Source organism: Luteimonas sp. TWI596 (assembly GCF_039674105.1).
GTDB lineage: Bacteria > Pseudomonadota > Gammaproteobacteria > Xanthomonadales > Xanthomonadaceae > Luteimonas.
On sequence record NZ_JBDJMU010000015.1, the window covers coordinates 1 to 106,287 of the forward strand.

The 106,287-nt window shown below is 70.9% G+C and carries 86 protein-coding genes, 3 pseudogenes and 1 riboswitch; of the genes and pseudogenes, 41 read left to right on the forward strand and 48 right to left on the reverse strand.

The window, feature by feature from the left end; all coding sequences use genetic code 11:
- Window positions 1-458 precede the first annotated feature (458 nt).
- Window positions 459-1,745: a putative DNA modification/repair radical SAM protein gene (locus tag ABE487_RS12240; RefSeq protein WP_346451320.1), complete on the reverse strand. Its 1,287-nt coding sequence runs from the start codon at window positions 1,743-1,745 to the stop codon at window positions 459-461.
- Window positions 1,746-2,123: 378 nt separating this feature from the next.
- Between ABE487_RS12240 and ABE487_RS12245 the strand changes: the two genes are divergently transcribed.
- From ABE487_RS12245 to ABE487_RS12270, 6 genes are all read left to right on the forward strand, one after another.
- Window positions 2,124-2,768 (forward strand): cytochrome C oxidase subunit II, encoded by a 645-nt coding sequence (locus ABE487_RS12245; RefSeq protein ID WP_346451318.1) that lies wholly within the window; start codon window positions 2,124-2,126, stop codon window positions 2,766-2,768.
- Window positions 2,765-5,308 (forward strand): cytochrome c oxidase subunit I, encoded by a 2,544-nt coding sequence (gene ctaD / locus ABE487_RS12250; protein WP_346451316.1) that lies wholly within the window; start codon window positions 2,765-2,767, stop codon window positions 5,306-5,308. The genes ABE487_RS12245 and ctaD overlap by 4 nt, the downstream gene beginning before the upstream one ends.
- On the forward strand, window positions 5,305-5,670 hold the full coding sequence (locus ABE487_RS12255) for a hypothetical protein (protein ID WP_346444755.1): 366 nt from the start codon (window positions 5,305-5,307) through the stop codon (window positions 5,668-5,670). Before ctaD ends, ABE487_RS12255 begins: the two co-directional genes overlap by 4 nt.
- 19 nt (window positions 5,671-5,689) lie before the next feature.
- The gene (locus ABE487_RS12260; protein ID WP_346444757.1) at window positions 5,690-6,229 is read left to right on the forward strand and encodes a DUF2231 domain-containing protein; all 540 of its coding nucleotides are present in this window, start codon (window positions 5,690-5,692) and stop codon (window positions 6,227-6,229) included.
- A 160-nt stretch (window positions 6,230-6,389) separates the two neighbouring features.
- A complete protein-coding gene (locus ABE487_RS12265; protein WP_346444758.1) occupies window positions 6,390-8,060 on the forward strand; it encodes a diguanylate cyclase in 1,671 nt (556 codons plus the stop codon).
- Window positions 8,057-9,010 (forward strand): hypothetical protein, encoded by a 954-nt coding sequence (locus tag ABE487_RS12270; RefSeq protein ID WP_346451314.1) that lies wholly within the window; start codon window positions 8,057-8,059, stop codon window positions 9,008-9,010. Before ABE487_RS12265 ends, ABE487_RS12270 begins: the two co-directional genes overlap by 4 nt.
- Window positions 9,011-9,086: 76 nt before the next feature.
- Here the strand turns inward: ABE487_RS12270 and ABE487_RS12275 are convergent, their stop codons facing one another.
- Window positions 9,087-9,548, reverse strand: a complete 462-nt coding sequence (locus tag ABE487_RS12275) for a CopD family protein (protein WP_346444761.1) — start codon at window positions 9,546-9,548, stop codon at window positions 9,087-9,089.
- A gap of 135 nt (window positions 9,549-9,683) precedes the next feature.
- Here ABE487_RS12275 and ABE487_RS12280 point away from each other — a divergent pair, with 135 nt between their 5' ends.
- The 5 genes from ABE487_RS12280 (at window position 9,684) to ABE487_RS12300 (ending at window position 15,395) form a co-directional block, all read left to right on the forward strand.
- Window positions 9,684-10,571, forward strand: coding sequence for a cytochrome c oxidase assembly protein (locus ABE487_RS12280; RefSeq protein WP_346451312.1), 888 nt, complete (start codon window positions 9,684-9,686; stop codon window positions 10,569-10,571).
- Window positions 10,572-10,659: 88 nt separating this feature from the next.
- Window positions 10,660-11,865 carry a mechanosensitive ion channel domain-containing protein gene (locus ABE487_RS12285; RefSeq protein ID WP_346451351.1) on the forward strand — a complete coding sequence of 402 codons (1,206 nt, stop codon included), beginning with the start codon at window positions 10,660-10,662 and terminating at the stop codon, window positions 11,863-11,865.
- Window positions 11,862-12,857, forward strand: coding sequence for an aldo/keto reductase (locus ABE487_RS12290; RefSeq protein ID WP_346451310.1), 996 nt, complete (start codon window positions 11,862-11,864; stop codon window positions 12,855-12,857). The genes ABE487_RS12285 and ABE487_RS12290 overlap by 4 nt, the downstream gene beginning before the upstream one ends.
- A gap of 265 nt (window positions 12,858-13,122) precedes the next feature.
- Window positions 13,123-14,211 carry a BON domain-containing protein gene (locus tag ABE487_RS12295; RefSeq protein WP_346451308.1) on the forward strand — a complete coding sequence of 363 codons (1,089 nt, stop codon included), beginning with the start codon at window positions 13,123-13,125 and terminating at the stop codon, window positions 14,209-14,211.
- Between the two features lie 110 nt (window positions 14,212-14,321).
- Window positions 14,322-15,395, forward strand: coding sequence for an endonuclease/exonuclease/phosphatase family protein (locus tag ABE487_RS12300; protein WP_346451306.1), 1,074 nt, complete (start codon window positions 14,322-14,324; stop codon window positions 15,393-15,395).
- Window positions 15,396-15,415: 20 nt separating this feature from the next.
- On the opposite strand, the gene ABE487_RS12305 is transcribed toward ABE487_RS12300, so the two are convergent.
- The 4 genes and pseudogenes from ABE487_RS12305 to ABE487_RS12320 form a co-directional block, all read right to left on the reverse strand.
- A complete protein-coding gene (locus tag ABE487_RS12305; RefSeq protein WP_346448173.1) occupies window positions 15,416-15,787 on the reverse strand; it encodes a hypothetical protein in 372 nt (123 codons plus the stop codon).
- Between the two features lie 82 nt (window positions 15,788-15,869).
- A complete protein-coding gene (locus ABE487_RS12310) occupies window positions 15,870-16,424 on the reverse strand; it encodes a hypothetical protein (RefSeq protein ID WP_346451304.1) in 555 nt (184 codons plus the stop codon).
- 386 nt (window positions 16,425-16,810) lie between these two features.
- Window positions 16,811-17,314: pseudogene (locus tag ABE487_RS12315) on the reverse strand (pyridoxamine 5'-phosphate oxidase family protein); the annotation flags it as partial.
- A gap of 86 nt (window positions 17,315-17,400) precedes the next feature.
- The gene (locus tag ABE487_RS12320; RefSeq protein ID WP_346448175.1) at window positions 17,401-18,600 is read right to left on the reverse strand and encodes an MFS transporter; all 1,200 of its coding nucleotides are present in this window, start codon (window positions 18,598-18,600) and stop codon (window positions 17,401-17,403) included.
- 167 nt (window positions 18,601-18,767) lie between these two features.
- Here ABE487_RS12320 and ABE487_RS12325 point away from each other — a divergent pair, with 167 nt between their 5' ends.
- The 4 genes and pseudogenes from ABE487_RS12325 to ABE487_RS12340 form a co-directional block, all read left to right on the forward strand.
- Entirely contained in the window at window positions 18,768-19,379 is a 612-nt protein-coding gene (locus ABE487_RS12325) for an NAD(P)H-dependent oxidoreductase (protein WP_346448176.1), read from the forward strand.
- 49 nt (window positions 19,380-19,428) lie between these two features.
- On the forward strand, window positions 19,429-20,220 hold the full coding sequence (locus tag ABE487_RS12330) for a DUF72 domain-containing protein (RefSeq protein WP_346451302.1): 792 nt from the start codon (window positions 19,429-19,431) through the stop codon (window positions 20,218-20,220).
- 99 nt (window positions 20,221-20,319) lie between these two features.
- Window positions 20,320-23,148: a PAS domain-containing protein gene (locus ABE487_RS12335; RefSeq protein ID WP_346451300.1), complete on the forward strand. Its 2,829-nt coding sequence runs from the start codon at window positions 20,320-20,322 to the stop codon at window positions 23,146-23,148.
- A gap of 64 nt (window positions 23,149-23,212) precedes the next feature.
- Window positions 23,213-23,425 (forward strand): annotated as a pseudogene (locus ABE487_RS12340) (hypothetical protein); the annotation flags it as partial.
- Between the two features lie 50 nt (window positions 23,426-23,475).
- Here the strand turns inward: ABE487_RS12340 and ABE487_RS12345 are convergent.
- Window positions 23,476-24,270: a class III extradiol ring-cleavage dioxygenase gene (locus ABE487_RS12345; protein WP_346451299.1), complete on the reverse strand. Its 795-nt coding sequence runs from the start codon at window positions 24,268-24,270 to the stop codon at window positions 23,476-23,478.
- A gap of 208 nt (window positions 24,271-24,478) precedes the next feature.
- Between ABE487_RS12345 and dinG the strand changes: the two genes are divergently transcribed.
- From dinG to ABE487_RS12380, 7 genes are all read left to right on the forward strand, one after another.
- Window positions 24,479-26,641: an ATP-dependent DNA helicase DinG gene (dinG, locus tag ABE487_RS12350; RefSeq protein ID WP_346451297.1), complete on the forward strand. Its 2,163-nt coding sequence runs from the start codon at window positions 24,479-24,481 to the stop codon at window positions 26,639-26,641.
- Window positions 26,642-26,765: 124 nt separating this feature from the next.
- On the forward strand, window positions 26,766-27,752 hold the full coding sequence (locus ABE487_RS12355) for a YihY/virulence factor BrkB family protein (protein WP_346444788.1): 987 nt from the start codon (window positions 26,766-26,768) through the stop codon (window positions 27,750-27,752).
- A gap of 70 nt (window positions 27,753-27,822) precedes the next feature.
- A complete protein-coding gene (locus ABE487_RS12360) occupies window positions 27,823-28,098 on the forward strand; it encodes a type II toxin-antitoxin system Phd/YefM family antitoxin (RefSeq protein ID WP_346444790.1) in 276 nt (91 codons plus the stop codon).
- Window positions 28,091-28,417 (forward strand): type II toxin-antitoxin system RelE/ParE family toxin, encoded by a 327-nt coding sequence (locus ABE487_RS12365; RefSeq protein ID WP_346444792.1) that lies wholly within the window; start codon window positions 28,091-28,093, stop codon window positions 28,415-28,417. Before ABE487_RS12360 ends, ABE487_RS12365 begins: the two co-directional genes overlap by 8 nt.
- Before the next feature lies 1 nt (window position 28,418).
- Window positions 28,419-30,146, forward strand: coding sequence for a DNA primase (gene dnaG, locus ABE487_RS12370; RefSeq protein ID WP_346451295.1), 1,728 nt, complete (start codon window positions 28,419-28,421; stop codon window positions 30,144-30,146).
- 10 nt (window positions 30,147-30,156) lie between these two features.
- Window positions 30,157-30,678, forward strand: coding sequence for a hypothetical protein (locus ABE487_RS12375; protein ID WP_346451293.1), 522 nt, complete (start codon window positions 30,157-30,159; stop codon window positions 30,676-30,678).
- Window positions 30,679-30,893: 215 nt separating this feature from the next.
- Window positions 30,894-31,535 (forward strand): hypothetical protein, encoded by a 642-nt coding sequence (locus ABE487_RS12380; protein ID WP_346444798.1) that lies wholly within the window; start codon window positions 30,894-30,896, stop codon window positions 31,533-31,535.
- 24 nt (window positions 31,536-31,559) lie between these two features.
- Here the strand turns inward: ABE487_RS12380 and ABE487_RS12385 are convergent, their stop codons facing one another.
- From ABE487_RS12385 to ABE487_RS12395, 3 genes are all read right to left on the reverse strand, one after another.
- Window positions 31,560-32,807: an MFS transporter gene (locus ABE487_RS12385; RefSeq protein ID WP_346444839.1), complete on the reverse strand. Its 1,248-nt coding sequence runs from the start codon at window positions 32,805-32,807 to the stop codon at window positions 31,560-31,562.
- Between the two features lie 71 nt (window positions 32,808-32,878).
- A complete protein-coding gene (locus tag ABE487_RS12390) occupies window positions 32,879-33,682 on the reverse strand; it encodes an exodeoxyribonuclease III (RefSeq protein ID WP_346451291.1) in 804 nt (267 codons plus the stop codon).
- A gap of 84 nt (window positions 33,683-33,766) precedes the next feature.
- The gene (locus ABE487_RS12395; RefSeq protein ID WP_346444802.1) at window positions 33,767-34,825 is read right to left on the reverse strand and encodes a cytochrome-c peroxidase; all 1,059 of its coding nucleotides are present in this window, start codon (window positions 34,823-34,825) and stop codon (window positions 33,767-33,769) included.
- 145 nt (window positions 34,826-34,970) lie between these two features.
- Here ABE487_RS12395 and pyrE point away from each other — a divergent pair, with 145 nt between their 5' ends.
- The 4 genes from pyrE to ABE487_RS12415 all read left to right on the forward strand — a co-directional run bounded on the left by pyrE (window position 34,971) and on the right by ABE487_RS12415 (window position 38,231).
- Window positions 34,971-35,630, forward strand: coding sequence for an orotate phosphoribosyltransferase (gene pyrE / locus ABE487_RS12400; RefSeq protein WP_346451289.1), 660 nt, complete (start codon window positions 34,971-34,973; stop codon window positions 35,628-35,630).
- Window positions 35,631-35,662: 32 nt separating this feature from the next.
- Window positions 35,663-36,307, forward strand: coding sequence for a hypothetical protein (locus tag ABE487_RS12405; RefSeq protein ID WP_346444806.1), 645 nt, complete (start codon window positions 35,663-35,665; stop codon window positions 36,305-36,307).
- A gap of 103 nt (window positions 36,308-36,410) precedes the next feature.
- Window positions 36,411-37,205 (forward strand): undecaprenyl-diphosphate phosphatase, encoded by a 795-nt coding sequence (locus tag ABE487_RS12410; protein ID WP_346444808.1) that lies wholly within the window; start codon window positions 36,411-36,413, stop codon window positions 37,203-37,205.
- 198 nt (window positions 37,206-37,403) lie between these two features.
- Window positions 37,404-38,231, forward strand: a complete 828-nt coding sequence (locus ABE487_RS12415; protein WP_346451287.1) for an META and DUF4377 domain-containing protein — start codon at window positions 37,404-37,406, stop codon at window positions 38,229-38,231.
- Between the two features lie 81 nt (window positions 38,232-38,312).
- Here the strand turns inward: ABE487_RS12415 and ABE487_RS12420 are convergent, their stop codons facing one another.
- The 11 genes and pseudogenes from ABE487_RS12420 to ABE487_RS12470 form a co-directional block, all read right to left on the reverse strand.
- Window positions 38,313-38,891: a YbhB/YbcL family Raf kinase inhibitor-like protein gene (locus ABE487_RS12420; RefSeq protein WP_346451350.1), complete on the reverse strand. Its 579-nt coding sequence runs from the start codon at window positions 38,889-38,891 to the stop codon at window positions 38,313-38,315.
- A gap of 75 nt (window positions 38,892-38,966) precedes the next feature.
- The gene (locus tag ABE487_RS12425; protein WP_346451285.1) at window positions 38,967-41,036 is read right to left on the reverse strand and encodes a tetratricopeptide repeat protein; all 2,070 of its coding nucleotides are present in this window, start codon (window positions 41,034-41,036) and stop codon (window positions 38,967-38,969) included.
- Window positions 41,037-41,263: 227 nt separating this feature from the next.
- Window positions 41,264-42,238, reverse strand: a pseudogene (locus ABE487_RS12430) (alpha/beta fold hydrolase); the annotation flags it as partial.
- A 59-nt stretch (window positions 42,239-42,297) separates the two neighbouring features.
- Window positions 42,298-43,101, reverse strand: coding sequence for a lysophospholipid acyltransferase family protein (locus tag ABE487_RS12435; RefSeq protein ID WP_346444816.1), 804 nt, complete (start codon window positions 43,099-43,101; stop codon window positions 42,298-42,300).
- 55 nt (window positions 43,102-43,156) lie between these two features.
- Window positions 43,157-43,573, reverse strand: a complete 417-nt coding sequence (locus tag ABE487_RS12440; protein WP_346451283.1) for a hotdog fold thioesterase — start codon at window positions 43,571-43,573, stop codon at window positions 43,157-43,159.
- A 140-nt stretch (window positions 43,574-43,713) separates the two neighbouring features.
- Entirely contained in the window at window positions 43,714-43,875 is a 162-nt protein-coding gene (locus ABE487_RS12445; RefSeq protein ID WP_346444820.1) for a hypothetical protein, read from the reverse strand.
- A gap of 35 nt (window positions 43,876-43,910) precedes the next feature.
- Window positions 43,911-44,057, reverse strand: a complete 147-nt coding sequence (locus ABE487_RS12450; RefSeq protein ID WP_346444822.1) for a hypothetical protein — start codon at window positions 44,055-44,057, stop codon at window positions 43,911-43,913.
- 289 nt (window positions 44,058-44,346) lie between these two features.
- A complete protein-coding gene (locus tag ABE487_RS12455; RefSeq protein WP_346448195.1) occupies window positions 44,347-46,293 on the reverse strand; it encodes a phospholipase D family protein in 1,947 nt (648 codons plus the stop codon).
- Entirely contained in the window at window positions 46,293-46,943 is a 651-nt protein-coding gene (locus tag ABE487_RS12460; RefSeq protein ID WP_346451281.1) for a YceI family protein, read from the reverse strand. Before ABE487_RS12460 ends, ABE487_RS12455 begins: the two co-directional genes overlap by 1 nt.
- Window positions 46,934-47,410 (reverse strand): histidine phosphatase family protein, encoded by a 477-nt coding sequence (locus ABE487_RS12465; RefSeq protein ID WP_346451279.1) that lies wholly within the window; start codon window positions 47,408-47,410, stop codon window positions 46,934-46,936. Before ABE487_RS12465 ends, ABE487_RS12460 begins: the two co-directional genes overlap by 10 nt.
- A gap of 42 nt (window positions 47,411-47,452) precedes the next feature.
- Window positions 47,453-48,085: a ParA family protein gene (locus ABE487_RS12470; protein ID WP_346444830.1), complete on the reverse strand. Its 633-nt coding sequence runs from the start codon at window positions 48,083-48,085 to the stop codon at window positions 47,453-47,455.
- Between the two features lie 175 nt (window positions 48,086-48,260).
- On the opposite strand from ABE487_RS12470, the gene ABE487_RS12475 reads away from it, so the two are divergent.
- The 3 genes from ABE487_RS12475 to ABE487_RS12485 all read left to right on the forward strand — a co-directional run bounded on the left by ABE487_RS12475 (window position 48,261) and on the right by ABE487_RS12485 (window position 51,260).
- A complete protein-coding gene (locus ABE487_RS12475) occupies window positions 48,261-48,647 on the forward strand; it encodes a BlaI/MecI/CopY family transcriptional regulator (RefSeq protein WP_241944957.1) in 387 nt (128 codons plus the stop codon).
- A 2-nt stretch (window positions 48,648-48,649) separates the two neighbouring features.
- Window positions 48,650-50,497 carry a M56 family metallopeptidase gene (locus ABE487_RS12480; protein WP_346451277.1) on the forward strand — a complete coding sequence of 616 codons (1,848 nt, stop codon included), beginning with the start codon at window positions 48,650-48,652 and terminating at the stop codon, window positions 50,495-50,497.
- A gap of 232 nt (window positions 50,498-50,729) precedes the next feature.
- Window positions 50,730-51,260: a hypothetical protein gene (locus ABE487_RS12485; RefSeq protein WP_346451275.1), complete on the forward strand. Its 531-nt coding sequence runs from the start codon at window positions 50,730-50,732 to the stop codon at window positions 51,258-51,260.
- A 23-nt stretch (window positions 51,261-51,283) separates the two neighbouring features.
- Here ABE487_RS12485 and ABE487_RS12490 read toward each other — a convergent pair whose 3' ends face one another.
- The 9 genes from ABE487_RS12490 to ABE487_RS12530 all read right to left on the reverse strand — a co-directional run bounded on the left by ABE487_RS12490 (window position 51,284) and on the right by ABE487_RS12530 (window position 64,534).
- Window positions 51,284-52,351 carry a hypothetical protein gene (locus tag ABE487_RS12490; protein WP_346451274.1) on the reverse strand — a complete coding sequence of 356 codons (1,068 nt, stop codon included), beginning with the start codon at window positions 52,349-52,351 and terminating at the stop codon, window positions 51,284-51,286.
- Window positions 52,352-52,772: 421 nt separating this feature from the next.
- The gene (ggt, locus tag ABE487_RS12495; RefSeq protein ID WP_346451272.1) at window positions 52,773-54,473 is read right to left on the reverse strand and encodes a gamma-glutamyltransferase; all 1,701 of its coding nucleotides are present in this window, start codon (window positions 54,471-54,473) and stop codon (window positions 52,773-52,775) included.
- Between the two features lie 67 nt (window positions 54,474-54,540).
- Window positions 54,541-55,209, reverse strand: coding sequence for an epoxyqueuosine reductase QueH (locus ABE487_RS12500; RefSeq protein ID WP_346451270.1), 669 nt, complete (start codon window positions 55,207-55,209; stop codon window positions 54,541-54,543).
- Window positions 55,210-55,294: 85 nt separating this feature from the next.
- Window positions 55,295-58,603 carry a S41 family peptidase gene (locus ABE487_RS12505; protein ID WP_346451268.1) on the reverse strand — a complete coding sequence of 1,103 codons (3,309 nt, stop codon included), beginning with the start codon at window positions 58,601-58,603 and terminating at the stop codon, window positions 55,295-55,297.
- A 335-nt stretch (window positions 58,604-58,938) separates the two neighbouring features.
- Complete coding sequence (mmsB, locus tag ABE487_RS12510) at window positions 58,939-59,838, reverse strand: 3-hydroxyisobutyrate dehydrogenase (RefSeq protein ID WP_346451349.1); 900 nt, start codon at window positions 59,836-59,838, stop codon at window positions 58,939-58,941.
- A gap of 43 nt (window positions 59,839-59,881) precedes the next feature.
- Window positions 59,882-61,042 (reverse strand): enoyl-CoA hydratase/isomerase family protein, encoded by a 1,161-nt coding sequence (locus ABE487_RS12515; RefSeq protein ID WP_346451266.1) that lies wholly within the window; start codon window positions 61,040-61,042, stop codon window positions 59,882-59,884.
- Window positions 61,039-61,848: an enoyl-CoA hydratase gene (locus ABE487_RS12520; RefSeq protein WP_346444428.1), complete on the reverse strand. Its 810-nt coding sequence runs from the start codon at window positions 61,846-61,848 to the stop codon at window positions 61,039-61,041. Before ABE487_RS12520 ends, ABE487_RS12515 begins: the two co-directional genes overlap by 4 nt.
- Entirely contained in the window at window positions 61,845-63,023 is a 1,179-nt protein-coding gene (locus tag ABE487_RS12525) for an acyl-CoA dehydrogenase family protein (RefSeq protein ID WP_346451264.1), read from the reverse strand. Before ABE487_RS12525 ends, ABE487_RS12520 begins: the two co-directional genes overlap by 4 nt.
- Window positions 63,024-63,025: 2 nt before the next feature.
- Entirely contained in the window at window positions 63,026-64,534 is a 1,509-nt protein-coding gene (locus ABE487_RS12530) for a CoA-acylating methylmalonate-semialdehyde dehydrogenase (RefSeq protein WP_346451263.1), read from the reverse strand.
- Window positions 64,535-64,655: 121 nt separating this feature from the next.
- On the opposite strand from ABE487_RS12530, the gene ABE487_RS12535 reads away from it, so the two are divergent.
- Window positions 64,656-66,011, forward strand: a complete 1,356-nt coding sequence (locus ABE487_RS12535; protein ID WP_346448208.1) for a short-chain fatty acyl-CoA regulator family protein — start codon at window positions 64,656-64,658, stop codon at window positions 66,009-66,011.
- 9 nt (window positions 66,012-66,020) lie between these two features.
- On the opposite strand, the gene ABE487_RS12540 is transcribed toward ABE487_RS12535, so the two are convergent.
- The 3 genes from ABE487_RS12540 to ABE487_RS12550 form a co-directional block, all read right to left on the reverse strand.
- The gene (locus ABE487_RS12540) at window positions 66,021-66,734 is read right to left on the reverse strand and encodes a transposase (RefSeq protein ID WP_346451262.1); all 714 of its coding nucleotides are present in this window, start codon (window positions 66,732-66,734) and stop codon (window positions 66,021-66,023) included.
- 142 nt (window positions 66,735-66,876) lie between these two features.
- Window positions 66,877-68,820 carry a prolyl oligopeptidase family serine peptidase gene (locus tag ABE487_RS12545; protein ID WP_346451261.1) on the reverse strand — a complete coding sequence of 648 codons (1,944 nt, stop codon included), beginning with the start codon at window positions 68,818-68,820 and terminating at the stop codon, window positions 66,877-66,879.
- A 34-nt stretch (window positions 68,821-68,854) separates the two neighbouring features.
- Window positions 68,855-71,884 (reverse strand): TonB-dependent receptor, encoded by a 3,030-nt coding sequence (locus tag ABE487_RS12550; protein ID WP_346451260.1) that lies wholly within the window; start codon window positions 71,882-71,884, stop codon window positions 68,855-68,857.
- Window positions 71,885-72,053: 169 nt separating this feature from the next.
- Between ABE487_RS12550 and ABE487_RS12555 the strand changes: the two genes are divergently transcribed.
- Together ABE487_RS12555 and ABE487_RS12560 are read left to right on the forward strand one after the other, a co-directional pair.
- The gene (locus ABE487_RS12555) at window positions 72,054-72,614 is read left to right on the forward strand and encodes an RNA polymerase sigma factor (RefSeq protein WP_346444440.1); all 561 of its coding nucleotides are present in this window, start codon (window positions 72,054-72,056) and stop codon (window positions 72,612-72,614) included.
- Entirely contained in the window at window positions 72,611-73,672 is a 1,062-nt protein-coding gene (locus ABE487_RS12560) for a FecR domain-containing protein (RefSeq protein ID WP_346451259.1), read from the forward strand. Before ABE487_RS12555 ends, ABE487_RS12560 begins: the two co-directional genes overlap by 4 nt.
- Before the next feature lie 36 nt (window positions 73,673-73,708).
- On the opposite strand, the gene metE is transcribed toward ABE487_RS12560, so the two are convergent.
- Entirely contained in the window at window positions 73,709-76,027 is a 2,319-nt protein-coding gene (gene metE, locus ABE487_RS12565; RefSeq protein WP_346451258.1) for a 5-methyltetrahydropteroyltriglutamate--homocysteine S-methyltransferase, read from the reverse strand.
- A gap of 209 nt (window positions 76,028-76,236) precedes the next feature.
- Window positions 76,237-76,469: riboswitch (cobalamin riboswitch) on the reverse strand.
- 18 nt (window positions 76,470-76,487) lie between these two features.
- Window positions 76,488-77,198: an NAD(P)H-dependent oxidoreductase gene (locus tag ABE487_RS12570; RefSeq protein ID WP_346451257.1), complete on the reverse strand. Its 711-nt coding sequence runs from the start codon at window positions 77,196-77,198 to the stop codon at window positions 76,488-76,490.
- 112 nt (window positions 77,199-77,310) lie between these two features.
- Between ABE487_RS12570 and ABE487_RS12575 the strand changes: the two genes are divergently transcribed.
- Window positions 77,311-78,240 (forward strand): LysR substrate-binding domain-containing protein, encoded by a 930-nt coding sequence (locus ABE487_RS12575; protein WP_346451256.1) that lies wholly within the window; start codon window positions 77,311-77,313, stop codon window positions 78,238-78,240.
- 15 nt (window positions 78,241-78,255) lie between these two features.
- Here the strand turns inward: ABE487_RS12575 and ABE487_RS12580 are convergent, their stop codons facing one another.
- From ABE487_RS12580 to ABE487_RS12635, 12 genes are all read right to left on the reverse strand, one after another.
- A complete protein-coding gene (locus ABE487_RS12580; RefSeq protein ID WP_346451254.1) occupies window positions 78,256-78,435 on the reverse strand; it encodes an oxidoreductase-like domain-containing protein in 180 nt (59 codons plus the stop codon).
- Between the two features lie 31 nt (window positions 78,436-78,466).
- Window positions 78,467-79,306 (reverse strand): phosphatase PAP2 family protein, encoded by an 840-nt coding sequence (locus ABE487_RS12585; protein ID WP_346451253.1) that lies wholly within the window; start codon window positions 79,304-79,306, stop codon window positions 78,467-78,469.
- Between the two features lies 1 nt (window position 79,307).
- On the reverse strand, window positions 79,308-80,276 hold the full coding sequence (locus tag ABE487_RS12590) for a transaldolase (RefSeq protein ID WP_346451251.1): 969 nt from the start codon (window positions 80,274-80,276) through the stop codon (window positions 79,308-79,310).
- Window positions 80,277-80,306: 30 nt separating this feature from the next.
- A complete protein-coding gene (locus ABE487_RS12595; protein WP_346451249.1) occupies window positions 80,307-81,497 on the reverse strand; it encodes a CoA transferase in 1,191 nt (396 codons plus the stop codon).
- A 128-nt stretch (window positions 81,498-81,625) separates the two neighbouring features.
- Window positions 81,626-83,536 carry a beta-L-arabinofuranosidase domain-containing protein gene (locus ABE487_RS12600; protein ID WP_346451248.1) on the reverse strand — a complete coding sequence of 637 codons (1,911 nt, stop codon included), beginning with the start codon at window positions 83,534-83,536 and terminating at the stop codon, window positions 81,626-81,628.
- Window positions 83,529-85,730 (reverse strand): SUMF1/EgtB/PvdO family nonheme iron enzyme, encoded by a 2,202-nt coding sequence (locus tag ABE487_RS12605; RefSeq protein WP_346451246.1) that lies wholly within the window; start codon window positions 85,728-85,730, stop codon window positions 83,529-83,531. Before ABE487_RS12605 ends, ABE487_RS12600 begins: the two co-directional genes overlap by 8 nt.
- Before the next feature lie 28 nt (window positions 85,731-85,758).
- Entirely contained in the window at window positions 85,759-86,712 is a 954-nt protein-coding gene (locus ABE487_RS12610) for a PfkB family carbohydrate kinase (protein WP_346451244.1), read from the reverse strand.
- Between the two features lies 1 nt (window position 86,713).
- Window positions 86,714-87,979, reverse strand: a complete 1,266-nt coding sequence (locus tag ABE487_RS12615) for a serine hydrolase domain-containing protein (protein ID WP_346452903.1) — start codon at window positions 87,977-87,979, stop codon at window positions 86,714-86,716.
- A gap of 38 nt (window positions 87,980-88,017) precedes the next feature.
- Window positions 88,018-90,240 carry a TonB-dependent receptor gene (locus tag ABE487_RS12620; RefSeq protein ID WP_346451242.1) on the reverse strand — a complete coding sequence of 741 codons (2,223 nt, stop codon included), beginning with the start codon at window positions 90,238-90,240 and terminating at the stop codon, window positions 88,018-88,020.
- 204 nt (window positions 90,241-90,444) lie between these two features.
- On the reverse strand, window positions 90,445-91,347 hold the full coding sequence (locus tag ABE487_RS12625; RefSeq protein ID WP_346451241.1) for a LysR family transcriptional regulator: 903 nt from the start codon (window positions 91,345-91,347) through the stop codon (window positions 90,445-90,447).
- 104 nt (window positions 91,348-91,451) lie between these two features.
- Window positions 91,452-93,854, reverse strand: a complete 2,403-nt coding sequence (locus ABE487_RS12630; RefSeq protein WP_346451239.1) for a sodium:solute symporter — start codon at window positions 93,852-93,854, stop codon at window positions 91,452-91,454.
- On the reverse strand, window positions 93,841-94,728 hold the full coding sequence (locus ABE487_RS12635; RefSeq protein WP_346451237.1) for a CoA ester lyase: 888 nt from the start codon (window positions 94,726-94,728) through the stop codon (window positions 93,841-93,843). The genes ABE487_RS12630 and ABE487_RS12635 overlap by 14 nt, the downstream gene beginning before the upstream one ends.
- 258 nt (window positions 94,729-94,986) lie before the next feature.
- On the opposite strand from ABE487_RS12635, the gene ABE487_RS12640 reads away from it, so the two are divergent.
- Entirely contained in the window at window positions 94,987-95,706 is a 720-nt protein-coding gene (locus ABE487_RS12640) for a response regulator transcription factor (protein ID WP_346451236.1), read from the forward strand.
- A 4-nt stretch (window positions 95,707-95,710) separates the two neighbouring features.
- On the opposite strand, the gene ABE487_RS12645 is transcribed toward ABE487_RS12640, so the two are convergent.
- Window positions 95,711-97,075, reverse strand: coding sequence for an ATP-binding protein (locus ABE487_RS12645; RefSeq protein WP_346451234.1), 1,365 nt, complete (start codon window positions 97,073-97,075; stop codon window positions 95,711-95,713).
- A gap of 166 nt (window positions 97,076-97,241) precedes the next feature.
- On the opposite strand from ABE487_RS12645, the gene ABE487_RS12650 reads away from it, so the two are divergent.
- The 7 genes from ABE487_RS12650 (at window position 97,242) to ABE487_RS12680 (ending at window position 105,730) form a co-directional block, all read left to right on the forward strand.
- Window positions 97,242-99,695, forward strand: coding sequence for a YadA-like family protein (locus ABE487_RS12650; RefSeq protein WP_346451233.1), 2,454 nt, complete (start codon window positions 97,242-97,244; stop codon window positions 99,693-99,695).
- A 47-nt stretch (window positions 99,696-99,742) separates the two neighbouring features.
- Window positions 99,743-101,698, forward strand: a complete 1,956-nt coding sequence (locus ABE487_RS12655; protein WP_346451232.1) for a S8 family peptidase — start codon at window positions 99,743-99,745, stop codon at window positions 101,696-101,698.
- A gap of 182 nt (window positions 101,699-101,880) precedes the next feature.
- On the forward strand, window positions 101,881-103,203 hold the full coding sequence (locus tag ABE487_RS12660; RefSeq protein ID WP_346451231.1) for a M20 family metallopeptidase: 1,323 nt from the start codon (window positions 101,881-101,883) through the stop codon (window positions 103,201-103,203).
- Entirely contained in the window at window positions 103,200-104,003 is an 804-nt protein-coding gene (locus ABE487_RS12665; protein ID WP_346451230.1) for a DUF4261 domain-containing protein, read from the forward strand. The genes ABE487_RS12660 and ABE487_RS12665 overlap by 4 nt, the downstream gene beginning before the upstream one ends.
- Before the next feature lie 43 nt (window positions 104,004-104,046).
- A complete protein-coding gene (gene queF, locus ABE487_RS12670; protein ID WP_346451228.1) occupies window positions 104,047-104,877 on the forward strand; it encodes an NADPH-dependent 7-cyano-7-deazaguanine reductase QueF in 831 nt (276 codons plus the stop codon).
- A 73-nt stretch (window positions 104,878-104,950) separates the two neighbouring features.
- A complete protein-coding gene (locus tag ABE487_RS12675; RefSeq protein WP_346451226.1) occupies window positions 104,951-105,223 on the forward strand; it encodes a LysM peptidoglycan-binding domain-containing protein in 273 nt (90 codons plus the stop codon).
- A gap of 36 nt (window positions 105,224-105,259) precedes the next feature.
- Window positions 105,260-105,730 carry a DUF3244 domain-containing protein gene (locus ABE487_RS12680; protein WP_241944921.1) on the forward strand — a complete coding sequence of 157 codons (471 nt, stop codon included), beginning with the start codon at window positions 105,260-105,262 and terminating at the stop codon, window positions 105,728-105,730.
- Window positions 105,731-106,287 lie beyond the last annotated feature (557 nt).

Here is a 106,287-nt window from a genome sequence, read left to right on the forward strand (position 1 = left end):
TCGCCTTCCCCCGCTGACGGGGGAAGGCCGGGATGGGGGCACGCCCACGACACACTGCGATCGGACCGAGCGCCCCCCCCCAACCCTCCCCCGTGCACGGGGGAGGGCGGCACAGGCGCGTTCGCCGCCGCGATGCGCTCGTCGCCTTCCCCCGCTGACGGGGGAAGGCCGGGATGGGGGCACGCCCACGACACGCTGCGATCGGTCCGAGCGCCCCCACCCAACCCTCCCCCGTACACGGGGGAGGGCGGCACAGGCGCGCTCGCCGCCGCGATGCGCTTGTCGCCTTCCCCCGCTGGCGGGGGAAGGCCGGGATGGGGGCACGCCCACGACACGCTGCGATCGGTCCGAGCGCCCCCATCCAACCCTCCCCTGTACGTGGCGTCTTGCACGCTCTGAAGCGCCCATTGGAACGCGAGGGCCTGCGTGGCGCAGAAGGTCCATTGGATCGCAGGCCCTCAGAACAGGCTCGCCTGGCGCGGTTGCGGGGCAAGTTCGCTGCGCAGACGGACGGGATCGTCGAGGCGCTGGCGGGGATGGTGGCCAGGCACGATCACGAACGGCATGACTTTCTTCAACGGCACGCGCAGCCGCGCCAGGTCGTCCAGGCGCAAGACGCCGTGCGGGCGCGCGGCGATGATCCGCTCGACGTTGCGCGCGCCCAGCCCCGGCACGCGCAGCAGCATCTCGCGCGGCGCGCGGTTGACGTCGACCGGGAAGCGCGTCGGGTTACGCAGGGCCCAGGCGAGCTTGGGATCGACGTCGAGATCGAGCATGCCCGCTTCGGTGCCGTCTTCGGCCGGCGCGCCCTCGGCGGCAGGTTCGGGCGCGATCTCGTCGACATCGAAGCCATAGAAGCGCAACAGCCAGTCGGCCTGGTAGAGCCGGTGTTCGCGCAGCAGCGGCGGCGCCTGCAGCGGCAGCGTCTTGGAGGCGTCGGGAATCGGGCTGAAGGCCGAGTAGTAGACGCGGCGCATGCGATAGGTGCCGTACATGCGGCTGCTCGATTCGAGGATGCGCCGATCGTTGGCACCGTCGGCGCCGACGATCATCTGCGTGCTCTGTCCGGCAGGCGCGAACCGCGGCGCCTTGGCGCGGCGCACGCCTGCGGCCTGGCGCTTGGCGCGGCGCGCCTCCTTGTCCTCATCGATGCGCCACTTGAGTTCGCCCATCGCGCCGTGGATGCCGGCATGGGTTTTCTCCGGCGCCAGTGCCGACATGCCGGCCTCGGTCGGCAGCTCGATGTTGATGCTGAGCCGGTCGGCGTAGCGGCCGGCTGCGGCGAGCAGTTCGGGCGCGGCGTCGGGAATGGTCTTGAGGTGGATGTAGCCGGCAAAGCGATGATCCTGCCGCAGACTGCGCGCGACCTCGACCAGTTGCTCCATCGTGTAGTCGCCATTGCGGATGATGCCGCTCGACAGGAACAGCCCTTCGATGTAGTTGCGCTTGTAGAAATCCAGGGTCAGGTCCACGACCTCCTGGGTCGTGAAGCGTGCGCGGCGCACGTTGCTCGACACCCGGTTGACGCAGTAGGCGCAGTCGAACACGCAGAAGTTCGTCAGCAGGATCTTGAGCAGCGACACGCAGCGGCCGTCGGGCGTGTACGAATGGCAGATGCCCATGCCCTCGGTGCTGCCGATGCCGCCGGTCTTCGACGAGTCGCGCCGGTTCGCGCCACTCGACGCACAGGAGGCGTCGTACTTGGCGGCGTCGGCGAGCACAGCGAGCTTGTCGGTCAGGTTCACCGGCGGACCGTGACAGGTCCATGTCTCAATCCGTGAGACGGCATCGTCACCGCGCTGAACGCAGATCGATGCGGCGTCTTCGACGCCGCGCGGCCCGGCGCCTTTCGACATCCCGGCCACCGCAGAAGCGCATTCACATCGCGTGGCCGCCGCGATCGATAGCGTGCAGCGCGGGTCTGTCGATCAACACGACCGCGGCGCGTATCTCCTAGGGGCGGCATCATCGAGCATCGGAACCGACAACCACGGCGCCTTCGCGCCCGCATCGCCGCCGGCGTCGCACTGAGCGGCCTTGCGCTGGCCGGCTGCGCCGGTCCGCAATCGGCGCTCGACCCCGCCGGCCCGGCCGCGGCGCAGATCGCCTTCGGCTGGTGGCTGATGGCCGGCGCGTTCACGATGGTCTGGGCGCTCGTGCTCGTGCTGTTGTGGCGTGCGCTGCGCCGCCGCGAGGCCGGCCAGGCGCTGAAGCAGCCCGAACGCCTGGTCGTGTGGGGCGGCCTGGTGCTGCCGACGCTGGTGCTGACCGCGCTGCTGGTCTACGGCAGCCTGACCAGCGCGCGGGTGACCGAGGTCGGCGTGGAACCGGACATGGTCGTCGAGGTCACCGCGCGGCAATGGCAATGGCATTTCCGCTATCGCGATGCCGACGACGCGGTGCTGGGCGAGAGTGTCGACGCGCTGGCGATGCCGCTGGGCCGGATGGTCGAGTTCCGCATCACCAGCGATGACGTGATCCACAGCTTCTGGGTGCCTCGGCTCGGCGGCAAGATCGATGCGATTCCTGGCCGCGTCAACGTCTTGCGCTTGCGCGCCGACGCCGCGGTGCCGATGCGCGGCCAGTGCGCGGAGTTCTGCGGCCTGGAGCACGCACGCATGCTGTTTCCGGTGCGGGTGATGGAGGCCGCGGCGATGCCCGCGTGGCTGGCGGCCCAGCCGCCGGCGCGGGCCGACGAGCCCCCGTCGGCGCAGGCCCCGGCCGGGCGCGCGCCGCCACGTCACCGCGCCTCGGAGAACGTGCTGTGAGCGGCGGCCTGGGGCCCGATCCGGTGCTGCCCTCGCCCGGCGACCACCTGCGCCACGCCGAGCGCCTGGCACTGCTCGAGCGTGTGTGGTCGAACGGACGCGGTCTGGTCGGCCAGCTGACCGCGGTCAACCATTCGACGATCGCGATGCGCTTCATCGTCACCGGCTTTGCGTTCCTGCTGATCGGCGGGATGCTGTCGATGTTCATCCGGCTGCAGTTGGCCTGGCCGGGCCTGCAGGTGCTCGACCCGGCGCGCTATGCGCAGTTCGTGACCATGCACGGCACGACGATGATGTTCCTGTTCGCGGTGCCGATCATGGAAGGCTTCGCGATGTACCTGATCCCGAAGATGCTCGGCTCGCGCGACCTCCCGTTCCCGCGGCTCTCGGCGTTCGGCTGGTGGTGCTATCTGTTCGGCGGCTTGTTCCTGTACTCGAGCTTCCTGTTCGGCAGCGTGCCCGACGGCGGCTGGTTCATGTACACGCCGCTGACCGATGCGACCTACTCGCCGGGCAAGGGTGCGGATTTCTGGTTGATCGGCGTGACGTTCGCCGAGATCGCGGCGGTCACCGCGGCGGTGGAGCTGATCGTGGCGATCCTGATCACGCGCGCGCCGGGCATGGATCTCACGCGCATGCCGGTGTTCGCCTGGGCGGTGCTGGTGACCGCCTTCATGATCGCGTTCGGCTTTCCGCCACTGATCCTGGCCAGCCTGCTGCTGGAGATCCAGCGCGCGTTCGACTTCGCGTTCTTCGAGGTCGCGCGTGGCGGCGATCCGCTGCTGTGGCAGCACCTGTTCTGGCTGTTCGGCCATCCGGAGGTCTACATCATCTTCCTACCGGCCGCCGGCGTGGTGTCGATGGTGGTGCCGACGTTCGCCCGCCGCCCGATCGTGGGCTACACCTGGATCGTGTTGGCGCTGGTGGCGACGGGCTTTCTGAGCTTCGGACTGTGGGTGCACCACATGTTCGCGGTCGGCATCCCATTGCTGGCGCTGGCGTTCTTCAGTGCGGCGAGCATGATGGTGGCCATCCCGACCGGCATCCAGATGTTTGCGTGGATCGCCACGCTGTGGTCGGGCAAGCCATGGCTGCGCGTGCCGATGCTGCACATCGTCGGCTTCTTCGTGGTGTTCGTCTGCGGCGGGCTGACCGGGGTGATGCTGGCCTTCGTGCCGTTCGACTGGCAGGCGCACGACACCCATTTCGTCGTCGCGCATCTGCACTATGTGCTGATCGGCGGGCTGATGTTCCCGATGTTCGCCGGGCTCTACTACTGGCTGCCGCTGGCGAGCGGACGCATGCCCTCCGAATCGCTGAGCCGCAGCGGCTTCTGGCTGGTGTTCATCGGCATGAACCTGACGTTCCTGCCGATGCACCTGACCGGTCTGGTCGGGCTGCCGCGGCGCGTCGACAGCTATGCGATGGAGCTGGGCGTGCACTGGCTCAACCTGGTCTCCACCGCGGCCGGTTTCGTCCTCGCGGTCGGCGTGATCGCGATCCTGATCGACGTCGCGCTGTGCTTCGTGCTGGGGCGCCGCGCCGAGGCCAACCCCTGGCAGGCCGGCACGCTGGAATGGGCGCTGCCGCGGCCGGTGCCGGCGTACAACGTTGCCTCGGTACCCGAGGTCGGCGATCGCTACCCGCTATGGCACCGTCCGGCGATCGCCGATGAGATCGCGCGCACCGACGGCCTGCTCGGCGAGGCGCACGACGGGCGACGCGAGCTCCTGGGCACAGGCATCCAGTCGGCACGCCCCGAGCAGGTGATCCGGGTCTCGACCTCGACCTGGCTGCCGCTGCTCGCAGCGCTGTCCATCGGGGCGGTGCTGACCGGCTTCATCACCTCGCAATACTGGCTGTCGGTGCTGATGCTGATGCCGCTGATCGGGCTGTTTCTGGTCTGGGCCTGGACCACCGGCGACCGCCATGCGCCGACGTCGATCGAGGTCGCGCCGGGGCTGACGCTGCCGACCCAGGCCGCGGCGCGCAACGCGCCGGGCTGGTGGGCGCTGGTGGCGACGCTGCTGATCGATGGCTCGCTGTTCGCCTCGCTGGTCTTTGCGTACTTCTATCTGTGGCTCAACGCTCCGGCGTGGCCGGCTGGCGGGGCGCAGCTCGCGGCCTGGACGCCGACGCTCGCCGCGCTGGCGGCATTGGCGGTGCCGTTGCTGTCGGCATGGGCCGCGCCGCGCGCGCTGCGCGCCGGACACCGCGGCAGCGCGATCGCCTGGCACGCGGCCGCGCTCGTCGCCGGCGCCGGGTTTCTTGCGCTGCATCTGCCGGCGATCTGGCAGTCGACCGGCGCGCCGCAGGTCCACGCCTATGCGTCGGTGGTCTGGACGCTGACCGGCTTCCACGCGGTGCACGTGGTCGTGGCGATGCTGATCGGCGGCTTCGTCGCGCTGCGCATCCATCGCGGCCATGTCGACGCCGTGCGCAGCCTGGAGTCGCGCGTGGCCGCCGGCTTCTGGCGGTATGCGGTCGGCCAGGGCGTGGTCGTCTGGGGCGTGCTGCATCTGTTCCCGAGGTGGCTATGAACCGGCCCGACGGTCGCCTGGGCCTGACCCGCATGGCCGCGCCGCTGGCGGTCTGGGCACTGCATTTCGTCGTCGTCTACAGCCTGCAGGGCTTGGCCTGCGCACGCGGACTGGGCCGCACGCCCGTCGCCGGACTCGAGGCCATGACCTGGGCGCTGTGGGGGCTGACGCTGCTCGCGCTGCTGGGCATCGCGTGGTCCGGCCGTGCGGCCTGGCGCGCGCGACGCATGGCCGCGCCGACCCGCCCCGCCGGCGACCGACGGCACTTCCTGCCTCTGCTGACCGCGCTCGTCGCGCTGGTCGCCGCGATCGGGGTGGGGTTCACCGCGCTGCCGGTCGCGCTGCTGCCCACCTGCGCCTGACGCGCCCAACGAGGACCCGATGCGCAAGGACCTGAAACAGCCCGTCCCACGGACCCAGAGCCACACGGTCGAAAGCGTGCTGGCGATCGCCAAGCACCCGATCCACCCGATGCTGGTGACGTTCCCGATCGCATTCCTGTCGATGGTCGTCGTCGCCGACGGCCTGTATCTGTGGCTGCGCACGCCGTTCTGGGCGGAGCTGGCGTTCTGGCTCAACGTCGGCGGGCTGGGATTTGGCGTGCTCGCCGGGATCGTCGGCACGATGGACATGATGTCGATCCGTGTGGTGCGCCGACACGTCTCGGCCTGGAACCATTTCATCGTCGCGGTGATGGTGCTGGCGATGGCGGCGCTTGGCGTGTGGCTGCGCCTGCCCGACCCGGTGGCCGCGGTCTGGCCCTGGGGCCTGCTGTCGTCGGCAGTGATGGCGCTGCTGGTGGCCGTCGCCGGCTGGCTCGGCGGCACGCTGAGCTTCCGCCATGGCGTCGGCGTGTATGGCGATGAGGAGCCGGAGACGCCGAAAGGCCGCGATATGGAGAAGAAACCACCGACGGCGTGACGACGACCGATCGTCGTGGCGCCGGCACGCCGATCGTGCAGCCCTGCCGCAACAGACTGAATGCGGATCGACGCGCACGCCCCCCTGAAGGCCCTGCGCGAGCGCGGAGCCTGCGATATTCTCCCGACTCACGGGGAGCACGCGGCACAGGCGCATGGGGATGGTGGCTCGTTGGGCAGCGGCGGTCCTGCTGTGGGCGTGCGCGACCGCCGCATGCGCGCAGGCATGGACGCTGCAGCGTCTGGAGACGACGGCCGACATTGATGCGCCGCCTGTGGACACGGCCGATGCGCTGCGGCCCAACCGGCCGGACGTGCTGTTCGAGCGCGAGCGCGGCGGCGTCTGGTGGAAGCTGACCAGCCGGATCGACTTCCCTGCCGACGAGGCGCCCAAGCTGCTGCTGTCCACGCCATTCCTCAACGAGATCGAGGCCTGGCCGCCAGGCGCGACCGCGCCCTCGCGGTACGGGGTCTACGGTGCGTATGCCGACGACCGCTATTCGCCGCGCGCGCTGGTGATCGACCTGCCCGACGGCCTGCGCGCGGGCGATGCGGTCTGGCTGCGGGTGATCGCCAAAGGCTCGATCCCGATGCCGGTCGACATCGCGCCGCTGGCCCAAGTGCAGCGCGATGATCTGCGTTATGCCTACCGGCGGGCCTTCAGCCTGGGCGCGACGACGGTGCTGCTGTTGCTGGCGGCGGCCTTCTGGTTGCGCCTGCGCGAACGTGCGCACCTGTACTTCGCCGCCAACCTGACCTGCGTGCTGATCTACCTGCTGGTCCTGGGCGGCGAAGCCCGCGACATCCCACTGCTGGACGCGGCGTTCGGCCGCTCGCTGCAGCCGCAGCGGGTCCTGGCCTCGCTCGGCGGCCTGTTCGCGATCCTGTTCCAGGCGCGCTATCTCGACGTGGACCGCCATCTGCCCAGGATCGCGATCGTGCTGCGCGTGTGCGCCGGCGCGATGGCGGCGATCGCGTGCGGGCACGCGCTGTTCGACAGCCGGCTGCTGTCCCTCCTGGGCAATCTCGGGCTGATGGTGTCGTCGGTGATCCTGCTGCTGATCGCCTGGGTCCAGGCCTGGCGCGGCCAGCGCGAGGCGCGGATCCTGTCGATCGCCTGGTTGCCACTGCTGGGGTTCTGCATCCTGCGCACGCTCGAACTGATGGGCGCCTGGAATGCGCCGGCGTGGGTGGGCAGCGGCATGGACCTGGGCCTGGCGACGTCCGGCCTGCTGCTGACACTGGGCTTGGCCGATGCGATGGTCGAGCTGCGCCGAGATCGCGACCGCGCCAGCCAGCTGGCGATGGTCGACGGGCTGACCGGCATGGCAAGTCGCAGCGCGATCGAGCAGCGCCTGGCCCAGGAGATCGCACTGGCGGACGCGCGCGCGACGCCGCTGTCGGTCGCGTTCATCGACCTCGACCGCTTCAAGGCCATCAACGATCGCCATGGCCATGCGTTGGGCGACGAATGCCTGCGCATCGTCGCCGCCCGGGCCCGCAACCGCCTGCGCGAGCGCGACGCGCTCGGTCGCTACGGCGGCGACGAACTGCTGGCCGTCCTGCCCGGCGCCGACCTGGTGCAGGCCGAGGCGACGGCGCAGGCGATCTGCACGGCCGTCCGCACCCATCCGCTCTCGGCCGGGGAGCAGACCCTGCCGCTGTCGCTGAGTATCGGCGTGGCGCAGTTCGCGGCCGGCGAGTCGATGGCGGCGCTGCTCGCGCGTGCCGACGCCGCGCTGTATGCCAGCAAGAGCGGCGGCCGCGATCGCGTCACGTCCGCCCCAGCCCCCGTTGCCCTTCCTGCCGCCTACACGGACGCCCGCGCATGACCCAGACGAACGCCGCCCCGACACCGCCCCCCGCCACTGAACAGGACCTGCTGCCAGGCGACATGCTGCTGATGCTCAGCAGTGGCCAGTTGTCCACGCTGATCGCCTGGTGCGGCGACAGCATCTACAGCCATGCGGCGATCGTCGCCGACCAGGGCGACCTGATCGAGGCCGCCGCCTCGGGCGTGCGCCGGTATCCGCTGGCGCAGCGGCTGGTCGACACCGCCGAGATCGTGCTGCTCGACGCCTACCGTCCGCTCGCGCACGACGGCAGTCCGCTCGACGACGCCGACCGGGCCAGCGTGCTGGCCAAGGCCGAGTCGATGCTCGGCATTCCCTATCCGGTCGATGCGCTGGCGTTTCTCGGCGTGGTCGTCGCGGTCCGCGGCAAGTGGCCGCAGAACTGGCTGGCACGCATCGTCGTGCGCGAAGCGCTCGACCACCTGATCCACGACAACCCGAGCCACATGATCTGCAGCGAGGTCGTCTATCGTGCCCTGGCCGAATGCGATGTACAGCCGGTCGGCCGGCTCGCACCGCGCATCGTGATGACCGGGCCGACGCACCTGCCGTTCCCCAAGATCGATGCCAAGGCGCTGCTCGAGGAGGTCTGGGGGTTGCTGCATCCGCAACGCCAGCAGGCACTGGCGGCGATCCGCGCACACCTGCAGACCGATCCGCAGGCCGCGACCCCGCCGCTGCAGGGCGCGCCGGCCGACGCGGCGCTGCGCGAGCGAGCCAACACTGTGCGCGACCGGCTCGGTCTTTCGGACCTGCCGATCACCACCAGCGTCGACGATGCCGGCGCCTTGCTCGAAGAAGCGACGCCCCAGACGCCTGCCCGGGCGATCCCGCATCCCAATCCGAAGCTGGTGATGCCGCTCGATCTGGCCAGTTCGCCGTCGCATACCCAGATCGGTCGCCTGCTGCAGGCCGACACCAGCCCGTGACGGGCCCCGGTGCGCCCTGCATCGGGGCGCACCGGCGGACAGATTGCCCGCCCGCCGTGACGCCTGTGTTCGGCGATCAGTTGGAAGAGGCCGGCGCCTGCGGCGGTGGCGGCAGATCGCCGACCGTGCGCGGCTTGGCGCCGGTCAGCGCGGCGATCGACAGCAGCAGCACCAGCGGTACCCAGCCGATCGCGCGGTAGAACATCGGCCCATGGTGGTCGCGGTCCTGGCCCAGTTCGTAGAGTAGCAGGCCGAAGTACAGATGCAGCAACACCGCCGCGGCAACGACGACCAGCTTGAGCACCAGCCAGGCGCCGCTGGGGCCGAACGCGATCAACACACCGCCGACGACGATGGTCACCAGCGCGGCCGGCGTCATGACGCGGAAGAACAGCGTATTGGTGACCGGATTCCAGAACGCGGGATCGGCATCGATCTCGCGGCGATGCCGCGCCACGAACAATCGCGGCAGGAAGAACAGCCCGGAAAACCAGACCGTCATCGCGAGAATGTGCAGCACCTTGAGCCAGAAGTACACCGGCGACTCCGGAGCGGGGATCCAGGCAGCCTAGGGCGTCGTCGGTCAAGCCGACGTGGGCGACGGTCCGCGCCGCATCGATAGGCACCGACGGCCCCCATCGTCGCGACCTGGCCGCTGCTAGGCTTGCCGGCGATGTCGCGCTTCATCCGCCGCTGTTGGGTCCTCATTCCCGCCTGCGCCGCCACGGCGGCGATCGCCACCGTGCCCGAGGGGCCGCCGCCCACACTCGCCAGCGCATGGACGCTGTCGCCTTGGACGCTGCTCCCGCTGCTTGCACTCGCCGTGTTGTATGCACGCGGGCTGACGCGGCTGTGGCACCGCGCCGGCATCGGACGCGGCGTGTCGCGTGGCGAAGTCGGCGCGTTCGCAGCCGGCATGCTCGCGCTGGGGGCGGCGATGGTCTGGCCGCTGGACGCGTTCGCCGCCTATGCGCTTTCGGCGCACGTGGCCCAGCACATGACCCTGCTCGCGTTGGCGCCGCCGCTGTTGCTGGCCGGCCGCCCGTTCGCGATCGCCGCCGCCGCGTTGCCGGGGCGCTGGGCCGCGCGCCTGCACCGCCGCCTGCATCGGCCGCTGTCGTCGCTGGCCACAGCGCTCGCGCCGGCGGCGGTGATGCACGGCGCGACGATGTGGCTGTGGCATCTGCCGGGGGCGACCGCGGCCGCCCTTGCCGATACCGCCCTGCACCGCGCGATGCACGCCAGCTTCCTGGTCGCGGGCGTGTGGTTCTGGGCGGCGGTGTGGCGGCGGCTGCGCGCCCCCGATGCCGGCGCCGTCGGCGGGCTCGTCGCCTTGGTGGCGGTGATGATGCAGATGGGCTTCCTCGGCGCGCTGCTGACCTTCGCACCGCGGCTGCTGTATCCGGTCTACACCGATCGCGCGCTGCGGGTGGGGCTCGATCCACTGCGCGACCAGCAACTGGCCGGGCTGTTGATGTGGGTGCCCAGTTGTGTGCCGTACATCGTGGTCGGCCTCTGGCTGGTCGTTGCCCTGCTGCGCCGGATGCGACAACGCGGCTGAAGCGCAGCGTGCACGCGCCGCCCACTCCACATGCCATCGACCCACGCTCGGGCAGGATCGCCGCTTCATGTTCCGACGCGGAGGCGAGATGACGCCGGACTGGAACTACCTGTCCGCCGTGGCCTGGCCGCTGGCGGCGGCGTTGCTGCTGGGCCTGATCGTGCACTGGGCGCTGCGCGCACTGCGCCGCACCGCGCGCCGCCATGCGCAGGACTACCTGCGCGCGCGCATCGCCCAGGTGGTCGCGACCCCAGCCGCGATCGCCTTGCCGCTACTGTTCCTGGCGATCGCACTGAACCACACGCCGCTCGACCCCGACCTGGTGCGGTCGCTGCGTCATGGGCTCGGGATCGGCGGCATGCTGTGCCTGACGTGGCTGCTGGCCCGCGTGGTCGGTGCAATCGAAGCGCGCATCCTGCGCGAGCATCCGGTCGACATCGAGGACAACCTCGCAGCGCGACGCATCCAGACCCAGACCCGCGTGATCAGCCGCGTCGTGCAGGGCACGGTGATCCTGGTCGGCGTGGCGCTGGCGCTGATGACGTTTCCGCAGGTGCGCCAGGTCGGCGCCGCGCTGCTGGCCTCGGCCGGCATCATCGGCCTGGTCGCAGGCATCGCCGCCCAGCCGGTGTTCGGCAACCTGATCGCCGGCCTGCAGATCGCACTGGCCCAGCCGATCCGGCTCGACGACGTGGTCATCGTCGAAGGCGAATGGGGGCGCATCGAAGAGATCACCTCGACCTACGTGGTCGTGCGGATCTGGGACGAGCGTCGCCTGGTGGTGCCGCTGCAGTGGTTCATCTCCAATCCGTTCCAGAACTGGACGCGTACCAGCGCGCAACTGCTCGGCACCGCGTTCCTGTGGCTCGACCACCGCGCGCCGATCGCGGCGATCCGCGCGGAACTGCAGCGGCTGTGCGAGGCCGATCCGCGCTGGGACCGCCGTGTGTGCGTGACCCAGGTCACCGAGACCGACAAGCACACGATCGAGGTCCGCCTGCTGGTGAGCGCGCGCAACTCGGGCGAACTGTTCGATCTGCGCTGCGCGGTACGCGAAGGCATGCTGGCGTTCCTGGCCGCCCATCATCCCGAAGCGCTGCCGCGACTGCGCAACGACGTCGAGGAGGTCGGCGCGCAACGGCCGCGGCCTGCGCAGCCGGCGCCCGACCATGCCGATACCCGCTCGCCCGGCGCCGAGACCGTGACCGCCGCCGACCGCGAAGCCGAGGCAGCACGCGACGCCGCGGCCGCCCCCTCGCCTCCCCTTTCCCCCGACCCTGGAGCCACAGCATGAAGACCCGTCAACTCGGCCTCGGCGGCCCCGCCGTTTCGGCCATCGGCCTGGGCTGCATGGGCATGAGCGCGTTCTACGGCGGACGCGAAAGCGACGCCGATGCCATCCGCGTCATCCACCATGCGCTCGATCAGGGCATCACCCTGCTCGACACCGCCGACATGTACGGCCCGCACACCAACGAATCGCTGGTCGGCCGTGCGTTGCAGGGCCGCCGCGACGACGCGTTCGTGGCAACCAAGTTCGGCATCCGGCTCAATCCCGACGACCCGCAGGCGCGCAGCGTCGACGGGCGTCCGGAGTACGTGATCGCCGCCTGCGAGGCGAGCCTGTCGCGGCTGGGCATCGAGACGATCGACCTGTACTACCAGCACCGTGTCGATCCCCAGGTGCCGATCGAGGACACCGTCGGCGCGATGGCGCGCTTGGTCGAGCAGGGCAAGGTCCGTCATCTCGGCCTGTCGGAGGCGTCTGCGCAGACCTTGCGCCGCGCCTGCGCGGTGCATCCGATCACCGCATTGCAGAGCGAGTACTCGCTGTGGTCGCGCGACCCCGAGACCACCGGCACGCTGGCCGCCTGTCGCGAACTGGGCGTGGGCTTCGTCGCCTATTCCCCGCTGGGCCGGGGCTTTCTGACCGGCACGATCCGCACCCCCGAGGACTTCGAGGCCGACGACTACCGCCGCCATTCGCCGCGCTTCCAGGGCGAGAACTTCGACCGCAATCTGGTGCTGGTCGAACAGGTGCAGGCGATCGCGCAGGACTACGGCGTCACGCCCGGCCAACTCGCGCTGGCCTGGGTGCTGGCCCAGGGCGAGGACATCGTGCCGATCCCAGGCACCAAGCGCGTGGGCTTTCTCGACGAGAACATCGCCGCGCTCGCCATCGGGCTGACCGATGACGACCTGGCCCGCATCGATGCGATTTTCCCGCCCGATGCCGCCGCCGGCACGCGCTACCCGCAAGCCGGTATGGCCGCACTCGGCCGTTGAGGACGAGCGTTCCGATCGCGCCGCGCCACGGAATTGCCGCGGGAATTTGACGCCTCGCGAACGCGCCCGCGCGCACCGTCGCGTGACGGCATCGCCCCGACGCCCGTGCCACCGCGGCGTCGGGCGCTCCTGATCTCAAGGAAATGCCGCACGGCCGGCCGCCCAGGTGGGCGGCGCATCCCGCACACGGGTGTCTTTCGGTCGTTTCACGGGCACCGCCTCCGGTGCGCCGCCGCCATCGCCGCCCGTCGGCGAGGAGACCGCGATGCACGACCGCAAAGACGACATCCCCGGCACCTCGGAAATGAAGGCCTTCGGCGAAGAGCTGCTGGCCACGGGTGCGCGCTACATCGACGCCGGCAGGCGCTGGCTGAGCGAGAGGAGAGACCAGATGGCTTCCCGAGACGGCGACGAGGGTCGCCAGGGCCCCGGCCCCGGCAGTGGACGCCGCGCCTACCGCGACGCGCCCTATCGCGGCGAAGCCAGCGGCGACGCCGGTTACGGCGATCCGACAGGAGCCCAGCAGCACGCCTGGCGCCGCCAGCAGGGTCCGCACGGCAGCCACGACGCCCGTGATCACCCTGGCGAGGGCTACGGCGCAGGTGCGCCCTACACCCAGTTTTCACGCGACCGGCATCCCGACGACGCGCGGGGCGGAAGCGGCCGCGCCTACGGTGCTGGGGGTGGCGGTGGCGACCTGCGCGACGGCGACGACCACCTATCGGACTGGGGGCATCGCGCCCCGCACTGGTTCAACGAGGTCGACCACCTGGGCGGCGCGCCCGATTTCGCGCATTTCGGCGCCTACGACCGCGAGGGCCGTGTCGGCCGGGCGACAGCGCGCGGCGATGCCGGGCGAGCGCCGGGACGCGGCTGGCGTGGCGTCGGCCCGAAGGGCTACGTCCGCTCCGATGCGCGGATCACCGAGGACATCTGCGAACGGCTCACCCACAGCGACGAAATCGATGCCCGCGAGGTCTCGGTGCGGGTCCACGAGGGCGTCGTGACGCTCGAGGGTCACGTCGAGCAGCGCTGGACCAAGCACCGCATCGAGGACATCGCCGAAGGCTGCGCGGGTGTGAAGGATGTCGAGAATCGCCTTCGCGTGCGCGACGCAGGACGCTGGCAGCCCGGGGGCGACACGGCCCCGGCCACTTCGGGCCGCGATGCATCGGGCAGTGCTTCCTCGACCGGGGCCTCGACCTACGTGCCGCCCGCAGCCGGGCCCGGCGCGGCAGGTCCGCTGTCGACCGCGGCGCGCCAGCATGACACCGGCCACAGCCATGGCGAGCCGGCGTCCGGCACGCAGCGCGGTGCCGGTACGCCGACGCAAGGCGACGCGGGCACGCGCTGACGGCCGTCTGCCGGGCGCCGATGCCTGCCAGTGCCATCGGCCCGCGCCGCATTCACATCGGCGCGGGCCGACATCGCGGATAGTCCGGCCTCCCTCCCGCCGGCCCGTCCATGCTGACTCCCGTGTTCGCGACCGCCACGATGGTGCTGGCGATCGCCACCCTGATGCCCACCATCCGCAGCGGCGCGTGGTGGATCCGCGGTCTCGATTTCCCGCGTCTGCAACTGCTGGTGCTTTCGATCGCCGTGCTGGTGGCCCAGATGGTGTTGCAGCCGATCGACGATGCGTGGACCACCGCGATCGTGGTCGTCAATGCCGGCTGCGTGCTTTGGCAGGCCTGGTGGATCGTGCCCTACACCCGGTTGCGGCGGCCGGAGGTCAGTGATGCGCCCGCCGATGCGCGCCCGCGCATCCGTCTACTCGCCAGCAACGTGCTGATGCACAACCGCGACACCGCGCCGTTGGTGGCGCTGGTGCGCGAACACCGCCCCGACGTGTTGATTGCGGTGGAGACCGACCGGCACTGGGAGCGCGCGCTCAACGGCCTGGAGGACCTGCTGCCGCATGCGCTGCGCTGCCCGCTCGACAACCTGTACGGCATGCATCTGTACACGCGCCTGCCGCTGCACGATGCCAAGGTGCGCTATCTGGTCGAGGACGACATCCCGTCGATGCATGCCACGCTCGAGCTCGATAACGGCCAGCGGGTCGTGTTGCATGCCCTGCACCCGCGCCCGCAGAGCCCGACCGAAGCCGACAGTTCGCAGGACCGCGACGCCGAACTGGTGCTGGTCGGACGCGCAGCACGCGAAGCCGAACACCCGGTGATCGTCGCCGGCGACCTCAACGACGTGGCGTGGTCGCGGACCACGCGCCTGTTCCGCAAGGTCAGCGGTCTGCTCGACCCCCGTATCGGGCGCGGCATGTACAACACCTTCCACGCACGCCTGCCGGGCCTGCGCTGGCCGCTCGACCATCTGTTCCACAGCCGGCACTTCACCCTGGTGGGCATGCGCCGGTTGCCGGCGATCGGCTCGGACCATTTCCCGATCCTCGTCGAACTGGCTCTCGCGCCCGGCCGCAATCGACGCGACGCCGGCCTGTCACCGGATGCACAGGCGCGTACCGATGCGCAGGCCGCGGTCGACGGCGCCGATCCCAACGACACCGCAGCGCCACGCTGATCGCAGCGTAGGCGGCTGCGTCAGCGATCCAGCCGTGCGCGCAGGTCGCGCAGATCCTGGCGGGCGATGTCGCGCAGCGTGGCGTCACGCCAGGCCTGCGCCGCATCCGGGCCAGCCTGCGCGCTACGGCGCTCGTACTCGGGCTGCATCTGCTCGATCCGCAATGCGCGGATGCGCCGGTACTCGGCTTTCAGCGATGAGGCGCGCCGGATCGGCCACGACTCCCCGATCGGCTGCGCCCACGGTTGCGGCTCGATGGCCACCGTGGCGACCGCATCGGCCTGGACCGCTGCGGCACCATCGCCGGCCCAGGCCGGCGACCCACAGGCCAGCGCGAGCAACGCGGTGGGCACGGCCCAGCGCTGCGCACGTCCACCGACGATCTCGTCCATCGCACCCTCCACGCGCTGGCGATGATGCAGACGCTAGCACCGAATCGGGGACGGTGGTGTGCACAGGGTACGGGCCGCGTGTTCAGGCGCCGGGGCGCAGGTCCAGTCCCAGTGCATGGCCGAGGATGCGCACGCCATCGTCGTCGTCGCGCAGGGCCATCGCCCCGGCGAAGGTGTCGTCGCCGGTCTCCCAGGTCCACAGCGTATAGCCGGCCACTCGCAGTTGATCGTAGGCGGCACCAAGCAGTGCCGACGGCGGGACATCGACCAGTGCGTCGGCATCGGTGGGGTCTTCCAGGTCCCAATCGATCTCCACGCGGAACCGCGCGGCCAGTTCCACCAGCGCCTCGATCAGCGCGACACGGTCGTCCTCGGCAATCCGAAAGCTGGCCCGCCAGTCAGTGACCGCTCCGAGCGCCTCGCGCACTGCATCGGCGTCCGGGTCGGTCGGCAGCGCGTCCTGCCAGGCAAGGAATTGCTGGCGCGCCGCCTCCTCGTCGCCCGGATTGATCAGCAGCAGCCACTGCCAGGCGATCGCCTCGAGGTCGGCCTCCGGATCGTCCTCGGCATCGGTGCGGCCATCGGCGAGGAACGCAAAATTGTCGTCGGGATCGAACTCGGTCTCGGGCAGGGACATGGGCGGACGGATCGGGGTTGGGGGCGTGCAGTGTGCCGCTGCTGCGGCCGCGCTGCAGCCCCCGCGCCGAAGCCGGTTCAGCGCATCGGACGCTTGGACGTGCCGGCCGTCTTCCTGGCCGTCTTCCTGGCCGGCGCCTTGGTCGCGGCCGTCCGGCCGGTCGTCCTGACGGCGGCCGTCTTCTTCGCACTCGTCTTGGCTGCGTTCGCCGTCCTGGCGGCCTGCTTGGTCGTGGCTCGCTGCGGCGCCGCCTTTTTCGCCGTGCTCGTGTGCGTCGCGGACTCGCTGGCGGCTGCCCGCTTCGTGGACGACGCCTTCGATGTCGTCCGGGCCTGATTGCCGCGCGCCTTGCGCGACGGCGGCGGGCGCGAGGTCTTGCGCTCGCCGCGCAGGTCGACGATGCGGTTCTCGCCCATCGCGTCCTTGCGCTTGGTCACCCGCGCGGTGGCGAACGCGATCGCCTTGCCGATCAGCGTGCCGGGCGCGTCCCAGTACTCGGCGGTGTGGGCTTCGACCTCGACCAGGGCGAGATTCGGATCGTCGATACCGCCCGGAAAATACGCCTTGAGCGCATCGTTCCAGAACGCCTCCACCTTGGCGCGATCGTCGCTGATCCGCGCCTGGCCCGAGACCGACACATAGGTGTTGCGGCGCTGCGAGGCATAGGCCAGGTTGACGTTGGGATTGCGCGCGATCTCGTCGATCTTCGGACTGTCGGCAGCGACGAAGAACCAGATCCGCTCGCCGTCGAACTGCGCCTTCTGCGTCGATAGCGGACGGCTGACCAGCGCACCGCTGCGGGCGACGGTGGTGAACATCGTGATGTCGATATCGTCGATCAGCGACGCGATCGTCTTCGCGTCCTCGTCGGCCTTGCTGGGCGATGCCATCGGGTACTCCGCATGTCGGGGGTCGGGTCGAGTGTCGACGTCGGCCAGCGCCGCGAACGTGAAGGCCGCACGCAGCGCGCGATCCGCTAGCCCGCGGTCGCCACCGGCTGCCGCCGCTCGTCGCGCCGCGCCCAGGCGTAGATCAGCAGACCGGCGGTCGCCGTCGCCGCGCCCACCCATCCGGTCGAGGTCCAGCCCAGGCCTGCACTGATCGCCAGTCCGCCCAACCATGGACCGAGCGCATTGGCGGTGTTGAACGCGGCGTGGTTGGACGCCGCCGCCAGTGTCTGCGCATCGCCGGCCACATCCATCAGCCGGGTCTGCAGGACCGGCGCCAGTGCCCCCATCGTGCCGAGCGCGACCACGGCCGGCAGGATCGACCACGTCGCCTGCGCCGCCAGCGGAAACAGCAGCAGCACCAACAGCGACCAGCCCAGGATCACCGCCGCGGCGCGGAACTGCAGCCGGTCGAACAGCCAGCCGCCGGCCACGTTGCCGATGATCGCCCCGACGCCGAACGCCGCCAGCGCCACCGGAATCCAGGTCTCGGCGACGCCGGTCACCTCGATCAGCGTCGGCGCCAGGTAGCTGAAGACGCAGAACATGCCCGCAAAACCGATCGCGCCGATCGCCAGCGCCAGCCAGACCTGGGAGCGGTTGAACGCGCGCAACTCGCGCATCGGCGATTGCCCGGGTGCCACGGGATCGGGCGCGAGGAAACGCGCCACCAAAACGACAGTGAGCAGCGCGATCGCCGCCACCAGCGCGAACGTCCAGCGCCAGCTCGACAACTGCCCGAGCCAGGTCGCCAGCGGATTGCCGACCAGGATCGCGATCGACAGTCCCAGCAGCACGCGGCTGACCGCCGTGCCGCGCTGGTCGGGCCGGCTGATCGACGCGGCAACCAGCACTGCGGTGCCGAAGTAGGCGCCGTGCGGCAGGCCGGCGACGAACCGTGCCACCAGCATGGCCAGGTAGTTGGGCGCCAGCGCAGTGGCCAGGTTGCCCACGGCATAGAAGCCCATCAGCGCCAGCAGCAACGTGCGCCGCGGCAGGCGCGCGCCGAGGATCGCCAGCAGGGGCGCGCCGACGACCACGCCGAGCGCATAGCTGCTGATCAGGTGGCCGACCTCCGGTTCGCTGACGCCGAATGCGCGCACCAGATTGGGCATCAGCCCCATCATCGCGAATTCGCTGGTGCCGATCGCGAACCCGCCCAGGGCGAGCGCGAACAGGATCGGCGTGGCGGCGTGGCTGGGCAGCGGCGCGGGCGAGGCGCTGGCCATCGCAGGTCTCCGGCAAGGACGACCGGGCATTATGTTGCATCGCAGCATGAACCGAAGCCTGGCATCGGGCGACGGTGCATGCGCGTTCATGCAGGTCGACACCGACGACGCCGCCTGTACGGCCGGACGTCGAGAGTGGCGCGACCGCCCGCTCTGCGAGTCGCCCCATGACGCTATCCGCCTTCGGCCTCAACTGCACGCTCAAGTCAGGCGACGCCCCCTCCTCGACGCAAAGAATGCTCGACGCTGTCTTGGCCGCGCTCGCGCGGCACGACGTGCGCACCGACAGCGCGCGCGTGGCCGACTTCGATGTGCGCCCCGGCGTGACCGCCGACGAGGGCGCAGGCGACCAGTGGCCGCAACTGCGCCGCCGCATCATGGACGCGCAGATCCTGGTCCTGGCCACGCCGATCTGGATGGGGCATCCCTCGAGCCTGGCCCAGCGCGTGCTCGAACGGCTGGACGCAGTGCTCGGCGAGATCGACGACGACGGCGTCTATCCGACGTTCGGCAAGGTCGCCATCGCCGCCGTCGTCGGCAACGAGGATGGCGCCCACTTTGTCCATTCCCAGCTCTATCAGGGCCTGGCCGACGTGGGCTTCACGCTGCCCGGCGGCGCGCCGCCGTACTGGGTCGGCGAGGCGATGGGCAGCACCGACTTCAAGGATCTCGATCCGATTCCCGACAAGGTCGACGAAACCATCCGCACGGTTGCCAGCAACGCCGCGCACCTGGCGCGCCTGCTGGCAGAGCGTCCCTATCCCAAGCCCAAGCGCTGACGCGGTCGCCGCGCGTAGCGTCCGGTCAGGCGCCTGCGAGGACATCGGCATGGCCCAGGTCTGCGTCCATCCGCCCCGGGCCGCACCGCGGATCGGCTGCGCCGGCTGGTCGATCGCCTCGCGCGATGCCGCACTGTTCGACGACGGCGCCAGCATGCTGGCGCGCTACGCCACGCGCTTCGACCTGGTCGAGATCAATTCCTCGTTCTATCGACCGCACCGACGGGCGACCTACGAACGCTGGGCGGCGAGCGTTCCGGCAGGGTTTCGCTTCAGCGCGAAGTTGCCGCGCACGATCACCCACGCGCACCGGCTGCGCGGCTGCGGCCCGCTGCTCGACGCTTTCCTCGAAGCGGCGACCGGGTTGGGCGAGCGGCTCGGCTGCCTGCTGGTGCAACTGCCCCCCAACCTGGCGTTCGATGCGCGCAGCGCCACGACGTTCCTGGCGATGCTGCGTCGGCGGTGGGCAGGCGGGCTGGCCTGCGAGGTCCGGCATGCCAGTTGGCTGACGCCGCGGGCCGAAGCGCTGCTGCAACGCCACCGCGTGGCGCGCGTGGCCGCCGACCCGGCACGGCATGGCGCCGATGCCCGGCCCGGCGGCGACCCGGCCCTGGCCTACTGGCGCTGGCACGGCGCGCCGCAGATCTACCGCAGCGCCTACGACGCCGCGGCCATCGATGTACTGGCCGCGGCCATCGGCGAGCGCCCGGCGAGCCGCCACTGGGTCGTGTTCGACAACACCGCCGCCGGTCATGCCACCGGCAATGCGGTCGCGCTGCAGGACCGCCTGCTGGCGGGACCGGTCGCCGGTGACGCGCCTTCGGCGCGCCGACGCAGGTGACGACACCGGCCCGGGGACTGCGCCGTGTCGCGGTCGTCATCCCCTCACGACCGGTGCCTGTGGCAGGATGCGGCCCGTCCCGAGTTGCGCGCCCCGCTGTTGAACCCGCCTGCCGCCTGTGCTGCCACCGTCGATTTCCTGCCCTCGCATGGCGAGATGGCGGGACGCATCGCTGCGTTCGACTGGTCGACGACGCCGCTGGGACCGCTGGAGCACTGGCCGCAGTCGCTGCGCACGACAGTGGCGCTGATGCTCGACTCCCGGTTCGCGATGTGTCTGACCTGGGGCCCGGAGCTGACGTTCCTCTACAACGACGCATATGCCCCGATGCTCGGCGCCAAGGAGGCCGACGCGTTAGGCCGGCCGATCGCGCGGATCTGGCCGGACGTCTGGGACGACATCCTGCCGCTGATCGAGCAGGCGCTGGGCGGCACGGCCACCTCGCACGAGGACATGCCGCTGACGATGCTGCGCCACGGTTATCCCGAGGAAACGTATTGGACGTTCTCCTACACCCCGGTGCGCGACGAGCAGGGACGGATCCCGGGCTTTCTCAACATCACCACCGAAACCACGCACAAGGTCCTCGCCCAGCGGCAACTCGCCGCCGAGGCCGAACGCCTGGGCCGGCTGTTCGACCAGGCACCGAGCTTCATGGCGCTGCTGCGCGGTCCCGAACATCGCTTCGAGCTGGCCAACCCCGGCTACCGGCGACTGGTCGGCGACCGTGAACTGATCGGCCGCACCGTCGCCGAGGCGCTGCCCGACGCCGTCGAGCAGGGATTCAAGGCGCTGCTCGACGATGTCTACACGACCGGCCGCACGTTCTCGGCCAGCGGCGCCCGCTTCGTCGTGCAAGCCACCCTGGGCGGACCATCGGTCGAGCGCTATCTCGATTTCGTCTATCAGCCGATCACCGACGAGCGCGGCGTGATCGGGATCTTCGTGCAGGGCGTGGACGTGACCGCGCGCGCGCTCGCCGACGACGCCCTGCGCGAACGCGAGGCCGAGCTGCGCACACTCAACAGCGACCTGGAACGCCAGGTCGTCGCCCGCGCACGCGAGCGCTCGCTGACCTGGCAGGTCACGCCCGACCTGCTGGCGGTCATCGATGCCGACGGCTGCATGGAAACGACCAATCCAGCGTGGGAACAGGTGCTGGGGTGGCGCGCCGAGGAGTTGGCCGGCCGGCCGTGGTGGGCGTTCGTCGACGCGGACGACCACGACGTCACCCGCAGCGTGCTCGACACCCTGCGCGCCGGCAAGCCGGTCCTGCGCTTCGAGAACCGGTGGCGGACGCGCGGCGGCGGCCTACGTACGTTGTCATGGGTGGCCACGCCCGAGGGCGGGCGCGCCTATTGCAGCGCCCGCGACGTCACCGACATCAAGGCCGCCGCCGACGCGCTGACACGCTCGCAGGCGCAGCTGCGTACCCTGTTCGAGACGAGCTACCAGCTGCAAGCGATGTGCACGCCCGACGGCACGCTGACCGACGCCAACCGCACCGTGCTCGACGCGATCGGCGCGCACTTCGACGACATTGTCGGCCGGCCGCTGTGGGAAACGCCCTGGTTCTGCAACACGCCGGGCGTGCCCGAGCGCGTACGCGACCTGTTCAACGAGGCGACCGCCGGCGGCACCGCGCGCGCCGAGATCGAAGTCGAACTGGCGTCGGGACGGCGGACCCATGATCTGTCGATCCGGCCGATTCGCGACGCCAACGGGCGGATCATCTCGGTCGTCCCCGAAGCGATCGACACCACCGAGCGGCGGCGAGTCGAGGAGGCGTTGCGCCAGTCGCAGAAGCTCGAGGCGATGGGCCAGCTCACCGGCGGCGTCGCGCACGACTTCAACAACCTGCTCACGCCGATCTTCAGCGCGCTCGAACTCGCCGCAGACCCCGATGCGCGTCCGGAGCGCCGCGAGCGCATGGTCGCCGTCGCCCAGCGCTCGGCCGAACGCGCCGCGACGCTGGTGCAGCGCCTGCTCGCGTTCGCGCGGCGGCAACCGCTGCAGCCGATCGACGTCGAGGTCGGCCCGCTGGTCGCGGGCATGGCCGAACTGATCGGCAGCTCCAGCAGCCCGCGCATCCGGCTGACGCTCGACATCGCAGACGACCTGCCCCCCGCAATCGCCGACCCCAACCAGCTCGAGATGGCGCTGCTCAACCTGAGCGTCAATGCCTGCGATGCGATGCCCGACGGCGGCGTGTTGACGCTGGGCGCGCGCAATGCGCAGATCGATCACGAGACACATGCCGAAGGGCTGGCCCCGGGCGACTATGTCGTCGTCTCGGTGGCCGACACCGGCCACGGGATGGACGAGGCGACGCGCGCACGCGCGATCGAGCCGTTCTTCTCGACCAAGGGCATCGGCCGCGGAACCGGCCTGGGCCTGTCGATGGCGCACGGCCTGGCCTCCCAGCTCGGCGGCCAGCTGGCGATCGCCAGCGCCCCCCAGCAGGGCACGACCATGGAACTCTGGCTACCGGTGGGCACCCGCCGCGCGGCCGCGAACGCAGACAGCAACGAGGACGATGACGTGGATACGACAGACGAACACCGCGGGACCGCGCTCGTGGTCGATGACGAGGACGCCGTGCGCATGTGCACCGCCGATGCGCTCGACGACATGGGATACCGCGTGATCGAGGCCGGCTCGGCCGAGGAGGCGCTGGCCGCGCTCGAGAGCGGCCTGGCGCCGGACGTACTGGTCACCGACCACCTGATGCCCGGCATGACCGGCGCCGAGCTGGCTCGGACCGTGCGCGACCGGCTGCCGGGAACGGCGGTGGTCATCGTCTCGGGGTACACCAGCATGGCCGAGTTCGACGCGGGCCTGACGATCCTGGGCAAGCCGTTCCGCCAGCAGGAACTCATCGCCAGCGTCGAGGCCGCGACCGCCGCGCTGCAGTCGGCGGTGGCCTGAGCCACAACCGCCGGCGCGCATCCGACGCCCGGCGCATTGCGGCCGCACGATGACAGGGCCGGCCCTGCAACGGTACGCGAACCGCCACGGTGACAGCGGCGTCACCGCCTACGCGATCGACGACGACGCGATCGCGGTCGAGTTCGGGCACGGCCCGGTCTACGTGTACAGGCGCCGGGACATCGGCGCGCGGCACTTCGCGGCGCTGTGCGCGGCAGCGCACGCCGGCCGTGGGTTGTCGACCTGGATCAGCCGGCACGTGCAGTCGCACTACGCGGCGCACTTCGACGACCGCGCTGCCTGGCGCGCCTGGCGGTGGGCCGCGCCTCAGGCCCCGCTGGCGCCATCGAAGCGGTAGAGGTCCATCGCCAGGAACCCCATGTCGATGCCAGCCTCGATGCGCTGTGCGCCGAGCCGGTCGCCGCCGGCCGCGCCCATCGCCACGAGCAGCGGCAGCAGATGCTCGTCGGTCGGATGCGCCTGGGCCGCGAACGGCGCCTGCCGACAATAATCGAGCAACGCCGGCAGATCGTCGGCGCGCAGCCGCGCTTCGATCCAGTCGGTGAACGGCCGCACATACGGCGCCTCGCTGCCGTCACTGCCGCGCCAATCGTGCAGGTTGTGGGTGATGCTGCCCGAGCCGACCACCAGCACGCCCTGCGCGCGCAACGGCGCCAGCGCGCGACCGAGCGCGAGGGCATGCGCCGGCCCGAGTGCGGGCTGGATCGACAGCGGCACCACCGGGATGTCGGCCTCGGGATGGAGCAAGCGCAGCGGCACCCAGACGCCATGATCGAGACCGCGCTGTGGATCGACCTGGGCAGGTAGCCCGGCCCCCGCCAGGCGCGCGGCGATGTCCTTCGCGAGCGCCGGGGCGCCCGGCGCCGGATAGCGCAGGGCATAGAGCGCCTCCGGAAAGCCGCCGAAGTCGTGGACGGTCTCCGGCTGCGCGGCGCCGCCGACCAGCGGCCGCACCGCCAGCCAGTGCGCCGACGCCACGACGATCGCGCGTGGTCGCGGCAGGTCGCGCGCCAGTTCGGCCAGCCGCACGCCGACACGACCGGGCGAGAGCGCGGTCATCGGCGAGCCGTGGGAGACGTACAGTGCGGGCAGCGGGGACATGGGATGCACCTGGGAGCGGGATCACGCCTCACGATGGGCGCGGCCCCCGATGCACGGAAGCGGCACCGCCACGATGCATCGTCGCAGCCATGCAACGCTCGCCGTCAAGCCGCCCGCTCGGCGACGATCCCCTCAGGCAGGCTAGACGCCCTCGTTCATGTCCGGCGGCCCGCTCAATCGGTGCGACCGGCCGTGGGACAATGCGCGCATGGGCGAACCCGAACTCCAGCCGCCGGCCCGGCCCGCGGCCGATGCGCCGCCGCGCGTCCTCACCGAGGCATTGAAGGCCGACATCCGTGCCGCGTACGCGAAGCTCCAGGCCAACACGCCCGGCTTCAGTACGCGTCGCTCGCAGAGCGCGATGATCGGGCTGGTCTCGCGCGCGCTCGCGACTTCGGGCGGCATCGGCGTGGCCGAGGCACCGACTGGCGTCGGCAAGTCGCTCGCCTACCTGACGGCCGGCGTGCCGATCGCGCTGGCGACGAAGAAGAAGCTCGTCGTGAGCACCGGCACGGTCGCGTTGCAGTCGCAGTTGGTCGAGCGCGACATTCCTGCGTTCCTCGCCGCCACCGGGCTGGAGGCGAAGGTCGCGCTGGCCAAGGGCCGCACCCGCTATCTGTGCACCCGCAACGCCGCCGAATTGCATGTCGAGCACAGCCAGGGCACGTTGCTGCCGGGCGACGCCGGGCCGGACGAGGGCGGCGACTTCGAGCGCCAGCTCTTTGATCGCCCGCTGGCGCCGCACGAGGTCGATGCCGCGCACCGCCTGCTCGAAGCGCATGCCGACCGGTTGTGGGACGGCGATCTCGATGCCGCGCCCGAGCCGGTGTCGCCGGCGCTGCGCTCGCGTATCACCACGCCGGCGTCGGGCTGTGCAGGCCGGCGCTGCAGCTTCGCCCAGCAATGCCCGGTGCTGCGTGCGCGCACCACCGTGCGCGAGGCGCAGATCGTGGTCACCAACCACGCGCTGCTGCTGTCGTCGCTGGCGATGGGCGATGTCGAGAACGGCCAGCCGCTGCTGGCACCGCCCGGCGAGATGCTGCTGGTGCTCGACGAGGGCCATCACGTGGCCAACGTCGCGATCGACCAGGGCGCCGCGCGCCTGCCGCTGGCCGACATGGCCAAGCGCACCGGCCGCATGCAGATCCTGATCGCGGGCAGTTACCGCCTGGTCGACAAGGAGCGCATCGGCACACTGCTGCCCAACGAGGCGATCGACCTGGCGGTGCGGGTGTCGAAGGCGCTCAAGGCGTTCCAACTGGACGTGGACCGGGTCTGGCAACCCGAGCCGGGCGAGCGTGAACCGATGTGGCGCGCGCCGCTGGGGCGGCTGCCGGCCGACTGGGCACCGGCGATCGAGACGCTGGCCGAGGACACCCGCGCACTGCTCAACTGGGTGCACGCCGCGCAGCAGGCGGTCGCGCGCGCCAAGCAGGACGACCCGGCGCGCGAGAAGCTGCAACGCAGCCTGGGCATGGCACTGGAGATGGTCGAGCAGCAGCACGATCTGTGGGCCGGCTGGCGCCGCGAAGACCGCGATGGCGCACCGCCGATGGCGCGCTGGGTCACCGCGACGCGCGAAGGCGACCTCGCGCTGCACTGCTCGCCGGTGTCGGCCGCGCATGTGCTGCGCACGCTGTTGTGGAAGGAGGTCGATTCGGTGGTCATGACCTCGGCCACGCTGACCGGCGGCGGCGATTTCCAGTCGTTCGCGATCGACACCGGCCTGCCCGAGCACGCCGAAACCGCGTCGCTGCCCTCCCCGTTCGACCTGCCGCGCCAGGCGCAACTGGTGGTGCCGCCGTTCCCGGTGCCGCCCGACGACCGCGAAGGGCATCCCAAGGCGGTCGCCGACTGGCTGGCGCGCGAACTGGACTGGAAGAAAGGCAGCATGGTGCTGTTCACCTCGCGCTGGAAGATGGAGAAGGTCGCCGAACTGATGCCCGCTTCGCGCCGCGGCGCGATCCAGCTCCAGAGCGCGGGCAACAAGTCGCAGGTCGTCGCCGCGCACCTGGAGCGCGTCGCCGCCGGCAAGGGCTCGGTGCTGTTCGGACTCAACTCGTTCGGCGAGGGCCTCGACCTGCCCGGCGAGGCCTGCACGACGGTCGTCATCACCCAGGTCCCGTTCGCAGTGCCGACCGACCCGCAGACCGCGACGCTCGGCGAATGGCTCGAGGCCCGTGGCCTGAATCCGTTCAACCTGATCGCAGTGCCGCACGCTCTGCGCACGTTGACCCAGTTCGCCGGCCGGCTGATCCGCACGTCCAGCGACACCGGCCGCGTGGTGATCCTCGATTCGCGATTGCTGACCCGTCGCTACGGCAAGCGCATCCTCGATGCGCTGCCGCCGTTCGAACGCGTGATCGGCTGAGCGGCGGCGCGCATGCGGCGTGTTCATCACGCGCCCATACCGCCGCGCGCTTAGAGTGACGGCCACGCCGGAAACGGACAGCTCCGCGCAGATCGCACGCCCGGCCCCGATCACGACCGACCGCATGAACGTACCCAGCCCCCCGCCGTCCTCGCCCGAAACCGCCGATACCGCCCCCGTGCCGCATACGCGCTGGTCGCGCGCGCGCCGGCGCCTGGACAGGACGGTCGAACGCGTCGAGGACAGCGTGCCGGCGACGCTGGTCAAGCGCTTCGTCGACGCGGACCTGCTGACCCAGGCCGCGTCGCTGTCGTTCTACACGCTGATTTCGCTGGCGCCGCTGCTGGTGCTGGTGCTGTGGATCACTGCGTCACTGTATCCCCCGGCGCAGGACGCCCTGCTCGAGCAGATCGGCGAGCTCGCCGGCGAAGGCGCGCGAACGGTGGCGGGCACGGTCATCCAGAACGCCAACGAACAGCCCGATGTCGGCTCGCTCGCGGGCCTGTGGAGCACGCTGCTGCTGTTCGTCGGCGCGACGGTGGTGTTCGCGCAGTTGCAGGGCACGCTGAACCTGATCTTCAAGACCGACAGCGGCCACATTCCCGGCGGGTTGAAGGCGTTCCTGCGCAAGCGCGTGTTCTCGGCGGGCGTGGTGTTCGCACTCGGCTTCCTGGTGCTGGCCTCGACCCTGCTGACCACCGCGGTCGAGGTGATCTTCGCCAACGTGCCGACGGTGCTGCCCTTGATCGGCAACACGCTGATGCTGGTGCTCTACTCGCTGGCGTTCGCATTGCTCTACCACTACCTGCCCGATCGACGCGTGCGCTGGCGCCAGGCGCTGTTTGGTGGCCTCATCACCTCGGTTCTGTTCGTGTTCGGGCGCTGGGCGATCGGGCTGTACATCACCCACGCCGCGCCGGGCAGCGCCTATGGCTCGTTCGGCACCCTGGTGATCCTGCTGATCTGGATGTACTACGCGGCGACGATCTTCTTCGTCGGCGCGCTGATCACCGCGGTCGTCGACGAGCGCCTGCGCCGGGCATCGGTCGACCGCGCGCTGCGCAAACGCGCCGAGCGGCAGGCCGCCGGAACGAACGCAAGCGCGGGCTGACAGCCGCACGCGCAGCGAGACGCGATCGGACTATACTTGGACCAAATTCAGTCCTTGCAGGGCGATCGCCATGACCGAATCCGTCATCAGCCTGAGCGACTTCAAGTCCGAGGCCAGCCAGTGGCTCAAACAGCTGCAAGAAGACCGGCAGGCCGTGATCCTGACGCAGAACGGGCGCGGCGCCGCCGTGGTGCAGAGCTACGAGAGCTACCAGCGCCAGCAGCAGAGCCTGTTGATGATGAAGCTGGTCGCCCAGGGCGAGGCCGACATCCGCACAGGTCGCACCCAGCCGCAAGACGAGGTCTTCGCCGAGCTGCGCGCCCGGCTGGACGCCGGGCATGGCTGAACGTGCGGTCCACTGGACGCAGACCGCCCAACAGGATCTGTCCGCCATCGTCGACTATATCGCCGCCGAAAATCCGCATGCGGCGCTGGCGATGCTGGACACGCTGCAGCAGCGTGCCGCGACCCTGGAACGCCACAGCGAGCGGGGGCGCATCGTGCCTGAGCTCGGCGACGCCGGTCTCTCGCAGTACCGGGAACTGGTCGTCAAGCCGTGGCGGATCCTCTATCTGCCGGGCACTGACACGGTGCATATCGTCGCGGTCCTGGACAGCCGCCGCGACCTGCAGACGCTGCTGCTCGAACGCTTGATGCGCTCCTGACATGGCCCGTATCCCCGACGCCTTCATCGACGACCTGCTCGCCCGGACGGACATCGTCGAGGTGATCAATGCGCGCGTGCCGCTCAAGCGGCAGGGCAAGGAGTACGCGGCGCGCTGCCCGTTCCACGACGAACGCTCGGCCAGCTTCACCGTCTCGCCGACTAAGCAGTTCTACCACTGCTTCGGCTGCGGGGCGCATGGCACTGCGATCTCGTTCCTGATGAACTACGACCGTCTCGAGTTCCTCGATGCGGTGGACGAACTGGCCAAGCGCGCCGGCATGGAGATCCCGCGCGAGACGACGCAACGCGAGGCGCGGCCCGACAGCGCGCCGATGTACGAGGCGCTCGAGGCCGCGACCCGGTTCTTCCGGCGGCAGTTGGCCGGCAGCGACAAGGTGCGCGCCTACCTCGACCGTCGCGGCGTCGACGAGGCGATACGCGAGCAGTTCGCGATCGGCTACGCGCCGGAGGGGTTCTCGGCGCTCAAGGATGCGCTGGGCAAGGACGACACGCGCCGCATCTCGGTGCTGGAGAAGGTCGGCCTGCTGTCGAAGAACGAACGCGGGCACAGCTACGACAAATTCCGCGACCGGGTGATCTTTCCGATCCATGATCGCCGCGGACGGCCGATCGCGTTCGGCGGCCGGGTGCTGGCGGCCGAGGATTCGCCCAAATACCTCAACTCGCCCGAGACGCCGCTGTTCCACAAGGGCCGCGAGCTCTACGGCCTGTGGCAGGTGCGCCAGGCCAACCAGAAGATCGAGCGGCTGGTGGTCGTGGAGGGCTACATGGACGTGGTCGCGCTGTTCCAGCACGGCCTGCCGCAGGCGGTCGCCACCTTGGGCACGGCGACCACGCCCGACCACGCCGAGCTGCTGTTCCGCAACGCGGCCGATGTGTACTTCTGCTTCGACGGCGACGCCGCCGGTCGGCGCGCAGCGACGCGCGCGATGGAATCGGTGCTGCCGCGCATGCGCGACGGCCGCCAGGCGTTCTTCCTGTTCCTGCCCGACGGCGAGGACCCGGACACCATCGTGCGCCAGGAGGGCGTGCAGGGCTTCGAGGCACGACTGGCGCAGGCCACACCGTTGTCGACGTTCTTCTTCGACACCATCGGCGATGGCATCGCGCTGTCGACGCTCGACGGCAAGGCCCGACTGGCCGAGCGCGCCAAACCGATGCTGGCGCAGATTCCCGACGGCGCCTTCGCCGATCTGATGCGTCAGCGATTGACCGAGCTCACCGGACTGGGCCGGCCTGCGGCGTCGGCGCCCGCGCTGCCCGCGCGCATGCCGCGCGGTGGACGCGCGGTGCCGGCGCCACGGCGCAGTCTGGTGCGCCACGCGATCGCGCTGCTGTTGCAGAAGCCCGCGATGGCCGCGACGCTGCCACCGCCGTATCCGTTCGTCGCGCTGCAGCAGCCAGGCATCGACCTGCTGACCGAGTTGATCGCGGTCGCCAGCGTGCGCCCCGACATCAGCACCGGCTCGCTGCTTGCCCACTTCGACGGCCGCGACGAGGCGACGGCGCTGCAGAAACTTGCCAGTCAGTCGCTGCCGGGCGACGAGGCGACCTGGGAAATCGAGTTGCGCGACGTCGTTGCCCAGCTCGACCGGCAGGTGTTGCAGCAGCGCATCGACGACCTCTTGGCCCGCCAGCGCGAGGGCGCGCTCGACGCCGCCGGCAAACAGACCCTGCGCGAACTGCTGAGCCAGCGTGCGGGATGATCCATCCGACATGGCACGCGCGTCCGAGCACGGCATGATCGAGGACCTGCAGGTGGTGCTGCACAACGGGCGGCGCCGCTCGCCGCAGCGCCCCCTGTCCGACGTGCCGCTGATGGCGCAGGCGACATCGTCCGAGTACGCCGTCGTCGCGTTCGAGTGGTATGCGCAGGGCCACCGCCACACGCGCGCCTGTGATGCGCAGACACAGGCGATGATCCGCGCACCGGATGGGGCGTCGCTGGTGGTGTTGCAGGATTACCGTGCCCACGGACCCGATAACGTCCTCGTGCTGTCGCCATGCGGCACGCCGTTGCGCAGGATCGAGACCCCCTATCCGCAGCTGCCCGACGCTCACCCGCAGGCCGATTTTTGGTTCCTGGACATCCGCTGCGACGGCGGACACGTCGTCCTGCAGGTGTTCGCGATCTGGATGCATCCGATTCATCGCAGGCCGGCCATGCCGAGCTACGACACGATCTACGATCCTGCAACCTGGACGTGCCTGTCGCTGCAATGGCGGCCGATGCTGTAGACCCGGCAAGGAACGCGCGGCCGTCCGGCGATGCCAACGCATTATCGACGCGCCCTTAACTCCGGCGCTGGTCTCATCCGCCGCGGGGGATCACCGGCAACGCCATCGCGGGCGCAACGCGCCTGTCGTCGGCCCTGCCTTGCCACAACGACGGCCGAAGTCCGCACAGACGGGCCCGGCCAGGTCCCCGCTGTCTCCTCCACAGGATGTCTGCCATGCGTTTCACGAGCCGCCCCCGCCTGCGCCACGGCGCAACCGCCCTACTTCTTGCCAGCCTGCTGGCCGCCGGCTGCGCGAAGATCGACACACCGCCGGCGCTGGTCAAGCCGTTGCACATCGACCTGTCGGCGCCCGTCGCCGAGCAGGTGGACCTGGCCTGGCCGCAGCGCGACGGCGCGCTCGCCAGCGAGCACACGATCGCGCAGGCGCGCCAGGTCACGTTGCGGCTGCCCGACGGCCGGCTGTTGACGGTGCCGGCCGAACGGGTCGCGTTCCGCCAGCAGGACGGCATGCTCGCCAGCGTCAACATCGAGCCCAGCGGCGCCGGCGGCGAGCACACCGCGGCCCTGGACCAGGTGCGTGGCCTGCTCGAGGACAATCGCCTGCTCGACCCGACGCTCGCCCACGAACTCGACGGCTGGGCAGTCGCAGGCGGCGCGCCGCAGACCGCGCGCGTGGTGATCCGCGACGTGGACGTGCAGGTGGGCTTGCGTCCGGACCGCCGGATCGGCTGGCAGAGCACGCTCGATTTCGCGCCGCGCACCTGCCAGATGCCGGCCGGCCTCGACGGCGACCCCGACGCCTGCCTGCACACGCCCCCGGCGACCGAGCGTGCGCTCGCCGACGCGCAAGGCTGACACCGCGATACGGCGGCGCCAGACCTATGCGCTGGCGTCGCCCTGGGTACCGGCCGCGGCGTCCTCGCCGAGTCGCACACGCGGCTTGAGCCAGAAGAACAGCAGCAACGCCGGCGCCGCGACGACCGCAGTGATCACGAAGTAGACCGCGTAGCCTTCGGTGACTTCGACGATCCAGCCCGAGAAGAACCCCAGCAGCTTGCCGGGCAACATGATCAGCGACGAGAACAGCGCGTACTGCGTGGCGGTGTAGCGCTGGTTGACCAGCGCCGACATGTACGCCACCGCCACCGTGCCGAGGAAGCCCTGCGCCAGGTTCTCGCCGGAGATCACGATCGTGAGCCGGGTCAGGTCGCCGTCGGCGCCGATCAGTGCCAGATACAGCAGGTTGCTCGCCGCGCCCAGCACGATGGCCACGAACAGCGGCCACTGCACCCCCCAGCGCGCAACCGCCACGCCACCCAGAAACGCACCGGCGATGCCGATCCAGATGCCATACACCTTGGTGACCGCGGCAATCTCGGTCTTGCTGAAGCCCTGATCGAGATAGAACGGGCCGATGATGCCCCCGATCAGCGCCTGGTCGGAGATCTTCATCGCCAGGATGAACAACAGGATCGCCAGCGCGACCTTCCCGCCGAAGCGGCGGAAGAAATCCGCAAATGGCTCGACCACGCCTTCGCGCAGCCCCTGCGCCCAGTTCTGCGCGCGCACGCGCACCACGTCGGGCTCGCGCGCCAGCAGGCAGGCAACGATCGGCAGCAGCATGCAGGCGGCCATCGCCCGGTAGACCATCGGCCAGGCGACGTGGTCGGCCAACACCAGCGCCAGCGCGCCGGTGACGATCAGTGCGATGCGGTAGCCCAGCGAATAGGTCGCCACGAGCGCGCCCTGCGCGTTGGCCGGTGCGATCTCGACGCGATAGGCGTCGACTGCGATGTCGAGGGTGGCGCCGGAGAACGCGACCAGCAGCGTCAGCGCGACGAACAGCGCCAGCGGTCCGGTGCCGACGGCGGCCATGCCCAGCAACCCCGCCATCACCGCCGCCATCGCCAGCAGCAGCCAGCCGCGGCGCTGGCCCAGGCGCCCGAGCAGCGGCAGCCGCCAGCGGTCGACCAGCGGCGCCCACAGGAACTTGAACGAGTACGCCATGCCGGCGCTGGCGATCATCGTGATGTCGCGTAGCTCCATGCCGCCCTCGCGCAGCCAATAGGCGAGCGTGCCGGCGACGAGCAGGAACGGCAGGCCGGATGCGAAGCCGAACAGGAACATCGTCCACGCCGCGGGCTGGGTGAAGGCCCGCCAGATCGACGGTTTGCCGGCGCTTGCCGGCGCAGCAGCGCTCACGCGCGGTAGTCCACGACGAGTGGCGCGTGGTCGGAGAAGCGCGGTTCGGCATGGACGGCGGCGGCCTGGATGCGCTCGCGCAGCGAGGGCGTGACGAACTGGTAGTCGATGCGCCACCCCACGTTGTTGGCACGGGCCGCGCCGCGGTTGCTCCACCACGTGTACTCGGCGGCCTCGGGCCGCAGCACGCGCAGCGCGTCGAGCCAGCCGGTTGCCGGCGGATCGCACAGGCCGTCGCCGCAGGCATCGGCGATCATGCCGTTGAGCCAGGCGCGCTCGGGTGGGGTGCAGCCGGAGTTCTTCTGGTTACTTGTCCAGTTGCGGATGTCGTTGCGGCTGCGCACGACGTTCCAGTCGCCGCACAGCACGTAGTCGCGGCCGCTGGCAAGCCATTCGTCGAGGATCGGCCGCAACCAGTCCATGACCTCGAACTTGAAGCCCTGGCGCAGATCGCCCGACGAGCCGGACGGGATGTAGAACGAGACCACGCTCAGGTTGCCGAAGCGCGCCTCGATGTAGCGGCCCTCATCGTCGAACGGCGCCCAGCCCAGCGCGGTGCGCACCTCGTCGGGCTCGCGCCGGGCATAGATCGCGACCCCGCTGTAGCCCTTCTTGGTGGTCGCATCGCGGAACCAGGCCTTGTAGCCGGCCGGCAGGAACTCGGGGCCGGCGAGCTGGTGCTCCTGGGCCTTGGTCTCCTGCACGCACAGCACGTCGGCGTCCTGCGCGACGAACCAGTCGAAGAACCCCTTGCGGGCGGCCGAACGCAGCCCATTGGCGTTGAAACTGATGATTCTCATGGCGCGAAGGGTAACCGACGCACGACCGGCAGTCCGCCCGATCGCCGCCGCACCGCCCAATCGCCGCGGCTCCCAAGAGCGCACCTACTCCGGCCGCGGCGTCGTCGCCGTGCTCGGCGGCAGCAGCGGATAGGCGATGTCGGGCTGCTGGCCGGTCAGGGTGCGCAGGAATGCGGCGATCGCGGCCACTTCGGCCGTTCCGAGTTCGCGGCCGAGCTGGCTGGTGCCCATGATCGCGACCGCCTGCTCCAGGTCCCAGACCTGGCCGCTGTGGAAGTAGGGCGCGGTCAGTTCGACATTGCGCAGCGGCGCGGCCCGGAACACGTACGCATCGCTGGCCGTCTGGGTGACCGCGAAGCGGCCCTTGTCGCCGTCGGGCAGGATCTCCGCCCCGGGGCGGGCGATGACGCCGAACGGGAAGTACGCCTGGCCGCCGAAGTTCGCGCCGTTGTGGCAAGCCGCGCAGCCACTGTCGACGAACAACCGCAGGCCGCGGCGCTCGGTGGCATCGAGCGCATCGGCCTCGCCGCCGAGCCAGCGATCGAAGCGCGCGTGCGGGGTCACCAGCGTGGCCTCGAAGGCTTCCAACGCGAGCGCCATGTGGTCGAAGCTCACCGGTGCGGCGTCGCCGGGAAATGCGGCAGTGAACAGCGCGACGTAGCGCGGCATGCTCAGCAGCGTCTCGACCACGCGCTCGGGCGTGTTGTTCATCTCCACGCTCGCCTGCACCGGGCCCTTCGCCTGCTCGGCGAGGTCGGCCGCGCGACCGTCCCAGAACTGCGCGGCATTGAACACCGCATTGAAGACCGTCGGCGAGTTGCGCGGCCCGCGCTGCCAGCCGTGGCCGATCGAGACGGGCACGTTGTCGGCACCGCCGGTCCCGATGTTGTGACAGGTGTTGCAGCTGATGATGTGGCTGCGCGAAAGCCGCGGCTCGAAGAACAGCATCCGCCCCAGCTCGAGCCGTTCCTCGGTGATCGTGACACCGCGCACCTGGGTCGGCACCGCGCCCACCGTGCCGAACAGCGCCGCCGCGGTAGCGCGCAAGCCGTCGTCGTCGTCGCGCTGCGCCAGTGCGACACTGCCCGCGCCCAGTGCGAGGGCGACCGCAGCCGCCACGCCCACCACCCATCCTGTCCGCATCGCCCTGCTCCATCTCCATGACGCCTGCGAGGATGCGCGTCCAGGGCCGTGGCCGGCATTGATCGCACGCAACGGCGCCCCGATGCGGCCGGGCCCGCGTGTTGCCTTACCATTTCGGCTTTCCACCCTCCCCGCCAGGCCGCCGATGTCCGACCACCGCACCCGTTTCCTGCAGCTCGCCTTCGACGTGCAGGCGCTGCGCTTTGGCGAGTTCACGCTCAAGTCCGGCCGCGTCAGCCCGTACTTCTTCAATGCCGGGCGCTTCGACTCGGGCGCAGCCTTGGCGACGCTGGCGCGCTGCTACGCCGATGCGCTCGAGGCGGCCGGGCTCGACTTCGACCTGCTGTTCGGACCGGCCTACAAGGGCATTCCGCTGGCGAGCGCGCTGGGCGTGGAGTACGCGCGCCGCGGGCGCGACCTGCCGATCGCGTTCAACCGCAAGGAGGCCAAGACCCACGGCGAGGGCGGCACCTTGATCGGCGCACCGCTCGATGGCCGCCAGGTGCTGATCGTCGACGACGTGATCACCGCGGGCACCGCGATCGGCGAGGCGCTGGGACTGATCGACGCGGCCGGCGGGCAGGTCGCAGGCATCGCGATCGCGCTCGACCGCCAGGAGCGCCTGACCGACGACGATCCGCGCTCGGCCGCCCAGCGCGTGGCCGATGCGCAGGGCGTGCCGGTCGTGTCGATCGCCGGGCTGTCGGACCTGCTTGCGTTCGCGGGCGAAAACGCGACACTGGATGCCGAACGCGATCGCCTGCTGGCCTACCGGTCGCAGTACGGAAGCGGCCCGGCGCGCTGAGGGCCCGCCAGCGCCGCCGGGGGAGGCACACGATGACGTTGCAGGGACTTTTGGCAGCCACGCTGCTGCTCGCCGCTACCACCGCAGCGGCGCAGACCGCGGCGCCCGACCGCAAGGTGTACTGCTGGGACGAAGGCGGCCGGCGGGTCTGCGGCGATGCCCTGCCCGCCTCGGCGGTGAACGCGGCGCGCACCGAGATCGACGCCCGCAGCGGCGTGCGCACCGCTGAGATCGGCCGCGCGCTCACCGACGAGGAACGCAGCGCGGCCGAGGCCGCGCAGGCGCAGGCGCAGCGCGAGGCCGAAGCGCGCGGCGTGCTGCAGCGGCGGGAGCTGGCGATGGTCGAGGCCTACGCGACCGAAGCCGACCTGCGGCGCGCCTACGGCGAGCGCATCGTGCTGGTCGAAGAAGCGATCAAGACCTCGCACCTGGGCATCGCCAACCTGCGCGCGAGCCTGCTGTCGCTGCTGCGCCAGGCCGCCGATCTGGAGCTGCGCGACGCGCCCGTCGACGCGACACTGGTCGCGGGCATCCGCGCCCAGCGCGCGGATCTGGAGCGCCAGACTGCGGTGCTGGAACAGCAATTGGCCGACCAGGCCGCGCTCGGCGGCGATCTGCGGGCGGCGATAGCACGCTATCGCGAACTCAAGCAGCCGGCGGCGGGCGTGCGGGACTGAACCGCGCAGGGCCGTTCCCGCATCCGGCGCGCGGCCCGGGTTTGGCCCCGCCCGGACCGGGCGCGTATGCTTGCCCGCCCCCACCGCTGCACCGTGAGTCCCCGTGTCCGACCCGATTTCCGCCCTGTTGCTCGGCATCATCGAGGGGCTCACCGAGTTCCTGCCCGTCTCCAGCACCGGTCACCTGCTGATCGCCCAGCACTGGCTCGGCGCCCGCTCCGATTTCTTCAACATCATCATCCAGGCCGGCGCGATCGTCGCGATCACGCTGGTGTTCCGCCAGCGGATCTGGAGCCTGACCACTGGCCTTGGCGAACGCGCCAACCGCGACTACGCGATGAAGCTGGCGCTGGCGTTCCTGGTCACCGCGCTGGTCGGCCTGCCCGTGCGCATGGCCGGCTGGGAGCTGCCCGAGACCGTCACACCGGTGGCCTGGGCGCTGGTGATCGGCGGGCTGTGGATGATCGTCGCCGAACGCCTGGCCGAGCGCAGGCCCGACCGCAGCGACGTGACCTGGACGGTCGCGGTGCTGGTGGGTCTGGCGCAGGTCGTGGCTGGCGTGTTCCCGGGCACGTCGCGCTCGGCGGCGGCGATCTTCATCGCAATGCTGGCCGGTTTGAGCCGCCGGTCGGCGGCGACCGAATTCGTGTTCCTGGTCGGCATTCCGACGATGTTCGCGGCCAGTGGCTACGCGTTCATGGAACTGTGGCTCGACCAGGGCCTGGGCGAGGAGGCCTGGGGCGATGTCGCGATCGCCTTCGTCGCCGCGATGGTGACGGGTTTCATCGTGGTCAAGTGGTTGCTCGGCTACATCAAGCGCCATCGCTTCACCGGCTTTGCGCTCTACCGCATCGCGCTCGGTCTGGGCCTGCTGCTGTTGATGCCGTCTGGGGTTTGAGGCCTCGGCTAGGCCCGCGCGTCGCGCCTGCGCGCGATGCGCGCCAACCATCCCCGGGCAAGGGCGGTGGCGTGGGTCGAACGATGTCCTGTTTCGATGTTTGAACCGCGGGCCCCCTGCGCGTCGGCGTCCACAGGGTGCGTGCAGGCGGGCCGGTTAAGCTTGGGCCCATCTGTTCGATCGACAAGGAGACTCCCGATGCGTCGTGCACTGTCGCTGCTGCTGCCGTTCGCCCTGATCGCCTGTTCGCCCGCCACCTCGCCGCCCGATGGCGCTGCGACGCCGGATGGGCAGGCAGCGGCCGCCGAGCTGCCCGACGCCGCGCCGGCCGACCACACGGCCACGCTCGGGGCCTATCACTGGCGCCTGGTGGATGCCCGTTCGGGCGCTGGCGCACGGATCGAGGGCCTCCTGGCCGAGGGCGGCGCGCCGTTACAGCTCGATTTCCGCGAGGGCGGCGTCCAGGTCCGCAACGCCTGCAACAACATGAGCGCGAACGTCGCGCTCGACGACGACCGCATGACCGTCGACCAGGTGATCTCGACGATGATGGCCTGCCAAGACCCGCGGCTGCAGACGCTCGAGCGCGAGATCGGCCAGCGTCTGCCCGGCACCCATCGCATCACCATCGCCGAGGGCGAGACCCCGCGGTTGACGCTGCAGACCGAAGGCGGCGACGTGTTGACGTTCGACGGCACGCCCACGCCCGCCACGCGCTACGGCAGCGCGGGCGAGCAGGTGTTTTTGGAGATCGCGCCCGAGCGCGTGGCCTGCAGCCATCCGCTGATCCCCGACCACCGCTGCCTGCAGGTGCGCGAAGTGCGCTACGACGCCAACGGCGTGCGCGTGGCCGGCGACGCGCCGTGGGCGCCGCTGTACCAGGAGATCGAGGGCTTCACCCACGAAGACGGCACGCGCAATGTCGTGCGCGTGCAACGCTTCGATGTGGCCGACCCGCCGGCCGATGCGCCCGCGCAGGCCTACGTGCTCGACATGGTGGTCGAGTCGGAGACCGTCGCGCGCTGAGCGCGACATCGATGGGGGCGTGCGCCGCGACGCGCGCCCCGACCGGCAGACCCCGATCCCGGTCCGCGCGCGGCGTGGGCTTCAGGCCGGCGTGGCGCGCGGATGCAGCGCATAGCTGCCCCACACGGTCGCCTCGGCCAGCACATGGCCCTGGATCGCACGCTGCACGTCGCCTGCGGTGAAGCGCTCGGTCACGTCGAGACGTTCGACATCGAGGGCGAACAGGCGGAAGAAGTAGCGATGCGTGCGCAGGTCGCTGGGCGGCGGGTACGGGCCGTCGTAGCCGAACCAGTCGCCGGCCATGTCGGCATCGCCAGCAAACCAGCCGGTGTAGTCGTTCAGGCCCTGGCGCGCGCCCGCCGGCCCAGGCGGTCGGCGCTTGCCGCCCGGCGTCACGCCGTCGCTGGCGCTGCCTGCCTCGATCGCGCGCAGCTCGGCCGGCAGGTCGACCACCGCCCAGTGCACGAACGTGCCGCGCGGATGTTCGACCGGAATCTCGATATCGTCGCGACCGGCCAGCGACGGGTCGGTCGGGGCATCGGGGTCCAGGCACAGCAGCGCGAACGAACGCGTGCCCGCCGGGACCTCGTCCCAGGCCAAGTGCGGGTTACGGTTGCCGCCCAAGCCGTCGGGCGTGCCTGCCGCGAACGCCGCCGGGATCGGCTGGCCGGGCGCGAAACGTCGCTGTGGATGCGCATGGTGTCGTCTCCTGCGTGGCGGAAGTCGGGGCGGCGGTCAGGCCTGTGGATAGCCCAAGCGCACCGCGACCGGGGTCAATGCGGCGATCGGGCCGGCCAGCGCGTCGGTGTACGCGCGCCAGCGTCCGGCGGGCAGGCGATCGGCACCCAGCGCCTGCGGCGGCGGCACCGGGAAGCCGTCGAGCGCCAGGGCCTCGCCCAGCGCGGCCGCGACCGCCATCGGATCGGCAGTCGGCGCATCGGTGCGCACGACCGTGACCGGCATCAGTTGCTGCTCGATGAGGTCGGCGAACTGCGCCAGGTGGCGGGCCAACCAGTCGGCCGCACCCTGGGCGTCGTCCACCCGCATGGTCAGCGCGGTACCGAACGCCAGCCATTCGAGCAGCATGTCGCGCGGATCGCGCAGCGCCAGCAGCAAGCGCGCCTGCGGCAACTCGGACCGCAGCGCCAGCAGCCAGGCGTTGTCCCACCACGGCAGCCAGTCGACGATCGCGCCCTCGCCGGCGTCGCGTGCCGGCAACTGGGTGCGCCAGCTGTCGACGATCTGTCGTGCGGTGAATTCGCCCGCAGCGAGCCGGGCCGGCACGCCCGTGTCCTGGAAGGCGTCGGCGACCGGACCGGCGAACCGGTCGGCGCGGAACTGGCGCACCGCGTGCCGCAGAAGGCCGGCGACGCGGTCGACCTGGGCGCCGGGCGGGCCATAGAGGAACACCGCCGCAGGCTGCGCCGCCAAAGTCTCGGCGACCGCCGGCCACTGCGCCGGCGCAGCCGTCGGCTCGGGTGGTGCGCTCGCCGCGGCGCTGGTCTCGACGCTGACCGCGGTCCAGGTCGCGACCGCATCGGCGTAGCGGCCGGCCGCGTCCTGGGCCAGGCCGACCCAGCGGCGCAGCATCAGGCGGGCGCCGTCGTGCGCGGTCGCCTGCAGGCCTTCGGCAAAGGTCACCGCCGCATCCGGGTCGCGTGCGAGCAGTTGGTTGAACAGGAACTCATTGGCTGCGCCATGGCCGGGCCGCAGTGCGGTGACCGCACGCGCGACCGCTTCGGCCGCCTCCATGTCGCCGGCGCCGGTCTCCAGCGACAGGCGCGCCTGCAACGCCGGCAGATGATCGGGACGTCGCGCGTTCCAGCGCTCGACGATGCTGCGCGCGGCCTCACCGGCGAACGGCTCGAACGCCAGCCGCGCAAGCCACAGGTGATCGTGCTCGGGCGCGGCGGCGAGCGCGGCATCGAGCGTGCTGCGGGCATCGTCCGCAGCGTCGGTCCTGCTCCACAGCTGGACCAGCGCATGGGTTGCACGGCGCGACTCGGGATGCGCGGCGAACGCGGCGTGGAGCAGCGGCGCGGCGCGCTCGGGGCGCCCGGCCTCCAGTTCGAGCTCGCCGCCCAGCGTCTGCCACGCCGGGGTGACCTGCGCCGGATCGGCCAGCAGTTCGGCGATCACGTCGGCGGCGTCGGCCGGACGGCCCTGCTGCAGCACGATCTGCGCCAGCAGCCCGCGCAGCGGCGCCTGGCCGGTCTTCTCGATCACGCGGCGGAACGCCTGCTCGGCGAACGCCAGGTGCCCGGCCGCGAGATAGCCGAAGGCCAGCGCGTGCAGCACCTGCAGGTCGTCCGGCGCCTGACCGGAGGCATGCGACAGCAGGCCCAGCGCGCGGTCGTGGTCGCCGCGGCGCGAGGCGATCGCGCCGGCGAGCATCGTCGTCCACGGATGCTCGGGCGCCACGCGCTCGGCCAGCTTCTGCTGCTGCTCGGCTTCGTCGAGATCGCCGCGGCCGATCGCCAGCTGCGCGCGCATCACATAGGCGCCGAACTGGTTGGGATCGAGCGACACCGTCTGCGACAACGCCGCCTGCGCGGCCTCGATGTCGCGTGCGTCGAGCAGCATGCCCGCACGCTGGAAGTGCAGCTCGGCCTCGTCGGGCGCATCGGCGAGCGCGGCGTCGATCGCCGCCAGCGCGCCATCGCGGTCGCCAGCCGTGCGCAACGCAAGCGCGGCGGCGCGCAACAGGCCGACATCGCGGGGCGCATCGGCCAGGGCCTGGCGCGCGAGCGCGGCGGCGTCATCGTGGGCGCCGCGGCGCAGGGCATCGAGGATCTGTTGCTGCATGCTGGTGCCGGCGTGGCGCCGTCCGTCTGGCTGGGCCGGCCATTGTAGCGGGCCATCTGCTGACGGCCGGAGCGCGTGCCTCCGTCCGTCGCGCTGCGCGCGCCGACGTCCGCGATGCGGGGAAGTGATCTGCGCGGCGCCGCTCAACCGGCGCCGGGCGCCAGGTCGCTGCCGATCGCGCTCGCCAGGCGGGTGCGGGTGCCCGCCTCGCGTGCCGCGTCGGCATGTGCGTCGAGTCGCGCGGCGACCCAGCGTTCGGCGAACCCGTCGAGGTGGGCATCGAGCAGGAAGCCGCAGTGCCCGCCCCAGCGGCTGAGTTCGATGCGGGCATGCGCCGGCAATGCCAGGGTGTGGAACGCGTCGAGCGGAATCACCGGATCGTCGGCCGCCATCAGGATGTCGGTCGGCACCTGCAGGCCGGCCAGGCGGTCGCCGGCGACCGAGTAGCCATCGAAGTAGTTGTCGAGCGTGCCGAAATCGGTGTGGGTCTGGACCAGCCACTCGGTCAGCTCGCGCATGCCCAGGCGCAAGGTGGCATCGTCGAATGCATGGCGGTCGGGGAACAGCGCGCGCTTGCGCCGCAGCGACGCACGCCAGGTGCGTTCGAAATGCCGCAGGTACAGCCCATGACCGCGCTCCATGTACACCATCGTGCGCGCCGGATCGACCACCGGACACACCGAGGCCACGCCGGCCAGCTGCAGGCCGACCGCCGGCGCGCGCAACGCCAGGCGCAGCACGAAGTTGCCACCGAGCGAGTAGCCGGCCGCAACCATCGGCCGGGCAGGAAAGCGCCGCGCCACGTCGAGCGCGGCATGGACGACCTCGTCGATCCGGTTGGAATGGAAGATCGCCTCGTTGAGGTGATGGCTGCCGCCGTGATCGCGGAAGTTCAGCCGGAACACCTCGTAACCGCGCTCGAGCATCCGCGCCGCGGTCAGGCGCATGTAGCTCGATTCGGTGCTGCCTTCCCAGCCGTGCAGCAGCAGGGCCAGCCCGCGCGACGCGGTGCCGGGCACCACCGAATGCAGACCGTGCAGGCGCACGCCCTCGCCGCCGTCGACCAGATGCTCGGTGGTCACCGCGCCGGTCGCCGCGAGCAGCCGGGCGCCGCGTCGGCGGCGCCAGGGGCTGCTGCCCAGCACGGTCTGCACATGCGGGCTGCGCAGCCAAGCCGGCGGCGCGTAGTCGCTGCCGCGCAGGCCGCCATCGGCGCCCGGCAGCCGGTCCGCATCCGCCGTCGCCGACGGATGCGCCGCGCTCATCCCGCCGCCTCCAGCGCGGCGACGATGCGCTCGCGCGAGACATCGGCGATCCGGCGCCGGCCCTCGCCTTCGCCCGGCAGGATCGGCTCGAGGAAGATCACGTCGGCCTGCCGCGGCGCCTCGCCCAGCAAGCGCAGGAAGTTGGCGAAGAACGACTCGCGCTCACGGAACGCCACGATCGTCTGCGCCGCGCCGCCGACGCCGTAGCGCAACGCGACTGGCTGCACCGCGACATTGGCCTCGACCGCGGCCAGGAAGATGCGCGCGTGGAACGGGCCGACATGCGTGCCGCCACGCGTGCGCCCTTCGGGAAACACCGCGACCGGGCGTCCGGCGCGCAGCCGCGCGAGCATTTCCTGCAGCACCCCGCCCAGCGACTCCTGGTTGCCGCGCTGGTGGAAGATGGTCTCCCCGCGCGCGGCCAGCCAGCCCACCACCGGCCAGCCGGCGATCTCGCGCTTGGCGACGAAGCCCATCATCCGCTGGCTGTGCAGCGCGACGATGTCGACCCAGCTCACGTGGTTGGCGACGAACAGCGTCGCACCCGGCAACGGGGTGCCGATCCGACGCATCCGGAAACCGAACACCCGCATCAGCCCGCCCTGCCACCAGCGGATCATCCGGTGATCGATCCGCTCACCGCTGCGCAGCGTGCGCGCGCCGATCGGCGGCACCATCGACAACAGCACCAGCGGCAAGTGCACGAAGACGTGCCACAGCAGCATCGGCACGCGATACGCATAGCGCAAAGCGCGCACCGACGGGCCGCCGGTGCCGGCATGAATGGGGAAGGACGTCATGCGCGCACCATACCCAAACCGGTCCTGGACGCGCCACTGCCGAGCAGGGACGCGCTCACGGCTTGGGGATCACCGCCAGCGTCAGCCGCGAGGCGCAGACCAACCGACCGTCGGCATCTTCGATGCGGATGTCCCAGACCTGCGTGCTGCGACCCACGTGCAGCGCGCGCGCGGTCCCGGTGACGGTGCCGCTGCGCACACCGCGCAGATGGTTGGCGTTGATCTCGATGCCGACGACGCCGCAGCCCTCGGGCGCGGCCAGGCCGCCGGCGGTGCTGCCGATCGTCTCGGCCAGCAGCGCAGATGCGCCGCCGTGCAGCAGCCCGTAGGGCTGGTGGGTCCGCGCATCGACCGGCATGGTCGCACGCAGGTAATCGGGGCCGATCTCGGTGAAGACGATGCCGAGCGCGACGATCGCGGTATTGGCCGACAGCGCGTTGAGCTGCTCGACCGTGGTGTCGCTGCGGAACATGCGGCGCGGAACTCCGGGCGGGAACGCGCCAGCTTAGGCCGTTCCTCGACGTGGCGCATGCACCGCTGCGTTGCGGTGCGGCCGGGCGGCAGCGACGGGTCGGCGTCGCGCGGCCTGGACGTCGCGGTCGGTCCGGCGGATCAGGCGAAACGGAACCGCTGCGGCAGCGACCCGGCATCGCGACCGCGGGCCCCGGTGCCGCGCCAGCGGCGGGCGGCCTGCGCGCGGCCGATCTGGCGCGGCAATGAAGACATCGGGGCAAGGCGCGCGGCAGCGTCAACGATGGCGAGCATGCGGGTCATGGCGAAGGTCCAGGAGACGAAGGCGGAAGAGCCGGTCAAGCCACGCGGAAGCGGCTGGGCACCGACGACTGGCTGTAGCTGCGCGGCGTGCCGTAACCGCTGCTGCGGCCGTAGCCAATGCCGAACGGACGGACATAGGCAGCGTTGGGGGCGGTGCGGGCGGGGGCGGTCTGGGTCTGCATGGTCGTGCTCCGGTGTGGTTGTGCTTCGGTGTGTTGGTAGACTACAACACCACCGTTCGAGAACACCATGTGCCGGACGTCATACTCGGCCCGGCCGCAGCGATTGTTCAGCTTTCGTTTATTCAAGACGGCCGTCCGGCACGTCCGCGCCACGAGCAAGGCGCCCTCCAAGCCGGGCGCGGCGCACGTTGCGGACGCACGGGGCATCCCAACGGGATCAGAGCACGCACGTCACGCCCGCGGCCCGCGCAAGACGTCTCCACGGCGGGCGCGCCGTGGCCTGCGTTCGCTACAGGATCGGCACCAGACCCGCCCCGAAGGCCGTCGAGATCCGGGTCAGCAGGCTGCGCCAGCCGAGGTTGACCTCGGGGAAATCGCCGACAGGCGCATAGCAGGCGCGAAAGCCCGGATCGTCGGGCGACAGTGGCGCCGGGCAATCGGGTCCGGGCTGGAACTCGTAGCTGGTCGCATAGCGCGTGGGCCACAGGTCGAACACCGGCAATCGCTCGGAGATCTTCGCCATCGTGTAATCGATGCCGGAGAAGAACGCCGGCTTGTCGCGCCGGGCGATGGTCCACGAGTTCGCCGGCGCGATGTCACGATGGATGCTCGCCGCCAGCCGGCGCGCGAATGCAGGGTCGGCGATGACGATCGCACTTTCGGTATTGAGCGTGTCGCCGCGCGGGTCGAAGTTGTGCGTGCCGACGACGCCGACCCGATCGTCGATCACCATCGATTTGGCATGCAGCCCGACCCGCACCCCGGCGCGGTTGAGCGGCACGCGCCGGTTCACGCCGATGCCGGCGTAGCGCAGCGCCGAGTACTCGCGCGTGAGCGGTGGCGCACTGGCCGGCCTGGCCGCCAGCGCAGCCTCACGTGTCGTCGCCACGCCCTCCGCTCCGCTCCGCTCGATGTTGACGCTGCCATCGGCGTTCCAGGAGATCCCGACCGCGCCGGTCGCTTCCAGGTCGATCGGCGCATCCTCGGGAAACGGCTTGTACTCGTAGATGTGGAAGCCGAAATCGCGCAGGTGCCGGCGTTTGTACTTGTAGGACAGCGCGTAGGTGATGAACGAGTCGGTCGCCGCCAGGCTGTTGGTGGACACGGTCACCTGCGGCGGATCGGGCCGCTCGCGCAGGTCCGCGAACATGTGCTCGGCCGGCTTGGACAGCACCAGGTACGGGGTTTGCAGCAGCACGTCTTGGTCGGCCGACTCGATCAGTTCGCGCAGCCGCGGCGTGGCGGCGGTCGCGTCCTGCGCGCGCTCGTGGTCGCGCTTGTGCTTGGCCGGCAGGTCGCCGATGAATTCCACCTCGCCCACCTCGAGCGCGGCCGCGGCCAGGCGCTGCTGCACCAGCACCGCGTCGCTGGCGTCGGCCGAGACCGAAGCCACGCGCTCGGGCCGCGCATAGTCCAGGAACGACACATCGGGCACGCCGCCGCGCAGCAGCTGGCGACCGACATCGGTGAGCTGCTCGACCGGCGTGCTCAGCGACGACTGCCAGAACGCCTCGAAGTTCTCGGCCATGTCGGCCACCACCGGGCCGGCGACCAGGACATCGCGATCGCGGAAGTTGAAGCTGTCGTTCCAATCGAAATAGTCGTCCTGGTAATTGCGGCCACCGGTGATGCCGACCAAACCGTCGACCAGCAGCGCCTTGCTGTGCATGCGCTGGTTGAGCCGGCGCCAGCAGCACGCCGCAGCCAGTGCGTAGCGCGGATAACTGATGCGCGCGCGGCCCAGTACCGGGTTGTAGATGCGCAGCTCGAAACCGACATGCGCACCGGCCAGGGCGGTGAGGGTCTCGACGGTGCGCAGCGCCGAGAGCTGATCGACCAGCAGCCGCACGCGCACACCGCGACGGGCGGCGGCCAACAGCTCCTCGAGCACCAGGTGACCCGAATCGTCCTCGTCGAAGATGTAGGTCTGCACATCGAGCGTGCGCTGCGCGCCGCGGATCAGGTCCAGCCGCGCGATCAATGCATCCTGCCCGTACTCGAGCAGCAGCGCGGCATGATGCGGCGCCTCCGGCGCGCTGCGCGCGAATGCGCGCACGCCCAGTTCGCGCAACGGCGACGGGGTTGCGCAGGCGTCGGCGCGCTCGCACACGATCGTGGTGTCGCGCGCCTCGAGCGCGATCTGCGCCGCGCGCTCGCGCTGCGCGGACGTGAGCGTCGTACAGGCGCCGGTGGCCAGCGTCGCCGCCAGCAGCAAGGCACGTCCGATCCAGCGCATCAGTGCGGCTCCACCGCCCGGATCCGCAGTGTGAAGCGGACCTGGTCGGACAGCGCGTAGCCCCAGCGGTCCATCGCGTAACGACTCCGGCGGACATCGCCCTCGCCGACGACGTCGCAGTCCACGGCCGGCCGCGCGCACTCGGCCGGCGCGATCCGGAACGTCTCGCGCTGGGCGATCCCGCGGATGCTCAGCACGCCGGTCATCGCGCCCCCCTCGCGGGCGAGCGTCGGCGGATAGGGATCGGAGACGAACCTCACTTCGGGATGGCGTTCGACATCGAAGAAACCGGCACCCCGGGTAATGCGGGTGTAGCTGCGGCTGCCGACGATTTCCACGCCGCCGGTGGGCAGCGTCAAGCGCACCTGATGGTGGCCGTCAGGCAGCAACACGATCTCGCCGTGCCAATCGTCGAACCGGCCTTCGAGCTGCTGGCCCCAGCGCGTGCGCAACTGGAAGCCGATGTCCGAGCGCGCGGTGTCGAGCACCAGCGCGCGGGTCTCGCCGGCCAACGCCGGCACGGCCGCGATCGCCGACAGCCACAGACCGGCCGACAGCAGCCACGGTGCAACCGGCGAAGGCCTGTGACCTGCACACGCAATGCACGCCGGTGTCGTTGCCATCGTTCCGAACGTGACGGTCAGGGCCACCAGAACGCCGACAGGTCGGCGACGCCCGGCTCGACCGCGGCGTCGTCGCGCAGGCTCAACACCGCGATGCCGCCTGGCGGCATGCCGCGGTAGTCGCCCGACTGGCCGCTGTGCAGCAACGCCGCAAGCCGTTCGAGGCCCGGGTTGTGGCCAACCAGCAGCAGCCGCCCGACCTCGCGATGGTCGTCGACCAGGCCGGCCAGCGTGCCGGGTGTGGCTTCGTAGATCGCCGGTTCCAGACGCTGATCGACATAGCCGACCACGCCCAGCACCGCTTCGAGCGTCTCGCGCGTGCGCCTGGCCGGCGAGCAGAGCACGCAATCGGGGACCAGCGCCTTGTCGCGCAGCCAGCGCCCAGCCGCCTCGGCCTCGGCCAGACCCTCGGCCGACAGCGGACGGTCGATGTCCGCCTGTCCGGGCAGCGCAGGGTCGGCGTGGGCGTGGCGGAGCAGGATCAGTTCGCGCATGGGCGTGGCGGTCTCGTCGTCGGGTCGGGATCGGGTGCGCGATTACTTCTTCAGCCACTTCAGCAGCGGTGTCCAATCGTCCTGATGCTCGCGCACCTGCGCCGAATGGTAGTCGAACAGGCTGCGGCCCAGCCCCACGAGCATCACGTAGGCCTGGCTGTCGCGCAGTTGCGCGACCACCGGATATGGCCATTGCGCAAGCAGGTCGAGTGCCTGCTGCGAAGCGTTGGTCCACGGCCGCAGCCGATTGGCGACCAGGCCCACGCGGGTGTTGCCGCGGCGCACGCGCGGGTGGCGGGCGAGCGAGTTGAGAAAGCCCACTGTCGCATCGATGTCGAGCGCCGACGGCAGCACCGGCACCACGATCGCGTCGGCGGCTTCCAGATAGGCGTCGAGATCGTCGGCCATCGCACCGGCGGCGGCATCGACGATCAGCCGCGTGGTGCCCTCGGGGATTGCCGCCAGGACCTTGCGGTGCCGTGCGCTGCCGTCGATCGGCAGCACCGCGCTGTCGAGGCCGGCGCGGCGCTCGGCCCAGCGAGTGGACGAGTGCTGCGGGTCGGCGTCGATCAGCACGGTCGACTCGCCCGCCAGCGCCGCATGCGCGGCGAGATGGGTGGCGATCGTGGTCTTGCCGACGCCGCCCTTGGAACTGGCCACCAGCACGGTCTTCATCGACGTCTTCCGCAGGTCCGGTCGAGGCCAGCGTACACCGGCAAGCGGACGGGCGTGTGTGGAGCCCCGGCCAATCCGCAGGCGCGCAATGCCGGCCCATGCCATCGGTCATGCTTGACGACAGCTGTCGTCACGACTAGCCTGACGACATCTGTAGTCAACCGGGAACACCACCATGGCCAGATCCACGATCGGAGACCAGGAGCTCGCCTTGCTCCAGTCGATCGGACAGCAAGGCGACGCGACGGTCGGCGAAGTCGCCGCCGACTTCGGCGAGGCGCGCGGCCTGGCGCGCTCGACCGTTCTCACGATGATGGAGCGGCTGCGCGCCAAGGGCTATCTGCGGCGCCACCGCGTTGACGGCGTCTATCGCTATGCCGCCACGCGCGGCGAGGACGACGTGGTCCAGGGCGCGGTCGCGGCCTTCGTGGAGAAGACCCTGCAGGGCTCGGTCAGCCCGTTCGTGGCCTTCATGTCCAAGCGCGGCAAGGTCAGCGATGACGAACTGGCCGAACTCGAGGCACTGGTCGCACGCCTGCAATCCGAGCGCGGAGAGGACTGAGCATGGACACCATGATCGCGACACTGCTCGAACGCCTGGCCGCGACCAGCCTGCACACACTGGTGCTCGCCGCCGTGGTCTGGGGGCTGTGCCGCTGGCTGCCGCGGCTGTCCGCCGCCAGCCAGTGCTGGCTGTGGTGGCTGGTGGGCGTGCAGGCCGTGCTGGGCCTGGCCGTCGGCAGGATGGAACTGCCGTGGCTGCCGGCCGCCGCCCCGCCGGCGATACCGGCGCTGGACCTGCCCGCCAGCGGCGTCGCAATTGTCGCCGTACAGGCACCGCAGGTCGCCGCGCCGCTGTGGCCGATCGCAATCGCGGCGCTGTGGGCCGCCGGTGTCCTGGTGATGGCCGTCGGCACGCTGCGCGGCTGGCGCGAGGCCCGCGCCCTGGTCCGCAGCGCGCGTCCCTGCACCGATGCCTCGCTGACCCAGGCGCTGGCGCTGGCGTGCGAGGCCCACGGCCTGCGCCGCGCGCCGGTGCTGCGGATCTCCGCACAGATTGCCTCGCCTCAACTGGTCGGTGCACTGCGCCCGACATTGCTGCTGCCCGACCAGACCGCGCTCGACAGCGACGAACTGGACATGGCGCTGACGCATGAGCTGGTGCATCTGCGCCGCGGCGACCTGTGGCTGGGCTGGGTCCCGACACTGGCGCGCCACCTGCTGTTCTTCCATCCCTTGGTGCATCTGGCCGTGCGCGAGTACGGCATCGCCCGCGAGGCCGCCTGCGACGCCGCCGTGGTCGCCGGCGACCATCGCTGCCGACACGGCTACGGCCGCCTGCTGGTGCGCCTGGGCGTCACACCTGGCCGGCCTGCGTGCCTGGCCAGCGCATCGCCCACCTTCCTGAGCCTCAAGCGGAGACTGACCATGCTCCAGACCACGCATTCCTCCTCGCGCCTGGGCGCATCACTGCTGCTGCTCGGCGTCGCCGTCGCTGGCGTGCTGCCATTGCGGCTGGTCGCCGCGCCGGCCGCCTCCGCGGTCCCCCCGGTGCCGGCCGCGGCCGCAACCCCCACGCGCCCCGTGTTGCCGGTGGCACCGGCAGCGCCTGCAACGCCTGCGCGCCCGGCGATCAGCGCAGCAGCGGCCGCCGCGCTCAGCCCGGCGGAGATCGCCGAGATCGCCACCTCGGCGGCGCAGGCGGCCGAAGCCGCACTCAGTTCGGCCGAGATCGCCGAAATCACGGCCGCCGCGACGTCCGAGGCCCTGGCCGCCGCCGCGCCGGCAATCGCGTCATCGGTCGCCTCGGCGACGACGTCCGGCACCCGTCAGGTCCAGATCTCCGGCCGGACGCCCCAGGCCTATGTGCGCACCCGCGGCGGCGCCGATTTCGTCATGAGCGGCTCGACGGACGATTTCGAGGCGGCCAGGCGCCAGACCGGCGGCGGCGATGCGCTGTGGCTGCGACGCGGCAACGACCGCTATCTGATCCGCGATCCCGCCACCCTGCGTCGCTTCGACACGCTGCTCGAGCCCGTCACCCGCCTCGGCCGCGAACAGAGCGAGCTGGGCACGCAGCAAGGCCGCCTGGGTGGGGAGCAAGGCCGGCTCGGCGCCGAACAGGGTGTGCTCGGCCAACGGCAGGCCCGCCTGGCCACCGCCGCCACGCAACGCGCGCTGGCCGGCGACGGTGACGTGCCCGCCAGCGATCAGCGCGACCTGGACGAGATCGCCGCCCGCCAGCGCGACCTCGCCGAACGTCAGCGCGCACTGGGGCAGCAGCAAGCCGAACTGGGTCGTCGCCAGGGTGCGCTCGGGGAACGCCAGGCTGAAGCCAGCCGCCAGATCGAAGCGGCGCTGCCGCGCCTGCTCGATGACGCGCTGGCCGCCGGCAAGGCGCAGCGGTTGTAACAATTCGTCCCGGACGAGAGAGACACCGCCAGCTCGCGGCAGGCCAGCGTCCTCTCGACGCCATCGCCCCCACCCAACCCTCCCCCGCAAGCGAGGGAGGGCCTTGCGCGGCGGCCGGCTGGGCGCAACAGCATGCCCACGACGCAGGCAGTGGGGCCCATCCCTGGCGACGTACGATGCGGCGACCCGCCGGATTGGCCGGCTATGAGGCGCTGCGCGCCAAGGCGTGGGGATGACACGGACGAACAAGCGCCCACTCGGCACAGCGATGATCGCACTGCTGCTGGCCAGCGGCTGCACGCACCGCAGCCACCATGTCGATCGCCAGATGCTGTTACCGCTTGGCGCGGCCACCTATACGACGACCTCGACGCAGCGGTTCTTGATGGCGGCGGCGATCGACGATCCGATGCCAACGGTTCCGACTGACGGCGTCGCCGACAGCCCGCTGCGGCTGTGCGCATCGTTCACTGTCGACGTCGAAGGTGCGGTGCGCGACATCGTCATCGAATCGGTGATGGCAGGCTGCGATCGCAGTGACACGCCCGACATCGCGCCGTTCGCGCAGGCGGTGGACGCTGCGTTGGCGCGCTGGTCGTTCGTCGCGGCGGCGGTGTGCACGTTTCCCGACGTGGCGGCCGCCGATGCCGATCCGGACTGTCGCGGCGACGACGCAGTCGCCGTCACCGTGCCCGTGCGTCTGACCTACGCGTTCGTGTTCGACGCGCACACCGTGCGCGGGCGTGCGATCAGACGCGACTGACCACGCGCACGCGACGCGATGGATCAGCGCATCGGTTGCCAGTCCGCGGGCGGCGTCGGCGACATGCCTGCCTCCTGCAGCACACGCTCCACCAGCGCGACCTCGCTGCGGATCGACGGGTCGGCGAGCAGGCGCACGAGTTGCGCGGCGCCGTCGCGCGGCTGCGACCCGGCGATGCGTCCCCATTCGAGCATCTGCCAGTCGAGCGTGCGCTGACGCGACTGCGCATCGCGCCGCTCGGCCGCGGTGGCCGCGGTGCGCGCCAGCAGGTCGAGACCGAGCATGCGACCAAGCTGCGTGTCGGCGGTGTCGGCCATCAGCGTGCCGATATGGCGGCAATCGCGCAGGCGGGCGGCGTCGCCGCGCAGCGCGTCCGGCGTACAGGCCTGCAGCATCGGCGCCAGGCCCGGCGGCGGGAACGCGGCCCACAGGGACATCGCGATCGTCGCCGCGTGCTCGTCGGCGATGTCGTCGCCCCCATCGGCCAATGCGGCGCGTTCGGCCGCAGTCGGCGGGTGGCGCAGCAGTGCGGCCTGGATCCATCGGACCTGCTCGAGCATGCCCAGGTCGAAGCGACGGGCGCCGCGTGCATCGGTCAGCAGGGTGTCGACACGCCCGCCGCGATACAGCAGCGGCGCGAGATTCTCCGGGTCGCTGCCGAGCCAGCGCTGCGCCGCGCGCAGTCGAAGCGGAGCGTCGCCGCCGGCCATCAGCAGTGCGTTGGCGAGCGCGTCGCCACCGGCCGTGTCCGCCGCGCTGCGGCGCCAGGCGTCGGCCTGCGCGTCGACGGGCGCCGCCGCCGACGGCGCGTCGTCGTCATCGCGCAGGGCATCGCCCGCCATCATGGTCGCCGAGCGCAGCATCGCCGCCAGGGCGAGATCGCGCGGCTGGACGCGCTCGGCGAGGGCGGCGGCGCTGCGCTGCAGCCAATCGGTCCAGGCGCGCTGTTCGGCCTGCGAGGGGGCCTCGACCTGCGGCGCCTCGTCGAAGCGGGTGTACGGCGCCTGCGCCTGGGCGGCGGGGGCCGCGCACGTCGCGATCAGGACGGCGAGCAGCATGGGGCGCATCGAGGACTTCCGGATGTCGGTCATCGGTGCAGGATACGCGGTGGGGATCGCGGGATGCCCCCACCCGGCGCCTGCGGCGCCGACCTCCCCCGCAAGCGGGGGAGGTGTCGCGATCGCCGGCGCTGCGGCGCGGCCCTCTCTTCCGCGTGCAGGACGGTGCCACGATCTTCGGCATTGCAGCGCCGTGCTCCCTCCCCCGCGTGCGGGGGAGGGTTGGGGTGGGGGCGATCGGCCACGAGGAAACGTCGTTTGGATGTCGGGACATGCCCCGCCCCCCACGCGCCGCGCTGCGCGCGTCGACTTCGCCCCGCAGGCGGGGGAGGTGGCGCGATCTTCGGTCCTTCGGCACCGCAGCGCTGCGCTCCCTCCCCCGGGGGCGCGCGCGACATTTGTGTATCGAACACTGCCGCGAGCGGGGGAGGTGACTTGGGGCGTCGACCTTCGCTCAGTAGCCGGCGGCCTGACCGTCCTTGCGCGATTCGCTGGCGCCGATCCAGCCGCCGTGCGGGTTCTTCATGATCGCCTGGTAGCCGCCGTAGGGGCCGTGCGAGAAGCGCACCGAATGGCCCTTCATCATCAGCGCGCGCACGGTTTCGTACGAAAAGCCGCTTTCCAGGTCGAGTTCGCCGCCGTCGGTCATCGCAGTGTTCTGCCCGGTCGGTTCGGTCGAGCCATCGTGCTGGATCCGCGGCGCATCGCCGGCCTCCTGCAGGTTCATGCCGAAGTCGATCATGTTGATCAGGATCTGCACATGGCCCTGCGGCTGCATCGCACCGCCCATCACGCCGAAGCTCAGCCACGGCTCGCCGTCGCGGGTCGCGAACGCGGGGATGATCGTGTGGAACGGCCGCTTGCCCGGCGCGTAACCGTTGGGATGGTCGGCCTTAAGCACGAACTGCTCGCCGCGATCCTGCAGGATGAAGCCCAGGCCCGGCGGCGCCATGCCGCTGCCCATGCCGCGATAGTTGGACTGGATCAGCGAGACCATCATGCCGTCGGCATCGGCGGTGGTCAGGTAGATCGTGTCGCCCTCGTCGAGCTGGCGCGGCGTGCCGGGCTGCACCTCGCGCAGCGCGCGGTCCATCGAGATCAGCTGCCCGCGCTCACGCGCGTAGTCCTTGGAGATCAGCCGTGCGACCGGCGCCGGATGGAACGCCGGATCGGCATACCAGCGGGCGCGATCGGCGAACGCGAGTTTCTTGGCCTCGGTGAACAGGTGCACGTGTTCCGGACTGCCGAAGCCGTAGGACGCGAGGTCGTAGGGTTCGAGCAGGTTGAGGATCTGCAGCGCCGCAATGCCCTGCCCGCTGGGCGGCAGCTCCCAGACATCGACGCCCCGGTAGTTGGTCGACACCGGCTCGACCCAGTTGCCGGTGTGCGCGGCGAGGTCCTCGTACGACAGGAAGCCGTCGTTGGCGGCGAAGTAGTCGCTGATCGTGCGCGCGATCTGCCCCTTGTAGAACGCGTCGCGACCGCCGTCGGCGATCGCCTGCAAGGTATTGGCGAGATTGGGGTTGCGCCAGGTCTCGCCCTTGCGCGGCGCACGGCCATCGATCGTGAACTGCTCGGTGAAGCCGGGCCACTGCGACAGTCGCGGCACCGACCGGTCCCAGTAATAGGCGATGACCTCGTGCACCGGATGGCCCTCGCGCGCGTAGCGGATTGCCGGTGCGAGGTTGTCGGCCATCGCGCGCCGGCCGAAGCGGCCATGCAGCGCGAACCAGCCGTCGACCGCGCCGGGCACGGTGACCGGCAACGGACCGTGCGAGGGGATATCGGTGAGGCCACGACGCGCGAACTCGGTCAGAGTCAGCGACTGCGGCGAGCGCCCGGACCCGTCATAGCCATACAGGCGCTGCGTCTTCGGGTCCCAGACGATCGCGAACAGGTCGCCACCGATGCCGTTGCCGGTCGGCTCCATCAACCCCAGCGCAGCGTTGGCCGCGATCGCGGCATCGACCGCCGAGCCGCCCGCACGCATGGTGTCGAGCGCGATCTGGGTCGCCAGCGGGTGCGAGGTCGCGGCCATCGCATGCGGCGCGAGGACTTCGCTGCGGGTCGCAAACGTCCGCCCGGTGATGCGGTCGGCGGCGGCGGCGGGCAGCGCGATGGCCAGAGCGGCGCAGGCGGCCAGGACGAGGCGCATGGCGGGTCTCCTTCGGGTGATCGGCGACAGTAGCGCATTGCCGGCCCGTCGCGCCGCGCGGCGCGTCTCAATCCTCGGCATCGCCGTAGAACTGGATGCCGATGCGGATGCGCTCGCGGCCCTGCGCCCGACGATGGCGGTTGGTGTCGCGCAACGAGTACACGCAACCGCAGTACTCCTGCTGGTAGAACCGCTCGCGCTTGCTGATGTCGATCATCCGCGACGATCCGCCCCCCTTGCGCCAGTTGTAGTCCCAGTACCTCAGGCCGTCGTAGGGCGCGGCGGCACGATGGCCGCAGTCGTTGATCTGCGCCATGTTCTTCCAGCGCGAAATGCCCAGCGAACTGGTGATCAGGGGAAAGCCGTGCTCGTGGGCATACAGCGCGGTGCGCTCGAAGCGCATGTCGAAGCACATCGTGCAGCGGATGCCGCGCTCGGGTTCATTCTCCATGCCCTTGGCGCGGGCGAACCAGTTGTCGGTGTCGTAGTCGGCGTCGACGAACGGCACGTCGTGCTTCTGCGCGAAGCGGATGTTCTCCTCCTTGCGCAGCAGGTATTCCTTCACCGGATGGATATTGGGGTTGTAGAAGAACACGGTGTAGTCGATGCCCGCCTCGACGAAGGCCTCCATCAGCTCACCCGAGCACGGCGCGCAGCACGAGTGCAGCAGCAGGCGGTCGTGTGCGGGGTCGAACCCGTCGGGAAGCGGAAGCGGCTGGCGTTGGGGTGCAGGCATGACGGTGCGGGCGGAAGGCGCTGGAGGGCCATGGTAGCGCCCTCCCGCCGCGTCATCCCGGCAACGCCGGGATGACGTGTTGCCGCTACGGTCCCGACGGCGCGGCGTCGATGGCGGCGGGTTCGCCGTCGTCGAAGCGGCCACGGATCGGGAACGGCTGCGGCTGCGGCCGCGGCACCGGGGCCGCCTCGAGCCGGCGCAGCAGTTCGCTGATGCCACGGTCGAGCTGCGCATCCTCACCGCGCCACGCCGCGTGCGGCAGGTTGTCGACCGCGATGTCCGGATCGACCCCGCGGCCTTCGATCAACCAGCGTCCGTCGCGGTCGAACTGCGCATTCTGCGCCGCGCGCATCACCCCGCGATCGACCAGGCGATTGCTGTCGCTCAGCCACACGCCGGCACCGGCCGTGCGCTGGCCGATCACCGGGCCCAGGCCCAGCGCCTGCACGCCGGCAGAGAAGGTCTCGCCGTCGGAATAGGTCAGCGCATCGGCCAGTACCACCAGGTGGCCGCGGAAGCTCTGCTGCATGTTCCAGTACGGCGCCGAGCCCGGCGGCGCCCAGAACGCCCAGGCGCGACGCAGCAACGTGCCCAGGACCCAGCTGTCGATGTTGCCGCCGCGGTTGCGACGCACGTCGATGACCAGGCCTTCGCGGTCGACGTTGGCGTAGAACTCGCGCGCAAAGGCGGCGATGTCGTTGGCGCCCATCGCGTACAGGTGCAGGTAGCCGATGCGGCCGTCGGTCGCCTGCTCGACGTGCTCCCGGCGCGACTGCACCCAGTCGTCGTAGCGCAGCTGCGCATCGCGCTCCATCGTCACCGGCACGGCAACGGTGCTGCGTGCGGCCCCGTCGCGGCGGTAGTCGAGCCGCACCTGCTGTCCGGCCTGGTGTTCCAGGCGCAGCGCGACGTCGGCCGGCGTGCGCACCGGTTGGCCATTGATCGCGGTGATCACGTCACCGGCGCGCAGCGCGGTGCCGGGCCGGGCCAGCGGCGCGCGCGCATCGGGCAGCTCGGGATCGCTGCGATAGACATGGCGCAGGCGCACGCCGTCGGCATGGGCCTCGTACACACCGCCGAGCGAAGCCGGCACCGGACGCTCGGGGTCCTGGCGGTACTCGCCCCCGCGCACCTGCGAATGCAGCACGCCCAGTTCGGCCACCATCTGCCGCAGCAGGTCGTCGAGTTCGGTGCGCTCGCCCACGCGCGGCAGCAATGGGCGGTACTTGTTGCCGATCGCCACCCAATCCTGGCCGCGCAGGCCGGGGTCGAACAGGTAGTCGCGTTGCATGCGCCAGGCATCGTCGAACATCTGCGTCCACTCGCGCGTCGGTTCGACCGCCAGGCGCCAGTCGCCGGTCCGGACCTGGTACGGCTCGAGGTCGTCGGGCAGCTTGTCGGCGACCGGGACGAGGTACATCGCCCCCGGCCCATCGCGTTCGGCCGTGCGGTAGAACAGGGTCTTGCCGTCGGCCGACAGGCCGAACTCGGCGACATGCTCGGCAAAGGTCTCGATGCGCGCCCGCTCGGCGCGATAGGCGATGCTGCGCAGCGCCGGCATGGCCTCGGCCTGCGAAGGCTGGTCGAGCACGAACAGGTGTTTCTGGCCGGCAGCCAGCGCGCGATAGTTGCCGGCCTCCACCGGCACCTCGTACAGCCGCGACGCCAGCCCGGCGGTGACGATCCGCGGCAGCGCGCCTGCCGCGGCCTCCTTCGCATCCTCGGCCTTCTCGGCCTCGCGCTCGGGGGTGTCGGCATCGATCGCCGGATCGACGGCGCGCAATTCGGTCGGCGGCTGGAACGCAAAGCGGTTGTCCGGCTGCAGCGCCAGCGCATAGAGGCGGGTGCGCCTGTCGAACATCGGCCCCATGTTGCGGTCGCCCCAGGGCGCCCCCGGGGTCGCGCGGAACTCGCGCTCGGACAGGAAGTACAGCCAGCGGCCGTCGGCGGTGAACGCGGGCGAATGGCTGTTGTAGCGGTCGCTGGTCAGCACATGGCGCTGCCCGTCGGCGACGGTGTAGAGCACGATCTGCTCACGCTGATAGCTCGTGTCCGGTCGCACCACGGCCAGCGCGCGACTGTCGGGCGCCCAGACGACGCCTTCGTAGGCGCGCACCGGGCTCTGGTCGATCCGGCGGTTCTGCCCGCTGCGCAGGTCCAGCAACCACAGCGCGCCGCTGAAATCGCTGTGCGCCAGCCAACGGCCATCGGGCGAGGGCGCCAGGTCGAAGCGCTGGGTGCGGCCGTCGCGCGTCAGGGCCTCGCCAGGGCCGCTGCCGTCGGCGGGAAAGCGCCAGATCTCATGCTCGCCGGTGGCATCGCCGATCGCGTAGAGCCAGCGCCCATCGGGACTGAGAACCGCATTGCGCGCCCGGCTGCCTTCCGGCAGCGCCGGCTCGATCCGGCGAAGCGCGCCGGTGCCGGCGAGCGCCACGCGCCCGCGTGCGGTCAGCGCGACCCGGCTGCCGTCTGCGGACACGCGCGCACTGTCGAGGAAGGCCAGCGGCCGGTCCAGCCAGCGCGTGCGCCGCGATGCGGTGTCGGTCGCCAGTGTCAGGGCGAGCACACGATCGTCGCCGCTGGCGATGTCGTAGCGGGCGATGTCGGCGCCGCGCTGGTAGACGATGCGGCCGTCGCGCAACTGCGCCCCGCGCACCTCGAAGTCGCGATGCGCGGTGAGCTGCTGCGGATCGCCGCCGTCGGCATCGAAGGACCACAGATTGGGCACGCCGTCGGCATCGCTGGTCACGTACACACGGCCCTGCCACCACATCGGCCGCGACAGCGTGCCGACGTGGTCGGCGGCCAGGCGCACGGCCTCGCGGGCGCCGGGGTCGAAGCGCCACAGCTGGCCGCGAGCGCCACCGCGGTACTCGCGCGCGTTGTCCTGGGTCACGGCCAGGCCGAAACGGATGAAGTACAGCCGCCCCTGATCGTCGTACGTCGCCTCGCGCGCATCGGCCAGCGGCAATTCGCGCCGGGCCAGCGTATCGGGATGCACCGCATGCAGCGTCCACGACCAGGTCGGCCCCACCCGCTGGTCGGTCGCATAGAGCACCTCGCCCTGCGGGGTCCAGCCCTGCACCAGCACGCGCCCGCCTTCGAAGCTCAGACGCTTGGGCACGCCACCGGCCAGCGGCATCACATAGGCCTCGGTGGCGCCGTCGTAGTCGGCCGCATAGGCCAACCGGGTGCCGTCGGCGGAGATCGAGGGCTGGGTCTCGTTGGCCGGATGGCTGGTCAGGCGCCGGGCCTGGCCACCGTCGACGCCCGCCAGCCACAGGTCGCCTTCGGAGGCGAACACCAGCTGCGCGCCATGAAGCGCGGGATCGCGGTAATAGCCGGTCACCGCCGATGCAGGTCCGCACAGCAGCAAGCCGAGCAACGGCAACAAACACGAAAACCGCAGGCGCAGGGCCCGCGCGCGAAGCGACGGTGATGGCATTCGATCGTCCCCAGACAGACGCGTCGCCACCCGGGCGACCCAGCCCCCGAGCATAAGCAGCGGGCGAACGTCGCACAGGCGCCGGAAGTCATGCGCGAGCCTGCGCCCATGTGCCCGCTGTCGCATTCTCAGGCAGGCATGCGGGGATCGCCGCGCCTCCGCCAGCTCGCCAGACATGGCGCGCCCGACGCCGGCCGATCGCGTGTGCGTGCCCACGCCACGCGGCGCCACGTGCGGCGCGCCTACGCCATCATCCGCCCGGCGATGCCGGGCGGGTGTCCAGATCAGCGTCGCTGCAGCAGCGTCACCACGCTGGAAAAATCCAGCCCGCCGTTGCCGGCCTGGCTGTTCATCGCGTACAGGTTGCGCGCCAGCTCGCCCAGCGGCACCGCCGCGCCCGTGCCCATCGCGGCCTCCGCGGCCAGCCCCAGGTCCTTGAGCATCAGATCGTTGCCAAAACCGCCGGTGTAGCCGCGCGATGCCGGCGCATTCTCGAGCACGCCGGGCCACGGATTGCAGACCTCGGTCGCCCAGCTGCGGCTGGTGCTGACCGCCATCATCTGCGACAGCACCTTGGGATCGAGGCCGTGCGCGGCGCCGAGGGCGATCGCCTCGCCGGTCGCGGCCATGATCACGCCCAGTGCCATGTTGTTGCACAGCTTGGCGACCTGGCCGGCGCCGGCCTCGCCCATGTAGAAGATGTTCTTGCCCATCGCCTCGAGCACCGGCCGGGCGCGCTCGAGCGCATCCGCGCTGCCGCCGACGATGAAGGTCAGCGTGCCGGCCTGGGCGCCCGCGGTGCCGCCGGAGACCGGGGCGTCGATCATCTGCAGGCCACGCGCCTTCGCCGCAGCGGCGACCTTCTGTGCCGAAGCGGGCGCGATCGTGCTGCAGTCGATCACCAGCGCGCCGTCGGGCAGCGTCGCCATCAGGCCGTCGTCGCCCAGGTACAGGCCTTCGACGTGGCGGCTGGCCGGCAACATCGAGATCACCACCTCCGCATCGTTGACCGCATCGGCCGCGCTGGCAGCGGCGCTCGCGCCGGCCTGCACGACCGGGGCGAGCGCGTCTGCATTGAGGTCGAAGGCGCGCACGGCGTGGCCGGCCTTGGCGAGGTTGGCGGCCATCGGCCCGCCCATGTTGCCCAGTCCGATGAAGGCGATGCGAGTCATGTGGTTCTCCAGGTGACGATGCGGATGGGGCGTGCGGTCCTCGACGGCCGACAGGTCATGCGGCGCGCGGCGAGGCCAGGTCGGCGAGTGGATGCACACCACCCGGCCAGTCGGGTTCGACGAGGAACGTCTGCGCCCAGGCCGGTGTCGTGGCAGCCAGCGTGGCCGGCTCCCAGTGCGGGGTGCGGTCCTTGTCGATCAGCAGCGCGCGAATGCCTTCGGCGAAATCACCATGCGCAGCGCAGTGCAGCGCGGCGACGTACTCCATGCGGAAGACGTCGGCCAGCGACAGGTCGGCCGCGCGGCGCTGCAGCTCGAACCCCAGCCGCGCCGATCCCGGCGAACCGGTGGCGAGCGTCTTCTGCGCCGCGCCGAGCCAGGCGTCTTCGCCGGCATCGAGTGCGGCGATCGCCTCGACGATGTCCTCCAGCCGCGCGTGCGCACAGATCGCGGCCACCGTCTGCGCATGCCGCTGCAGCGGGCCGGACTCGGCCGACACGGCGAAGCGCCGCAGCAGCGTGTCCAGGCGCGCGTGGTTGTCGCGGTCCTCGCGCGCCCAGGTCTCGGCGGCGAGCGCGTCGAACACCGTCTCGCGATCGGCCTCCGCCAGTTGCACGTCGGCCAACTGCGCGTGGATCGCATCGCCCGGTCCCAGCAGCGCACCGGTCAGCGCAAGGAACAGGCCGGCGCGATCGGGCACGCGGGCGAGCAGCCAACTGCCGCCCACGTCCGGGAACAGACCGACGGTGATTTCCGGGAACGCCAGCTTCGAACGCTCGGTCACCACGCGGTGGCTGGCGCCGGCCATCAGCCCGATGCCGCCGCCCATGACGATGCCATGGCCCCAGCAGAGCACCGGCTTGGGGTAAGTGTGGATGCGGTGGTCGAGGCGGTACTCGACCTCGAAGAACTCGGCGGCGTAGGCGTTGTCGCGCACATCGGTGGCGCCCGCCGCGCGATACGCGGTCATGCTCTCGTACAGCGCATGCAGGTCGCCGCCGGCGCAGAATGCTTTTTCGCCCGCGCCCTGCAACACGACCAGCGCGATCGCCTCGTCCTGCGCCCAGGCCACCAGTTGCGCATCGAGCAGCCGCGCCATCTCCAGCGACAGGCCGTTGAGGGTCTTGGACCGGTTGAGCGTGGCGATGCCCACGCGACGGCCGCCAGCGGCGGCGCGCTCCTCGAACAGCACCGCGGCAGGATCGGCCGCACTCATGCGTTGGTCCACACGGGGCTGCGCTTTTCCAGGAACGCGGCGACGCCTTCCTTCTGGTCGGCGGTGTCGAACAGGTCGACGAACCGTTCGCGCTCGGCGATCAGCCCGGCGACCGCCGGCTGGCTGCGCGTGGTCTGGACCAGTCGCTTGCAGGCCGCGACACTGGTCGGCGACTGCTTGGCGGCCTTGGCCGCCCAGTCCAGCGCGCGCGCCTTCGCCTCACCGCGCTCCACGACCTCCTCGACCACGCCGATGCGCAGCGCGGTCGCCGCGTCGATGCGCTCGCCGAGCAGGATCATGCGCTTGGCCCAGCCCTCGCCGGCCAGGCGGGTGAGGTTCTGGGTGCCGCCCGCGCACGGCAGCAGACCCACGGTCGCCTCGGGCAGCGCCAGCTGCGCCTGCGCCTCGGCGATGCGCAGGTCGCAGGCCAGCGCGCATTCGAGCCCGCCGCCCATCGCATAGCCGTTGATCGCGGCGATCGACACACCGCGGAATGCGCTCAGCGCCTCGAAGGCCTCGCCGAAGCGGCGCGCGGCCTCGCGCGCGGCGGCCTTGTCGCCGGAGGCGAACTGCTTGAGGTCGGCGCCGGCCGAGAAGAACTTCTCGCCCTCGCCGGTGATCACCAGCGCATAGATGTCGCGATCGCCGTCGAGCGCGACGACCAGGTCGCGCAGCGCGGCCAGGCTGTGCACGGTCCAGGTGTTGGCCGGCGGATTGCGCAGCGTGACGATCGCGGTGTGGCCGTCGATCGCAAGCCCCAGCCCGGTCCAGTCGCGCGTGCGGTAGTCGTGGGCAGTGTGGCTCATCGCAGGTCCTCCTCGGTGTTGAGCAGATGGCGCGCGACGATCACGCGCATGATCTCGTTGGTGCCTTCCAGGATCTGGTGCACGCGGCTGTCGCGCAACAGCCGTTCGACCGGGTACTCGCGGATGTAGCCGTAGCCGCCGTGCAACTGCAGCGCATCGTTGCACACGGCAAAGCCGGCATCGGTCGCGAAGCGCTTGGCCATCGCGCACCACACCGTGGCATCGGCGCTGCCGGCATCGAGCTTGCGCGCGGCGGTGTGCACCATCTGCCGGGCGGCGACCAACTGCGTGGCCATGTCGGCGAGCTTGAACTGCAGCGCCTGGAACTCGCCGATCGCCTTGCCGAACTGCTTGCGCTCGCGCAGGTACCCGCGCGCGGCGTCGAGCGCACCCTGGGCGGCGCCCAGCGAGCAGGCCGCGATGTTGATGCGGCCGCCGTCCAGGCCCTTCATCGCGATCTTGAAGCCCTCGCCTTCCGCGCCGAGCAGATGGTCGGCCGGCACGCGCACGCCGGTGAAGCTGATCGTGCGGGTGGGCTGGCTGTTCCAGCCCATCTTCTCTTCCTTCTTGCCGTACGCGATACCCGGCAGGTCGGCCGGCACCGCGAACGCGCTGATCCCGCGCGCGCCCTCGCCACCGGTGCGGGCCATCACGATCAGCATGTCGGTGGCACCGGCGCCGGAGATGAAGGCCTTGCTGCCATCGATGACGTAGTCGTCGCCATCGCGCACCGCGCGGGTCTTGAGCGAGGCGGCATCGGAGCCCGCGCCGGGCTCGGTCAGGCAGTAGGAGCCGAGCTTGTCGCCGCTGGCCATCGCCGCGGCCCATTCGCCGCGCACCCGCGCCCCGGCCCAGGATGCGAGCATCCAGGTCGCCATGTTGTGGATGCTGATGTAGGCCGCGGTCGAGGGGTCGGCCGCCGAGAGCTCCTCGAAGATCAGCGCCGCATCCAGCCGCGACAGGCCGATGCCGCCCGCGTCCTCGGGCGTGTAGATGCCGCAGAAGCCGAGCGCACCGGCACCGGCGATCACCTCGCGCGGAAAGATGCCCTCCGCATCCCAGTGCGCGGCCTGCGGCGCGAGCTGCGCGGCGGCGAAATCGCGCGCGGCCTCGCGGAACGCAGCCTGCTCTTCGGTCAGGCCGAAATCGGCGCCGGCGGTGGTGGTGGCCGTCATCATCACTTCAGGCTGATCGTGGTGTTGACGCCGTGGCTCAGCGTCTCGTCGTCGAACCAGCGCGCGGTCACCGTCTTGGTCTGGGTGTAGAACGTCACCACCTGCTTGCCGTATGGACCGAGGTCGCCGAGCTTGGACGCGCGCGAGCCGGTGAACGAGAACAGCGGCACCGGCACCGGAATCGGCACGTTGATGCCGACCTGGCCGACATCGATCTCCTCCTGGAACTTGCGCGCGGCCGCACCGGACTGGGTGAACACCGCGACGCCGTTGCCGTTGGGATTGGCGTTGACGAGCGCGATCGCCTCGTCCAGCGACTCGGCCGCCAGGATCACCAGCACCGGCCCGAAGATCTCTTCGTCGTAGATGCGCATGCCGGGCTTGACCCCGGAGAAGATCGTCGGGCCGACGAAATTGCCCTTGGCGTAGTCGCCGCCTAACTGGGGATTGCGGCCATCGAGCTCCAGCGTCGCGCCCTCCTCGATCCCCGAAGCGATCAGCGCTTCGATCCGCTCGCGCGCCGCGCAGGAAATGACCGGACCGACATCGGTGCCGGCCTCGGTGCCGCCGCCGACCTTCAGCGTCTTGGCCTTGGCGACCAGATCGGGAATCCAGGCCTGCGCCTCGCCGACCAGCACCGCGGTACTGGCGGCCATGCAGCGCTGGCCGGCCGCGCCGAAGGCGGCGCCGGCCATCGCGTTGAGGGTCTGCTCCTTGTTCGCGTCGGGCAGCAGGATCGCGTGGTTCTTCGCGCCCATCATGCATTGCACGCGCTTGCCGGCGAGCGAGGCGCGGTTGTAGACGTGGGTGCCGACCTTGGTCGAGCCGACGAACGAGACCGCCTTGATGTCGACGTGGTCGCAGATCGCGTTGACCACGTCCGGGCCGCCATGCACGACGTTGAGCACGCCCTTGGGAATGCCGGCCTCGAGCGCGAGCTCGACCAGGCGCATCGTCACCAGCGGGTCCTGCTCGGAGGGCTTGAGCACGAAGGTGTTGCCGGTCGCGATCGCCATCGGGAACATCCACAGCGGGATCATCGCCGGGAAGTTGAACGGGGTGATGCCGGCGCACACGCCCAACGGCTGCAGCAACGTATAGGTGTCCACACCATTGGCGACGTTGTTGGCCAGTTCGCCCAGTTGCAGGTTGCCGATCGCCGCGGCGTGCTCGACCACCTCCAGGCCGCGGAACACATCGCCCTCGGCGTCGGGCAGGGTCTTGCCCTGCTCGCTGGTCAGGATCGCGGCCAGCTCGCTCATGTGCTCGCGGATCAGCTGCTGGTACTTGAGGAAGATCCGCGCACGCGTGCCGATCGGGGTCTTGCGCCAGGTCTTGAACGCCTTCTGCGCGGCGGCGACGGCCGCGTCGACCTCGGCCGCGGTCGCGAACGGCACCCGCGCCAGCACCGCCTGCGTGGCCGGATTGACCACATCGCGCCATTCGCGGGTCTGGGACTGGACGAACTCGCCGTCGATCAGCAGCGGGACGGAGTGCGGGGCATTCGACATGGGGCAGGCCTGCGGGCGGGACGGGATTCGCATTATTCGCAGGATCGCATCGCCCGGCGCCCGTTCACGGCCGCGTATCGTGCGAACATCGCGCACATTCCTGCGAAGGTTGCGAACCCCCATGTCCCGCCCCAAGCGCTTCGTCGGTGCCCGACTGCGCCGCCTGCGCCAGCAGCACGGCCTGGCCCAGGCCGCGCTGGCGCAGGCACTGGCCCTGTCGCCGAGCTATCTCAACCAGATCGAACGCGACCAACGCCCGCTGACCCCGGCAGTGCAGGCGCGGCTGGAGGCCCTGCTCGGCCCGCAGCCGGCCTTGTTCGACGGCGCCGGTCCGGCCGCCCTGGTCGGCGAACTGCGCGAGGCGCTGGCCGACCTGGGCGAGACCACCGCGACCCCGGACGAGCTCGAGACACTGGCCGGCGACCTGCCCGGCATCGCCCGCCTGCTGCTGGACCTGCACCGGCGCCAGCGCGCGATCCGCGAGCGCGCCGACGTGCTGGCCGCGCACCTGGGCGAGGTCGAACTCGCCGGGCCCGACGGCGACCCGGTGCGCGACTACTTCAACCGGCGCCGCAACCACGTCGCCGAGCTCGACGACATCGCCGAAGCGGCGTTCGGCGCGCACGGGCTGGTCGCCGGACAGGTCGCGCCACGCCTGCGCCAGCGGCTGCGCGAAGCCCACGGCATTGTCGTGGCGCTGGACGACCGGATGGACGACAAGCGCCGCTTCGATCCGGACACCCGCACCCTGTGGTTGCCCGATTGGCTGCAGCCCGGACAACAGGCGTTCCAGATGGCCGCCGAACTGGCGCTGCGCGAGCACGGCGCACTGATCGACACCCTGGTCGCCCAGGCCGGCTTCGCCGATCCCGAGCGCGCGGCGCAGGCCCGTATCGGCCTGTCGAACTACTACGCCGGGGCGCTGGTGATGCCCTACGGCGCGTTTCTCGATGCCGCCCAGGCCGAGCGCTACGACATCGACCGCCTCGCCCACCGCTTCGGCGTCGGCTTCGAAGCCGTCTGCCATCGTCTGAGCACCCTCGCACGACCCGGGCGTCCGGGCCTGCCCTTCTTCTTCGTGCGCGTCGACCGCGCCGGCAACGTCTCCAAGCGCCACTCAGCCACCGACTTCCACTTCTCGCACGTCGGCGGCGCCTGCCCGCTGTGGATCGTCTACGAGGCCTTCAACCAGCCCGGCCGCATCCTGACCCAGGTCGCCCGCATGCCCGACGGCCGCCGCCACTTCTGGCTGGCCCGCCAGGTCGAGAGCGGGCCGACCGGCCACGGCCGGCAGCGCAAGACGTTTGCCGTGAGCCTGGGCTGCGACCTGCGCCACGCCGACCGCCTGACCTACTCGCGCGGCCTCGACCTCGACGACCTCGCCACCGCCACCCCGATCGGACCGGGCTGCAAGGTCTGCGAACGCACCGACTGCGTCCAACGCGCCTTCCCGCCCCTGCGCCTGCCCGCCCTCTGAAAACCGGGGTCAGCGTGCATTTTCCGCCGCCCGGCCTGCACGCCCGCACGGCGGCCGCCCCCGCCTGACCGGCCCCGCCGGCCGCCCGAGTCGGGCCTCCAGTACCTGCCGCGCGTGCTCGGAGCCGTACAGGTGCTGCCGCTGCAGATGCGCGGCAATGGCTTCGGTCTCGTTCGAATCGACGGCCTCCGCGACCAGCGCGCGCCACGCCTGGTGACGCAGCGCCGGGCTCGACGACAAGCCCTGCCAGGCCGGATGCGGACTGAGCAGCGGATCGTCCACGGCGCCGATGTTGCCGCGATGACTGGACCACGGATATTCGGCTGCCTCGTCGACCATGCGCGCGCGCAGCGGATTGCGTTCGATGTAGCGCAGGCAACGCAGCAGGTACGCCTCGCCGATCACCGGGCAGGCCTTGTAGCGACCTTCCCACAGCGTGCCGGTGCGACCGTGACGCGCGTTGATCCAGCGCACGTAGCGCCGGCCGAGCGACTGCATCATGCGTGCGATCTGTCCCGCGGCGGCCGGCGTCGCCAGCAGATGCACGTGGTTGCTCATCAGCACGTAGGCGTGGATGGCGCAGCCGTGCTGTCGCGCGGTTTCACGCAGATCCTGCAGGTAGCCCAGGCGATCGGTGTCGTCGAAGAAGCACGACTGGCGGTCGTTGCCGCGCTGGACGATGTGCTGGGCCACATCGGGCAGGTCGATCCGGGGGCATCGCATGCTCGCATCCTTGCGGTGGCGTGCGAGCGACGATGCCCGTGCGACGGGAGCGACGCCATCGGGGCGTCGCTCGCCGTCATGTGGGGAAATTGCACGCTGACCCCGGTTCTGGTGCGGGGGAAATGCACTCTGACCCCGGTTTTTAGTCGTCGAGGAGGGTGTCCTGCCAGAAGGTGACGCCGGCCCAGAAGATGTAGTCGCGGTTTTCGCGCTTGTGGAAGCCGTGGCCTTCGTTGCGGGCGAGCACGTGCCAGGCGCGGCCGCCGTTGGCGCGCACGGCGGCGACGATCTGTTCGGCCTCCGATGGCGGCACGCGCGGGTCGTTGCCGCCGGTGGCGACCATCAGCGGCACGCGGATGCGATCGACGTTGCGCAGCGGCGAGATCTCGGCGAGCTTGGCGCGCTGTTCGGCAATGCGTTCGTCGCCGTACTCGACCCGCCGCAGGTCCTGGCGATAGGACTGGGTGTTCTCCAGGAACGTCACGAAATCGGAGATCGCCACCGCACAGCTGGCCGCGCGCAGGCGGTCGCTGTAATGCACTGCCGAGGCGTAGCACATGTAACCGCCGTAGGAGAATCCGTAGACCGCGAAGCGCGTCGAATCCAGCGCCGCGTCCTGCTCGAGCGCATCGAGGAACGCGCCGATGTCGCGCACCGAGTCCTCGCGCTTCCACGGCCCGTTGTCGAGGTCGAGAAACCGCCGCCCATAGCCGGACGAACCGCGCACGTTGGGCAGGAAGATCGCGATGCCCAGCTCGTTGACCAGGTAGTTGTCGGTGCCGAGGAACCCCGGTCGGCTCTGGCCCTCGGGCCCGCCGTGGATGTCGATGATCAACGGCCGCTTGCCGGGGAACTTCGCCGGGTCGGGGCGATACAGGAAGCCCGACATCGCCTCGCCGTCGAAGCTGCGGATCTCGACCCGCTCCGGCGCCCGGTTGCGCGCCAGATCCAGCCCGCCCGCCTCGCTGCGGGTCCAGCGCCTGACCGCGAGCGTGTCGGGATCGATCGAGAACGCATCGCCCGGCACATCGAAGGCCGACAGACTCAGGCCGATCTCACCCCAGGGCGCGATCTGCAGCAGGTGCCCGAAGCTCCAGTGCAACACGCCGTCGGGCAGGCCGTCGACGTTGCGGACCCGCCCGCTGGCCGGGTCGAGCACGCGCAGCCGCGAGACGCCTGCGTCGTTGATCGCATAGACGACGAAGCGTTCGTCGTCGGCCACGGCGTAGTCGCTGACGTCCCAGGGCGTCTCCGGGCTCAGCGCTGCGAATGCGCCGCTGCGGCGGTCGAGCTTGCCCAGACGCACCACGTCCGCATCGCGGTTGGACAGCGTCCAGATGTTGCCATCGGCCGCGTAGCGCGCGTCGGCGTAGGACGCGACCTGCGCCGGATCGGTGAGCGGGGTCATCCGGCCGCTGCGCAGGTCGATCTCGGCGATCACCGCCTGGTTGATCGACAGGCGGTTGATCGCCAGGGCGTTGCGGCCATCGGCGGAGAAGTCGCTGATGTTCCAGCCGCCGCCGGTGACCGTCGCCACCCGGCGATCGGTCGACGGGTCGCGCGGATCGATCACATACAGATCGGCGTCGGTGCCGTTGCGGCGGGTCGACGAATAGCCCACCCAGCGCCCGTCCCGGCTCCAGGCGCCGAACGCGTTGCGGCTCTTGCCGTCGGTGAGCAGCGTCAGCCGGCCTTCGTCGAGCCGGTAGAGCTGGAAGAACTCGTCGCCGCCGACGTCCTTCTGCACCACCAGTGCCGGCGCGCCGGCCGGTGCATGGGTGGCGAACGGGGTCGGCTCGGCCTCGAAGCTGATCTGCCGGCGTGCGCCGTCGGGCTGGGCGACCTCGAACAACTGGTCGGTGCTGCCGAAGCGGGTCTTGATCAGCATCGAGCGATCGGCCCGGTTCCAGCCCAGGAACTGCGCGCTGCGGAACTCCAGGTAGGGGCGCGTACGCGTCGCGGTGTCGTCGGGAATCTCGGGGACGCCGTCGGCCAGGACCGCCGGGGGCACGGCGACGGTCGCGGAGGCGACCGTCGCTGCCACCAGCAATGCGAGACCCAAGAGCGCCTGGTGTGCGGTCTTCATGGATGTCATACCTTCGTGTCGGGGAGCGGGACGCTCAGAACTTCAGGCGAACGCCGGCGGTGTAGTAGCGACCCATCACGTCGTAGTACGGCGAGAACGTCGATCCGATCGGCGCCTGCTTGTTGGTGACGTTGTTGATCGCGCCGTACAGCTCCAGCTGTCCGCCCTCGCCCAGCCGCGTGCTCGCACCCAGGTCGTAGTAGACGTAGCTGCCGATCGCGCCGTTGACGATCGCCTGGTTGCGGTCGTACTGCCCGGACGAGATGTAGCGGGCACGGACGTTGGCCGAGAACCGGTCGCTGTTGAACGTCAGGCTGCTGACCGCACGCCAGCGCGGCACACCCAGCCCGAACGCATAGCCCTGCGAGCCGACGTACTCGATGTTGTTGATGCCGTCGTCGGTGGTCAGGCTGTTGATCCAGCTGGCCAGGGTGCGCGTGGTCAGCGTCCCGCCCACACCGAACAGCGTCGTCGGCCGCTTGTAGGCCAGCTCGATGTCCACGCCGTCGGTCTTGTACTGCGACAGGTTGGTGTAGGTGGAGACGATGCGCGTGATGTTGCCGCCGGCATCGCGCTCCACGCGTGCGCACATCGCCGGGTTGCCGGCCGCACAGCGGTTGAGGATGTCCTGCAGCCCCACCGTGGTGATGACGTCCTGAATCTGGATGTCGAAATAGTCCACCGACAGATCGAGCCCCTCGATCGACTGCGGCGACCAGGTCAGGCCGACGGTGAGCGTGTCCGCGGTCTCGGGGACCAGCGCCGGATTGCCGCCGCCGTTGCTCAGCGCATACACGGTCTGGCCGGTGACCGGGTCGAGCACGTAGCTCCAGCCGGTGGTGCTGGTGGTGAACAGTTCGCTCAGGTTCGCCGAGCGGATGTCGCGCGAGCGGGCGATGCGGCCGCGAAAGCCTGGAAAGAACTCGTTGGTCGCGCCCAGCTTCCAGGACCAGATCGCTCCGGTGGTGGAGTAATCGGACACGCGCGCGGCGGCGTTGACGCCAAAATCGTGCAGCAGGCCGCGATCCTTGGCGATCGGCAGCAGCACCTCGCCGAACAGTTCCTTGACCGTAAAGCTGCCCTGCATCGGATTGAAGCTGAAGGAGCGGAACGCCTTGGCCGCATCGAGTGCACCCACGCGCTGATCGATCGACTCGCGCCGCGCTTCCACGCCCACCGCCACCGAGGCGGCACCGGCCGGCATCTGGAACGGCTCGCCGCGCAGGCTCGCGCCGAAGGTGTCGAGCTTGGTCGTCGAGCGCTGGCTGGGCGTACCGGTCACGTAGTCGGCCGCGGCCTGCGACGGCGCACCTTCGCCGAACACGTTGATCGGCACGCAGGCGACGCTGGGATCGGCGAGCGTGACCCGGCACACCGGCGCGCCGGTCGCCGGATCGATGACCGAGTCGATCGCGTTCGCCCACGCCTGCCGCAACACGAAGCCGGGCGTGTCGAAGTTCTGCTCCGCCTCGCCGTGCGAGTAATAGGTGCTCCAGCGCCAGTCGCCGGCGTAGCCGTCGAAGGCCAGCGTGGCCTGGGTGGTGCGGCGCTCGAAGTCGATCCGCGGATAGTTGATGTCGTTGTTGAACCGGCCCAGCGTCAGCGTACTGGCGCCGGCGGCGATCATTTCCTCGCGCACCGTGCCCGGCAGGAATGCGTTGTCCAGCCCGATCGACAGGTTGCCGCGGTTGTGGTCGCCGAACCAGATGTAGTGGTTGTACATGCGCGAGTGGCGCACGTCCGCGCTCATCCGGACCGTGTCGGTGAAGTCGTAGCGCACGCTGGCCAGCGTCGAGTAGCGCTTCTGCGGCGCGCTCAGCGGGCTGTAGTCGTCGTTCGACGGGCCTTCGCCGCCGCTCATCAGCGCACCGACCACCTTGCCGTAATCGAAGGGCCGCAAGGAACCGTCGGGGTTGAACGCCTGACCGGTCAGCGAAAACCCGCTGACCGCCTTGCCGTTCGCGTCGCGCGCGCCGACGATCAGCCCGCCGATCGCGGCATCGGCGAAGCCGACATCGGGCATCAGCGTCGGCTGGCCATCGATCCGCAACGTCGACCAGCGGCCGGCCCGGGGGCGGGCACTGCGCGGCACGATGCCATCGTTGTCGAGGAACTCGCCGCCGACCAGCAGGTGGCCGCGATCGTCCGCGAAGCGCGTGCCCCAGGCGCCCTCGAAACGCTTTTCGTCGCCATCCGAATAGGTCGAGCGCCCGGCCTGCGCGCCGAACTTCACCCCCTCGAAGTCGTGATCCAGGGTGATGTTGACCACGCCCCCGACCGCGCCCGAGCCCCAGGCCGCCGACGCGCCGCCGGTCACCACGTCCACGTACTTCACCAGCACCGACGGCACGGTGTTGAGGTCGTTATCGCCCGAGACGCGGCGTCCGTCGAGCAGCACCAGGGTCCGGCTGATGCCCAGGCCGCGCAGGTCGACCGGGGCGTTGCCGGCGCCGGTGTTGGAGCCGGTGGTCTGCGGCGAACTGGTCGCACGGAACTGCGGCAGGTCATTGAGCGCGGCACCGATGTTGGTGCGCATGTCCAGGTTCAGCTCCTCGGCGCTGATCGGCAGGATCGGCGTCGGCGAGACGAAATCAGGCCGGTCGATGCGCGAGGCCGAGACCCGGACGGTGTCCAGGCTGACCGCATCGCCCGACGCCCCCGCGACCGCCGCACGCGCACCGGACGCCGCCGGCGACGCCGCGGCCTGCGGCGCGTTCTCGTCGGCGACGATGATCACGCGGCCATCGCTCTCGCGGTAGGTGAGTCCGGTGCCGGCCAGCAGCAGGTCCAGCGCCTCGCCGAGGCTGTGGCGCCCGGACACCGCCGGTGCGGTCATGCCGCGCACCAGATCCGGGGACACGATGATCTCGCGCTCGGCGCTGAGCGCCAGTTGGTTGAGCGCGGCGCCCAGCGGCTGGCTCTGCACCGCGAACTCGCGCTGCGGCGCTTGCGCCGATACCGGTGCGACGGTGCCGACCATGCAGCCCAGCGCGATCGCCAGCGCCGGCACCAGCGGATGCAACGAATGGCGACGCGCGCCCCCAGCCCTCAAACCCTGTGTCATGAAATCCCCTCGAAGTCGTGATCGGTCCCCGCCGCTCCTTGACGATTGGTCATGACGCCCCTGTCCACGATGCAGACGCACGCCGGTCACAATTCCTCAGCTTGCTCATCACGCGCCGCTCACATAGGGTTCGAAGGGCGACATCCCGTCTTCTCCTCCCCCGACACCGATGACTGCGCCCGCCCCCGGCAAGGCGTCCGAGGCTGCCCTGCGGCACCCGGACGAGCGGAACGTCACCCGTCTGGCCCAGCAGTACCGGCCGGCGTTGCTGCGCTATTTTTCGCGGCACCTGACGAGCACGGAGGACGCCGAGGACCTGACCCAGGACACGCTGGCGCGACTGAGCCAACAGCCCGCCCCCCGTCTGGCCGGATTGGCGAACGTCGAGGCGTTCGTGATGCGCATCGCCTCCAATCTGCTGCGCGACCGCTTTCGCCGCGACCGCAGCCATCGCAAGTCCGATCATGTGCCGATCGAGGCGGTCGCCGCGGCTTGGCAGAGTGAGGAGCCGTCGTGCGAATGCGTCTACGCAGACAAGGCGCGTCTGCAACGGTTTCTGCAGGCGCTCGATGCGTTGCCGCCGCGCTGCCGCGAGGTCTTCTTGCTGCAGCGATATGATGGGCTGACCTACAGCGCCGTCGCCAAGCGGCTCGGCATCAGCGTGAGCGCGGTGGAGAAACACATGATGCGGGCCCTGATGCACCTGGATGCGACCCTGGACGAGGCATGAAGCCTGAGCTCGAGCTGATCGAAGGCGGCGATCCGATCCGGCGCCGCGCAGCCGCGTGGTTTGCGCGCCTGCGCGCCGACGACGTGCACGGCACCGACCTGCGCGCCTGGCAGGCGTGGATTGACGCCGACCCGCGCCATCGCGCCGCCTACGAGCGGCTGGAGCGGTTGTGGACCGGGCTGGGCACGCACGCGCCGCATCCCGAGATCGCACGCCGCCTGGACGCCGTCGCGGCGCCCCAGCGCGCGCCCCGCCCCCGCGCCAGCCGTCGCTGGCCGGTCGCCGCAGGTCTGGCCGCCACCCTCGCCCTCGCGCTGCTCGGCGCCTGGCAGCTGCTGGTGCCGGCCGCACCGACCGAGCGTGTCTACGCCACCGGTGTGGGCGAGCGCCGCGAGCTGACGCTCGAGGACGGCACCCACATCAGCTTGGACACCGACAGCCGGTTGCACGTCGCCTTCGGGCCGCGCGCACGCACGGTGGTCCTCGACCGCGGCCGCGCGTTCTTCCGCGTCGCCCGCGAGCGCCGGCCACTGACGGTGCACACCACGCACGGCGGCCTGCGCGTGGTCGGCACCGAGTTCGAGTTGAATCGCCGCGCCGCTGCGCTGGACGTCGCCCTGATCCAAGGCGAGGTCGTGCTGCTGCCGCTCGATGGCGGCAGCAACGGCCGGCCTGCCCCGTTGCTGGGCCTGGTCGCCGGCCAGACCGCGCGGCTCAGCCGCGATCTCGACACGCCGCAGATCGGCACCTTGCGCAAGCTCGCCGCGCCGGCCTGGCTGTCGGGCCGGCTGGTGTTCGAGGACGCGACGCTGGCCGAGGTCGTGGCCGAGTTCAACCGCTACAGCCACGAGCGGATCGTCATCGAGGACGCGTCGCTGACAGAGCTGCGCGTGACCGGTGTGTTCCGCAGCGATGCGCCGTTGGCCTTCGTCGGGGCGCTGTGCGAGGCCTATCCGATCGTGGCCGACGCCAGCACGCCCGGCCGCCTGCAACTGCGCCGCGCCCCGGCCCAGCGGGCGACCGGCGATGCCGGGCGCCGCGACGTCGGCCGGCGCTGACGGCCGCGTCGCGACATCCGGCATCGGCCAGTGCGGTCAGGCCGGCACGGCGGGGGCCGCCTCCGTCCGGCTGCGATCGGCATGCGCACGCAGCGTGCGCGCCGCCGCGACCAGCGCTGACAGCGCTGCGCGCGTTTCCGGCCAGCCGCGGGTCTTGAGCCCGCAATCGGGATTGACCCACAGCTGGGCGACCGGAATCGACTCGGCCGCCCGGCGCAGCAACGCGGTCATCTCCTCGACATCGGGCACGCGCGGAGAATGGATGTCGTAGACGCCCGGGCCGATGCCGTTGGGATAGCGGAACCGCACGAAGGCCTCGAGCAATTCCATGCGCGAGCGCGAGGTCTCGATCGAGATCACGTCGGCGTCCATCGCCGCGACCGCCTCGATGATGTCGTTGAACTCCGAGTAGCACATGTGGGTGTGGATCTGGGTGGTGTCGGCCACGCCCGAGGCGCTGATGCGGAAGCTCTCGACCGCCCAGTCCAGATACGCCGCCCAATCGGCGCGCCGCAGCGGCAGGCCCTCGCGCAGCGCCGGTTCGTCGATCTGGATCACGCCGATGCCGGCCGCCTCCAGGTCGGTCACCTCGTCGCGCAAGGCCAGTGCGATCTGCCGGCAGGTATCGGCGCGCGACTGGTCGTCGCGCACGAACGACCATTGCAGCACTGTCACCGGGCCGGTCAGCATGCCCTTCATCGGCCGCGGGGTCAGCGACTGCGCGTAGCGCGACCAGCGCACGGTCATCGGCGCCGGGCGGGCGACATCGCCGTAGATCACCGGCGGCTTCACGCAGCGCGAGCCGTAGCTCTGCACCCAGCCGTTCTTGGTGAACGCGAAGCCATCGAGCTGCTCGCCGAAGTACTCGACCATGTCGTTGCGCTCGAACTCGCCGTGCACCAGCACATCCAGCCCGAGGTCTTCCTGCACACGCACGCACTGCGCGATCTGGTCGGCGATGAACGCATCGTAGTCGGCCTGGCTCAGCTTGCCGGACTTGTGCGCTGCACGCGCCTCCCGGACCTCGAGCGTCTGCGGGAACGAGCCGATCGTGGTCGTGGGCCACAGCGGCAGCGGGCGCAGCGCATCCTGCGCGGCCCGACGCGCGGCATAGGGCGTCGCGCGACGCGACGCGGACGCGTCGAGTGCAGCCACCCGCGCGGCGACCTCCGGCCGCTGCACGCGGGGCGAGGCGCGCCGCGCGGCGATCGCATCGCGCGCCTTGGCCAGCGCCGGCTCGGCGGCATCGGGATCGGCCAGCGCCTCGGCCAGCAGGCGCAGTTCATCGAGTTTCTGCCGGGCGAAGGCCAGCCAGCCACGCAGTTCGTCATCCAGCGCGGTCTCGCCCGCCAGGTCCACCGGCACATGCAGCAGCGAGCACGACGGCGCCAGCCAGACCGCATCGTCGCCGCGCGCATCGATCGCGTAGCGCGCCAGCACCAGCGCATCGTCCAGCCGCGTGCGCCAGATGTTGCGGCCGTCGACGAGCCCCAACGACAACGTGCGCCCGGCCGGCAGCGCGCCGAGCACCGCATCGAGTTGTTCGCGCCCGCGCACCAGATCGACATGCAGGCCGTCGACCGGCAAGGACGCGGCCAACGGCAGGTTGTCGTCCAGCGCGCCGAAGTAGGTCGCCAGCAGCAGCTTCGGCCGCGCGCCCTGCGCCAGCGTGGCGTAGGCCCGATCAAAGGCCGCGCGCACCGCGGGGTCGAGGTCGAGCACCAGCGCCGGCTCGTCGATCTGCACCCAGGCCGCGCCGGCGGCGTGCAGGCGTGCCAGCAACTCGGCGTACACCGGCAGCAGCGCATCGAGCAGCGCGAAGCGATCGCTGCCGTCGACGGTCTTCGACAGCCACAGCAGCGTGACCGGCCCGAGCAGCACCGGCCGGGTCTCGATCCCCTCGGCCTTGGCTTCCAGGTACTCGCGCACCGGCTTGTCGTCGCGCAGCGCGAAGCGCTGGCCGGCCTGCAGTTCGGGCACCAGGTAGTGGTAATTGGTGTCGAACCACTTGGTCATCTCCAGCGCATGCAGGTCGATGCCGTCCTGCTGATGACCCCGCGCCAGCGCGAAGTAACCGGCCAGCGGATCGGCATCGGCCAGCGCGCGGTAGCGCTCGGGGATCGCGTCGAAGCCGAAGGCGGCGTCGAGCACCTGGTCGTAGAGCGAGAAGTCGTTGCTCGGCGGCGTGGCGACGCCGGCCTCGCGCTGCAGGCGCCAATGGCGCAGGCGCAGGTCGCGCGCCACTGCCTGCAACTGCGCGGCGTCGGCCTCGCCGCGCCAGTGACGTTCGACGGCGCGCTTGAGCTCGCGTTTGCGGCCGATGCGGGGAAAGCCGAGATTGGTGATGCCGGTCATGGTGGATGCGTCCTCAATGCGTGGGATTGAGGAACGAAGGGTCCGCATGGCGTGCACCGCGCCTGCGCGCGCCCGCCTGCCACACGGCCGACCTTCGCCCCCTCGGGCGAACCGGAGCCTGCGTGCGGACGTGCGGGACCGGCCGCGACGTGCGCGGCGCGATGCCCGTGCACCTCCCCGCGGAGGCCCCAGGTCGTACGTGCGCGCCTGTCGGTGCGCACGGCCAAGGCAGGTCTTCGGGCTCATGGACGGGCCACCTGCGAGGTGGTGGGCCTACTGCCCGTCGCTTCCCGGCCCGGACGGGCGCCAGTGCGTTGACGGGGGTCGTTTCCAGTTACCGCTGCGGGGCAGCGCCGGAATTGCCGCCATGCGGCGCACCGGCTTCCCTTTTAATCATCGCTTCATTCGCATGAAGAGATGAACCTTGGCGGCGACACGGTAGCCCCGGCCGCACGGGCGGTCAAGCGGGCGTGGCCGCGGCGGCCGTCTCCCGCGCATCGGCCTGTTCGGCAAGGCGATCGACCAGCGCATCGACCGCGGCCTCGGCGCGCGCGATCGAGGCCGCGAGCCGGGCATCGGCGAACTCGTCGTATTCCACCGCGACCCGGTCGACGTCGGTGATGCCCATGTAGCGCAGCGGCGTCATCACGCCCTGCTCGACCAGGTTGTCGCCGGCGTTGCGACCACCGGGGTCATAGTCGTGATCGCCGCGCGCACCCAGCAGCACGGCGCGGCGGCCCTGACCGGCCAGCATCGGCCAGTACGGCGCACCGGCGCGCGCGCGATCGAAACCGAAGGTGCGGCCCACGCGCACGATGTTGTCGATCCAGGCCTTGACCGGCGCGGGCATACCGAAGTTGTACATCGGCACCCCCATCACCACGAGCGGGCTGCCGAGCAGCTCATCGATCAGCGCATCGCTCTCGGACAGCCGCTCGATCATCCACGGCGTGCGCTGCGCCAGCGGCGTGAACGCAGCATGGATCCAGCGTCCGTCGACATGGGTCGGCGGCGTCAGGGCGAGATCGCGATAGACGATGCGATCACCGGGGCGCCGCTGTTGCCAGCGCGCGACGAAACGGGCGCCGAGCCGGCGGGTATGGGAGCCGTGCGGGACCTCGCCCGAACAACCGGGACGGGCACTGCCGTCGAGATGGAGCAAGCTGAGCATGATTCACCTGGCGAAGCTGGGAGAGAATGCGCACTGCGGCGCTCCGGCATGATTGGCGCCGGCCCAGAGCCCGACAAACGATGTTTTCTCGTCCGATGGATGAATTGCGCTCATGCACGATCGCCCCGCCCGCCTGCCACCGCTGAGCGCACTGCGCGCGTTCGAGGCCGCCGCCCGACGCCAGAGCTTCAAGGCCGCAGCCGAAGAACTGTCGCTCACGCCCACCGCGGTCAGCCACCGCATCCGCCAGCTCGAGGACTGGCTGGGCCTGCGGCTGTTCGCACGCCAAGTACGCCAGGTGCGGCTGACCGAGGCTGGGCAACGCCTGTACCCGAGCGTGCGCGGCGGCTTCGATGGCATCGCCACCGCCGTCGCCGACCTGCAACGGCAGACGCGCCGCCCCGCGGTCACGCTGAGCACGACCCGGGGCTTCGCCGCCCGCTGGCTGTTGCCACGCCTGCCGGCGCTCGCTGCGGCCGCGCCCGAAGTCGATCTGCACCTGCACGCAGCCGACGACCCGGTCCGGCTGGCCGCCGGCGGCACGGAGCTGGCGATCCGCTACGGCCCCGCACCGGCTCCGCAGGTCGAAACCTGGCCGCTGCTGCCTGGACGTTTCATTCCGGTCTGCGCCCCCGGCCTGGCGCTGGCCGGCCCGACGGCGCTGGCGACCGTGCCGCGGCTGCGCTACGCCTGGCGACTGCAGGACGCCCACACCCCCGACTGGCCGCGCTGGTGCCGAACCGCCGGCCTGCCGGACACGCACGGCGGCGAACTCGGCTTCTCCGACGAAGCGCATGCCATCCAGGCCGCGATCGCCGGCCAAGGCATCGCACTGGCGAGCGTCGCCCTGGTCGCCGACGCCCTGGAAGACGGCGTGCTGCGGGCCCCGTTCGGCCCCGCGCTCGACGGCCACGACTTCCGCCTGCTGGCCGCGCCCGGTACCACGCACACACCGGCCGTCGCCGCCGTCGGCGCCTGGCTGCGCGCAGAGGCCGACGCGTTCCTGGCCCGGCACGCTGCGCGCTTCGCAGCGGTCGCGTAAACCCGGCCGCGCGCGTCAGTCGGCCCCAGGATGCCGCGCGCGCCACGCGGCCAGCCGGGCGCGGTAGTCGGCCATCGCATCGGCGTGCAGGTCGTAGACGCAGATCGGGCAGCCGCTGTCGCAGCAGTCGCTCGGCAGCGGGGCCTCAGGCGGTTCGGGCCGCGGATCGGGGTCTGGGACAGGTGTCGTACTCATCGCGCGGCCATTGTCGCGCAGCTCGCCGGCCTCAGCGATCGTCGGCGGCCGGCAGCGGCGACAGGCGCAACGCGGCGGTCTGCGCGTCGCAGCCCTCGGGCCGGGCGCCGCGCGCACGTTGGGCGGCGACCTCGTCGCGCGCCGCCGCCAGGTCGGCCAGGAACGCCGGTTCGGCCTGCAGCCGCGCGAAGGTCGCGGCGCCGACCACCTGCCCCTGCACGATGTCGCTGTACCAGTGCACGTTGCAGACCAGTCGGCTCTCGCCGAAGCTGCGTCCGCGTTGCAGCAGCGGATCGGCGCGATCGGGGGCGACGGCGGTCAGCGCCAGCGCCCAGGTCCAGCCGATCGCGGTGTGGCCCGACGGGTACGAGCCGCTGTCGCGCAGCTGCGCGGCCTCGCCTGGCGTACACACCGGCGCGCCGTTGGCCAGGAACGGCCGGCGGCGCTGCCAGTGCAGCTTGGCGGCGCGGCCGTCGATCGCGGCGTCGGCGAGGCTGCGCCGCAGCAACCGCACCAGGTGCGGGGTGTGGGTCGTGTCGATCGGCACGCCGAGCGCGCAGGCGTAGAGGTCGGCCGCCCGGGGAAAGTCGAGGTCGGCGTCGATCGCCGCCTGCCGCCAGCGCGGGGTCTCGCGCAGGGACAGCGCACGCGCCGCGATGGCCTCATCGAGGGCCCGCGCGGCCGAATCGGGCGCCGGCGGCGCGGGCAGCAATGCGCGGCTGTCGAAGCCGGGCGCATCGAGGTAGCCGATGCTCACCCCGGGGCGATGCTCGGGCACGACCACCGGCGCGGCCGCCGTGGACTGCGGGCCGCCGGCACAGCCGGCGACCAACAGCGCCGCCAGCACGCCCACGGCGCGCCGGACGCGCATCTCAGCCGGCCTGCAGCCGCTGGGCGATCGTCTGGCGCAGCGCAGCGAGATCCTTGGCGAACGCGGCGATACCGTCGCGCAGCTTCTCGTCGGCCATCGGATCGGCCTTGAGATCACGCGCGAAGCGTTCAGCGTCGACCGGCGGGTCGATCCGGCCATCGCCTTTGCCCGGCGTCAGCGCGCGCGCCAGCGGGCCGTGCTCGGCATCCAGCGCTTCGAGCAGGTCGGGCGAGATCGTCAGCCGGTCGCAGCCGGCCAGCGCTTCGATCTGCGCGGTCGAGCGGAACGAGGCGCCCATGACCACCGTCGGCGAGCCGCGACGCTTGAACTCGGCATAGACATCGCGCACGAAACGCACGCCCGGATCGTCGTCGATCGTCGCCGGCACCTCGCCGCGCGCGACGTGCCAGTCGAGGATCCGGCCGACGAACGGCGAGATCAGGAACACGCCGGCCTCGGCGCAGGCGATCGCCTGGCTGCGGTTGAAGATCAGCGTGAGGTTGCAGTCGATATCCTCGCGCTGCAGCTGCTGCGCGGCGCGGATGCCTTCCCAGGTCGCGGCGATCTTGATCAGCACGCGATCGCGGCCGACACCGGCATCCTCGTACATGTCGATGAACTGGCGCGCCTTGGCGAGCGTGGCCTCGGTGTCGTGCGACAGGTCGGCATCGACCTCGGTCGACACCCGGCCCGGCACCAGGCCGGCAAGCTTGCGGCCGACGCCGATCGTCAGGCGGTCGACGACCTGGCGGACCACGGCATCGGCATCGCCGTCGAGCCCGCGCGCGCGCTCGAGCTCATGCTCGATCAGCTCGGCGTAGATCGGCAGGTCCAGCGCCTTGCGCACCAGCGTCGGGTTGGTCGTGCAGTCGACCGGCTTGAGCCGCGCGATCGCGTCGGCATCGCCGGTATCGGCGACGACGACGGACATCGTGCGCAGTTGGTCGAGCTTGGATGCGGCAGCGGACATGAACACCTCGGGTTGGGACGTGACCGCCGCTCAGGCGGAATCGCCATTGTCGCGTCCCACGGCGCCCAGGGCCACCCTGACCGCCTCGGAATGCTGGCCCAGCGTGGGCGCGGCAAATGGGGCAGGCCCCGGCGTGCGGCCGAAGCGGATCGTCTGGGCGACGCCGCGGTAGCTGCCCAGGGTCGGATGCGCGATCGTGCTGACGATGCCCTCGGCCAGCACCTGCGGATGTTCGAACATGTCCTCGACCGCACGCGCGGCCGCGCACGGCACGGCATCGCCGAAATGCGCCTCCCAGTCCACCGCATCGCGCGCGGCCAGCGCCGCGTGCAACTGCGGCAGGATTTCGTCCGCATGCTCGGCACGCTTGCGCACAGTGTCGTAGCGCGGATCGGCGGCCAGCGCCTCGAGCCCGGTCAGCGCACACAGCGCCTGCCAGAACCGCGGTGTATTGGCCGAAATGTAGAGCCAGCCCGCACGCGTGGGATGCAGCCCGGTCACCCCGCCCGAGCGCATGTCGCGGCCGATGTCGAGCGCTTCGCCCTCGGCCCAGACCATGCGTGCGGACTGCATCGCCAGCGCGCTGCGCAGCAGCGAGACGCCGACGAACTGGCCTTCGCCACTGCGCTCACGCTCGTACAGCGCCGACGACACCCCGGCCGCCAACAGCGCGGCCGCGTAGTAGTCCACCACCGAGCCGTAGACCAGCTCCGGCGGCCCGCCGCGCTTGCCCTGCAGGGTGCAGATACCGGTCATCGTCTGCAGCACCTGGTCGTAACCGGCCTTGTCCTTCAACGGGCCGGTCTCCCCGTAGCCGGTGACCGCGCAGTAGATCAGCCGCGGGTTCATCGCCGACAGTGTCGGGAAATCGATCGCCAACCGCTCCGGCACGCCGGGCCGGAAGTTGTGCACCAGCACGTCGGCCTCGCGCACCAGCCGGTAGAGCACCGCGCGGTCGTCGTCGGCCTTGAGGTTGAGGGTGACGCCGCGCTTGCTGCGATTGATGCCCAGGAACGCCCGGCTCTCGGCGGCCAGCGTGGAGGGGTAGTTGCGCAGGTTGTCGCCATCCGGCGGCTCGACCTTGATCACGTCCGCGCCCTGGTCGGCCAGCAGCGCGCAGCCGTAGGGGCCGGCGATGTAGGCACTCAGGTCGAGCACGCGAACGCCGCTCAACGGGCCGGGCGCGCCAGCGCGACCATGGGCGAAAGGGGAATCCGTCATCTCGTCCGATATCCATTCAACGCGACAGCGCAGGTCCGGGGCAGTCTGCGCGACGCATGCGCCGCGAGCCATGCGCCCGGCCTATGTTCTCCCGCCACAGAAACTTGTTTGCGCATCGCACGCATCGTTCAGAGCGCACCGCAATCGCCAGCGTCGGCACCGTCGTGCGACGGCGCCAGCCCGAGCCAAGTGGTGCGCCAGATGCGGTCACGGCGCTCGCCGATGCCGTAGTAGGGCGCGAAATCGATCGGCGCACGCTCGGCCAGATGCAGTCGCAGGCCCACCGCCTCGCCATCGCCCGCAGGCGACAGTTCCTCGATCCGGATCTGTGCATCGTCATCGGGCAGGCGCACGGTCTCGGCGGTGCGATAGCCGTCGATCAGCCCGGTCGCATAGACCAACGGCCCACGGCCGAAGGCGATGTAGTCCTGGCGCAGCACCTGCTGGCGCACCGGCGAGCCGTCGGGCGCGCGCGATTCCTGCACGTTGCGGTAGACGCGGCGATGCACCCGCGGGCGCAGCGGCAGGGTCAGCGCGACACTGTCGCCGCTGGCCCAAGTGCGTTCGATGCGCACGTAGTCGCCGGCAACCAGCGGTTCGGGCCACGACTCACCGGCAACGGTGAGGGTCGCACCCTGCGCCCAGGCGGGAATGCGCACGCGCAGCACGAAATGCGCCGGCTGCGCCAGGCGCAGTTGCAGACCGATGTCGCCTTCGAACGGATAGCGCGTGTCCTGCACGACGGTCACCTCGCCCGCCCCGGGCAACGTACACGTCGCCTCGCCCGGCCCGAGCAGATTGACGACGAGGCCCTCGGCATCGGTCGCGTACGCCACTGCCGGCAATTCCTCGATCGCCATCGCGCCGCTGGACTTGCAGCAGCGCCAGTAGTTGGTATGGATGCGGCGGCCGTTGGCGTAGGAGTAGTAGCACCAGCCCTCGCCGTCGGGCGCCTGCGCGCCGAGCAGGTCGTTGTAGGCGGTGCGCTCGATCTCCTCGGCATAGCGCGCCTGCCCGGTGATCGCCAGCAGTTCGCGGTTGAGCTGCAGCCAGGCCAGGATCGAGCAGGTCTCGACGTACGCCTGCGGGTCGAACACGAACGCAGGATTGAACACCTCGCGCGAGCGGTGGCCGATGCCACCGAACGGGCCGCCGCCCAGGCTCAGGTGGTGGTCGCGGATCGCCTGCCACTGCGCATCGAGCGCCTGGCGATGGCGCGGATCGCCGCTCGCACGCGCCAGCTTCGCCAGCCCGACCAGGTTCCAGCACAGCTGGTAGGCCTTGCCGGTGGCGATCTCCGATGGATCGGCGCCGGCCAGCGCGCGCTCGAGCAACGCCAGCCGCGGGTTGGCATCGGCCTGGGCGAGGATGCGCCGGGCCAGTTCGAGGAACCGCGCGTCGCCGGTCGCGGCGTGCAGGTCCATGACCGGATCGAGCAGCACCGTCGCCGACATGCCGTGGTGGTTGCCGACCGTGGTGATGTCCAGCCCTTCGATGCAGAACGTGCGCCAGCACAGCAGGCCGATCCGGCGCGCGGTCTCCAGCGCACCCGACTGCGGGAACCGCCGGTGTACCTCGAGCAAGCCCAGCAGCAAGTAGGCGTGGGTCCACACGTCCCAGGTGCGCAGTGCCGGCTCGCCGTTCCAGCTCTCGGGCTTGGGCGGCTGCGGCACCATGAAGCGCCGGTGCGGCGCGTAGGTGCCGAGGTACCCATCGTCTTCCTGCACCTGGGCCAGGTACGTGGCGACGGCGCGCACGCTCGCCTCGAGCGCGGCGTCGCCGCTGCGCGCGGCGGCCTTGGCCGCGGCCGCCAGCCACTTGCCGGCGTGCTCGCCGTACCAGTCGCCCTCTTCGTTGCCGGCGCGATGCGCCGGATCGAAGATCGCGATCGCCGGGCTGTCGGGCCCGGTGACGAAATGCGACAGCCGACCGCGGCGATTGGCGTCCAGCGCCGCGCCCAGCAGCCCGCGCAAACGCACCTGGGCGGGCGCGGGCGGACGCTGCGCGTCGCCAGCGGCGATGTCCAGCGCCTCAGCCATGGGGGCGCTCCGCATCGACCACGCAACGGAAGCCCACCGTGCCCGAACGGTCCTTGCCCGGCGCCATCAGCAGGTACTTGCCGTGCTGGTCGAGCCGGTAGGCCTGCGGGAAGTACCAGTGCGAGGTCTGCGGCTGGTAGCTGCTGCCGCCGCGCAGGATCGCCGCACGCGTGTGGGTGTCGATGTACTCATCGGTCCATTGCCAGACGTGGCCGATCAGGTCCTCGACCCCGAACGGCGAGGCGCCCTGCGGATGCGCACCGACGTCGGCCGGCGGCAGCAGGCGGCGACCGCGGTTGACCCGCGGCACGCAGGTGTCGTGCCAGGTGTCGCCCCAGGGATAGCGACGGCCGTCGTGGCCCTGGGCGGCGTACTGCCATTCCCATTCGCGCGGCAGGCGCTTGCCGGCCCACTGCGCGTACGCGCGTGCGTCCTCCAGCGACACCCAGGTCACCGGCTTGTGCGCCCACCCCGGGCGCGGTGCGCCGTCGACCCAGTGCCGCAGGAAATTATGCGCATCGCGCGGCGCGTAACCGCTGTCGGCCAGGAACCGCGCGAACTGCGCGTTGGTCACCGGATGGCGGTCGATGTGGAACGTGGCCAGCGTCATGCGGCGGCGATGGTGCCGGCGCGGGCACGCTTCCCACGGGTACTGCACGTCCAGGCCCGCCCAGTCGAAGCCCTCGATCTCGACGCCGCCGACACGGAACAGGAACTCGTCACCGGGGATCGTCACCATGCCCTCGGGCGCGGCGGCCTGCGGCGCGGTCGGCGCCACGTCGACGATCGCCTGCGGCAACGCCTGCCAGGTGGCCGAGTGCGCGCCGATCGGCGTGCGCGCCTGCGCGGCGAGCGTGGCCAGAATCGCGTCGAGGCCGTCGCTGTCGGCGCCCGGTGCCAGCGCCAGCAGCGCGCCGAAACCACGCCCTTCGAGCGGCAGCTCGATCACCGCCTCGCCGTCGATGAGGCGCGGGGCGATCGGCTGTCCGCGCCACAGGTCGTAGTAGCGGGTGCCGTCGATGTGCGGCAGCGCGAGCTGCTCGCCGTCGATCGGGTACTCGTGGCGGTTGATCAGCGTCCACAGCGTGCGGTCTGTGCCGGGGAAGCGGCTGGCGAACACGCCGCGTTGCAGGCAGGGCTGGTACGGCGCCCAGTCCAGGCTCACCACCAGCTCAGGGAACGCACGGTAGATCGTCGCGATGCGCCGCAGCACTTCGGCATTGCGCGGGGTGAACTGGTTCCAGATGCCCCAGATGTTCTCCCAGGCGTTGTAGCCGATGCCGTTGAAGAAGCAGTACTGCAGGTCGTGCGTGCGGTCGCGGCCCCAGCGGTTCTCGTAGTTGACCATGTGCCGCGGCTCGAGCCACTTCCATTTCGACACCGGCGGCACCGGACCGTCGGGGGCCTTCTTGCCCCAACTCTGGACGTTCCAGATCAGCTGCTCTTCGGAGCTGATCGTCGATTCGGGCTGCAACACGACCGGTCGGCCGTGGCGCTCGCAGGCGTCGAGGAACGCGCGCGGCACGCCATTGAAGGTGTCGCCGTTGATGCCATCGGCGCCGACCGCCGCGACGATCTCAGCAAGGCCCTCCCAGTGGCTGGTGCCCGGGTCGCGGGTGCCGTGGTCCCAGGGCTTGGCGGGCAGGAACACCCGCACCCCGCGCGCCTGGAACGCCTGCACCGCGCGCCGCAGGCCGTCGAGCCCGCCGGGCAGGTCGTGCGCCAGGTCGAACTGGTTGCGGTCGTCGATGCCGATGTTGGGATACACGTACCAGATCAGCACCGAATCGATGCCGCCAAAGCGCGCGATCAGATCGTCGAGATAGCGGTCGACCGTGTACTCGGCGCGCTCGGCATCGTAGAAGTAACGGTCCTCGACCATCATCTGCGCGTGCACGAAATTGCGCTGCGCCCACAGCAGTTCGGGCCGGCGGTAGTTGGCGTCGTCGTAGCCGATCCGCACCAGATGCTCGCGGCGCCAGTCGCGCAGTTCGGCCAGCCAGTCGGCGGCGCTTTCGTTGGCGTCGATCATCCAGCCGCCGATGTCGGCGAACGGCCAGCCGGGCGCCTTGCCCGGTGTGGGCAGGTAGCGGCCGGTGGTGACGTGGGAGAACTTGTACTCGCTGCGCAGCGGCGCGGGGCCGTGGTCGGCCTGCTCGGCGTCGTCGAGCGTCTCGTAGGGGGAGGCGGTCATCGGGGGCATCTCGTCATGAAAGGGGGGATCAGGGCGCCAGGCCGCAGCGTGCGGCCAGGGCGGCGCGGCCGTGTGCATCGCCGTTGCCGGCCAGCAGTGCCTGGACCTGCGCACGGGCCGGCACGCTCGCCTGCGCGCCGAGCGCGCTGCAGGCCAGCGCCGAGGCAGCGGCCGCGTCGCGCAGCGCGGCCGGCAAGGTGTCGCCACGGGCGAGCGCGGCGACCAGCGCGCCGCAGAAGGTGTCGCCGGCGCCGGTGGTGTCCACCGCCTCGACCGGGAACGCCGGCTGCAGATGCAAGGCGTCGCCCTCACGTGCCAGGCAACCGGCCGCGCCCAGGGTCACCACTGCGCACGGCACCGGCAGGCGCGCGAGCGCGGCGGCGAGGTCGCCGTCGTCTCCGACCAGCGTCGCCAGTTCGCCCTCGTTGACCACCAGCACGTCGACCAGGCGAAGCAAGGCCGCGGGCAGCGCTTGCGCCGGCGCGGCGTTGAGCACCACGCGCACACCGGCCGCCTGGGCGCGCGCCGCGTACGCGGCCACGCTGTCGAGCGGCGTCTCGAGCTGCAGCAGCAGATGGCCCACACCGTCGAGCGCGGGCAGGTCGCCGGGCGCGAGCGCGGCGTTCGCGCCCGGCGCGACGGTGATCGCGTTCTCGGCGCCATCGGCCAGGCAGATGAACGCCACGCCGGTCGGCAGCGCGACCTGGCGGCGGATGTCCAGCGACACGCCGGCCGCGCGCAGCGAATCCTCCAGCGGGCGGGCATGCGCATCGTCGCCCAGCGCCAGCAGCATCCGGGTCGGCGCGCCGCCCGCGCGCGCGGCCGCGACCGCCTGGTTGGCGCCCTTGCCGCCCGGGAAGGTGCCAAAATCGCGGCCGAGCACGGTCTCGCCGGGCGCCGGAATGTGCGCAGCGCGCACGACGAAATCGAGGTTGGCCGAACCGGCGACGAGGACCGCAGCGGCGGCCGGCGACTCACTCATATCAAAGCCCTTGCTGGACGAGGTTGTAGAACGGGATCGCCAGTCGCGGCAGGTCGCCTGGGACCTCGCGCGGCAGATGCTGGGCGAGCAGGATCGCGATCGCGTGCTGCGCCGGGTCGATGACGAAGTGCGTCGAGGCCGCGCCCGACCAGCCGACCTGGCCCGGCGCACCGAGACGCCCACGCGCGGCCGGGTCGAGTTGCACCGCCAGGCCCAGGCCGAAGCCTTCGGCCGGGCTGAACTGCGTATGCGGCTGCGCCAGGTGGCCGAGCTGGTTGCGCAGCATCGCCGCGACCGTCGCTTCGCGCAGATAGCGACGGCCGTCGAGCGCGCCACCGCCCAGCAGCATGCGGCACAGCCGCAGGTAATCGGCCGCGGTCGAGTACAGCCCGCCGGCGCCACTGGTGTAGGGATTGAGCGGCGCGCCGGGACTCGTCGCGCTGGGGCCGTCGGCCAGGCGCAGGCGGCCGTCGTCGCCCATCGTGGTGATGTCGACCACGCGCGCGCGCGCATCGGCCGGCACCGCGAACCCGGTGTCGGGCATGCCCAGCGGCTCGAAGATGCGCGTCCGCAGGAACGTATCCAGCGATTGCCCCGACACCACCTCGACCAGCCGCGCCAGCACCTCGGTCGCCGCGCCGTCGTAGGCGAACGTCGTGCCCGGATCGTGCTGCAGCGGCAACGCCGCCAGCCGCTGCACGTAACCGGCGAGATCGGGCGCGCCGTGCAGATCGGCCGCCTCGCGCAGCTGCAGCGCCGGACCATCGCCGATCGCGATCCCGCTGGTGTGGGTCAGCAGATGGCGGATGGTCAGCGCGCGCGCTGGCGCACGTCGCGTGCCGTCGGCCGCGAGCACGCGCAGGCCGGCGAACTCGGGCAGGTGCCGGGCGATGTCGTCGTCCAGGCCGATCCGGCCCTCGTCGCAGAGCATCAGCACCGCGACCGACACCACCGGCTTGGTCATCGAGTAGATGCGGAAGATCGCATCGGCGCGCATCGGCCTGCGCTGCGCCAGATCCAGATGGCCGGCAACGTGGGTATGCGGCGGCCGGCCGTCCTGCCACACCGTCGCCACCACGCCGACGTAGCCGGCATCGGCCACGGCGGCGTCGAGAAAGCGATCCAGCGGCTGCCAGCGCACCCCCTGGGGCGCGGCGTCCTCAATGGCCCAGGCCGGCGCGATCGCCGCCAGCAGCGCCAGTGCGGCCACCCAGGCGACGCCGCGTCGCGCGCCGGCGACTGGCCGCCGCCTGGTGTCCTGCTGCACCCGCACGTCCCGCATGACTTGCACCCGCTCGCGTTCGATCAGAACGCAATCGTATGGGTGAGCGACACCATGCGCCCGCGACCGGCCCAGTAGTTCTGCCAACCCGGGACCTGCGACCAGCTGAGGATGTACTGCTTGTCGAACAGGTTCTCGATGCCGAGCGTGAGCTTGCCGTAGCGGCCGGTGTCGTAGTTCACGCCCAGATCGACCAGCGTATAGCCCTTGGTGTTCTCTTCGTAGCTGAAGGCCTTGCCGTCGTACTCGCGCACGTCGCTGCCCGACAGATGGCGATCGAAGAGCTTGGTCGCGCCCAGCGTCAGGTCGGCATCGGGGGCGAAGTTCCAGGTCACCGAGACCGCGAGCTTGTCGGGGTTGGCATCGAGCACGCCCATCGGCTTGTTGAGGCCGCCGGCGCCGTAGCTGCCGTTGGGCGCCTCGGCCCAGAACGCGGTCTTGCCGCGAATCCGCGAATAGATGCCCGAGATCTTCCACTGCGGGTTGAAGCGGTACTCGCCGTTGGCCTCGAAGCCGCGGATGCGCACCGGTGCACGCGCCATCACGAAGTCGTTGCTGACCGGATCGACCGACAGCGTCGAGCCGAACGGCGACTTGGAGTCGTAGTAGGACGCGCCGAACGCCGCCGAGTCGCCGCGCCAGTTGAAGCCGACTTCCTTGTTGGTGACGATGATCGGGTCCAGATCGGCGATGCGATCGACCGACTGGCCCGGCACATTGATGTTGCGCAGCGGGATGCCGATGTTGGCCAGGCCGAAGCCCTCGCCGTAGGACGCGAACATGGACCAGGCATCGGTGATGCGCCAGATCGCGCCGAGGTTCTTCATCGTCTCGGTGTATTCCAGCCCGCCGCCCTTCACGAACACGCTGTTGCGATAGGCGGTGGTGGTGTAGCTGTCGACATGCAGCTCACCGTCCTCGCGGCGCAGGCCGCCGCTGAGCGTCACCGGGCCCACGTCCCAGGTCAGCTGCGCGTACGGCGCGACGCTGCTGTACTCCATCGGCGGCACCCACACGCGGTTGGTCAGCGCCAGCCGCTGCGCGGCCTCGTCCTTGACCACGTCGATGCCGGTGCGCAGTTGCAGGCCCGGCACGCCGAACAGGTCGCCGCGGGTCCAGCCGGTACGCAGGCCGCGCTTCTTGGACACGATCTCCGACTGGTCGTAGATACGCTTGCTCTGGTCGAAGCTGGCATCGACCTTCACCAACTGACGGTCGTCCCCGTCCTCGGGCAGGTAGCGCATGGCCTGGTCGGCCCAGTAGACGTCGGCGGTGAACGTGCCGCCGAACAGATCGCCGTGGCTGTAGTTGAGCGCCGCCTGCTGGAAGTCGTTGAACTCGGTCAGCGAGCCTGCGATCTGGCCGCGCTCGGAGGTATTGGTGCTCGGGATCGGGCAGTCGACCGGGTCGTAGCGGCAGCCTTCGACCTGCTTGTAGTTGCCTTTGCCCTCGATGCGGAAGTCGCTCAGGCTCAGTTGCAGGCGCTGCACGCCGCCCTCGCCGAAGTTGGCGCCCAGCTTGGCGTAGAGGTTGCGCGATTCTGAATCGGCCAGCGAACCACTGGTGTTCATGCCGATGCGGCGGCCATTGCCGTCGTAGGAGATGCCACGGTCGATGTAAGAGGCGCTGAGCAACGCATCGAAGTCGTCGCTCTTGTAGGCGTGGTTGACGCCCAGCTTCCAGCCCGCGCTGTCGCTGCCCGACTGGGTCGAGTAGCGCGAGATCACCGTGGTCTCGTGGCCTTCAGCCGTCGGCACCTTGGAGATGTAGTTGATGATGCCGCCGGCCGCGCCGATGCCCTCGGACGCGGACGGCCCGTTGATGACCTCGATGCGCCCGACCAGGCCCATGTCGGTGAACGTGCCGTTGCGGTTGCCCTCGCGCAGCGGCGAGCCCTGCGGGATGCCGTCGAACAGGCGCAGCGCGATGCGGCCGCGCAGCGTCTCGCCCGAGTTGCTCATCGCCTGCGAGGACTCGGCGTAGCCGGGCACCGTGCGCGCCAGCACCGCGGTCGCGTCCTCGGTCAGCGCCAGCGTGTGGGCGACCTGCTCCTGCGACACCAGGCTGATCGCGCCGGGGATCTTGTCGATCGAGGTGGCCACGCGCGTGCCGGTCACGACCATGCGGTCCAGGTTCACGGCATCGCGGTCGCGGGTGCGCTCGTCGGCGTCGTCGGCCTGCTGCGCCCAGGCGGCGGCAGGCAGCAGCAGGATGCAGGCGATCGCGGCGGAAAGCGGCTTGATCATGTCGAAGTCTCTGAAGGAGTGCGTGGCGGCCGGGCATGCCGGCGGCGGCCTGGAGGCTGTGGAACCGGCGGCGCGATGCGTCCTCCGGTGGCCACAGAGACTAGGCGCCGGCGCAACGCCGATGAATCGCCTGCACGTATGTTCAAAGCGAAGTTTTTATTGCTTACGAGGCAAGCAAATATGTGTTGCGCCGCAACATTTCCTTCACTCCGAGACCGTGCCCTCATCGCGCGTCGGCGCCTGGGACACGGTGCGGCACTGTTCGCGCAGCGCGCCGACCAGCCGGCTGCGCACGCTGGCGGTCGACCACACGATGCCGATGCGCCGGGGCTCGGCCGGTTCGGGCAACGGCAGCCGCGCCAGCCGCAGCCCGGTCGGCCACGGCTGCTGCCAGTCGGGCACCAGCGACACGCCCAGGCCGCGGTCGACCATGACCGCGATCGCGTTGAGCGCATTGAGCTCGAAGCGCTCGCGCGGCACGATGCCGACCCGGCGCAGGTAGTCGTCGGCCTGGCGCCCGCCCCATTGATGGCGGTCGTAGCGGATCAGCGGCTCCTCGGCCAACAGCGCATGCGGATCGCGATGGGCCTGGTGCTGCGGCGCGAGCACGATCAGCGGTTCTTCGCGCAGCACCTCCCAGTCGCAGGTCTTGGGCAGCGCGAACGGCGCCTGCAGCACGATTGCCGCGTCCAGGTCGCCGCGCTCGACCTCGGCGTAGAGCTCGGCCGAATAGCCTGGCTTGATGAAGACGTTGATCTGCGGCAGCACGTTGACCATGCGCGCCAGCACATCGGGCAGCATCCCGGCCAGCGCGGTCGGGCAGGCGCCCAGCCGCAGTTCGCCCGACAGCGCGCGGTCGTTGGCGACACTGCGCAGGTCGGCAACGTCGCGCAGCAGGTCGCGGGCACGCTGCAGGATCCGCGCCCCCGGCTCGGTCACGCAGACCGTGCGCCCGGCGCGGGCGATCAACGGCGCGCCCAGCTCGCGCTCGAGCGTGCGGATCTGCTGGGCGACGGCGGCCGGGGTGATGTTGAGGTAGCGCGCGGCGGCGGCCATCGAACCGCGGTCGACCACGTGCACGAAGGTACTGAGGAACTGGGTGTCCAAGGGCGCGGTCCTGGGGGGCGTCGACGGCGACGCGCCAGCCTACCTGTACCGCCGCCGCGCGCGCCCCTGCCGAAGGGCCTGGACGCGCGCGGACGCCCGCCGGTTCAGGCGTCGGCCTTGCGGGTATGGATGGTCAGCCCCTCGAGCGAGCGCGTCGGCGGGGCGAAGAACAGGCTGGCCACGTAGCCGATCACGATGCACAGCATGATCGAGATGCCGAGATAGAAATACGGGTGCACCAGGTCGAACGACCAGGCCAGCAAGGTCAGCGCGATGCTGCCGCCAATGCCGATCGCGACCCCCGGCGAGTTCGCGCGCCGCGTGAACATGCCCAGCGTGTAGGCGCCGGCGAAGCCGCCACCGAGCAGGCCGGCCAGCTCGATCGACACGTCGAACAGCGAATGGATGTCGTAGCGCGAGAGCACCAGCGCCAGGCCCATGCCGGTCAACCCGACCACCACCGTCATCCATTCGGCGAAACGCACGCTGCCCTTTTCGGTCGGCGCCTTGGCCAGCCGCGAATAGAAATCCACCGACAGCAATGTGGCGACGCTGTTGATGATGCTCGACAGCGTCGACATCGCCGCGGCGAAGATGCCGGCGATGATCAGGCCGGTCACCCCCACCGGCAGCTCGGCGGCGATGAACAGCGGGAAGGTCGCATCGATCGGCAGCAGCGGGTCGAGCCGCTCGGGGTTCTGGCGGTAGTACATCCACAGCGCGGTGCCGATGCTGTAGAACACGAAACCGCCGGGGATCATGATCGCGGCGAACACCCAGATCGAGCGGCCCGCCTCCTTGTCCGAACTGGTCGCCAGCGTGCGCTGCATCAGCACCTGGTCCTTGGGGAAGGTCAGCACGACGTCGAACACGACCAGGAAGATGAAGCCCCAGACCGTGGCCTTGGTCAGGTCGAAGCTGAAATCCAGCAGCTTGGTCTTGTGTTCGATCGCGACCGCCTCGCGCACCGCGTCTAGGTCGCTGCCCAGCGACGCGACGATGAAGATGATCGCGAAGACCGCGCCCCCCATCTTCACGAACACCTGCACGAAATCCGTCCACACCACCGCGCGCATGCCGCCCATCGCGGTGTAGAGGATCGTGAACACCCCCATGATCATGATGCTCCACACCACCGGGATGCCGGTGATCGTCGCGATCGCCAGCGCCGGCAGGAACAGGATCACGCTCAAGCGGCTGCCGACCTGCATCGCGATCGCCAGCGCGCTGGCCAGCATCCGGATCGCGGGGTGGAAGCGCGTCTCCAGGTACGAGAACACCGACATCAGGTCCAGCCGGCGCAGCAACGGCACGATCCATACCGCGACGAACATCAGGCCCAGGACCGCGATGAGGTTGTTGGTCAGGTACTGCCAGTTGGTCTCGTAGGCCTTGGCCGGGATCGCGATGAAGCTGATCGAACTGGTATTGGTCGCGTACAGGCTCACGCCGGCCACCCAGAACGGGATGCTGCGCCCGCCCATGAAGAAGTCCGACTCCGACGCGGTCTGGTCCTTGAGGTAGAAGTAGCCGCCGATGCCGAGCATCGCGACCAGATAGACCACGATCACCACCCAGTCCAGCCAGTGCAGCAGGTGCTTGCCCGAACGCAATTGCGCCGCGTGCAGGCCCCCATCCGCCGACGCCCAGACCAGGCCGCTGCGCCAGCCCGCGGCCAGGCGCGCCTCGCCGTCGAGCGTGGCCGGCAACACCGCCCAGGATCCGGTGATGGTGTGGAAGGTCTGCAGCGCCGGCTGCGCGCCCGGCGCCGGCCGCAGCAGGTACAGCACATGCGCCTGGCCGATCGGCTGGGCCGAGCCGTCCACCACCGCGCCGGGCAGCGCGCCGCGGTCCCGCCAGCCCTCGGCGGGCGTCCATTGCCGGATATGGCCGTCGACCGCGGTCAGGTACAGCGCGAACTTCTGCGCCACCAGCGACGACGGCGCGCTGCCATGCGGCCACGGCGCCTGTGCGATCCAGCCGGCACCGGGCGTGGTGCGCGACAGCGCGAAGAACCGCGCCTGGCCGTCGGCGTCCAGGCCGGCGGCGTACAGCACCCCGGCCAGCACCGCCAGGCGGGCATGGGCGAGCGGCTCGGGCAACGGCGGCAACGGCTGCACGACCAATGCGCCCGACACCTGCGCCAGCGTCGCGGCCTCCCGGGCCATGCCGCCATCGCCCAGCAACAGATGCGCCGCGGCGCCGTCGGGCGTCGACGCCTGCAGCCGCGCCACCGACACCCCGGCCGGCAATGCCATCGCCTGCCAGCGACCGTCCGCGCCCTCGCCGTCATAACGCCACGCGCGGTGGCCCGCGATCGCCAGCGGTCGCTCGCCGAGCGTCAACAACGCCTGCGCGCGCGCGCCTTCGGGCAGCGCCGTCAGCGACGTCGCATCGACCGAGGCCAGGCTCTCGGCCTGCACCGGCAGCACGGCGAACGCGGCCAGCAGCGCCAGCAGCACGGCCAGCAGCCCCGGACGCCGCCCCATGCGGTCAGCGCGCCGCATCGCGTTCCACCTGCGCCAGCACGCGCTCGGCGCGCTTGAGATACGGCGCATCGATCATGCGGCCCTCGACCACGCACACGCCCAAGCCCTGCGCGCGCGCGGCCTGCGCCGCCTCGACGATCCGGCGCGCGTCGGCCTGCGCCTGCGCGTCGACCGAGAACACCGCGTGCGCCAACGGCACCTGTCGCGGGTGGATGCAGCTCTTGCCGATGAATCCCAACTGCTGCGCCATCGTTGCCTCGTGCTCGAACCCGACATCGTCGCGGAAATCGGCATAAGCGCCATCGCAGGCGAATACCCCCGCCTCACCCGCGGCCAGCGCCACCTGCAGCATCACCGCCTGCACGTGCGCGGCCACATCGCGCCGGATGCCCGCCGGCTCGAACAGATCGCCCAATCCCAGTTGCAGCCCAGCCACACGCGGATGCGCGCCGGCGATCTCGGCGGCATTGCGCAGCGCGCGCGGCGTCTCGATGTTCACCAGCAGCGCCGGCGCGCGCCGCGCCGGATCGGCCGGCAACGCCGCTTCCTGCGCCTCGATGCGCGCGACCGCAGCGCACAGCGCCTGGGCCGAGTCCACCTTGGGCAGGTTGATCAGGTCCGGCGCGACCGGCAGCACTGCGGCGAGATCGGCCTCGAAATCGGCGGTGTCGGGCGCGTTGACGCGCACGATCGCCAGCGGCGTCGAGCTCGGACGCACGCGATCGCGCGAGGCATGTTGGCGCAGAAATGCGGCGACCGCGGCGCGGGCCTCGGCCTTGCGCGTCGGCGCCACGGCGTCCTCCAGGTCGAACGACACCGCATCGGCGGGGCCGGACCAGGCCTTCTGGAACAGGTCCGGACGCACGCCCGGCACGAACAGTTTGCTGCGCATCGGCCCTCCCGCAGATTGCCGCCCGAAGTGTGCGCGATGCAGACATGCGGAAAAGTCGCTCACACGATCTTCAGACGATAGTTTTCGTGACGTGTGCGCACACGACCGCGCTGTGGCCTCTCGCCCGCCACGCGCTGCTGCCGCGCTTGCCAGTCCAGCGGCGTCGACCCAAGATGGCGACGCCGCGGCCACGCGCCGCGGCCCCGTTGCTCGTTGTCCCGGACCGCCGCGATCGCACCTTCCGTCCCGCCGACCGCCATGTCCCCAAGCCCAGCCGACAGTGTTCGCCCGCTGTGCGTCGCCCTGCTCGAGGACGACGACGTCCTGCGCGAGCGCATCCTGGTCCCCGGCCTGCGCCGGCACGGACTCGATGTGCGGCCGCTGCGCACGGCGGCCGCACTCACCGCACTGCTTGCCCAGGCGCCGGTCGACCTGGTCATCCTCGACATCGGCCTGCCCGACAGCGACGGCTTCACCGTCACCCAGGCGCTGCAGGCCGGGCACCCGCATCTGGGCGTGGTGATCCTGAGCGGACGCGGCGAACCGCCCGACCGGCTACGCGGTCTGAGTGGCGGCGCCGATGCCTACCTGGTCAAGCCGGTCGAGATCGACATCCTCGCCGCCACGGTCTTCAGCCTTGCGCGGCGCCTGGCGCGCGCCCCGCAGAGGGCCGAGGACGGCTGGCAGCTGCAACCCGACGGCTGGTGCCTGTTCGCACCCAATGGCCAGTCGACGGCATTGACCGGTTCCGAGCGTCATGTGCTGCGCGCGCTGTGGGCACAACCCGGGCGGCTGGTGACCCGCGAGGCCATCCTGGGCGCTGTGCCCGGCCGCGCGCGCGACGAGAGCGGCAGCGACCCGCATCGGCTCGACGTGCTCCTGCACCGGCTGCGGCGCAAGGTGCTCACGCGCACTGGCCTGCCGCTGCCACTGGACGCGGTGCGCGGCGAAGGCTACGTGCTGCGCCCGGCCGGCTGAGCGCTCAGTCCACCTGCGGCAGATCCAGCGTGAACCGCGTGCCGCTGCCCGGCGCACTGTCCACGTGCAGCGTGCCGCCCGCCTCGCAGGCCATTTCCCACGCCACCGCCAGCCCCAGCCCCGTGCCTTCGCCCGCCGGCTTGGTGGTGAAGAACGGCTCGAATGCCTGGCGCATCACCTCCGGCGTCATGCCCTGGCCGGTATCGGCGACGACGATGCGTGCGCGGCCATCGCCGATGGCGCGCAACGCGATCTCGAAGCGGCCACCGCCGGGCATCGCGTCGCGCGCATTGGCCGCGAAGTTGAGCATCACCAGGTCCAGCTGGCTGCGATCGAGAAACACCGGCACCGGCGCCGGCGGCAGCTCGAGCACCACCTCGACCCGGCCATCGAACAGCTGCCGCAGCATCGGTGCCAGCTCGGCCAGCGCGCGTGCCGCGTCGAAACGCGCCGGCACGGCCAGCTCGCGGCGGCTGAAACTGAGCAGCTTGCGGCTCAGCGCGATGCCACGCTGGGCGGCCAGTTCGATGCCCTCCAGCGCCGCGCCCAGGCGACGCGCATCCGGCTCGGGGTCGAAATCGAACTCGTCCAGCCGGTGCCGCTCGGCGGTGTAGCCGACGATCGCGCCGAGCACATTGTTGAAATCATGCGAGACGCCGCTGGCCAGGTGGCCCACCGACTCGATTTTCTGCAGATGCAGCATGCGCTCGCGCATGTGCTCGCGCTCGACCATCTGCTCGCGCAGTTGCTGCGCACTGCGCTGCGCACGCCACAGCGTTTCGCGCAGTGCGGCCACGGTCCGGTCGAGCACCAGTGCGATCATCAGATAGCTGAAAGCCAACGACGGCAGGTTCTGGAACGCATGGCCGCTGCGCCCGGCGTCCAGCCCCCACGGGCTGGCCATGCCCAGTGCGAACACCAGCGGGATGCAGGCGTAGACGATCCACAGCGCGCGCCGGCCGATCACCAGCGCCGCGATCGTCAGCATGATCATCGGATAGGGATCGAAGGCTTGCAGCTGGTAGCCGAAGGCGAGATTGGCCGCGACCGCGCAGGCCATCAGGATCGCCAGGAAGGCACCGACTCCCTCGCGGAGCAGGCCGCGCCGGATCATCCACACCGCGACGCAGGCCGCCACGGCGATCGCGGCATCGGTGCCCAGATCGACCACCAAGCGCGTACCGGTCATCGTCACATGCCCGCTGAGCAGGTGATAGGCCTTGTTGAGCGGAATTTCGACGCCGAGGAACAGCAGCAGCACCTGCAGCGCCGGCGCATTGCGGCGGTCGACCGGATCGTCGATCGGGACGCGACGCAGCCAGGCGACCGCGCGACGGCCGAAAGCGGCGAGTGGCGAGGCATGCGACATCGGGACGGCGGCTCCGGGGGAGCGGCGGTCCCCTGACCAGAATGAGAGTGGAGTGTAAGTCGACGGTGAGAAGCGGTGCATTGAGTCCGGCCATCGCAGCGGCTTAGATCGCAGTTCCAGCGCCTGTCATGGCGTTGTCATCCCGCCGCTACCGGAAAGCCAGACGATGTCCCAGCGCACCCGCCTCCCGCTTCCCCACCCTGCCGCCCGCCCTGGCGCGACACGTCCCTGCCTGCTGACGGCCGCCCTGCTGCTGGCCTTGTCGGGGCATGCGATGGCCGCGCCGCAGGCCATCCCGGCCCTCGAAAAGGACGCGGCCGATACCGGCGCGGCCAGCGCCTCGGAGGCCCGAAGCGACAGCACCGAGACGACAGCATCCAGCGCTGAGGAAACCGCCGACGAAGCGCGCGTGGCACCGGCGTACTCGCTCGACGCCGCGGCCTACTACGTCGCTGTCAACGGCGCACTGGACGGCAGCGACGATGCCAGCGCCGAAGGCGCACGCGCAGTCGCGATGGGGCCGCGCGCCGCCGCGGGCGGCGGCGACTCGGTCGCCATCGGTCACCGCGCACGCTCCACCACAGCTGCGTCCATTGCGATGGGCGACGGGGCATTCGCCGACGCCACGGGCGCGATCGCCATCGGCGGCAGCTTCTTCGGCAGCCAGTTCAGCGATTCCGACGGCGCGCAGAGCACCGGCTTCGGCGCGATTGCGCTGGGCGCGGCAAGCAAGGCCAGCGGCGGCACCGCCACCGCGATCGGTTGGTCCTCGCAGGCGACTGCCAACGATGCCGTCGCCGTCGGCGCCACCGCCAACGCCGGGGCCGCCGGCGCCGTGGCCATGGGCCGCGCGGCGACAGCGACCCAGATCGAAGCCATCGCCATCGGCTACGGCGCGCAGGCCAACGGGTTCGGTGCGGCTAGCCTGGGGGCCTACGCGAACGCGGGCGGCTACGCCGCGCTCGCACTCGGCAGCGACGCGCGTGCACCCGGCAATGGCGGCATCGCAGTCGGCGACGGTGCGCTGGCCGCCGGCCAACAGAGCGTGGCGATCGGTGCCAGCAATGCCGGTGTGCCGACCCAGGCCGGCGGCCTGGGCAGCGTCACCGTCGGCGCCGCCTCCTGGGCACTGTCCGACTACGCGACGGCGATCGGCTTCGACAGCCATGCCGACGCGACCCGCAGCCTGGCGGCCGGCGCCAACGCCCTGGCCATCGCCGAGGATGCCAGCGCGCTGGGCGCGGGCAGCTACGCCGGCGCCGACTACGCGACTGCGGTCGGTGCCTCGTCGGCGGCCTGGGGCCTCGGCGCGACTGCACTCGGCAGCGGCGCCTTCGCGCTGGAGGCCGACAGCCTGGCGCTGGGCTACAACGCCACCGCCACCGCGATCGGCAGCGTCGCGCTCGGTGCCGCTTCGGTCGCCGACCGCGACCATGTCGTGTCGATCGGCAGCGTCGGCAACGAACGCCAACTGGTGAACGTGGCCGCAGGCGTGCTCGCGACCGACGCCGTCAACAAGGGCCAGCTCGACACCGCCATCGCCACGGTCGGCAGCGACGTCGGCGCGCTCGATGCGGCCAGCGTGAAGTACGACGACCTCGCCGCGAAGGATGCGGTGACGTTCGCCGGCGCAGACGGGACGAGGTTGCGCAATGTCGCCGACGGTGCGCTCATCGCCGGCGGCCTGGACGCGGTCAACGGCGGCCAGGTGTTCGGTGTCGGTGCCTCGCTGGCGCAGGCGCTCGGCGGCGGCGCGGCGATGACGGCGACCGGCATCGCCGGCCCGTCCTACGCCATCCGGGGCGAGCGCTTCGGTTCGGTGGGCGACGCCTTCGGCGCCGTCGACCGCGAGTTCGATGCCATCCGTGCGCGCTTCGACGCGATCGGCAGCGGCAGCATTCCGGTGGGCAGCGGCGACGGTCTGGCGATCGGCGAGGACAGCGTTGCCGCCGGCCCGGGCAGCACTGCAGTCGGCAACCAGGCCCAGGCCGGCTCGGGCGGGACCGCGATCGGAGCAGGTGCGGTCGCGAGTGCCGATGGGTCGGTCGCAATCGGCCAGGGCTCGGTCGCCGACGCCGCCAACACCGTGTCGGTCGGCAGCGCGGACAACCAGCGACGCATCACCCACGTCGCGGATGGCGTGGCCGCCAGCGACGCGGCCACGGTCGGCCAGGTCCAGGCCAGCGCATCCGCCAGCCGCAGCTACGCCGATGCCGGCGATGCACGCACCTTGGCCGACGCGAAGGCGCATGCCAATGCCGGCGACGCCGCCACGCTTGCCAGCGCGCGCAGCTACACCGATGACGCGTTCGCACGCGCGCTCAGCCGCAGCGACTTCGACGCGTTCCGCAGCAATGTCGACGACCGCTTCCACCGCGTCGATCGTCGTCTGGACAAGATCGGCGCGATGGGCACCGCGATGTCGCAGATGGCGGTGAACACCGCCGGGCTGTCGGGCGCCAACCGTGTCGGCGTCGGTATCGGTCAGCAGGGCGGCGAAGAAGCCCTCGCAATCGGCTATCAGCGCGCGTTCCGCGACAACCGCGCCAGCGTGTCGATCGGCGGTTCGATGTCCGGTTCGGAAAGCTCGGTCGGCGTCGGCGGCGGCTTCAGCTGGTGATCACCGGCGTCGCCTCGCGTCCCTCTCTATTCCAAGGAATTCCAACCATGTCACTGTCCTCCCGCTTCGTCCGCCGCAGCCTGCTTGCCGCCGCCCTGGGTGCGGTGATCGCGCCCGCACTGGCGGCGCCGCCGACCACATCGCTGTCGGTCATGTCCACCGCCGATCCCGACGCGCCGCAGGTCGCCTATGACGGCCTGCTGGTCACCTACAAGACGGGCACCCCCGAACGCCGCAGCGCGGCCGCCGGCGCATCGACCGTGCAACGGGTCCTGCGCGCGCCCGCCACCACGTCGCAGTTCGCCGCCGTCCACCGCGCTGCTGCTCCGGCGGTCGCCTCGACCCGGCGTCTGGCGATCGGCGCCGACTTGGTGCGCCCGAACCGGCGCTTGTCTGGAGGCGAACTCGACACGCTGATGCGCACCCTCGCCGCCGATCCTGCGGTCGCGTACGTCGAGCCCAACCGCTACTGGCAGCGTCTGCGCACCGTGTCCGCCGCCGCCGCACCGGCGCCGAACGATCCCGGCTTCGAGGTGCAGTGGCATTTTCGTGCGCCCGACGGCACGATCGAAACCCTGGCCCCGGACCCGGGCGTCGCCAACCGCGGCGGCATCGACGTCCTCAACGCCTGGCAGTACGGCCGCGGCGCGGGCGTGGTCGTCGCGGTGCTCGACACCGGAATCACCGACCATCCCGACCTCGACACCTCGCTGGCCAATGCCGGCTACGACTTCATCAGCGACGCGATCAACTCCGGCCGGGCGACCGACGGCCGCGCAGCGGGCGGCTGGGACACCGGCGACTGGAGCCACGAGGATCGCTTCCTGGTCGCGAACGGCGGCTGCGTCCTGCCCGGCCAGCAGCGCGAAAGCAGCTGGCACGGCAGCCATGTCGCCGGCACCATCGCGCAGATCACCGACAACGCGCTCGGCATGGCGGGCGTCGCACCGGAGGCGAAAATCCTGCCGGTCCGCGTGCTCGGCCACTGCGGCGGCACGACCGCCGACATCGCCGACGCCATCGTCTGGGCATCGGGCGGCCATGTCCCCGGCGTGCCGGACAACCCGAATCCGGCCGAGGTGATCAACATGAGTCTGGGCGGCTACGGCGCCTGCCCTGCAGACAGCACCTACGCCCAGGCGATCGCTTCGGCGCGCCAGCGCGGCACGACGATCGTCGTTGCGGCCGGCAACAACAACAGCGATGCCGCACTGTTCACACCCGCGAGCTGCCCGGGGGTCATCAACATCGCTGCGACCGGCATCACCGGCAAGCGCGCCTACTACTCCAACTTCGGCAACAGCATCACCCTGTCGGCACCGGGCGGCGGCGTCTTCCCGGACGACGGCACCAGCGGCCAATCGGTGCGCAGCGGCTTCGTCTGGTCGGCGGGCAACCGCGGCGCGACGACGCCGGGCGAGCCTGCGTACGTCGGCCAGTCCGGCACCTCGATGGCCGCCCCGCACGTCGCCGGCGTTGCGGCGTTGGTCATCAGCGCGGCGATACAGGCCGGCCGCCCGGTGCCCACGCCGCAGGAGATGCGCGAGATCCTGACCCAGACCTCGCGCGACTTTCCGGTGCGGCCGTTGCGCCAGATCGGCGTGGGCATCCTCGACGCCGCAAAGGCAGCCGCCCGCGGCGCCGGCAGCGCGGCCGGCGGCGACGAACCGACCGCGATCCGGATGGCGCGCGCGGTGCCGGTCACCGGCATGTCGGCCGCAGCCGATGCCGGTGTGCTGTACCGGATCGACGTGCCCACCGGTGCGCGCAACCTGCAGATCCGCACCTACGGCGGCCGCGGCCAGGCCAAGCTTCTGGTCCGTGTCGGCCGATCCCCGGCGCCGGACGGCAGCAATGCGTCCCTGCGCTCGTCGCGCCCCGGCACCACGCAAAGCGTGCAGGTGACGCTCCCGCTCAGCGACAGCTACTTCGTGCGCGTGGTCGGCGGCACCGGCGGCTTCCAGGGCGTGAACATGATCGCGACCTACTCGCCCGCGCCCTGACCCACCGCGCCGCGCGCACCCCTCCCTCGCACTCGCGGGGAGCGGGCGTCGCCGGGGCCACTGGCCGCGCCCTGGTCGAGCCCTCCCCCGCGCGCGGGGGAGGGTTGGGTGGGGGCCGCCGCGTCCGTCCGCAGCCAGAATCGCCTAGGATCGGGGTTCCCATCGCATCCAAGAGCCTGTCGATGACGCGACTCGCCGCCGCACTGTTGTGCGCCTGTACCGCCCTCCCCATCGCCGCTCACGCGCAGAGCGCGCAACGCCCCGAGGTCGCGCGCGCCGCGACATCGCTGCAGGCCAGCGTCGTCGACTGGCGGCGCGACATCCACCAGCATCCCGAACTCGGCAACCGTGAGACCCGCACCGCGGCCAAGGTCGCCGAGCACCTGCGCAGCCTCGGCCTCGACCCCAAGACCGGCATCGCCCACACCGGCGTGACCGCCGTGCTCAAGGGCGGCCGGCCCGGCCCGCGCATCGCGCTGCGCGCCGACATGGACGCACTGCCGGTGACCGAACGCACCGGCCTGCCGTTCGCCTCGACCGCCACTGCCGAGTACCGCGGCCAGACCACCGGCGTCATGCACGCCTGCGGCCACGACGCCCACACCGCGATCCTGATGGGCGTGGCCCAGGCGCTGGTGGCGATGCGCGACGAGTTGCCGGGCGAAGTGCTGTTCGTGTTCCAGCCCGCCGAGGAAGGTCCGCCGGAGGGCGAGGACGGCGGCGCCTCGATAATGCTGGCCGAGGGCATCTTCCGCGACTTCCGCCCCGACGCCGTGTTCGGGCTGCATGTGTTCTCGACGCTGCAGGCCGGCCAGATCGGCGTGCGCGGCGGCCCGCTGATGGCCGCCTCCGACCGCTTCTCGATCGACGTCATCGGCCGCCAGACCCACGGCTCGCGGCCCTGGGGCGGCATCGACCCGATCGTCGCGGCGGCCGACCTCATCGGCACCGCGCAGACCATCGTCAGCCGCCGCACCAACATCTCCACGCTGCCGGCGGTGGTGTCGTTCGGCGCGATCGACGGCGGCATCCGCTACAACATCATTCCCGACAAGGTCGAACTGGTCGGCACCATCCGCACCTTCGACGAGGACGTGCGCAAGGCGATCTTCGCCGACCTGCAGAACGTCGCCACCCATGTGGCCGCCGCGCACGGCGCCAGCGTCGAGACCCGCATCCCGGCCGAAGACGGCAACCCGGTCACCGCCAACGACCCCGCGCTGACCGCCCGCCTGCTGCCCAGCCTGCAGGCCGTGGCCGGCGCCGACAACGTCGTCGACCCGTCGCTGACGATGGGCGCCGAGGACTTCTCCTATTACGCCCGCGAGGTGCCCGGCCTGTTCTTCTTCGTCGGCGCCACGCCCAAGGGCCAGGACCCGATGCGCGCCCCGAGCAACCACTCGCCCGAGTTCGACCTCGACGAATCCGCGCTCGACCTGGGCCTGCGCGCCCTGCTGCAGGTCAGCCTGGATTATCTGCATGGCGACGCGGAGGCCGGCGCATGACCGCCAGCCTGGCCATGCTGCTGCAGGACCGGCCCGACCCCGCCCTGACCGCCGAGGCCCTGGTCGCGCAGATGCGCGCCGACTGGCCCGACCTCGACGCCGACCGCCTGCGCGCCGAACCGCGCGATTTCGACATGCCCGATGGCCCGCTCAGCATCGACTACGGCGACGTGTCGATCCTGCTGATGCCCATCGCCGCCCCGATCGGTGACGACATCGCGCAGATCGCCGAACACAGCCGGCTGTGGCCCAGCGCCGAACCCGCGCCGGTGGACTACACCGCGCATACCATCGTCACCGTCATGGCGTTCCCGCCCGAAGGCGCAGACCCCACGCTCGACGCCCTCGGCCGCGCTGCCCTGCTCAGCCGCGTGCTGGCCTCGGCGACCGCGCTGCTGGACACCGTGCGCGCGGTCTACTTCGGCAGCGCCAACCACATCGTCCTGCCGGCGCTCTTCCGCGAACTGGCAATGGCCCAGCTGCCCGAACCGATGCCGCTGGCGTGGGTGGCGTTCAACATCGGCGCCCGCCCCGACGGCACCATGACCGGCCACACCTTGGGGATGGACATGCTCGGGCTGATGGATATCGAGATCCCCGAGACCGACGACAGCGCCGAGGACGTCTTCGACCAGCTGACCGGCATCTGCGCCTACCTGCTCGAGCATGGCCCGGTCATCGAGGACGGCGACACCCTGGGCGAGACCGAGGACGAACGCACCCTGGTCGAGTACGCGCCATCCGCCTACGGTGACGGCCGTCAGGTCATGCAGCTGCGCAGCGAACCCACGCGCCACTGAACGCGGCGCCGGGCGGTGCGGCCGGCGGCGGTAGAATCGGCGCATGTCCGATGTCCCCGCCGCGGCCGCGCCGCCCATCCCGCTCGGCCGCGAGGTCGCCTATCCGCGCCACTACGACCCGGGCCTGCTGTTCCCGATCGCACGCACCCTCGGCCGCCGCGAGATCGGCCTGGGCGACGCGCTGCCGTTTGTTGGCCACGACCGCTGGCACGCCTACGAACTGAGCTGGCTCGACGGCCGCGGCAAGCCCGTCGTCGCCACCGCGACCGTGCTGGTCCCGGCCGCCTCACCGCAGCTGGTGGAATCCAAGTCGCTCAAGCTCTACCTCAACTCGCTCAACCACACCCGCTTCGACACCCCCGAAGCGGTGCGCACACGCATCGCCGCCGACCTCTCGCAGGCCGCCGGCGCCGAGGTCACGGTCGCCTTCGGCCTGCCGCCGATGGCGGACGACACCGCGCAAGGCACGTCGATCGACACCCTGGATGTCGAAATCGCCCACTACGGCCCGCCCGATGCCGCGCTGCTGCGCGCAGACCCTGACGAGATCGTCGAAGAACGGCTGACGTCCGCGCTGCTCAAGTCCAATTGCCCGGTCACCGGCCAGCCCGACTGGGCCAGCCTGCACATCGCCTATCGCGGCCCTCGCATCGCGCGCGACGCGCTGCTGCGCTACCTGGTCTCGTTCCGCGACCACGCTGAGTTCCACGAGCAATGCGTGGAGCGCATCTTCGTGGACCTGGTCGCCCGCTGCGCCCCGCTCGAGCTGTCGGTCGAAGCGCGCTACACCCGCCGCGGCGGCCTGGACATCAACCCCTGGCGCGCGACCCCCGGCCTCACCGTACCGACGAGGCTGCGCGACGCCCGCCAGTAGCCCCGGCGCGCGATGGATTCTTAACGCGGCAGATGGGAGGCTGACGGCGTCCCCGTCCTTGGAGGCTGTCACGATGTCCCCGTCCAGGCCCCCGGGCCACGATGCCCCCGATTTCTCGCGCGTCACCGGCGGCGTGCGCAGCGCGGCCGACGACGACGCCCAGGCCGGCACGCCCGCGCCCGTGCGTACCCACGTCGTGCGCAAGGGCGATACGCTGTCGACCATCGCCGAACAGGTCTACGGCCGCGCCAGCCGCTGGCAGGAGATTTACGCCGCCAACCGCGACGTGCTCGACGACCCCGACCGCATCCAGCCCGGTCAGGTGCTGCAGTTGCCCGCGGACTGAAGCACGGCCCGCGCCCTTCCCGTTACCGGAGTGCCCATGACCCGTCCCGTCGTTCCCGCCGCCATGACCGTCGCGATGCTGAGCACCGTGCTGCTCGCCGCCTGCAACCGCGACGCGCCCGCCCCCGTCGTCCCCGCGCCCCAGGCCCCGGCCCCCGAGGCCCCGGCCGCGCCCGAACCGCCGGCGCCCGCGCGCGTGACCAGCGTCGAACTGGGCAATGCCGTCGACGGCGACAACCGCGTCGCCGCGCCGGCCTCCGAATTCGCGCCGACCGACACCATCTACGCCTCGGTCGGCGTCGACGGCGAGAGCGCCGCCAAGCTCACCGCGCGCTGGACCTACGGCGAGGGCCAACTGGTGCGCAATACCGACACCGACATCGTCCCCGGCCCCGACGTCATCGCGTTCGACATCCAGCACCCCGACGGCTGGCCGACCGGCACCTACAAACTCGAAGTGCTGCTGGACGGCACGGTGGTGGAGACGCGGGAGTTCGCGGTGCGCTGAGCGCGACGCGCTGCAGGTCATCGCACGATGGGGCCGGGCCAGTTCCCGGCTCTTTTCGTTGCTGCCTGCCAAGGCCGATGTTCGTCTGGACTCGGTCCACTTACATGCGGCACATCGGCTGCGCCTCGGAATCCTTACGGACATGAGGATTCCAGTCTCCTCGACCGAAATCCCCGCCAAAAACCTTACGAGCGTGAGGATTCTTCTGAAGACACCGGCTTACGGACTCGGCGTCTCGCGGGCGTGCGGGCTGGACATGCCTTCCCACGGAGTAGGACCGGCAGTGCAACAACAGGCCTGTCATTGAGCGCATCAACTGGCTCTATCGATAAAGCCGACGGGCTCCTACCCAGGGCGGTGCCTTATGCAGGTATAAAAAAAGGTTCTTCGCAGATTAGCGGGGAGTCCTTTGCCAGCCACCGTTACGCTTGATGCCTGATTCCAGAGCGCAAGGGTGAGGGGATGTTCGACCGGAAGACGATCAAGAGGCTGGGCGGGTGGGAAGGCTATCGGGTGGAGCGCATCGCGTGGCCCGAGGGCGGCAGCCGGACCGTGAC

What these genes read in the sequence shown, in the direction of transcription:
- ABE487_RS12245 (WP_346451318.1), top strand. Translation starts at nt 2,124, where the DNA reads ATGGCCGGCGCGTTCACGATGGTCTGGGCGCTCGTGCTCGTGCTGTTG.
- ABE487_RS12300 (WP_346451306.1), top strand. Translation starts at nt 14,322, where the DNA reads ATGCTGACTCCCGTGTTCGCGACCGCCACGATGGTGCTGGCGATCGCC.
- ABE487_RS12645 (WP_346451234.1), bottom strand. Translation starts at nt 97,075, where the DNA reads ATGTCGCATGCCTCGCCACTCGCCGCTTTCGGCCGTCGCGCGGTCGCC.
- queF (WP_346451228.1), top strand. Translation starts at nt 104,047, where the DNA reads ATGTCCGATGTCCCCGCCGCGGCCGCGCCGCCCATCCCGCTCGGCCGC.
- ABE487_RS12605 (WP_346451246.1), bottom strand. Translation starts at nt 85,730, where the DNA reads ATGACCGCCTCCCCCTACGAGACGCTCGACGACGCCGAGCAGGCCGAC.
- ABE487_RS12395 (WP_346444802.1), bottom strand. Translation starts at nt 34,825, where the DNA reads ATGCGGACAGGATGGGTGGTGGGCGTGGCGGCTGCGGTCGCCCTCGCA.
- ABE487_RS12325 (WP_346448176.1), top strand. Translation starts at nt 18,768, where the DNA reads ATGACGCTATCCGCCTTCGGCCTCAACTGCACGCTCAAGTCAGGCGAC.
- ABE487_RS12550 (WP_346451260.1), bottom strand. Translation starts at nt 71,884, where the DNA reads ATGACACAGGGTTTGAGGGCTGGGGGCGCGCGTCGCCATTCGTTGCAT.
- ABE487_RS12285 (WP_346451351.1), top strand. Translation starts at nt 10,660, where the DNA reads ATGACGCCGGACTGGAACTACCTGTCCGCCGTGGCCTGGCCGCTGGCG.
- ABE487_RS12330 (WP_346451302.1), top strand. Translation starts at nt 19,429, where the DNA reads ATGGCCCAGGTCTGCGTCCATCCGCCCCGGGCCGCACCGCGGATCGGC.
- ABE487_RS12520 (WP_346444428.1), bottom strand. Translation starts at nt 61,848, where the DNA reads ATGAGCCACACTGCCCACGACTACCGCACGCGCGACTGGACCGGGCTG.
- ABE487_RS12450 (WP_346444822.1), bottom strand. Translation starts at nt 44,057, where the DNA reads ATGCAGACCCAGACCGCCCCCGCCCGCACCGCCCCCAACGCTGCCTAT.
- ggt (WP_346451272.1), bottom strand. Translation starts at nt 54,473, where the DNA reads ATGCGCCTCGTCCTGGCCGCCTGCGCCGCTCTGGCCATCGCGCTGCCC.
- ABE487_RS12295 (WP_346451308.1), top strand. Translation starts at nt 13,123, where the DNA reads ATGCACGACCGCAAAGACGACATCCCCGGCACCTCGGAAATGAAGGCC.
- ABE487_RS12435 (WP_346444816.1), bottom strand. Translation starts at nt 43,101, where the DNA reads ATGACGTCCTTCCCCATTCATGCCGGCACCGGCGGCCCGTCGGTGCGC.
- ABE487_RS12575 (WP_346451256.1), top strand. Translation starts at nt 77,311, where the DNA reads ATGCACGATCGCCCCGCCCGCCTGCCACCGCTGAGCGCACTGCGCGCG.
- ABE487_RS12290 (WP_346451310.1), top strand. Translation starts at nt 11,862, where the DNA reads ATGAAGACCCGTCAACTCGGCCTCGGCGGCCCCGCCGTTTCGGCCATC.
- ABE487_RS12660 (WP_346451231.1), top strand. Translation starts at nt 101,881, where the DNA reads ATGACGCGACTCGCCGCCGCACTGTTGTGCGCCTGTACCGCCCTCCCC.
- ABE487_RS12570 (WP_346451257.1), bottom strand. Translation starts at nt 77,198, where the DNA reads ATGCTCAGCTTGCTCCATCTCGACGGCAGTGCCCGTCCCGGTTGTTCG.
- ABE487_RS12610 (WP_346451244.1), bottom strand. Translation starts at nt 86,712, where the DNA reads ATGAGTGAGTCGCCGGCCGCCGCTGCGGTCCTCGTCGCCGGTTCGGCC.
- ABE487_RS12555 (WP_346444440.1), top strand. Translation starts at nt 72,054, where the DNA reads ATGACTGCGCCCGCCCCCGGCAAGGCGTCCGAGGCTGCCCTGCGGCAC.
- pyrE (WP_346451289.1), top strand. Translation starts at nt 34,971, where the DNA reads ATGTCCGACCACCGCACCCGTTTCCTGCAGCTCGCCTTCGACGTGCAG.
- ABE487_RS12680 (WP_241944921.1), top strand. Translation starts at nt 105,260, where the DNA reads ATGACCCGTCCCGTCGTTCCCGCCGCCATGACCGTCGCGATGCTGAGC.
- ABE487_RS12415 (WP_346451287.1), top strand. Translation starts at nt 37,404, where the DNA reads ATGCGTCGTGCACTGTCGCTGCTGCTGCCGTTCGCCCTGATCGCCTGT.
- ABE487_RS12530 (WP_346451263.1), bottom strand. Translation starts at nt 64,534, where the DNA reads ATGTCGAATGCCCCGCACTCCGTCCCGCTGCTGATCGACGGCGAGTTC.
- ABE487_RS12475 (WP_241944957.1), top strand. Translation starts at nt 48,261, where the DNA reads ATGGCCAGATCCACGATCGGAGACCAGGAGCTCGCCTTGCTCCAGTCG.
- ABE487_RS12500 (WP_346451270.1), bottom strand. Translation starts at nt 55,209, where the DNA reads ATGCCTGCACCCCAACGCCAGCCGCTTCCGCTTCCCGACGGGTTCGAC.
- ABE487_RS12425 (WP_346451285.1), bottom strand. Translation starts at nt 41,036, where the DNA reads ATGCAGCAACAGATCCTCGATGCCCTGCGCCGCGGCGCCCACGATGAC.
- ABE487_RS12560 (WP_346451259.1), top strand. Translation starts at nt 72,611, where the DNA reads ATGAAGCCTGAGCTCGAGCTGATCGAAGGCGGCGATCCGATCCGGCGC.
- ABE487_RS12595 (WP_346451249.1), bottom strand. Translation starts at nt 81,497, where the DNA reads ATGACGGATTCCCCTTTCGCCCATGGTCGCGCTGGCGCGCCCGGCCCG.
- ABE487_RS12270 (WP_346451314.1), top strand. Translation starts at nt 8,057, where the DNA reads ATGACCCAGACGAACGCCGCCCCGACACCGCCCCCCGCCACTGAACAG.
- ABE487_RS12635 (WP_346451237.1), bottom strand. Translation starts at nt 94,728, where the DNA reads ATGCGCAGCAAACTGTTCGTGCCGGGCGTGCGTCCGGACCTGTTCCAG.
- ABE487_RS12305 (WP_346448173.1), bottom strand. Translation starts at nt 15,787, where the DNA reads ATGGACGAGATCGTCGGTGGACGTGCGCAGCGCTGGGCCGTGCCCACC.
- ABE487_RS12320 (WP_346448175.1), bottom strand. Translation starts at nt 18,600, where the DNA reads ATGGCCAGCGCCTCGCCCGCGCCGCTGCCCAGCCACGCCGCCACGCCG.
- ABE487_RS12445 (WP_346444820.1), bottom strand. Translation starts at nt 43,875, where the DNA reads ATGACCCGCATGCTCGCCATCGTTGACGCTGCCGCGCGCCTTGCCCCG.
- ABE487_RS12465 (WP_346451279.1), bottom strand. Translation starts at nt 47,410, where the DNA reads ATGCGCGAACTGATCCTGCTCCGCCACGCCCACGCCGACCCTGCGCTG.
- ABE487_RS12650 (WP_346451233.1), top strand. Translation starts at nt 97,242, where the DNA reads ATGTCCCAGCGCACCCGCCTCCCGCTTCCCCACCCTGCCGCCCGCCCT.
- ABE487_RS12480 (WP_346451277.1), top strand. Translation starts at nt 48,650, where the DNA reads ATGGACACCATGATCGCGACACTGCTCGAACGCCTGGCCGCGACCAGC.
- ABE487_RS12390 (WP_346451291.1), bottom strand. Translation starts at nt 33,682, where the DNA reads ATGAGAATCATCAGTTTCAACGCCAATGGGCTGCGTTCGGCCGCCCGC.
- ABE487_RS12310 (WP_346451304.1), bottom strand. Translation starts at nt 16,424, where the DNA reads ATGTCCCTGCCCGAGACCGAGTTCGATCCCGACGACAATTTTGCGTTC.
- ABE487_RS12405 (WP_346444806.1), top strand. Translation starts at nt 35,663, where the DNA reads ATGACGTTGCAGGGACTTTTGGCAGCCACGCTGCTGCTCGCCGCTACC.
- ABE487_RS12360 (WP_346444790.1), top strand. Translation starts at nt 27,823, where the DNA reads ATGACCGAATCCGTCATCAGCCTGAGCGACTTCAAGTCCGAGGCCAGC.
- ABE487_RS12585 (WP_346451253.1), bottom strand. Translation starts at nt 79,306, where the DNA reads ATGCGCGTCCGGCGCGCCGTGGGCGTGCTGGCGGCGCTGTTGGTCGCC.
- ABE487_RS12280 (WP_346451312.1), top strand. Translation starts at nt 9,684, where the DNA reads ATGTCGCGCTTCATCCGCCGCTGTTGGGTCCTCATTCCCGCCTGCGCC.
- ABE487_RS12590 (WP_346451251.1), bottom strand. Translation starts at nt 80,276, where the DNA reads ATGTCCGCTGCCGCATCCAAGCTCGACCAACTGCGCACGATGTCCGTC.
- ABE487_RS12580 (WP_346451254.1), bottom strand. Translation starts at nt 78,435, where the DNA reads ATGAGTACGACACCTGTCCCAGACCCCGATCCGCGGCCCGAACCGCCT.
- ABE487_RS12345 (WP_346451299.1), bottom strand. Translation starts at nt 24,270, where the DNA reads ATGTCCCCGCTGCCCGCACTGTACGTCTCCCACGGCTCGCCGATGACC.
- ABE487_RS12515 (WP_346451266.1), bottom strand. Translation starts at nt 61,042, where the DNA reads ATGAGTGCGGCCGATCCTGCCGCGGTGCTGTTCGAGGAGCGCGCCGCC.
- ABE487_RS12455 (WP_346448195.1), bottom strand. Translation starts at nt 46,293, where the DNA reads ATGCGCTGGATCGGACGTGCCTTGCTGCTGGCGGCGACGCTGGCCACC.
- ABE487_RS12665 (WP_346451230.1), top strand. Translation starts at nt 103,200, where the DNA reads ATGACCGCCAGCCTGGCCATGCTGCTGCAGGACCGGCCCGACCCCGCC.
- ABE487_RS12260 (WP_346444757.1), top strand. Translation starts at nt 5,690, where the DNA reads ATGCGCAAGGACCTGAAACAGCCCGTCCCACGGACCCAGAGCCACACG.
- ABE487_RS12490 (WP_346451274.1), bottom strand. Translation starts at nt 52,351, where the DNA reads ATGACCGACATCCGGAAGTCCTCGATGCGCCCCATGCTGCTCGCCGTC.
- ABE487_RS12365 (WP_346444792.1), top strand. Translation starts at nt 28,091, where the DNA reads ATGGCTGAACGTGCGGTCCACTGGACGCAGACCGCCCAACAGGATCTG.
- ABE487_RS12655 (WP_346451232.1), top strand. Translation starts at nt 99,743, where the DNA reads ATGTCACTGTCCTCCCGCTTCGTCCGCCGCAGCCTGCTTGCCGCCGCC.
- ABE487_RS12255 (WP_346444755.1), top strand. Translation starts at nt 5,305, where the DNA reads ATGAACCGGCCCGACGGTCGCCTGGGCCTGACCCGCATGGCCGCGCCG.
- metE (WP_346451258.1), bottom strand. Translation starts at nt 76,027, where the DNA reads ATGACCGGCATCACCAATCTCGGCTTTCCCCGCATCGGCCGCAAACGC.
- ABE487_RS12675 (WP_346451226.1), top strand. Translation starts at nt 104,951, where the DNA reads ATGTCCCCGTCCAGGCCCCCGGGCCACGATGCCCCCGATTTCTCGCGC.
- ABE487_RS12640 (WP_346451236.1), top strand. Translation starts at nt 94,987, where the DNA reads ATGTCCCCAAGCCCAGCCGACAGTGTTCGCCCGCTGTGCGTCGCCCTG.
- ABE487_RS12265 (WP_346444758.1), top strand. Translation starts at nt 6,390, where the DNA reads ATGGTGGCTCGTTGGGCAGCGGCGGTCCTGCTGTGGGCGTGCGCGACC.
- ABE487_RS12485 (WP_346451275.1), top strand. Translation starts at nt 50,730, where the DNA reads ATGACACGGACGAACAAGCGCCCACTCGGCACAGCGATGATCGCACTG.
- ABE487_RS12525 (WP_346451264.1), bottom strand. Translation starts at nt 63,023, where the DNA reads ATGACGGCCACCACCACCGCCGGCGCCGATTTCGGCCTGACCGAAGAG.
- ABE487_RS12380 (WP_346444798.1), top strand. Translation starts at nt 30,894, where the DNA reads ATGCGTTTCACGAGCCGCCCCCGCCTGCGCCACGGCGCAACCGCCCTA.
- ABE487_RS12355 (WP_346444788.1), top strand. Translation starts at nt 26,766, where the DNA reads ATGAACGTACCCAGCCCCCCGCCGTCCTCGCCCGAAACCGCCGATACC.
- ABE487_RS12620 (WP_346451242.1), bottom strand. Translation starts at nt 90,240, where the DNA reads ATGATCAAGCCGCTTTCCGCCGCGATCGCCTGCATCCTGCTGCTGCCT.
- ABE487_RS12540 (WP_346451262.1), bottom strand. Translation starts at nt 66,734, where the DNA reads ATGCGATGCCCCCGGATCGACCTGCCCGATGTGGCCCAGCACATCGTC.
- ABE487_RS12535 (WP_346448208.1), top strand. Translation starts at nt 64,656, where the DNA reads ATGTCCCGCCCCAAGCGCTTCGTCGGTGCCCGACTGCGCCGCCTGCGC.
- ABE487_RS12545 (WP_346451261.1), bottom strand. Translation starts at nt 68,820, where the DNA reads ATGAAGACCGCACACCAGGCGCTCTTGGGTCTCGCATTGCTGGTGGCA.
- ABE487_RS12440 (WP_346451283.1), bottom strand. Translation starts at nt 43,573, where the DNA reads ATGTTCCGCAGCGACACCACGGTCGAGCAGCTCAACGCGCTGTCGGCC.
- ABE487_RS12600 (WP_346451248.1), bottom strand. Translation starts at nt 83,536, where the DNA reads ATGGCTGAGGCGCTGGACATCGCCGCTGGCGACGCGCAGCGTCCGCCC.
- ABE487_RS12470 (WP_346444830.1), bottom strand. Translation starts at nt 48,085, where the DNA reads ATGAAGACCGTGCTGGTGGCCAGTTCCAAGGGCGGCGTCGGCAAGACC.
- ABE487_RS12385 (WP_346444839.1), bottom strand. Translation starts at nt 32,807, where the DNA reads ATGTTCCTGTTCGGCTTCGCATCCGGCCTGCCGTTCCTGCTCGTCGCC.
- ABE487_RS12375 (WP_346451293.1), top strand. Translation starts at nt 30,157, where the DNA reads ATGGCACGCGCGTCCGAGCACGGCATGATCGAGGACCTGCAGGTGGTG.
- ABE487_RS12630 (WP_346451239.1), bottom strand. Translation starts at nt 93,854, where the DNA reads ATGCGGCGCGCTGACCGCATGGGGCGGCGTCCGGGGCTGCTGGCCGTG.
- dinG (WP_346451297.1), top strand. Translation starts at nt 24,479, where the DNA reads ATGGGCGAACCCGAACTCCAGCCGCCGGCCCGGCCCGCGGCCGATGCG.
- dnaG (WP_346451295.1), top strand. Translation starts at nt 28,419, where the DNA reads ATGGCCCGTATCCCCGACGCCTTCATCGACGACCTGCTCGCCCGGACG.